At 70.6% G+C, this 112,122-nt stretch carries 113 protein-coding genes, 1 tRNA gene and 1 pseudogene (2 of these 115 cut by a window edge); 37 read left to right on the top strand and 78 right to left on the bottom strand.

What is annotated here, in order from left to right; all coding sequences use genetic code 11:
- Positions 1-1,608, bottom strand: partial view of a bifunctional nitrate reductase/sulfite reductase flavoprotein subunit alpha gene (locus tag LO762_RS07640; protein ID WP_230613493.1) — the 5' end (the start) only. Its footprint begins 2,520 nt before the window's first position; only the first 1,608 of its 4,128 coding nucleotides appear in the window; it begins with the start codon at positions 1,606-1,608; its stop codon lies off the left edge, out of view.
- Between the two features lie 188 nt (positions 1,609-1,796).
- Here LO762_RS07640 and LO762_RS33855 point away from each other — a divergent pair, with 188 nt between their 5' ends.
- The 3 genes and pseudogenes from LO762_RS33855 to LO762_RS07625 all read left to right on the top strand — a co-directional run bounded on the left by LO762_RS33855 (position 1,797) and on the right by LO762_RS07625 (position 3,746).
- Positions 1,797-2,504, top strand: coding sequence for a M24 family metallopeptidase (locus LO762_RS33855; RefSeq protein WP_374201543.1), 708 nt, complete (start codon positions 1,797-1,799; stop codon positions 2,502-2,504).
- An 89-nt stretch (positions 2,505-2,593) separates the two neighbouring features.
- Positions 2,594-3,199: pseudogene (locus LO762_RS07630) on the top strand (transposase family protein).
- A gap of 28 nt (positions 3,200-3,227) precedes the next feature.
- Positions 3,228-3,746: a hypothetical protein gene (locus LO762_RS07625; RefSeq protein WP_230613489.1), complete on the top strand. Its 519-nt coding sequence runs from the start codon at positions 3,228-3,230 to the stop codon at positions 3,744-3,746.
- A gap of 494 nt (positions 3,747-4,240) precedes the next feature.
- Here the strand turns inward: LO762_RS07625 and LO762_RS07620 are convergent, their stop codons facing one another.
- The 9 genes from LO762_RS07620 to LO762_RS07580 all read right to left on the bottom strand — a co-directional run bounded on the left by LO762_RS07620 (position 4,241) and on the right by LO762_RS07580 (position 13,089).
- A complete protein-coding gene (locus LO762_RS07620) occupies positions 4,241-4,411 on the bottom strand; it encodes a DUF397 domain-containing protein (RefSeq protein ID WP_230613488.1) in 171 nt (56 codons plus the stop codon).
- Positions 4,412-4,435: 24 nt separating this feature from the next.
- Positions 4,436-4,765 carry a helix-turn-helix transcriptional regulator gene (locus LO762_RS07615; protein ID WP_230613486.1) on the bottom strand — a complete coding sequence of 110 codons (330 nt, stop codon included), beginning with the start codon at positions 4,763-4,765 and terminating at the stop codon, positions 4,436-4,438.
- Between the two features lie 60 nt (positions 4,766-4,825).
- A complete protein-coding gene (locus LO762_RS07610) occupies positions 4,826-5,941 on the bottom strand; it encodes a hypothetical protein (RefSeq protein WP_230613485.1) in 1,116 nt (371 codons plus the stop codon).
- 15 nt (positions 5,942-5,956) lie between these two features.
- Positions 5,957-6,907, bottom strand: coding sequence for a thiopeptide-type bacteriocin biosynthesis protein (locus tag LO762_RS07605; RefSeq protein ID WP_230613483.1), 951 nt, complete (start codon positions 6,905-6,907; stop codon positions 5,957-5,959).
- Positions 6,889-8,010 carry a lanthionine synthetase C family protein gene (locus LO762_RS07600; RefSeq protein ID WP_230613479.1) on the bottom strand — a complete coding sequence of 374 codons (1,122 nt, stop codon included), beginning with the start codon at positions 8,008-8,010 and terminating at the stop codon, positions 6,889-6,891. The genes LO762_RS07605 and LO762_RS07600 overlap by 19 nt, the downstream gene beginning before the upstream one ends.
- Positions 8,007-11,066 (bottom strand): lantibiotic dehydratase, encoded by a 3,060-nt coding sequence (locus tag LO762_RS07595; protein WP_230613478.1) that lies wholly within the window; start codon positions 11,064-11,066, stop codon positions 8,007-8,009. Before LO762_RS07595 ends, LO762_RS07600 begins: the two co-directional genes overlap by 4 nt.
- A gap of 79 nt (positions 11,067-11,145) precedes the next feature.
- On the bottom strand, positions 11,146-11,310 hold the full coding sequence (locus LO762_RS07590) for an FxLD family lanthipeptide (RefSeq protein ID WP_230613474.1): 165 nt from the start codon (positions 11,308-11,310) through the stop codon (positions 11,146-11,148).
- 49 nt (positions 11,311-11,359) lie between these two features.
- On the bottom strand, positions 11,360-12,577 hold the full coding sequence (gene fxlM, locus LO762_RS07585) for a methyltransferase, FxLD system (RefSeq protein WP_230613473.1): 1,218 nt from the start codon (positions 12,575-12,577) through the stop codon (positions 11,360-11,362).
- Between the two features lie 269 nt (positions 12,578-12,846).
- Positions 12,847-13,089 (bottom strand): SAM-dependent methyltransferase, encoded by a 243-nt coding sequence (locus tag LO762_RS07580; RefSeq protein WP_230613616.1) that lies wholly within the window; start codon positions 13,087-13,089, stop codon positions 12,847-12,849.
- Between LO762_RS07580 and LO762_RS07575 the strand changes: the two genes are divergently transcribed.
- A complete protein-coding gene (locus LO762_RS07575; RefSeq protein ID WP_230613628.1) occupies positions 13,055-13,576 on the top strand; it encodes a hypothetical protein in 522 nt (173 codons plus the stop codon). The genes LO762_RS07580 and LO762_RS07575 overlap by 35 nt on opposite strands.
- On the top strand, positions 13,573-14,268 hold the full coding sequence (locus LO762_RS07570) for an endonuclease/exonuclease/phosphatase family protein (RefSeq protein ID WP_230613472.1): 696 nt from the start codon (positions 13,573-13,575) through the stop codon (positions 14,266-14,268). The genes LO762_RS07575 and LO762_RS07570 overlap by 4 nt, the downstream gene beginning before the upstream one ends.
- Positions 14,269-14,602: 334 nt before the next feature.
- On the opposite strand, the gene LO762_RS07565 is transcribed toward LO762_RS07570, so the two are convergent.
- Positions 14,603-14,749, bottom strand: a complete 147-nt coding sequence (locus LO762_RS07565; RefSeq protein ID WP_230613471.1) for a hypothetical protein — start codon at positions 14,747-14,749, stop codon at positions 14,603-14,605.
- 324 nt (positions 14,750-15,073) lie between these two features.
- A complete protein-coding gene (locus tag LO762_RS07560) occupies positions 15,074-15,445 on the bottom strand; it encodes a transposase (RefSeq protein WP_374201542.1) in 372 nt (123 codons plus the stop codon).
- Here LO762_RS07560 and LO762_RS07555 point away from each other — a divergent pair.
- Complete coding sequence (locus tag LO762_RS07555; protein ID WP_230613626.1) at positions 15,413-15,688, top strand: hypothetical protein; 276 nt, start codon at positions 15,413-15,415, stop codon at positions 15,686-15,688. The genes LO762_RS07560 and LO762_RS07555 overlap by 33 nt on opposite strands.
- A gap of 174 nt (positions 15,689-15,862) precedes the next feature.
- Here LO762_RS07555 and LO762_RS07550 read toward each other — a convergent pair whose 3' ends face one another.
- The 7 genes from LO762_RS07550 to LO762_RS07520 all read right to left on the bottom strand — a co-directional run bounded on the left by LO762_RS07550 (position 15,863) and on the right by LO762_RS07520 (position 21,816).
- Positions 15,863-16,423 (bottom strand): hypothetical protein, encoded by a 561-nt coding sequence (locus LO762_RS07550; RefSeq protein ID WP_230613470.1) that lies wholly within the window; start codon positions 16,421-16,423, stop codon positions 15,863-15,865.
- A 109-nt stretch (positions 16,424-16,532) separates the two neighbouring features.
- Complete coding sequence (locus tag LO762_RS07545; protein ID WP_230613469.1) at positions 16,533-16,730, bottom strand: hypothetical protein; 198 nt, start codon at positions 16,728-16,730, stop codon at positions 16,533-16,535.
- 169 nt (positions 16,731-16,899) lie between these two features.
- Entirely contained in the window at positions 16,900-17,769 is an 870-nt protein-coding gene (locus LO762_RS07540; RefSeq protein ID WP_230613468.1) for a hypothetical protein, read from the bottom strand.
- A gap of 230 nt (positions 17,770-17,999) precedes the next feature.
- Positions 18,000-18,908 (bottom strand): helix-turn-helix transcriptional regulator, encoded by a 909-nt coding sequence (locus LO762_RS07535; RefSeq protein ID WP_230613467.1) that lies wholly within the window; start codon positions 18,906-18,908, stop codon positions 18,000-18,002.
- 109 nt (positions 18,909-19,017) lie between these two features.
- On the bottom strand, positions 19,018-19,851 hold the full coding sequence (locus tag LO762_RS07530) for an SAM-dependent methyltransferase (RefSeq protein WP_374201537.1): 834 nt from the start codon (positions 19,849-19,851) through the stop codon (positions 19,018-19,020).
- Between the two features lie 811 nt (positions 19,852-20,662).
- Positions 20,663-20,736: transfer RNA gene (locus LO762_RS07525), tRNA-Pro, on the bottom strand.
- 135 nt (positions 20,737-20,871) lie between these two features.
- Positions 20,872-21,816, bottom strand: coding sequence for a Ppx/GppA phosphatase family protein (locus tag LO762_RS07520; protein ID WP_230613465.1), 945 nt, complete (start codon positions 21,814-21,816; stop codon positions 20,872-20,874).
- Positions 21,817-21,902: 86 nt separating this feature from the next.
- On the opposite strand from LO762_RS07520, the gene LO762_RS07515 reads away from it, so the two are divergent.
- Entirely contained in the window at positions 21,903-23,300 is a 1,398-nt protein-coding gene (locus LO762_RS07515; protein WP_230613464.1) for a trehalose-6-phosphate synthase, read from the top strand.
- 67 nt (positions 23,301-23,367) lie between these two features.
- On the opposite strand, the gene LO762_RS07510 is transcribed toward LO762_RS07515, so the two are convergent.
- Genes LO762_RS07510 through LO762_RS07500 form a run of 3 tightly spaced genes read right to left on the bottom strand, consistent with a single transcriptional unit; the run spans position 23,368 to position 25,177 of the window.
- Positions 23,368-23,994, bottom strand: coding sequence for a GPP34 family phosphoprotein (locus tag LO762_RS07510; RefSeq protein WP_230613463.1), 627 nt, complete (start codon positions 23,992-23,994; stop codon positions 23,368-23,370).
- Between the two features lie 2 nt (positions 23,995-23,996).
- Positions 23,997-24,269 carry a hypothetical protein gene (locus tag LO762_RS07505; RefSeq protein WP_230613462.1) on the bottom strand — a complete coding sequence of 91 codons (273 nt, stop codon included), beginning with the start codon at positions 24,267-24,269 and terminating at the stop codon, positions 23,997-23,999.
- Between the two features lie 5 nt (positions 24,270-24,274).
- Complete coding sequence (locus LO762_RS07500) at positions 24,275-25,177, bottom strand: SPFH domain-containing protein (RefSeq protein ID WP_230613461.1); 903 nt, start codon at positions 25,175-25,177, stop codon at positions 24,275-24,277.
- Positions 25,178-25,285: 108 nt separating this feature from the next.
- Here LO762_RS07500 and LO762_RS07495 point away from each other — a divergent pair, with 108 nt between their 5' ends.
- Entirely contained in the window at positions 25,286-26,335 is a 1,050-nt protein-coding gene (locus tag LO762_RS07495) for a CaiB/BaiF CoA-transferase family protein (RefSeq protein WP_230613460.1), read from the top strand.
- Positions 26,336-26,395: 60 nt separating this feature from the next.
- Here the strand turns inward: LO762_RS07495 and LO762_RS07490 are convergent, their stop codons facing one another.
- Positions 26,396-27,166 (bottom strand): NUDIX domain-containing protein, encoded by a 771-nt coding sequence (locus tag LO762_RS07490; protein ID WP_230613459.1) that lies wholly within the window; start codon positions 27,164-27,166, stop codon positions 26,396-26,398.
- A gap of 202 nt (positions 27,167-27,368) precedes the next feature.
- Here LO762_RS07490 and LO762_RS07485 point away from each other — a divergent pair, with 202 nt between their 5' ends.
- A complete protein-coding gene (locus LO762_RS07485) occupies positions 27,369-28,583 on the top strand; it encodes a beta-ketoacyl synthase (RefSeq protein ID WP_255685014.1) in 1,215 nt (404 codons plus the stop codon).
- A 101-nt stretch (positions 28,584-28,684) separates the two neighbouring features.
- Here LO762_RS07485 and LO762_RS07480 read toward each other — a convergent pair whose 3' ends face one another.
- On the bottom strand, positions 28,685-29,665 hold the full coding sequence (locus LO762_RS07480) for a hypothetical protein (protein ID WP_230613457.1): 981 nt from the start codon (positions 29,663-29,665) through the stop codon (positions 28,685-28,687).
- 213 nt (positions 29,666-29,878) lie between these two features.
- Here LO762_RS07480 and LO762_RS07475 point away from each other — a divergent pair, with 213 nt between their 5' ends.
- From LO762_RS07475 to LO762_RS07455, 5 genes are all read left to right on the top strand, one after another.
- Entirely contained in the window at positions 29,879-30,562 is a 684-nt protein-coding gene (locus LO762_RS07475; protein ID WP_230613456.1) for a YceI family protein, read from the top strand.
- A 128-nt stretch (positions 30,563-30,690) separates the two neighbouring features.
- Positions 30,691-31,119: a hypothetical protein gene (locus LO762_RS07470; RefSeq protein WP_230613455.1), complete on the top strand. Its 429-nt coding sequence runs from the start codon at positions 30,691-30,693 to the stop codon at positions 31,117-31,119.
- Positions 31,104-32,330: a transposase gene (locus LO762_RS07465; RefSeq protein ID WP_230613454.1), complete on the top strand. Its 1,227-nt coding sequence runs from the start codon at positions 31,104-31,106 to the stop codon at positions 32,328-32,330. Before LO762_RS07470 ends, LO762_RS07465 begins: the two co-directional genes overlap by 16 nt.
- Before the next feature lie 89 nt (positions 32,331-32,419).
- The gene (locus tag LO762_RS07460) at positions 32,420-33,190 is read left to right on the top strand and encodes an ABC transporter ATP-binding protein (RefSeq protein WP_230613453.1); all 771 of its coding nucleotides are present in this window, start codon (positions 32,420-32,422) and stop codon (positions 33,188-33,190) included.
- Positions 33,191-33,204: 14 nt separating this feature from the next.
- Complete coding sequence (locus tag LO762_RS07455; protein ID WP_230613452.1) at positions 33,205-34,281, top strand: LLM class flavin-dependent oxidoreductase; 1,077 nt, start codon at positions 33,205-33,207, stop codon at positions 34,279-34,281.
- A 146-nt stretch (positions 34,282-34,427) separates the two neighbouring features.
- Here LO762_RS07455 and LO762_RS07450 read toward each other — a convergent pair whose 3' ends face one another.
- The 4 genes from LO762_RS07450 to LO762_RS07435 all read right to left on the bottom strand — a co-directional run bounded on the left by LO762_RS07450 (position 34,428) and on the right by LO762_RS07435 (position 37,766).
- A complete protein-coding gene (locus tag LO762_RS07450) occupies positions 34,428-34,583 on the bottom strand; it encodes a hypothetical protein (protein ID WP_230613451.1) in 156 nt (51 codons plus the stop codon).
- Positions 34,584-34,717: 134 nt separating this feature from the next.
- On the bottom strand, positions 34,718-35,824 hold the full coding sequence (locus LO762_RS07445; RefSeq protein WP_230613450.1) for a nitric oxide synthase oxygenase: 1,107 nt from the start codon (positions 35,822-35,824) through the stop codon (positions 34,718-34,720).
- A 152-nt stretch (positions 35,825-35,976) separates the two neighbouring features.
- Entirely contained in the window at positions 35,977-37,074 is a 1,098-nt protein-coding gene (locus LO762_RS07440) for a trans-acting enoyl reductase family protein (protein WP_230613449.1), read from the bottom strand.
- A 23-nt stretch (positions 37,075-37,097) separates the two neighbouring features.
- Positions 37,098-37,766: a hypothetical protein gene (locus LO762_RS07435; RefSeq protein ID WP_230613448.1), complete on the bottom strand. Its 669-nt coding sequence runs from the start codon at positions 37,764-37,766 to the stop codon at positions 37,098-37,100.
- Positions 37,767-38,009: 243 nt separating this feature from the next.
- Between LO762_RS07435 and LO762_RS07430 the strand changes: the two genes are divergently transcribed.
- Positions 38,010-39,131, top strand: coding sequence for a hypothetical protein (locus tag LO762_RS07430; protein WP_230613447.1), 1,122 nt, complete (start codon positions 38,010-38,012; stop codon positions 39,129-39,131).
- A gap of 71 nt (positions 39,132-39,202) precedes the next feature.
- On the opposite strand, the gene LO762_RS07425 is transcribed toward LO762_RS07430, so the two are convergent.
- The 5 genes from LO762_RS07425 to LO762_RS07405 all read right to left on the bottom strand — a co-directional run bounded on the left by LO762_RS07425 (position 39,203) and on the right by LO762_RS07405 (position 44,205).
- Positions 39,203-40,009, bottom strand: coding sequence for a heme ABC transporter ATP-binding protein (locus LO762_RS07425; RefSeq protein ID WP_230613446.1), 807 nt, complete (start codon positions 40,007-40,009; stop codon positions 39,203-39,205).
- A complete protein-coding gene (locus LO762_RS07420; RefSeq protein WP_374201541.1) occupies positions 40,006-41,283 on the bottom strand; it encodes a FecCD family ABC transporter permease in 1,278 nt (425 codons plus the stop codon). The genes LO762_RS07425 and LO762_RS07420 overlap by 4 nt, the downstream gene beginning before the upstream one ends.
- Positions 41,284-41,909: 626 nt before the next feature.
- Positions 41,910-42,944, bottom strand: coding sequence for an ABC transporter substrate-binding protein (locus tag LO762_RS07415; RefSeq protein ID WP_230613445.1), 1,035 nt, complete (start codon positions 42,942-42,944; stop codon positions 41,910-41,912).
- The gene (locus tag LO762_RS07410) at positions 42,941-43,546 is read right to left on the bottom strand and encodes an LPXTG cell wall anchor domain-containing protein (protein ID WP_230613444.1); all 606 of its coding nucleotides are present in this window, start codon (positions 43,544-43,546) and stop codon (positions 42,941-42,943) included. Before LO762_RS07410 ends, LO762_RS07415 begins: the two co-directional genes overlap by 4 nt.
- The gene (locus tag LO762_RS07405) at positions 43,543-44,205 is read right to left on the bottom strand and encodes a heme oxygenase (biliverdin-producing) (protein WP_230613443.1); all 663 of its coding nucleotides are present in this window, start codon (positions 44,203-44,205) and stop codon (positions 43,543-43,545) included. The genes LO762_RS07410 and LO762_RS07405 overlap by 4 nt, the downstream gene beginning before the upstream one ends.
- Positions 44,206-44,347: 142 nt before the next feature.
- Between LO762_RS07405 and LO762_RS07400 the strand changes: the two genes are divergently transcribed.
- Positions 44,348-45,139 carry a hypothetical protein gene (locus LO762_RS07400; RefSeq protein ID WP_230613442.1) on the top strand — a complete coding sequence of 264 codons (792 nt, stop codon included), beginning with the start codon at positions 44,348-44,350 and terminating at the stop codon, positions 45,137-45,139.
- A gap of 24 nt (positions 45,140-45,163) precedes the next feature.
- On the opposite strand, the gene LO762_RS07395 is transcribed toward LO762_RS07400, so the two are convergent.
- Positions 45,164-45,469 (bottom strand): DUF2470 domain-containing protein, encoded by a 306-nt coding sequence (locus LO762_RS07395; protein ID WP_230613441.1) that lies wholly within the window; start codon positions 45,467-45,469, stop codon positions 45,164-45,166.
- A 102-nt stretch (positions 45,470-45,571) separates the two neighbouring features.
- On the opposite strand from LO762_RS07395, the gene LO762_RS07390 reads away from it, so the two are divergent.
- The 4 genes from LO762_RS07390 (at position 45,572) to mgrA (ending at position 49,598) form a co-directional block, all read left to right on the top strand.
- Positions 45,572-46,549, top strand: coding sequence for a WxL domain-containing protein (locus tag LO762_RS07390; RefSeq protein ID WP_230613440.1), 978 nt, complete (start codon positions 45,572-45,574; stop codon positions 46,547-46,549).
- 108 nt (positions 46,550-46,657) lie between these two features.
- Positions 46,658-47,572, top strand: coding sequence for a WxL protein peptidoglycan domain-containing protein (locus LO762_RS07385; protein ID WP_230613439.1), 915 nt, complete (start codon positions 46,658-46,660; stop codon positions 47,570-47,572).
- 42 nt (positions 47,573-47,614) lie between these two features.
- Complete coding sequence (locus tag LO762_RS07380) at positions 47,615-48,562, top strand: hypothetical protein (RefSeq protein WP_230613438.1); 948 nt, start codon at positions 47,615-47,617, stop codon at positions 48,560-48,562.
- A 10-nt stretch (positions 48,563-48,572) separates the two neighbouring features.
- Entirely contained in the window at positions 48,573-49,598 is a 1,026-nt protein-coding gene (gene mgrA / locus LO762_RS07375; protein ID WP_230613437.1) for an L-glyceraldehyde 3-phosphate reductase, read from the top strand.
- Between the two features lie 104 nt (positions 49,599-49,702).
- On the opposite strand, the gene LO762_RS07370 is transcribed toward mgrA, so the two are convergent.
- The 7 genes from LO762_RS07370 to LO762_RS07340 form a co-directional block, all read right to left on the bottom strand.
- On the bottom strand, positions 49,703-50,542 hold the full coding sequence (locus LO762_RS07370; RefSeq protein WP_230613436.1) for a shikimate dehydrogenase: 840 nt from the start codon (positions 50,540-50,542) through the stop codon (positions 49,703-49,705).
- Complete coding sequence (gene mltG / locus LO762_RS07365; protein WP_230613435.1) at positions 50,539-51,666, bottom strand: endolytic transglycosylase MltG; 1,128 nt, start codon at positions 51,664-51,666, stop codon at positions 50,539-50,541. Before mltG ends, LO762_RS07370 begins: the two co-directional genes overlap by 4 nt.
- Positions 51,663-52,121 carry a Holliday junction resolvase RuvX gene (gene ruvX, locus LO762_RS07360; RefSeq protein WP_230613434.1) on the bottom strand — a complete coding sequence of 153 codons (459 nt, stop codon included), beginning with the start codon at positions 52,119-52,121 and terminating at the stop codon, positions 51,663-51,665. Before ruvX ends, mltG begins: the two co-directional genes overlap by 4 nt.
- Entirely contained in the window at positions 52,118-54,787 is a 2,670-nt protein-coding gene (gene alaS / locus LO762_RS07355; RefSeq protein ID WP_230613433.1) for an alanine--tRNA ligase, read from the bottom strand. Before alaS ends, ruvX begins: the two co-directional genes overlap by 4 nt.
- The gene (locus tag LO762_RS07350; RefSeq protein WP_230613432.1) at positions 54,774-55,130 is read right to left on the bottom strand and encodes a hypothetical protein; all 357 of its coding nucleotides are present in this window, start codon (positions 55,128-55,130) and stop codon (positions 54,774-54,776) included. Before LO762_RS07350 ends, alaS begins: the two co-directional genes overlap by 14 nt.
- On the bottom strand, positions 55,127-55,528 hold the full coding sequence (locus LO762_RS07345) for a DUF948 domain-containing protein (protein WP_230613431.1): 402 nt from the start codon (positions 55,526-55,528) through the stop codon (positions 55,127-55,129). Before LO762_RS07345 ends, LO762_RS07350 begins: the two co-directional genes overlap by 4 nt.
- Positions 55,529-55,662: 134 nt before the next feature.
- The gene (locus LO762_RS07340) at positions 55,663-56,973 is read right to left on the bottom strand and encodes a replication-associated recombination protein A (protein WP_230613430.1); all 1,311 of its coding nucleotides are present in this window, start codon (positions 56,971-56,973) and stop codon (positions 55,663-55,665) included.
- An 80-nt stretch (positions 56,974-57,053) separates the two neighbouring features.
- On the opposite strand from LO762_RS07340, the gene LO762_RS07335 reads away from it, so the two are divergent.
- Complete coding sequence (locus tag LO762_RS07335; protein ID WP_230613429.1) at positions 57,054-57,650, top strand: TIGR03086 family metal-binding protein; 597 nt, start codon at positions 57,054-57,056, stop codon at positions 57,648-57,650.
- A gap of 48 nt (positions 57,651-57,698) precedes the next feature.
- On the opposite strand, the gene LO762_RS07330 is transcribed toward LO762_RS07335, so the two are convergent.
- Together LO762_RS07330 and LO762_RS07325 are read right to left on the bottom strand one after the other, a co-directional pair.
- Complete coding sequence (locus tag LO762_RS07330; protein ID WP_230613428.1) at positions 57,699-58,937, bottom strand: DUF349 domain-containing protein; 1,239 nt, start codon at positions 58,935-58,937, stop codon at positions 57,699-57,701.
- 74 nt (positions 58,938-59,011) lie between these two features.
- On the bottom strand, positions 59,012-59,770 hold the full coding sequence (locus tag LO762_RS07325; RefSeq protein WP_230613427.1) for a peptidylprolyl isomerase: 759 nt from the start codon (positions 59,768-59,770) through the stop codon (positions 59,012-59,014).
- A 237-nt stretch (positions 59,771-60,007) separates the two neighbouring features.
- On the opposite strand from LO762_RS07325, the gene LO762_RS07320 reads away from it, so the two are divergent.
- From LO762_RS07320 to LO762_RS07305, 4 genes are all read left to right on the top strand, one after another.
- On the top strand, positions 60,008-60,706 hold the full coding sequence (locus tag LO762_RS07320) for an MBL fold metallo-hydrolase (RefSeq protein WP_230613426.1): 699 nt from the start codon (positions 60,008-60,010) through the stop codon (positions 60,704-60,706).
- Positions 60,707-60,711: 5 nt separating this feature from the next.
- Positions 60,712-61,971 (top strand): histidine--tRNA ligase, encoded by a 1,260-nt coding sequence (gene hisS / locus LO762_RS07315; protein WP_230613425.1) that lies wholly within the window; start codon positions 60,712-60,714, stop codon positions 61,969-61,971.
- Entirely contained in the window at positions 61,968-63,725 is a 1,758-nt protein-coding gene (aspS, locus tag LO762_RS07310; protein ID WP_230613424.1) for an aspartate--tRNA ligase, read from the top strand. Before hisS ends, aspS begins: the two co-directional genes overlap by 4 nt.
- Positions 63,726-63,872: 147 nt before the next feature.
- The gene (locus LO762_RS07305) at positions 63,873-64,433 is read left to right on the top strand and encodes a Uma2 family endonuclease (RefSeq protein WP_230613423.1); all 561 of its coding nucleotides are present in this window, start codon (positions 63,873-63,875) and stop codon (positions 64,431-64,433) included.
- A gap of 60 nt (positions 64,434-64,493) precedes the next feature.
- On the opposite strand, the gene LO762_RS07300 is transcribed toward LO762_RS07305, so the two are convergent.
- Both LO762_RS07300 and LO762_RS07295 read right to left on the bottom strand, forming a co-directional pair.
- Complete coding sequence (locus LO762_RS07300; RefSeq protein ID WP_230613422.1) at positions 64,494-65,486, bottom strand: DUF1648 domain-containing protein; 993 nt, start codon at positions 65,484-65,486, stop codon at positions 64,494-64,496.
- Positions 65,483-65,908: a GntR family transcriptional regulator gene (locus tag LO762_RS07295; protein ID WP_230613421.1), complete on the bottom strand. Its 426-nt coding sequence runs from the start codon at positions 65,906-65,908 to the stop codon at positions 65,483-65,485. The genes LO762_RS07300 and LO762_RS07295 overlap by 4 nt, the downstream gene beginning before the upstream one ends.
- A gap of 183 nt (positions 65,909-66,091) precedes the next feature.
- Here LO762_RS07295 and LO762_RS07290 point away from each other — a divergent pair, with 183 nt between their 5' ends.
- The gene (locus LO762_RS07290) at positions 66,092-66,676 is read left to right on the top strand and encodes a Uma2 family endonuclease (protein WP_230613612.1); all 585 of its coding nucleotides are present in this window, start codon (positions 66,092-66,094) and stop codon (positions 66,674-66,676) included.
- A gap of 97 nt (positions 66,677-66,773) precedes the next feature.
- Here LO762_RS07290 and LO762_RS07285 read toward each other — a convergent pair whose 3' ends face one another.
- The 19 genes from LO762_RS07285 to pgsA form a co-directional block, all read right to left on the bottom strand.
- Entirely contained in the window at positions 66,774-68,195 is a 1,422-nt protein-coding gene (locus tag LO762_RS07285; RefSeq protein WP_308103494.1) for an MFS transporter, read from the bottom strand.
- A gap of 89 nt (positions 68,196-68,284) precedes the next feature.
- Positions 68,285-68,788, bottom strand: a complete 504-nt coding sequence (locus tag LO762_RS07280) for a MarR family winged helix-turn-helix transcriptional regulator (RefSeq protein WP_230613420.1) — start codon at positions 68,786-68,788, stop codon at positions 68,285-68,287.
- A 67-nt stretch (positions 68,789-68,855) separates the two neighbouring features.
- Entirely contained in the window at positions 68,856-71,033 is a 2,178-nt protein-coding gene (locus LO762_RS07275; RefSeq protein ID WP_230613611.1) for a bifunctional (p)ppGpp synthetase/guanosine-3',5'-bis(diphosphate) 3'-pyrophosphohydrolase, read from the bottom strand.
- Between the two features lie 353 nt (positions 71,034-71,386).
- On the bottom strand, positions 71,387-71,908 hold the full coding sequence (locus LO762_RS07270) for an adenine phosphoribosyltransferase (RefSeq protein ID WP_230613419.1): 522 nt from the start codon (positions 71,906-71,908) through the stop codon (positions 71,387-71,389).
- 87 nt (positions 71,909-71,995) lie between these two features.
- On the bottom strand, positions 71,996-73,153 hold the full coding sequence (gene secF / locus LO762_RS07265; RefSeq protein WP_230613418.1) for a protein translocase subunit SecF: 1,158 nt from the start codon (positions 73,151-73,153) through the stop codon (positions 71,996-71,998).
- Positions 73,150-74,895, bottom strand: a complete 1,746-nt coding sequence (gene secD, locus LO762_RS07260; RefSeq protein WP_230613417.1) for a protein translocase subunit SecD — start codon at positions 74,893-74,895, stop codon at positions 73,150-73,152. The genes secF and secD overlap by 4 nt, the downstream gene beginning before the upstream one ends.
- Before the next feature lie 70 nt (positions 74,896-74,965).
- Positions 74,966-75,355, bottom strand: a complete 390-nt coding sequence (gene yajC / locus LO762_RS07255) for a preprotein translocase subunit YajC (protein WP_230613416.1) — start codon at positions 75,353-75,355, stop codon at positions 74,966-74,968.
- Between the two features lie 150 nt (positions 75,356-75,505).
- Entirely contained in the window at positions 75,506-76,558 is a 1,053-nt protein-coding gene (gene ruvB, locus LO762_RS07250) for a Holliday junction branch migration DNA helicase RuvB (RefSeq protein WP_230613415.1), read from the bottom strand.
- Positions 76,555-77,160, bottom strand: coding sequence for a Holliday junction branch migration protein RuvA (gene ruvA / locus LO762_RS07245; protein ID WP_230613414.1), 606 nt, complete (start codon positions 77,158-77,160; stop codon positions 76,555-76,557). Before ruvA ends, ruvB begins: the two co-directional genes overlap by 4 nt.
- Positions 77,157-77,693 carry a crossover junction endodeoxyribonuclease RuvC gene (ruvC, locus tag LO762_RS07240; RefSeq protein ID WP_230613609.1) on the bottom strand — a complete coding sequence of 179 codons (537 nt, stop codon included), beginning with the start codon at positions 77,691-77,693 and terminating at the stop codon, positions 77,157-77,159. The genes ruvA and ruvC overlap by 4 nt, the downstream gene beginning before the upstream one ends.
- 110 nt (positions 77,694-77,803) lie before the next feature.
- A complete protein-coding gene (locus LO762_RS07235; protein WP_230613413.1) occupies positions 77,804-78,562 on the bottom strand; it encodes a YebC/PmpR family DNA-binding transcriptional regulator in 759 nt (252 codons plus the stop codon).
- A 5-nt stretch (positions 78,563-78,567) separates the two neighbouring features.
- Positions 78,568-79,185, bottom strand: a complete 618-nt coding sequence (gene pdxT, locus LO762_RS07230) for a pyridoxal 5'-phosphate synthase glutaminase subunit PdxT (protein ID WP_230613412.1) — start codon at positions 79,183-79,185, stop codon at positions 78,568-78,570.
- Between the two features lie 75 nt (positions 79,186-79,260).
- Complete coding sequence (locus LO762_RS07225) at positions 79,261-79,878, bottom strand: hypothetical protein (protein ID WP_230613411.1); 618 nt, start codon at positions 79,876-79,878, stop codon at positions 79,261-79,263.
- Between the two features lie 99 nt (positions 79,879-79,977).
- Complete coding sequence (gene pdxS / locus LO762_RS07220) at positions 79,978-80,883, bottom strand: pyridoxal 5'-phosphate synthase lyase subunit PdxS (protein ID WP_308103488.1); 906 nt, start codon at positions 80,881-80,883, stop codon at positions 79,978-79,980.
- 133 nt (positions 80,884-81,016) lie between these two features.
- On the bottom strand, positions 81,017-82,039 hold the full coding sequence (locus tag LO762_RS07215) for a DUF3048 domain-containing protein (protein WP_230613410.1): 1,023 nt from the start codon (positions 82,037-82,039) through the stop codon (positions 81,017-81,019).
- 47 nt (positions 82,040-82,086) lie between these two features.
- Positions 82,087-82,614 carry a hypothetical protein gene (locus tag LO762_RS07210; protein ID WP_230613409.1) on the bottom strand — a complete coding sequence of 176 codons (528 nt, stop codon included), beginning with the start codon at positions 82,612-82,614 and terminating at the stop codon, positions 82,087-82,089.
- Entirely contained in the window at positions 82,614-83,768 is a 1,155-nt protein-coding gene (locus LO762_RS07205) for a glycosyltransferase family 4 protein (RefSeq protein WP_230613408.1), read from the bottom strand. Before LO762_RS07205 ends, LO762_RS07210 begins: the two co-directional genes overlap by 1 nt.
- Positions 83,765-84,658 carry a phosphatidylinositol mannoside acyltransferase gene (locus LO762_RS07200; protein WP_230613407.1) on the bottom strand — a complete coding sequence of 298 codons (894 nt, stop codon included), beginning with the start codon at positions 84,656-84,658 and terminating at the stop codon, positions 83,765-83,767. The genes LO762_RS07205 and LO762_RS07200 overlap by 4 nt, the downstream gene beginning before the upstream one ends.
- Positions 84,655-85,275 (bottom strand): phosphatidylinositol phosphate synthase, encoded by a 621-nt coding sequence (pgsA, locus tag LO762_RS07195; RefSeq protein ID WP_374201540.1) that lies wholly within the window; start codon positions 85,273-85,275, stop codon positions 84,655-84,657. Before pgsA ends, LO762_RS07200 begins: the two co-directional genes overlap by 4 nt.
- Before the next feature lie 179 nt (positions 85,276-85,454).
- Between pgsA and LO762_RS07190 the strand changes: the two genes are divergently transcribed.
- Together LO762_RS07190 and LO762_RS07185 are read left to right on the top strand one after the other, a co-directional pair.
- Positions 85,455-87,578 carry an elongation factor G-like protein EF-G2 gene (locus LO762_RS07190; protein WP_230613405.1) on the top strand — a complete coding sequence of 708 codons (2,124 nt, stop codon included), beginning with the start codon at positions 85,455-85,457 and terminating at the stop codon, positions 87,576-87,578.
- 57 nt (positions 87,579-87,635) lie between these two features.
- Entirely contained in the window at positions 87,636-88,013 is a 378-nt protein-coding gene (locus LO762_RS07185) for a thiol-disulfide oxidoreductase DCC family protein (RefSeq protein ID WP_230613404.1), read from the top strand.
- Between the two features lie 55 nt (positions 88,014-88,068).
- Here the strand turns inward: LO762_RS07185 and LO762_RS07180 are convergent, their stop codons facing one another.
- Positions 88,069-88,605 carry an HIT domain-containing protein gene (locus LO762_RS07180; protein WP_230613605.1) on the bottom strand — a complete coding sequence of 179 codons (537 nt, stop codon included), beginning with the start codon at positions 88,603-88,605 and terminating at the stop codon, positions 88,069-88,071.
- Between the two features lie 234 nt (positions 88,606-88,839).
- Here LO762_RS07180 and LO762_RS07175 point away from each other — a divergent pair, with 234 nt between their 5' ends.
- Positions 88,840-89,586 (top strand): Asp23/Gls24 family envelope stress response protein, encoded by a 747-nt coding sequence (locus LO762_RS07175; RefSeq protein WP_230613403.1) that lies wholly within the window; start codon positions 88,840-88,842, stop codon positions 89,584-89,586.
- 46 nt (positions 89,587-89,632) lie between these two features.
- Here the strand turns inward: LO762_RS07175 and LO762_RS07170 are convergent, their stop codons facing one another.
- The 5 genes from LO762_RS07170 to LO762_RS07150 all read right to left on the bottom strand — a co-directional run bounded on the left by LO762_RS07170 (position 89,633) and on the right by LO762_RS07150 (position 93,932).
- Entirely contained in the window at positions 89,633-90,124 is a 492-nt protein-coding gene (locus LO762_RS07170) for a hypothetical protein (protein WP_230613402.1), read from the bottom strand.
- Between the two features lie 44 nt (positions 90,125-90,168).
- On the bottom strand, positions 90,169-90,762 hold the full coding sequence (locus LO762_RS07165; RefSeq protein ID WP_230613603.1) for a TetR family transcriptional regulator: 594 nt from the start codon (positions 90,760-90,762) through the stop codon (positions 90,169-90,171).
- A gap of 82 nt (positions 90,763-90,844) precedes the next feature.
- A complete protein-coding gene (gene thrS, locus LO762_RS07160; protein WP_230613401.1) occupies positions 90,845-92,815 on the bottom strand; it encodes a threonine--tRNA ligase in 1,971 nt (656 codons plus the stop codon).
- 224 nt (positions 92,816-93,039) lie between these two features.
- On the bottom strand, positions 93,040-93,480 hold the full coding sequence (locus LO762_RS07155; protein ID WP_230613400.1) for a rhodanese-like domain-containing protein: 441 nt from the start codon (positions 93,478-93,480) through the stop codon (positions 93,040-93,042).
- Complete coding sequence (locus tag LO762_RS07150; RefSeq protein ID WP_230613399.1) at positions 93,477-93,932, bottom strand: cysteine dioxygenase family protein; 456 nt, start codon at positions 93,930-93,932, stop codon at positions 93,477-93,479. The genes LO762_RS07155 and LO762_RS07150 overlap by 4 nt, the downstream gene beginning before the upstream one ends.
- A gap of 140 nt (positions 93,933-94,072) precedes the next feature.
- Here LO762_RS07150 and LO762_RS07145 point away from each other — a divergent pair, with 140 nt between their 5' ends.
- Both LO762_RS07145 and LO762_RS07140 read left to right on the top strand, forming a co-directional pair.
- Positions 94,073-95,326 carry a sensor histidine kinase gene (locus tag LO762_RS07145; RefSeq protein ID WP_230613398.1) on the top strand — a complete coding sequence of 418 codons (1,254 nt, stop codon included), beginning with the start codon at positions 94,073-94,075 and terminating at the stop codon, positions 95,324-95,326.
- Positions 95,304-95,948, top strand: coding sequence for a response regulator transcription factor (locus LO762_RS07140; protein WP_230613397.1), 645 nt, complete (start codon positions 95,304-95,306; stop codon positions 95,946-95,948). The genes LO762_RS07145 and LO762_RS07140 overlap by 23 nt, the downstream gene beginning before the upstream one ends.
- A gap of 122 nt (positions 95,949-96,070) precedes the next feature.
- On the opposite strand, the gene LO762_RS07135 is transcribed toward LO762_RS07140, so the two are convergent.
- Positions 96,071-97,039 carry an NADPH:quinone oxidoreductase family protein gene (locus LO762_RS07135; protein ID WP_230613396.1) on the bottom strand — a complete coding sequence of 323 codons (969 nt, stop codon included), beginning with the start codon at positions 97,037-97,039 and terminating at the stop codon, positions 96,071-96,073.
- A 2-nt stretch (positions 97,040-97,041) separates the two neighbouring features.
- Positions 97,042-97,776 (bottom strand): SDR family oxidoreductase, encoded by a 735-nt coding sequence (locus LO762_RS07130; RefSeq protein ID WP_230613395.1) that lies wholly within the window; start codon positions 97,774-97,776, stop codon positions 97,042-97,044.
- 46 nt (positions 97,777-97,822) lie between these two features.
- Here LO762_RS07130 and LO762_RS07125 point away from each other — a divergent pair, with 46 nt between their 5' ends.
- Positions 97,823-99,034 carry an acyl-CoA dehydrogenase family protein gene (locus LO762_RS07125; protein WP_230613394.1) on the top strand — a complete coding sequence of 404 codons (1,212 nt, stop codon included), beginning with the start codon at positions 97,823-97,825 and terminating at the stop codon, positions 99,032-99,034.
- 4 nt (positions 99,035-99,038) lie between these two features.
- Positions 99,039-99,665 (top strand): TetR/AcrR family transcriptional regulator, encoded by a 627-nt coding sequence (locus tag LO762_RS07120; RefSeq protein ID WP_230613393.1) that lies wholly within the window; start codon positions 99,039-99,041, stop codon positions 99,663-99,665.
- 13 nt (positions 99,666-99,678) lie between these two features.
- Here LO762_RS07120 and LO762_RS07115 read toward each other — a convergent pair whose 3' ends face one another.
- Positions 99,679-100,176, bottom strand: a complete 498-nt coding sequence (locus LO762_RS07115; RefSeq protein WP_230613392.1) for a GNAT family N-acetyltransferase — start codon at positions 100,174-100,176, stop codon at positions 99,679-99,681.
- Positions 100,177-100,278: 102 nt separating this feature from the next.
- Positions 100,279-101,226: a hypothetical protein gene (locus tag LO762_RS07110; protein WP_230613391.1), complete on the bottom strand. Its 948-nt coding sequence runs from the start codon at positions 101,224-101,226 to the stop codon at positions 100,279-100,281.
- A gap of 206 nt (positions 101,227-101,432) precedes the next feature.
- Here LO762_RS07110 and LO762_RS07105 point away from each other — a divergent pair, with 206 nt between their 5' ends.
- Positions 101,433-102,986: an alkaline phosphatase gene (locus tag LO762_RS07105; RefSeq protein WP_230613390.1), complete on the top strand. Its 1,554-nt coding sequence runs from the start codon at positions 101,433-101,435 to the stop codon at positions 102,984-102,986.
- Between the two features lie 32 nt (positions 102,987-103,018).
- Here LO762_RS07105 and LO762_RS07100 read toward each other — a convergent pair whose 3' ends face one another.
- Entirely contained in the window at positions 103,019-104,311 is a 1,293-nt protein-coding gene (locus LO762_RS07100; protein WP_230613389.1) for an FG-GAP and VCBS repeat-containing protein, read from the bottom strand.
- Between the two features lie 165 nt (positions 104,312-104,476).
- Here LO762_RS07100 and LO762_RS07095 point away from each other — a divergent pair, with 165 nt between their 5' ends.
- Together LO762_RS07095 and LO762_RS07090 are read left to right on the top strand one after the other, a co-directional pair.
- On the top strand, positions 104,477-104,905 hold the full coding sequence (locus LO762_RS07095) for a lamin tail domain-containing protein (protein WP_230613388.1): 429 nt from the start codon (positions 104,477-104,479) through the stop codon (positions 104,903-104,905).
- A 146-nt stretch (positions 104,906-105,051) separates the two neighbouring features.
- Entirely contained in the window at positions 105,052-106,461 is a 1,410-nt protein-coding gene (locus tag LO762_RS07090) for an arylsulfatase (RefSeq protein ID WP_230613387.1), read from the top strand.
- Positions 106,462-106,946: 485 nt separating this feature from the next.
- On the opposite strand, the gene LO762_RS07085 is transcribed toward LO762_RS07090, so the two are convergent.
- Positions 106,947-108,227, bottom strand: coding sequence for a deoxyribodipyrimidine photo-lyase (locus tag LO762_RS07085; protein WP_230613386.1), 1,281 nt, complete (start codon positions 108,225-108,227; stop codon positions 106,947-106,949).
- Between the two features lie 426 nt (positions 108,228-108,653).
- On the opposite strand from LO762_RS07085, the gene LO762_RS07080 reads away from it, so the two are divergent.
- Complete coding sequence (locus LO762_RS07080; protein ID WP_308103478.1) at positions 108,654-109,595, top strand: DUF523 and DUF1722 domain-containing protein; 942 nt, start codon at positions 108,654-108,656, stop codon at positions 109,593-109,595.
- Between the two features lie 204 nt (positions 109,596-109,799).
- On the opposite strand, the gene LO762_RS07075 is transcribed toward LO762_RS07080, so the two are convergent.
- Positions 109,800-111,320 carry a sulfatase-like hydrolase/transferase gene (locus tag LO762_RS07075; RefSeq protein ID WP_230613384.1) on the bottom strand — a complete coding sequence of 507 codons (1,521 nt, stop codon included), beginning with the start codon at positions 111,318-111,320 and terminating at the stop codon, positions 109,800-109,802.
- Positions 111,317-112,122, bottom strand: partial view of an aliphatic sulfonate ABC transporter substrate-binding protein gene (locus tag LO762_RS07070; RefSeq protein ID WP_230613383.1) — the 3' portion only. The gene runs 181 nt beyond the window's last position; only the last 806 of its 987 coding nucleotides appear in the window; its start codon lies beyond the right edge, outside the window; it ends in the stop codon at positions 111,317-111,319. Before LO762_RS07070 ends, LO762_RS07075 begins: the two co-directional genes overlap by 4 nt.

Here is a 112,122-nt window from a genome sequence, read left to right as displayed (position 1 = left end):
GACACCGCTCAGGTCGTAGCCGGTCTTGGGGTTGCGGGCCCTCTTGATCTCCTCGAAGATCTCCTCCGCGCTGGTGTAGGAGAACGCCTCGACGTAGCCCATCGCCTGCGCGATCCTGGCGATGATCGTCCAGTCGGCCGTGGCCTCGCCGGGCGGGTCGACCGCGGGTTTGGCGAGGGTGAGGTTGCGTTCGCTGTTGATGAGGACGCCCTCGGTCTCGGTCCACAGGGCGCCCGGCAGGATCACGTCGGCGTAGCCGTTGGTCTCGGTTTCGGCGAAGACGTCCTGGGCGACGACGAACTCGGCCGTCTCCAGGCCCGCGATCACGGTCTTGCGGTTGGCCACGGACGCGACGGGATTGGTGCAGATGATCCAGCACGCCTTGATGCGGCCCTCGGCCATCCGCTCGAACATCTCGACGGTGCCCTTGCCGACGCCGTCCTCGCGGAGCGTCCCGGCGGGAAGGTCCCAGAGGTCCTCGATGAAGGCGCGGTCGTCGGCCACCAGCACGGACCGCTGGCCGGGGAGACCGGGGCCCATGTATCCCATCTCCCGGCCGCCCATCGCGTTGGGCTGCCCGGTGAGCGAGAACGGCCCGCTGCCGGGTCGGCAGATCGCTCCGGTGGCGAGGTGCAGGTTGACCAGGGCGTTGGTGTTCCAGGTGCCGTGGGTCGACTGGTTGAGGCCCATCGTCCAGCAGGACATCCACTCCCCCGCCTCGCCGATCCACCGCGCGGCGGTGCGGATGTCCTGCTCGGGGATGCCGGTGAGGTCGGCGACCACGGCGGGCGGGTAGTCGGCGAGGAACTCCGGCAGCGCCTCCCACCCTTCGGTGTGCGCGGCGATGAACTCGGTGTCGGTGTGCCCGTTCTCCACAAGCAGGTGCAGCAGCCCGTTGAGCAGGGCGAGGTCGGCCCCGGGCTTGATCTGGAGGAAGAGGTCGGCCTTGTCGGCGGTGGCGCTGCGGCGGGGGTCGACGACGATGAGTTTCGCGCCCGCCTTGACCCGCTCCATCATGCGTAGGAACAGGATCGGATGGCAGTCGGCCATGTTCGCGCCGATGACGAAGAAGACATCGGCCTTCTCGAAGTCCTGGTAGGAGCCGGGCGGGCCGTCCGCGCCGAGGGACAGTTTGTAGCCGGTGCCCGCGCTGGCCATGCACAGCCGCGAGTTCGACTCGATCTGGTTGGTCCGGATGAAGCCCTTGGCGAGCTTGTTCGTCAGGTACTGGGCTTCCAGGCTCATCTGGCCGGAGACGTACAGCGCGAAGGAGTCCGGACCGTGCTCGTCGATGATGGCGCGGAACCGGTGGGCGGCCTCGGCGATCGCCGAGTCCAGATCGGCCGGTATGGGCGCCGCTCCCCGCTCCGCGCGGATCAGCGCGGTGGTGAGCCGGCCCGGCGCCGCCAGCATCTCCGCGGTCGTGGCGCCCTTGGTGCACAGCTTCCCGAAATTCGCCGGGTGCTCTTTGTCTCCTGACGCCTTGCGGACGGTCCGCCGCCCGTCCGGCCCCGTCTCGACGTCCAGGACGATGCCGCAGCCCACTCCGCAATAGGAGCAGACGGTGCGGACCTGCGACTTGCCCGGCTGATCGCTTCCCGCGGCCATGACGCTTCCTCCCCGACAGAGACCGGCGTCGACCGTAAGAAACAGCTGTAACACGACGGTGACGCGGGACAGCCTCCGATGTTTCACCTCCCGCACATCCCCTCCGACGCCGAGTTACCATCGCAGAATCCAGCCTTTTTAGCGTTATAGGCTGGCATATGCGAGGTTTATGGGTGCTTATCTCTTGAATTTACGTACTTGATACCCTTGCGTTCCGCGGTGCCGAACCATCCGGGGGTTGCCATGTCCGACCATCTCCTGTTCTCCTACGGAACCCTGCGGCTGCCACAGGTACAGAAGGCCAGATTCGGGCGCGAACTCGACGGCCGTCCCGACGCGCTGCCCGGATTCCGGCTAGATTCGGCACCACCCGCCACTGGCACAAGCGCATCGTCCGCTCGGGCCCCCACACCCTCTTCCCCTACCAGGAGAACCCGCCGGACCGCACGATCCAGGATGACGACATCGTTTTCGCCGACTTCGGACCCGTTTTCCAGGACTTCGAAGCCGACCTGGGCCGCACCTACGTCCTCGGCGACGACCCCGTCAAGCACCGGCTCGCCGCCGACCTGCCCGTCATCTTCGACGCCGGCCGCCGCCTGTTCGCCGCCGACCCCGCCATCACGGGCGCCCGTCTCCACGCCGAGATCGACCGCCTCGCCCGTGCCGCCGGCTGGACCCTGGGCGGCGAACACGCCGGCCACCTCATCGGCGAATTCCCCCACAACAAGATCACCACCACCAACCTCGACTCCTACATCGCCCCCGGCAACACCACCCCCCTCCGCCGCACCGACCACCTGGGCCTCACCTGCCACTGGATCCTCGAAATCCACCTGACCACCCCAACCCACGCCTTCGGCGGCTTCCACGAACAACTCCTCGACCTCGACTAACAACCACCAGCAGACAAAAGCAACTCCACCCACCACACCCAGCCCCCCACCACCCCACACCCACCCAAATAACCGACACCGAACTCTCCGTGAGCCCTTTCGAAGCGGTCGTTGAAACCTCACCGCCCCCAGGACTCGGTCATGCCAGAGGCTTGGTAGCGCCCTGTGTTGAGAACCTCACCGACCTCATCCCCACCGACCGATGCGCCGAACAGACCACCAGCGTCAAAGGCGAGCCGATCGACCTGCGGTACTCCGGCAAAGCCCACCACCATGCCGGCAACGTCCAGGCCCTGTCCTCCCCGACCGGCCTGCCGCTATGGGTCTCCGACGCCGAACCTGGCTCCGTCCACGACCTGACCGCCGCCCGCACCCACCTGCTCGGCGCCCTCTACAAAGCCGCAGCCGACGGCCTGCCCACACTCGCCGACGGCGGCTACGAAGGCACCGGAATCGGCGTCCTCACCCCCATCAAAAACCCTTCTGACGGCTAGACCCTCAGCATCGACAACCGCACCCACAACCGGCTCCTACGCTGTTTGCGCTGCCTCGGCGAACGAGGATTCGCCCTGCTCAAGACCCGATGGCGCACCCTGCGGCACATCACCGCCAGCCCCAGCAGAATCAGCGACATCACCCGCGCAGCCCTCGTCCTCACCCACTTCGAACACCGCCACCTACCCGAAACTCGCTGAGATCACCTCAGTCTAGTACATTTCCCGAATGGGCGCGCTTCACCCCGCGAGCGGAGCGCGCCGTAACTATCGGTATCCAAGGAATGCGCTCGGAGTAGAGATGAAAACAACTACCCTCGTTGGACTAGTCTTCTTGCTAGCAGGGATTTCCGGATGCTCCGACCTGCTTTCCCTTGCCACTGGCCAGTGCAGCTCACGTGCGGAAGACATTATCGCCTTCATGAAAGACGAAGTACTACCAGACATTGACAAGAATCTGATTCAAGCGATCGAGCCGGTCGATCAATGTGATGACGGGGTCGAAGAACCCGCGCTCTATGTCGTGATGAATCCAGGAGTCACACTTGGGCAGGCCACTCAGGGTTTCAAGACTCCACCCTGGGAGAAGCCCAACCCTAAAGAGTTTAGAAAATGGTCTGTCGAAGACATCATCGGGGTGAAGTCCACTGCCGATCGAACCATCGTTCTGGAGGCTGGCTCGAATCCTTCCGACCCGAAAGTTTATCTACGGTTCGAGTCGTTTCCCACAAAAGTTCCGAAAGAGTGAAGTTAGACTAGTCGAGGCCTTACCCGAGGTGGTGTCCTGGGTGATATCCTTGGCCTCGATCTCTCGTGATGTTGTTCGGGTCGTATCGAGACCCGAACAACGCTGCTTTTTCAGCGGCGGGTCAGCCGGGTAGCCCAGTTGGACCAGTGAGCTTCGCCTGCACAGCATGGACACACTTTTGACTAACAACCGCGGATTGATCAAGGAAGAATCTGTGTCCACGGCTAGCGGACTGTCTGCTCAGCGGGGATGCCATTATCCAGTCCGACGCGGAATCTACAACCGCCGCCGTCAGAATAGAGATCGTGGATTAGTCAAGGTTCCAGCGTCAGACCCGTTCTGTGTACGGTCCATTAATTGAAAAGGTCCCAGAGGTCTGGAACCTTACTCTGGTGGCGATGAGTGCAGGGCCGCGTTAGATCGTCATCTGAAGTTGCCGGATCTGTGATTTCACCGGGTGCCTTGGCAGTGACCTGGCCAGGCGAAGCGTGTTTTTACTTCAGACCTTCGATGAAGGTTCGGTAGGCGCTTGCCGGGAGGGTGAGGTGGCCGGAGTGGGGGTTCTTGCTGTCTCGGAGGAGGCGTAGGGGGCCGTCGAAGGCGGCTTCGACGCAGTCGGTGTTGTCGCCCTGGCTGTAGCTGCGCTTGAACCAGTCACGATTCATTGTGGGCCTCCAAAGTCGCGATGATTATCTCTCGGGATCGGTTTGGAAGAGGCCGGGCACCTGCCCCAGCCCCGCAAGGCTGATCTGGGAGGCGGTCTGCTCCCTGGACAGGTGCTCAGCGAACCAGTCCTCCGCCTCCTGCCCGCGCGCCTGCTGAAGGAGCCACTGGAAGTGGTTCGGCAGTTGGAAGAAGTCGTCCAACGCCTCCGCGTGCCGCTGCTGGAGGTTCCAGCCCTCTCGCGCGTGCTCGTAGTTCGATACAGCGGTCCGCTGGCAGCCCAGCACCTTCGCCATGTCGGCCAGGGACATGCCCGCTCTCTCCCGGAAGAACCGCAGATCGATATGATGGACCATGTCGGCAGAGAACTGACTGGGCGTTACGCCGACATCCTGCTTTCGAGCCCCGAAAGGTCATCAGCTCACGAGTGCTCTTGTGGAGATCAGCGTCTCGGCGGATCTTGCCGTGGCGAGCAGGCGGTCGTGCAGCTGCTGGTCGAGGGATCCGGCTCCGAGGCCGGCTGTTCGGGTGAGGTCGTCCAAGTGGTCGGCCTGCCTTGTGGACAGGAACGGTGCGGTGTGGTGGCGGCGCAGGACTTCGCGGGCGGCGTAGCCGTCGCCAGTCCGGGCGGCGTCGTTGGCTGCTCGGGATCGGAGACTGGTGGCGATGATGGGGGCCGTGGGTTCGGCCAGGGCGGCGGCGGCCAGGGCGGCTCGGATGCGGAAGACGACGAAGATGGGATCGGTCGGGTGGTCGGCGAGCGCGGTGGCGGCGTCGCTTACGGCTGTTCGGGCGGTGCTGCTGCCGGGGTCGGCTACCAGGAGAGTCAGGCAGGCAAGGACGATGCGTTCCCAAGGTTCGGTGGCGATGGTCTGGGCGAGCGCCGCGTGCGCTTGGTCTTTCCCGCCGACCAGGAAGTGGGAGACGATCAGTGCTTGGCGGCCTTCCCGGGGGTGCAGCCCGATGCCCCGATAGGAGCGGGCGTGGGCGACGGCGTCGTCCCAGCGGCCCGCGGAGGTGAGGGCGCGAACGCCGTCGCCGACGAGCTGGAGCCACAGGGATTGAACGAGCTCGCGGTATTCGGCGGCGGTACCGGTGAGGCCGGTGAGGGGGATGAGCCGACCGTCCACGGCAAGATCGTGGCGGTCGGCAGCGGCTCGGTAGAGGGCGGTGAACAGGTCGAGGGCGGCTTGCCCGTCGGCGGCGCGCATCCGGAGCCGGGCGAGGTTGATGACGGGTTCGAGCTGGTAGCGGGCTTGGTGGACGGTGAGGGGGTGGCCGGGGGTGCGGTAGGCGTTGATGTGCCGCCAGCACAGGTCGGTCGCCAGGTCGGGCAGGCCGGTGTCGGAGGCGAGCAGGGCTGCTTTGTTGAGGGCGTGTGCGGCGTGGTGGAGGGCGTCGGCGCCGGACTCGTGGGCTGCGGCGGCCCCTTGGACGATCTCGTCGAGGCGCTGGGGTAGCGGGGTGCAGGGCGGTCTTCCCCAGCCGATGAGGGGGAACGGCAGGCGTTCGTGGTCGAGCGCTGGGTGCATGGGCTGGTCCAGGGTTCAGTCGGGCAGCAGTGCGGCGGTCGCGGCGTGGGCGAGGACGCCTTGCCGCTCGGCGGACAGTCCGAGGCGGTTCCAGTGGAAGATCACGATGTGGGACAGGATGGCGCGCAGCCCGCGTTCCAGCCTCCCGTCGGAAGCGGCTTCGGCGAGGCGGCGGCCCGCGCGGGTGTGGGCGGCGAGCCACGGGGCGGCGTGGTCGGCTGGCCCTCCGGCGGTGAACAGCGGGCTGGTGGGCAGATCGGGGATCGACAGGAGGGTCCGCGCGTGGCCGGTGAGCGTGGCGAGGTCGGCCTCGGGGGGTGGCGCCGGTCTCATCCGGGCGATGCGGGCGAAGACGTCCCCGCGCTCGAAGGCGTCCAGCTTGGCGGCTTGGAGCAGTCCGTTGAGCAGGAGGAGGGATACCTCGCGGCGACCGAGGTCCAGGGCGGGGTGCCGCAGGTAGTCCAGGGCTCCGGCCGAGTCCCCGCAGAACAGGTCGTGGACGATGTCCGTGGCGCCCGTCCCGCCGAACGCGACGGTCTCCGGCTCGTACAGGGTGCGCCGCCAGCGGAGGATCCCGTCGTCCGCCAGCTCGTCCAGGACCATCGCGACCGCGTCCTGGTCGGCCTCGTGGAGGCGGACCCGCCAGCAAGGGTGTTTGCGCAGGAACCACCAGCCGCCGACGCGGCCGCGCGCGACCAGGTCGTCCAGGCGGGGCCCGAGCCGGTGCGCGCCGACGGTTTCGGCACTGGCCCAGTCGGTCCAATGGACCATGACTTGGAGCCAGGTGTCGGCGGTCTGCACCAGGGCTGCGGTCCCGGCTGCGTGGTAGAGGGCTGTGGCCTCATCGAGGTCAGCCGGGTGGAGGTCGTGCGCGGCGGCTGTCGCGGCGAGGTCAGCGCCGGACAGAACGGCGCGCACGGCCTGGCCGACGTGATCGGCCTTCGTCGTCAGGTGATGAGGAGGCATCGGTCCCAGTTCGAGGCGGGAGGGGCGGAGCGGCGGGCGGTCTGGACGGCCAGGGTGATTCCGGCGCTGCCGGTCAGGAGGCCGTCGTCGGTGTGCGTGGGGTCGCGGGGGTCGGGCAGGCGCGCGGCCAGGGCGGGCAGCCGAGATCCGAGGGCGGGCGTGCGGGCGTCCAGGGCGGCGCGGGCGGCGGTCTGGTAGACCCCGGCGATGCCGTGGCACAGGCCGTGGCCGTCGAGCCGGTCGAGCTGCCGGTCGCACAGGTTCGCGGCGAGAGCCGCTTCGGCCGCCTCCTGCCGGGCGTAGTCGCCGGTCGCGATGGCGCCGAGCTGGACGGCTCGCGCTATCCCCACCGCTCCATAGCACCACGACGGGCGTCCGGGCCCCTTGGCGAAGGCGAGCCTTCCGCCGAGCAGGTCGTCGCGGGTGAGCCATTGCGGCCACCACGGTCCGTCGGGGCCGTCCTGCTGCCACCGGTCGTAGACCTCCAAGAGACGGGCGATCGCGGCATCCTGCCCTGGGACGGAGCGTCCGGCGCGGGCTGCGAGGGACAGGAGGGCGAGGATCCCGGCGGCGCCGTGAGCTACTCCGAGATTGGCGTGGCCGCCCGGTGTAGGAAGGAGAGGGTCGGGGTCATGGTCCACCCACCAGCCCGGCATCGTCCGCCCATCGCGGTCGAGCGGCAAGGTGAGCGCGACCAGCCGCACCAGGATTTCGCCGAGTTCATCGCCGTCAGGAGCGCGGGCCAGCAGTAGCGCGCCGAGGCCGACCAACCCGCGGAACAGGTCGTAGTCAACGAAGGCGACACGGCCATCGGCGAAGCCGGTGAGTTTGCGGCGAGCGGCGGCGCGGACATGGCCGTCAAGGGCGCGGGCGGCTTGGGCGAAGCGCGGGCGGCCATCGGCGCTGGCGCACGTCAGCAGGAACGTCACAGCGGGGGCCCCGAAGTACAGGCAGTCATCCGGGCTGGCGTGGACGGTCCGCGCCGCTTCCTGCACAGCGGCCTTCGCCTCACCCCACCCGCCTGTGCCGTTGAGTGCTCGCTCCACCTCGACCAAAGCGCGTCCCGCCGCGCCGTGGGCGAGGGACTGCGAGCTGACCGTCATCGCCGCCCTTCCAGGGCAAGGAGCCGCATCGCGGCGGCGCGGGCGAGCCGCCCGGTGTCCTTCTCGACCTCGGGATCCACCACCACGGCACGACGATGATGCTCGTGCAGCAGGCTCCGCAGCACCGCGCCAGGCTCGCGCTGCGCCGACAGCTCTCGGTGGTAGCGCGCCAGGGCTTCGTCACGAGCCACCCACGCCGACGCGAGATCCTCCCCGCCCGGCAGAGCGCGAACGGCCGACCCGTCGGGGTCGGCCAGCCGATGCACTTCGGCGACCATCGCACGATCAACAGGAGCGTGGTGGCCTCCACGCGGGAGCGCCGCGATCAACCTCTCGTACCCGGAGGCCGGATCGGGCGCGAACCCGGCGGCAAGACGCGCCATCGAGGCGGCGGCCAAAGCCTGCGGCGGCAGGCCGCCGTCACGGACTGTGCGGAGCTGAGCGACTGCGGCACGGGTGTCAGCGGCGAACACCCGCTCGGCGGCCTCCCACGCGGGCCCGGTCCCGTACCGGCCGTTCTGCTCGTGGAACGGGGTGAAAGTGAGCTGGCCGGGCAGCCCTGCGTCGGTGAGCGTGCATGCGAACTCGCCGAAGGCACAGGCGACCTGTCCCCATGTGTCTTGATCGAGCAGTCGGATGGTGACTTCCAGATGGTGGTCGGCTTCCACGCGAATCAGGTCGCGGGTACGGGTCGTCCACCACAGAACGAGTCCTTCCAGACCAGATATGAGGGCGGACAAATGCCCGACGATAATGTCGTCGAACCGGGCGGGATTTCCGGATAGGCGAGCGACCGTGACGAGGCCAGAGCCCGGTAGGTGAGCCCGGCCAGGTGGTGCCATCGCGGGCAGCGGCCTGGACACCGGGGTCCGCATCGGTATGACGAACTCGACCGGGCGCCCCCCGGACCAACCGAAAGCGTCTTCTCCTGCGTCTGCCAGCACCTCGATCCGCGCCTTGTTCCGCAACTGGGCTGCGAGCAAGGCCCGGTCGAGCGGGCGGGCCAGGTCGAGCGGCAGACGCTGGCGGCCGGTGTCCACGATGACCCGGTCAGGGATCCGCCACGTGCGCCGCCATGCTTCGAGGTCGTCCAGGTCGCTGGCTTCCAGGATCCAGCGGGCCGGCATCAGGACCGTCCGGCCGTGGCGGATCTGTGGGAGGTATTTCAGGTTGCGGGCCACCCCCGCGTCGAAGGGTGAGAGCGCGGCGGTGCGGGCGTCGGCGACCTCGGCCAGGAATCGGGCGAGCGGCGGAGTCTGGACGGTCAGTTCAAGGGCATGCGGGATTCGCGGCACGACGCGCTCGCCGGTGGGGATGTGCACCAGATACATCTGCACGGCGTCGGCGGTGACCGCCAAATCCTCCACACTGATCACCTCCCCCTCCGTGGCGCCGGGATGGTCGGCGAGCGTGACGAGGTCAGGCAGGAAGGCGGGGGTGCGGGTGACGTTCTCATTGCGAGGGCGCCGCGGCGGGAAGACGAGCTGCACGGAGAGGGCCTCGCCGGTGGCGTCAGGAAACCCCTTGGCGAACCGGGCTTGGTCGGCTTCGTCCAGGAGGTGGACGAACCGGCCGGTCATGCTCGTGGGAACCCGCGCGGCACCGGTGATGCGCAGCCGGAAGTCGCCGCTGTCGATCGCCGCGGTGTCGGCCGCGTGCAGCGCGAACGCGATTTCGACGCGGTCGGGCGGTATGACCTCAGCGGGGTTCCCGACCGTGAGGGCGTCGATGTCGGTATCGGTCAGGACGATCTCAGGCGCGTGGTCCAGGTGGGCGCGCTCGATCAGGTGGAGCAGGGCAGCGTCCCGTTCGGTGATCGTCCGCCAGCTCGGCCGGGCCTTCGTTGACCCCAGGTAACCCGAGGGGTAGCCGAGCCCGCTGTCTGACACCAGCTCGGCCACCGGCACCAGCGCGCCCGGACCGTACCGCGTACGGAACTCAGTGTGGTAGTCCAGCCACGCACTCGCCCCGAAAGGGCGTCGAACCATCCGCAGCAGGATCCCGGCGGCACGTTCGGCCTCAGCTACGACGCAGGAGGGGATCGCCATGTCGGCGTCGAGCCGTACATCGTGGGCCAGACACGACCGCGACTCGGCCCCGATCGACGCCATCGCCGCGATGGCCTGGTCGGCTGCACCGTCGTCTCCGGCGTTATGCGCGCGGATGCGGGCGTGAACGGCTTCGAGCCTGGTGAGAAGCGAGACGACATCGCTCAAGCCGGGCGGAATGTCCGCAGACCCGTAAAGCGCTTGACGGAGGACGCCGATGAGATGGGCGAGTCCGTCAACGGCCGCCATGGTCGGGTGGAGGTTGGTGATGAGGGCACCCTGGTCGATGAGCCCGTGCAACATCCCGTGTACCGCTGCGGGCGTGGCTCCGGGAAACGCGCCTTCGAGGTCGCTCACCAACCCGGAGAACGGGATCGGCGTGCGTGCGGCGGCCAGCGCGGCCCGCACCGGGCGGGTGCTGCGAACGGTCACCGCCCGCAGAGGGCCGGGCAGCCGCTCGCCAGTGCCGGCACGGCGGGATACGACGACACGGCCGTCACGAATGGTTGCCGTGCCGTCGGCGATGACAGCCAGATGGTTCCGCAGAGTGCGGTGCGCGTTGAGCCGCGCGACGACGTCGGTCAGCCATGCGGAGTCCGCGCGGACGATCGAGCGGTGGTCTGGGCCGAAGCGGACGGAGGCCCGGCCGATCCGGACGGCTGCGACGCCGGCGAACAGGCCGAAGGGCGTCGCGCGGCCTTGCCATCGTTTCAGGTAGCCCGCAAGGGAAAGGATCAACCGGCGCGTGTCACGAACGCTGGCTCCTTGGGTCAGGCGTTCCAGTGCGGCGACCAGGTCGGGGCTGGCCTCTGACACCGCCGCGCTGAACTGCGGGTGCTCCCATGCCTTGGCCAGCCAGGCGCGGCCATCCGTCTCCACCGCTGCCGGGTCGGACAGGTCCAGGTCAGGCAGATCGAGCGTGCCGGGGTCGGTTGACGCGCGGGCGAGGATGAAACCGTCGTGGGAGTAGGCGACCAAGGGGAACGGGGTTGATCGAGGAGTCTTCACAACAAACTCCCAAAGGGGGTGTGTAGGACGGTTCTTCCGCCGCCCCGGCCCTGCGCGGCGGAAGAACCAGGAGAAGAGGTCAGGCGGGGCTGGCTGTCCCGCTGGTGCACGCGCTGGTCTCGCACGTGCTGCCGCAGCCATCGCTGGTGTCGCAGTCCACCATCAGCGGGGCCATGGTCTCCATGACCCGCATGTCCAACACGAACTCTTCGTCAACCGTGCTCTCGACGTTCGCGATGCTCATCGGTGTGCTCCTCTGCTCGGTTTCGGGGGTTCACCTGGCCTGTGGAGCCTTACGGCACCCCAGGCCAGGAGATCGTGACCAGGCCGTGGGCCTTCTCCAGAACGGTCGCATCAGCCGCGATCGCGGTGTGATCGCTGCCATGGGGCCAGAACGCGACACTGTCGGGGTCGGGGCGACCTGCGGCGTCCCACGCCCGGAGCTGGGCGACCAGGTTCGCGCCGGCCTTGCCTTCTCCCCAGCCGCGGATGCCGAACTCATCACCGTCACCGCCGGGGTCTGGCCGGTACGCGAGATAGGCGAAGGACCCATCGTCGGCTACCGATCCGAAGGGGAACCGCCGCTGCTCCTCGGCCAGTTCCGTGTCCCGGCCGACGCCTATCCGACAGAACCCCGGCAGGAAGGACGCGAACCACAGGTGAAGGGACGCGAAAGAGGCACCTCGGCCGATCTTGACCCCTGACCACAGCTCAGTGCGCTGCTTGCCCAAGACGCCGTCCAACACGCCCATGTCCTTTGGCGCCGTGGTGTCGAACGACAGCTTGACGATCCCGCCTCTGGGATCGCGCAGTTCGAAGAGCCTTTCGTTGTGCGCGCCGTCGCCCTGCATCGGGACGAATCCGCACACCTCCAAACTCGTGCTCTCGAAGTGGTCGCCCACCCGTGCGAAGCCGACGCTCCGTGTCACCTGGTTCATCCGCAGTGGGACGACCAAACGGCCCCCCGTGCTGAGGTGGCCGGTCCAGGCCGGAGAAACATCCCAGGCGCCGACGGTGACGATGACCGCGTCTACCTCACCGATGTCGGGGATAGGGTGCTCAGCGTCGGCGAGCAGGACCGCCACTCGGTCTCCGTACCCAGCGGCATCCAGTACTTCGCTGGCCCTGGTGGTGATGTCCGGGTCGATGTCAACAGTGGTGACGCGGCCCCCTGACCCGACCACTTCCGCGATCAGCGCCGCGTTCAGCCCGCCGGAACCGATCTCCAGGACACGGTCACCCGGTCCGATCCCCGCCTGCTCGATCTGTCGAGCCTGGATGAACGGCGCCGACAGCGACGACAACACCTCTCCGAGCGGCCCGGTCTTGGTGAACACCGCAGCGTCGGGGTTATAGGCCGCTTCCACACTCGTGCCCTTCGGCACGAACGCCTCACGGGGCACGGCGCGAAACGCGGCCTCGACCCGAGAGTCGGTGATCACGCCGCGGCCGACGAGTGTGTCGGTCATCTCCTGTCGGGCACGCATTGCCTCGTCGGTATCGACCATCATCTGTGGATCTCCTTTGATCGCCAATGGGGTGTGGACGTGCATTCAAAGCCCACGTGCTTCTGCCCGGTTACTCGTGGTCGCCGCACCATCCTGTCCGACCACCGGGTAGTTCTTCGTAGTTCTTCCGCCGAACTGCCGAAAGACTGTGGCCTGCGGTATGGCAAGAACAGGACAGCCCAGCTTCCGGCGGCGCTGGTGATGAGTTCAGCACGGACCGACTCCGCTTCCACCGCGCGGCGGGCGCCGATCATCTGAAGCAGCGCTTCAGTTCAGGGTTGTTTGAGGGCGAGGCCGGACCAGAGGAACCAGTCGTCACGGTGAGCGGACTCGGGGTTCCATATGTGAACGGGGATAACGCCGGGTGGCAGGAGGTGGAGGCCGTTGAAATAGTCCTTAATGGTGGCTTCGTCGCGTAGATGTATGTCGATACCGCCGTTGTCCCATACGCGGAGGATGTGGGCTGCGTTGTCTGGGTTGGTGCCGTCGCTGGTCATGTGGGACAAGGCGAGCATGCTGCCGGGGGCGAACGCGTCCATGAGCTGTTTGACGATCGCGGGCGGCCGCGCGATCGACGCCGCCCAAGCCGGCGACGACGCGCTGAAGGCCGCCGACGCCAGCGCACGCCTCCTGGGCGAGGACCGTGCTGACCTCGGCACCGTGTTCGGACCGACCAACGTCGCCATCCACCGCGTGGCCGTCCCCGTCGAACTCGGCATGACCTCTGCCGCGTCCGGGCACCTCAACGACGTGAACGTCGACCGCATGCCGCCCCTCATGGCCGAACGCCGAGCCCGCCACCTCATCGACGTCGCCCGCTGCCACACCGCACTCGGCGACCACACCGCTGCCTTCGACACACTCCTGGACGCCGAGCGTTCAGCCCCCGACGAAGTCCGCCACCACCGCCTCACCCAGACCGTACTGGCCGATCTCCTCCGGCACGAACGCCGCTCATCCGCCCTACGCGACCTCGCCCGACGCTGCCAGGCACTCCCATGAACACACCCGAACCACTGCGCCTCCTGCACTGGAACATCCACTCCTGGCAGGACCCGAACGGCGGCAAGAACGTCGAACAGGTCGCCGGGCTGATCGCGGAAACCCGTCCCCACGTCGTCTCCCTGGTCGAGGTCGACGAAACCTTCGCCGCTGCCGACAACCTCGCCCACGCAGCCGACGGCTACGTATCGATCTTCATCCCCGCCCTCGTCTACGGCACCGCCGAAGACGTCTTCGGCAACGCACTCCTCACCCGCCTCCCCCTCCTGGCCGTCCAACACTGGCCGCTCCGCCACCCGGCCCCCCACTACGACGGCACCGAACCCACCGAACAACGCACCCTCACCTGCGTCCGCATCCACCACCACAACACCCCCATCTGGATCGGCACCACCCACCTCCCCAGAACCGACCACACCGAACGCACCCGAACACTCCACCAACTCCACACCATCACCCACCACCTCACCACCCCATGGATCATCGCCGGAGACTTCAACACCCCCTCCACCTGGACCAACCACAACGGCCTCACCACCGCCCCAACCAACACCCCCACCTACCCCGCACCCAACCCCACCGAACCCATCGACTACTGCATCGCCAACGCACACACAACCCTTGACGGCAGCGTCCTCACCCACCCCGGCTCCGACCACCAGCCCATCCTCGTCACCGCCCACTTCGCATAAAACGAGTGCGCGTTACTGCTGGGCCCCACCACTCCTTCATCCGGACACGACCAGCTAGGTCGACGAGGGGATTCGTCGGCGGACGCATGGCGAACGGGGCGCGGTCGGCGAGCCAGGATTCGAGCCGACGAGCCGATCCCCCGTCGCCGCGAACACGGTTGAGGGACAGCCGTCCAGACCCGCCGCGACGTCCTTTAAGCGCTTCACCGCGACGCTGGCCTTGCCGCCGTCCGGCAGAGCGATCGTCGCGCCCCATCCCTCGTCCTGTCGGAACGCCGGGCGGGAGAAAGGTGATCGGCTCTGCCTCGGTACACAGCTTCGCGACTCTGAAGGCTCACGCGATGGTGTCGTCAGTGACCTTCTGCGCGCCCGGAGTGGCGATGACGGGGGACTCCACAACTGGGACGGCGACGAAGACGACCACGACGGGGGCACGGGCCAGCGCCCCAGAGTCGCTCCACGCCCGGAGTCCATCGCCCATCGGAGCCCGTAGAGGGGGCGCGTACGGCGTGCCAAGCGGCGACACGGCCGTAGTAGGCGCGGGCCCACCTCAGCACGGCGACCCTCTCGCCGGGATCGGTGCCCCACGGCGCGAGGACCCTGCGCCCGGGGAGCGGCTGCCGGTACTTGGCGACCTCGGCGTTCAGCAGCGCGTCCGGGCGTCGCCGGGTGCGGACGGCGCGGCGAGACGGTCAGGACGCGGGCTCGGTGCGCCCTCGCCCTCCTGGAGCACGGCGATCCGGACGAGAGGGGTTGCCTCGGCGGTGTCACCGGGGGCCGGACACGTTGACCTCCATGGGCAAGTTCAGCGGTAGGCGAGGATGCGGCGGGCCGCGTAGCCCTTGTCGGCCGGCAGCGCCGACGGTCTGGTGCGGGGCCGGCCGCCGTCGGGGCGGCGGACGCGGATACGGGCCATGAGCGTCTCGAACACGGTCGAGTCGTTGACGTTCCCACCCGTGACCAGCACCGCCATGGGCAGGCCCCGACCCTCCACGACCAGATGCGTCTTGCTCGTCAGCCCGCCGCGGGACCGGCCGATCCCCTGTCTGGAGAGTGTTCTTCCGTGATCATCCTGTCCGATCGTCCCCCGGCAGGGCCCCCCTTTTGCGGGGCGCCCGCCGAATGCTGGTGGGCCCGGGCGATCGTGGAGTCGACCGCGAACGTCGCCATCAAACACACGTCCTTTTCTTGGATCACCGCGAACGAGTACACAGAGTTCGCCAACGCCGTCGGCCAGGACATCACCACCACACCGAACTTCACCCTGTTCCGCGACATCCGCGAACTCCGCATGACCTGCTTCCTCGCCCAACACGCAGCCGAACACCCCCACACCCACGCCCCCCACGAAGCCCGACTCCGCCTCCACTGCCTCCGCGGAAACCACGGCCCCCGCCCCTGGCCCTGGAACCCGGCCTGACACCGGCCGCCACCAGCACTGACCGACACGAACCAGAACACAGAAACGTCCAGCCGCCGTTCGCGGACGCCTTTGGATTGTCGCTTCACCCATGCGCTGTGGACCACACCGCAAGGACAGAGCGTTGGGGATCCCTTCAGTGGAGCTGAGCGCGATAGCCGAATCTCCATGCCTTCACGGCACGTGCCTGATCCAGGCGCGTTCCCTTGTTTCCTTCTCCTCCACGACGACTTCGACGTAGTCGGCGGCGGTGAGGGCTCTGCGCTGAACGGCGGCGTGGTGGGCGGGCGCGGAGATGGCGAAGGCGGACTGCCTTCCGCTCTCGGCGAGGTGCTCTTTCAGGACTTTGGAGTCGAGGAGGCGGAAGAGCAGCAGGGGGTCCGGGCCGGTGAGGCCCTCCTCGTCATGCTGGACAAAACCTGTGTGGAAAGCCATGCGCAGGGTCACCCGCTGTTCGGCGGGCGCTCGGCGGTTGTGTCGGCGCAGACCGGCGTCGATGGCGACAACGAGGTCTTCGACACGGTCGATCACACCGATGTCGGCCAGGAGATAGAAACCGTCACCCCGGTCCTCACGCCGCTTCTCCGGTTGGTCCCAGGGAATCGCGTTGCTCTCGGCGGCCTCGCCAACGATGCGGTAGAGGGACGCCCGCACAGCCGGATGGACGTATGGATCGAGACGGCCGAACCCCGCAATGTCCACGCCCATCATGGCCATGTACGCCAACTCCGTCACCCGCGGTTCCCCGGACTTCGGCTTTGATCGGCGGGTGAGGCGCCGCGTCAGGACGTTCATGTGTTTCAACACTGTGCTCCTCATGGGTCTATGCCACGCGAAGTGGGGTTCAGCAGGAGGCCCAGAACTCTTCGAGCTCTGCCGGCCCCAGATGATGGAGGAGAGGGCAGTCGTAAAGCCTCCGGCGCATCGTGATCATCCACTTCGTCGTGAGGATGATCGCCAGGAACATCTCCTCGGAATCCCTGGGGCCCACTGGTTCGGCCAGGCCGTCGATCCGTTTGTGCGCTGCGGTGACTGATGGCATGGCTTTGATTCCCGGGTGGCTGTTGCGAACGGAACTGACGATCCCGCGCTCTCGTTCTTCGCGCCCGTTGTTCGGGGAAGAATGCACATCTTGCAACGCCGTGGCACGCGGCCGTGGGAACAGAAATGCCCTGGACCGCGATCAGGCCCAGGGCATTGACGTGAGTGGTTCAGGTGGTAGGCGTCTGCGGTTGGACGGGGGCGGAGAGCGGTGTCCGCTCTCCGCCGTCCAGTCGAAGAGCGATGTCCCGGAACATCTGCGCGGCGTCGATGTAGCCGTTCATGTGGGCCTCGTCGCCGCGGGTCTGTGCGGCGCGCAGCGCGAGGTACCGGTGTATCCGGGTGCGGATCTGGTTCGGGCCGACCGGGACGCGCTCGCTCGCGTCGAGCAGGGCGTCCAGTTCCCGTGCCGCGAGGTTGTCCGGCGTGTCGGCCGCCCAGATGCTTGCGAGCTTCAACAATTCCCACGCTCGCCCGTCGGGGTAGCCGAGCGCGAGGAGCATCAGCGCCGCGTGCAGGGTCGCCTCGGAGTCCTTGAGGTGCAGGCGTGGGATGACGACGTGCGCGAAGGGCCAGGTGAGGAGCATTAGTCTTTGCTCGTCGGGTCCTAGCGCCGTGGGGAGGTTCCACACATCCTGCGGGCGGGGCCGCACCGGTTCGAACGCCGCGCGCAGGGTGTCCCGGTGCCGAATGTAGCCGCGGCGCACGAACAGGCCGAGGTCCTCCGACCGGCGCTCGGCAAGGTCGAGCAGCGCAAACAGTTCGTCGATGAACTGCTGGCGCGCGACAGCCCCAGGCGCGATGACGCCGTTACGCTGCCCGATGAAGGCGCAGGCGACAGCGAAGGCCCCGAAGAACTGCCGGGAGACCAATCCCTTCGCCCGGCCGCGGAAGGCGCGGGAGAACGCGCTCTTGCTGTAGCGAGAGCCGCATGCGTGGACCAGCTCCGTGAGCGTCTCCCCCCGGCAATCGAGAAAGATCCCGAACATCTGCCTCGCGAACTCGCCGCGGGGCGGGTGCTCCGCGAACTCGTCGACCATGATGCTATGCCGTCCCTTCTCCGGTGGGAGCGTCCCTTATCAGCCCGCGTCCAGTTGGGGGCCGAGGAGACACGGGTTGGAAGATCCAGCGCATACCCGACAAGCCAAAGGGCGATTTGTCCGCCTTCAGTCCCGTTTCGTATGGACATTTGGATCATGACCGGCAAAGCATGGCACAGCGACCCCCCGTGAATTAGGTCATCTGACACCACGTTCGATAACACTTTCGCCTACAGCTCACTCATCCTTCGATGGATGATGCCCTGGGTGTCAGAAGGCGGTGGGGCGAGGATGCTCAGCGAAGCGAGAACATGCCGATAGTAGAGGACATCATCTGGGTCATCGATATACGAAGCATCCGTCAATTGCTCAAGATAGACAATTTCCCTAATAGGCCCACCCAGTTCGATCTCGGGCATACGGAGCAGAACGACCGGCCCGCCGGTGGCGTGGCCGACCTCCGCCAGAGGGACGATCTGGACGGCGAGGTTAGGAAGATCGCAGAGTGTGCACAGGTAGTCGAGCTGCCGGAACATGGTGGTTCGGCCACCCATCGGACGGAGCAGAACCGCCTCGTCCAGGAGCGCCCAGAGCTTCGGACCGCCTTCCTCCTGGAAACGGCGCTGGCGGCGCATCCTCAGCGCGACCCGGTAATCGACCTCCTCTTCCGGCCCCCCCTCGTCTCCTCGAGCCACCGCCCGCGCGTAGTCGGGTGACTGGAGAAGCCCTGGAACGAACTGGGCGTCGAAGGAGCGGATGAGGTCGGCCGACTGCTCCAGGGCCAGGTACGGTTCGAACCAGCTCGGGATGACATCCGAGAACGCCGACCACCAGCCGGGAGAGCTCCCCGCGTGCGCCAGTTCGAGGAGTTCCGAGAGCTGGTCGTCGTCGTCGATCCCGTAGAGGGCGCACATGCGCAGCACCAGGCGGTTGCGGACCTTCGTCAGGTAACCGCCCTCAAGCGCCCGGATCACCATGGGCGACACCTGCAGAGCCTCCGCGACGGCCGCCACGCCAAGGCCCCTGCCCGCCCGGTAGGTCTTCATCCGACGGCCGAGCGCGACACGCAACTCCGTCGGCCACAACTCGTCCACGACCTCTTCGTCGGCCTGCCGGCCCGCCCGGATATCCACAGCCACCAATCTCATCGCCCCGCACCGCGTCGCGTTCGACCCTAACGAACGCGCATAGGTCACTGGCGGCAGGAGGCCGAACAGCCCAACATCGCTGCACGATGAGGGAAGATCCTTACACTTCCGGGAGAATTCCGACCCCGCCGTACTGATCGATGGGGGCGATGTCGGCGCCCACGTCTGGACGCCACAGCGGACATGAGACGATGCCGGGTTCGACAAGCTCCAGACCATCGAACAGGAGTGCGAGCTGCTGGGGGCTGCGCCACCGGCCAGGCGGCTTGCCGAACAGGTTCCACTGCTCGATCGCATCGGCCATCTTCGTGCCCGTCACCTCGATCGTGGGATGCGCGACCGCCAGGAGGCTGCCCGGCGCCAGTGCGCCCAGCAATGTCTGGACGATCGCCTTGGCGGTGTCGTCGTCGAGCACATGCCACAGCACGCCGAGCATCGTCACCGCGACCGGCCGGGAGTAGTCGAGCGTCTCGCCCGCACGCTCAAGAATGTCGACGGGGTCGTACATGTCGGCGTCCAGATACGCCGTCCTCCCCTCCGGCGTGCTCGCCAACAACGCACGCGCGTGCGCCAGCACAAGCGGGTCGTTGTCCACGTAGACGACACGGGCCTCACGGTTCAGCCGCTGCGCCACCTCATGGGTGTTCGACGCCGTCGGCAGCCCCGTCCCCACGTCCAGGAACTGGTCGATCCCCCGCTCCACCGCGAACCGCACCACCCGTCCCAGGAAAGCCCGATCCGCCCGAGCCTGCTCGACGATGTCAGGCAACGTCGCCGCGATCTGGTCTCCCAACTCCTGGTCGACCGGATAGTTCTCCTTCCCCCCCAGCCAGTAGTCCCAGATCCGCGCCGAATGCGACACCGACGTATCAATATGCGGCGAAACCGGCAACGGCCGCTGCACAGACCCCTCCGACACACATACCTCCCACATAAACAGACAACACCAAGGCACGCGAGCAGCCCGCACCTAACACCGGCACGAAGCAACGACGCGAACTGAACATCTCAACCTTCCCCAGTCCGCATCATGAACACACAAAACCCACCAAGATTTCTAGCGAACCTCCACCAACCCCACCATCCCACCCATATTAACCGAGCATGATCACAATAGCCGCAATAAGGACCGGTCCCGCAAAGACGAGCGAAAGCACGCGGACGCGGAGAGGGAAGCACAGCCCAGGTGGTTGTCGGCCTCCGCAAGGAGACCTCGGAATGGCTTCTCGACCAACGTCAGAACGCGCTTCAGCCTGGGCGCCCACGGGCCAAGCGATCCGGTGGGGGAGCCTGGCGGATGCTGGGGCGTCGTGCCAGGTCGGTGTCCTGCCCGCATGTCTGTTTCCAGCACAGCGGCCACCGCCAGCTCTCCGGAGCCCCCACCTCACCCGCCGTGGCGACGGCCCCTCCGGGGTCGTCGAGGTCGCGGCACTGCTTGGAGTTCCGGCGCGCCGCCGGATGTCAGGTGCGGGTGGGTGAGCTAGCTGTCCGCGAGCTACGACGGGGTCGTGGGTGCACGCTCGGCTGACAGAAGGCGGGTGCGGCAAGGGCTTGAGGAACGTGTGCGGGGACGGAGCGGGAGCAGGCGAGTTGGTGAGAGGAACGAGGCTTGCCATTGGCAGGGGCGGTTGGTCCCCGGGTGGTCCCCAACAGAGATCGGTACTGACGGTCAGTCAGGAAGTTTCTGACATGGTGAAGGCCCGCTGAGCTGGAGAGAACTCTCCGTCAGCGGGCCTTGTGTGCTGTCGGGACGGCGGGATTTGAACCCACGACCCCTTGACCCCCAGTCAAGTGCGCTGCCAAACTGCGCTACGTCCCGGTGTCGGCTTTGGTGGGGCTTGGGGCCCTGCCTGGCGACGGGTTAACTGTAGCGCAGGTTGGGGTTGGGCGCACATTGGTTCGGGTTGGCCTGGGGCTTGGGGGCTGGGCGGGGCTGACTGGGGCTGGGGTGGGGTTATTGGGGGGTGAAGGGTTGGTCGGGGAGGAGGTCCAGGCGGCGGAGGATGATGCCCTCGCGGAGGGCCCAGGGGCAGACTTCCAGGACGGGGAGGTCGAAGAGGTCCAGGACGGCGTCGGCGACTATGGCGCCGGCGAGGAGTTGGGGGGCTCGGCCTTCGGAGACGCCGGGGAGGGCCTGGCGGGATGAGACGGGCATGTGGGCCAGGCGGTCGGCCCAGTCCTTGGCGGCTTCCCGGGTGAGGACGCGGCGGACGAAGGGGCCCTCGCTGGAGGGGGCGGCGCCGGCGATGCGGGCGAGCTGCTTGAAGGTCTTGGAGGTGGCGACGGCGTGGTCGGGCGGGCCGAAGCGGGTGACGCCGCCGATGCGTCCGGCGATCTCGGCGCGGACGTGCCTGCGCAGCGCGCGGACCTGGTCGGGGTCGGGCGGGTCGGCGCCGAGCCAGGCGCGGGTGAGACGGCCCGCGCCGAGCGGCAGGGAGACGGCCGCGTCGGGCTCCTCGTCGATCCCCGAGGCGATCTCCAACGAGCCGCCGCCGATGTCGAACACCTGGAGCCGGTTGGACGACCAGCCGAACCAGCGCCGGACCGCGAGGAACGTCAGCCGGGCCTCGTCAGCGCCGGACAGCACCTCGATCGTGATCCCGAGGTCCGCTTTGATCCATTCGAGGATCTCGTCGCCGTTCACGGCCTCCCGGACGGCGGAGGTCGCGAAGGCGAGGGTCTCCTGGACCCCTTTGTCCTCGGCCACCTGGAGGGACTCCTTGACGAACGAGTGCAGCCGCTTGGCGCCCTCGTCGGAGAGCCTGTCGCCGTCGAGGTGTTCGGCCAGCCTGAGCTCCACCTTGTGGGAGTAGGCGGGCAGCGGCTTGCCGCCCTGGTGTGCGTCCATGACGAGCAGGTGCACGGTGTTGGATCCGATGTCCAGGACGCCCATTCTCATACCGTCGACGGTAGCCGACATGCCATGTCCCGCGTGGTGATGGTCACGTGTTCGATACGCGACGGGAGATGGGTAGGTTCGATCTTGTGAGTGATTTTGTCGTCGTCGCCAACCGCCTGCCCGTAGACCGGATCACCGGCCCCGAGGGGGAGGTCGGATGGCGTCGCAGCCCCGGCGGGCTCGTCACCGCGATCATGCCGCTCATGCGGGAGCGCGACGGCGCCTGGATCGGCTGGACGGGCGCCGCCGACGAGCGGACCGAGCCGTTCACCGACGACGGGCTCCGTCTTGTGCCGGTCACGTTGTCCGCCGAGGACGTGGAGCTGTACTACGAGGGCTTCTCTAACGCCACGTTGTGGCCGCTCTACCACGATGTGATCGTGCCGCCGGAGTTCCATCGGACGACCTGGGACGCGTACGTGCGCGTCAACAAGCGGTTCGCGGAGAAGGCCGCGGAGGTGGCGGCCGAAGGCGCCCTCGTCTGGGTGCAGGACTACCAGCTCCAATTGGTTCCGAAGATGCTGCGGGAACTGCGCCCGGATCTGCGGATCGGTTTTTTCCTGCACATCCCGTTCCCCCCCGCCGAGTTGTTCTACCGGCTGCCGTGGCGCAAGGAGATCGTCGAAGGGCTGCTCGGCGCCGACCTGGTCGGCTTCCAGCTCCCGGCGGCGGCCGCGAACTTCGTCAGGCTGTCGCGCCGCCTCCTGGACGTGCGGGTGCACGGCTCCGTGATCCACGTGGACGGCCGTGACGTGCACGCCGAGGCGTTCCCCATCTCGGTGGACGTCAAGGAGCTGACGGACCTCATCCACCGTCCCGACGTGAAGGCCAGGGCCCAGCAGATCCGCCGGGAGCTGGGCGACCCGAACCGCATCATGCTCGGGGTGGACCGCCTCGACTACACCAAGGGCATCACGCAGCGTCTTGAGGCGTTCGGGGAGCTGCTCGCGGACGGCGCGCTGAAGCCGGGCGAGGCGGTGTTTGTGCAGGTGGCGACGCCGAGCCGGGAGCGGGTCGAGCAGTACCAGATCCTGCGGGACGAGATCGAGCTCCAGGTGGGCCGGATCAACGGCGAGTTCGCGCAGCTCGGCGCGCCCGTCATCAACTACATGCACGCGAGTTACCGCCGTGAGGAGCTGGCCGCCCTGTACATGGCCGCTGACGTCATGGTGGTGACGCCGCTGCGGGACGGCATGAACCTGGTGGCCAAGGAGTACGTGGCCTGCCACGAGGATCTGCGGGGCGCGCTGGTGCTGAGCGAGTTCGCGGGCGCGGCGGAGGAGCTGCGCCGGGCCTACCTGGTGAACCCGTATGACGTGGACGGGTTGAAGCGGACGTTGCAGGAGGCCGTCAGGGCGGACGCGCGGGATCTGCAGAAGCGGATGCGCGCGATGCGCCGCAGGGTGGTGGACAACGACGTGGCGCGTTGGGCGTCGGAGTTCCTTGCGCGGATGCGGGCGGCGGGGCCCGGCGCCGGGCAATAGGCGAAGGCGCCGCGCTCCGGGAGGGGAGGGCGGCGCCTAAGCGGGTCGGTCTTATGTGGTGCACTCTTCAGCCCGCCGCTGCCGCGTCGTAGCTTTCGAGGGTGCTCTTGAGGGCGGGGGCGGCGGGGCCGGTGATCTCGGTCAGCGTCTTGATCTTCGCCTTGTGCTCCTTGCGCTTGGCCCGGGTGACGACCTTGTTCAGGCGGCCCAGGACGGACAGGGAGACGAGCGCGGCCTCGGCCGGGTCGACGCGGCCGACGGGGTCGCGCAGGACGGCCGAGACGGTCGAGAGCAGCCTGGTGCGGACGCGGGGGTCGCGCAGCGTGTAGCGGGTGCTCGGGAAGAGCCCGAGGACACGGTACGGCTCGGCCCTGACCAGGCCGCCGTCGACGAGCTGGTCGCGGACGGCGTCGGCGGTCCGCCTGGCGTTCTTGTTGACCCAGTGCGCCCACTTGCGGGGACGGCCGGAGCCGATCTCCTCCAGGAGGTCGGCCAGTACGGGGTCCGTGCACGGGCCCGCGACCTCGATGGCGGGCTTGCCCTTCTCGTCACGCAGGTGGCCGGACAGGTACAGCTCGGTCAAGGCGGCGGACCGAAGGAGGGGCCGCAGGTACGTGCTGGTGTGGAGCTTGCCTTTCTCGGGGTCCAAGGCGAGCACGAACATCCGCTGCGCAAGGCTCTCGGGCTGCTTCATCGTCATTCCTCCGTTTCCGGGGCGTTGTCTGGGGAGGGTGCGGGCACGGCCGCGGGTTCTTCGGTCTCGTCGTCCTGGTCGGCTCGGGAGGGCCGGCCGGGACGGCGCATCCGGGTGACCCCGGAAGGCAGCCGCCCGGCCTCGGCCAGGGCCCTGCGGAGCAGGAACTCGATCTGCGCGTTGGTGCTGCGCAGCTCCTCGCCCGCCCAGCGGGCCAGTGCGTCGTGCACCGCGGGGTCGAGCCGCAGCAGGAGCTTCTTGCGCTCTACGGCCATGGCTTCTAGGCGTAGAGGGTGCCGGTGTTCACTACCGGTTGGGCGTCTCTGTCGCCGCAGAGGACCACGAGGAGGTTGGACACCATGGCCGCCTTGCGCTCCTCGTCGAGTTCGACGATGCCGTCGTCGGTGAGGCGGGTGAGGGCGGCCTCGACCATGCCGACCGCGCCTTCGACGATCTTGCCTCGGGCGGCGACGATGGCGGCGGCCTGCTGGCGGCGGAGCATGGCCTGGGCGATCTCGGGGGCGTAGGCGAGGCGGGTGAGGCGGGACTCGATGATCTCGACGCCGGCCGAGATGACGCGCTTGCCGATCTCCTCCGACAGCTTCTCGGTGATCTCGTCGGCGTTGTCGCGCAGGGACAGGCCGGTGTCGTGGGTGTCGTAGGGGTAGCTGTTGGCGATGTGGCGGACGGCGGTCTCGGTCTGGATGGCGACGAACTCCACAAAGTCGTCGACCTCGAAGACGGCGCGCGCGGTGTCCTTGACCTGCCAGACGACGACGGCGGCGATCTCGATCGGGTTGCCGTCGGCGTCGTTGACCTTGAGGACGTCGGTCTCGTGGTTGCGGATCCTGGTGGACACCTTGCGGCGGTCGGTGAGGGGGTTGACCCAGCGCAGGCCGTCGGTGCGGACGGTGCCGGTGTAGCGGCCCAGCAGGGTGATGACGCGGGCCTCGCCGGGCGACACGGCGGTGAGGCCGGCCATGAAGATCGTCGCCGCGACGAAGACGACGACGCCGAGGGCGATCAGGGACGCGCCGGTGACGCCGCCGACGGCGATGCCGCCGATCACGCCGCCGACGGACGCGACGAGGGCAAGCAGGCCGAGCCCGAGGACCGGCCAGCCGGAGGCGCCGCGCGCCACCCGCTCGCGGATCTGGGGGGCGGGCATCAAGGTCTCGCTCATGGGTTACTCCTTGCTCGGTGCGATGGCTCAAATCTAGCAAAGTGATATCACTTTGCCAACCCCGGACGTCCGACAAGAAACAAGCGCCCGCTTGCTAGGGTGGGCCGCATGCTCGACGGTCTGCGCGTGCTCGATCTGACGATGTGGCGGCCCGGCCCCTACGCGACGCTGCTCCTGGCCGGGATGGGCGCCGACGTGCTCAAGGTGGAGCCCCCCGGCGGGGAGCCCATGCGGGCCTTCGGCGGGCACTTCGGGCCGCTCAACGCGGGCAAGCGCGGGCTCGTCCTCGACCTGAAGTCCCCCGAAGGGCTGGCGCGCTGCCTGGAGCTGGCCGCCGACGCCGACGCCGTCGTCACCGGGTTCCGGCCGGGCGTGGCCGAGCGGCTCGGCCTAGCACCGGAACGGCTGCGGGCAAAGCGGGCCGCCCTGGTGACGTGCTCGCTCACCGGATACGGCGAAACCGGGCCGCTCTCCGGCGTTCCCGGACACGACGTGAACTACCGGGCGACGGCCGGGGCACTCCCGCCGGGCGGCCTACCCCCCGACGCGGTGGACCTCCCCCTCGCCGACATGGCCGCCGCCCAGACAGCGGCGTTCGCCATCACCGCGGCCTGCCTCCGCGCGTCACGGACGGGCGAAGGCACCCACCTGGATATCGGGCTCGCCGACACGCTCGCCCACTGGGTGTCCACGGCTCCCCCGGCGCTGCCCAGCCGCGACGGCGTAGGGCCGGTCGCGGGCTACGGCGTCTACACCTGCGCGGACGGGCTACGGGTCGCCCTGGGCGTCGTCTCGGAGGAACACCTGTGGCGGGCCGTCTGCGCCGCGCTGGAGCTGCGCCACCTGGCCGACGAGCCCTTCGCGGCGCGGATCTCCCGCGTGCGCGAGCTCGACGACGCCGTCAGACAGGCGCTCAAGGGCCTGCCCGGGGACGTCGCGCTGGCCCGGCTGGAGGCGGCGGGCGCGCCCGCGAGCGCTGTCCTGGACCGCGCGGAGATGCTCGCCCACCCGCACTTCCAGGCCCGCGGCGTCATCACCGACGCCCAGGACGGCGAGCCCAGGACCGGCGGCCTCATCCCCGGGCAGGCCAAGCTCTCCCCCGCGCCCGCCCTCAACCAACACGACGGCCAAGGCTGGCTCCCCCGAACGCGCGCGTAGGCGGCGCCGCAAGGCAACCGAAGACCTTTGACGACCCGTGCCCAGCCACTCCAGGGGAGATCAGACGAGCGAGGGGAGGGTGGGAGCGGTCTCGGTGAGGAAGTCGCGGAGTTCACGCGGCCACAGGGGCAGTCCGGCGAAGGCGCTGGAAAGGCATTCCACTCGCTCGACGTCGTAGGTGCCGCGCGTAGGGTCACTGAACTCCGGTCCCGACCGGAGCCCAAGGTCCATCGTCACCAGGCGGCAGACGAAGAACTGGTGGATGTACGAGGCGTGCGGGCGGTGTTCGGCGAACGTGAAGACGGGTTTCACCGGTCCGGCCGTGGCTCCCAGCTCCTCCATGAGTTCCCTGCGCAGCCCGGCTTCCACGTCGGCGTCGTCGTCCTCCACGCCGCCTCCGGGTGTTGTGTAGTAGGTGCTGCGCCCTGGCCGGTTGCGTCGGAACAGCACGAGGGCGTCCCCGTCCAGAAGCAGCGCCCGCGCCTTGCGCTTCGTCGGGCGCTCGGCCCCTGCCACGCCCCGCAGCACCATGCCCTCGGTGAACCCGCCTCGGGCCGCGGCCTTGGCCGCCCGCACGCGCTCCAGTTCGACCGGGTCGCAGCCGATCCCGTCGGCGAGCGCCCGCACCACCTCAAGGACGTCGGCGAGTTCCTCCGCCGACGGCTCGGCGGCGAACTCGTCGGCCTCCTCCCACAGCTTGGCCAGCAGCAGCCGCCGTATCTCGGCGGCCTCGGCGACCCGCACGTCCGGTTTGCCACCTGTCGCCCTGATCAGCTCCGGTATCCGGTCCCTGACGAGCTTCTCGTTCCGCTCCGCGTACGGATCCGTCATGACCCGCCCTCCCTCCGCGACCTGCGCAGCAGCCTAGGCACCCCTGAGCGTCCCCGTCCCGCGTTCCCCGCCGACGCCTGAGGCCCCGATGGGTTTTTATCCCCGAAGGGGGACTTCTCCCGTTTTCTTTGTCAGGAGAGCCAAACGAAAGCCCGGATCGGCGCGTGGTACTTTTCCGGCCCCACCCCCCGGGAGACCCCTCATGCACCGCGTTGCCGTGACTGGAATGGGCCTCAAGAGCCCGGCAGGAAACACCCCGGAAGACGCGTTCGCGACAGTTCTCGCGGGCAAGGGCACCGCCGTGCACCTGCCCGAACTGCTGGAAGCGGGGGTGCCCGTGACGTTCGGTTGCCCTGTCTCCGGCTTCGACCCGGACGCCTACTTCCCGCGTGCCCGCCAGCGCCACCTCGACCGCCCGACGCGCCTGGGCGTCGCCGCCTCCGTGGACGCCTGGGCCGACGCGGGCCTCCCCGAAAACGCGGCACCCGACCCGCGCACAGGCACCTACGTAGGCACGGGCGGCGCCCACACGTCCTTCATCGCCGAGTTGGGCGCGCTCCCCCACGAGAAACTGCCTGTGGCGTCGGTACCGATGATCATGCCGAACGCGACGGCGGCAAGGATATCGATCCGGCACGGCCTGCGCGGCCCGTGCCTCACCCTCAGCTGCGCCTGCGCCAGCGCCGCCGTGGCGCTCGGCGAGGCGATGACGGCGATCCGCCTGGGCCGGATCGACAGGGCGCTCGCGGGCGGCGTGGAGGCGATGCTGACGCCGTTCGCGGTCGCCTCCTTCGCCAGGATCGGCGCGCTGTCCCGGCGGGCCGACGCGCCGCACGAGGCGTCCCGCCCGTTCGACCGGGACCGCGACGGGTTCGTCATGGCCGAGGCCGCCGCCTTCCTCGTCCTGGAGCGCCTCGACCTCGCCGAAGCCCGGGGCGCCCGCATCTATGGCGAGCTGGCCGGGTACGCGGCGGGCGCCGACGCCGTCCACATCGTGCGGCCCCTCGACGACGGCGAGGTCGCCGCCGCCACGATGCGCGCCGCCCTCGCGGACGCGGGCGTCGCCCCGGAAGAGGTCGGCCACGTCAACGCGCACGCGACCGCCACGACCCACAACGACAGGGCCGAGGCCAGGGCCATCGCCGCCTGCTTCCCCGACGGCTCACCGCCCGTCACGGCGACCAAGGGCGTCACCGGGCACCTCCTGGGGTCCGGCGGCGCGGTCGAAGCCGTCCTCGCGCTCCTGGCGGCCCGCACGGGCACCGTCCCGCCGACCGCCAACTTCACCGGCGGCCCGGACGCCGACCCGATCGACGTGGTGCACGGCGCGCCGCGCCGGATCGCGAAGGCGCCGGTGCTGTCGAACTCGTTCGGGTTCGGCGGGCACGCGGCGTCCCTCGTCTTCCAGCCCCACTGAAAAAGGGGCGTTCCCGGCAGAGGTCGCGGTTCTGCCGGGAACGCGTCTTGGTGCGAGGGGAACCTCAGGCCGCCGGAAGGTAAGGCAGATACACCGGCTCCTCAGGCAGCCGCGCCGAAGGACAGGTCGGGGAAGGCGAACGGTTCCGCGAACCCCCGCGCCTGCTCCTTGGCGGCGACCGTCAACGCGCTGGCCACCAGCCGGGACACGACGGCGCCCGCCCCCTCGGCGGCCAGCCATTCGGTCATCTCGCGCGTCCGCTCCAGTACGGACGCGCCGACGGGCAGGACGGTGACGCACGCCGTGTCCACCGGCATGACGTCGGGGTCCAGGTTGACGTTGCGGGCCGCCTCCCCGGTCAGCCACCGCCCCCGGTGCCCGCCGACGAGGACGGGCCCCGCCGGATGCGCGAGCCGGGCGAGCGGCGTGCCCACGGGCACCTCCACAACGCCGGGCCTGGGCACGGAACCTCCGAGCGTCACCAGCATCGTGCCTGGAGCCGCCGCCGTGCCCTGACCCCTGAACCAGGTGGCCCCGTGCCTGGCGATGAGCGCCAGGTGCGCGCAGGTCTCGGCGTTGGCGACGTACCAGCCGTCGTCGGAGGGCAGGAACGCCCCCGACCCGGCGGGTCCGCCCCGCAACCGGGCCACCAGTGCCGTGTCCTCCCCCGCGAGGTACGCCGCGGGCCCTTCGGCGACCCGGACGGGCGGGTCCTGCGACCCGTCCCGTCCGGCGAGGGCCTCGGTGAGTGACGGTCCGTCCCCTCCCACGGGGACGGCCACGACGACCTCGCGGGCGCCGAGCAGGCGGGCCGCCGCGACGGCCCCGTCGACGACGAGGTGCGGGGCGTGCCGCAGCAGCCAGGTGTCCTTGGCCGACAGCGGGTCCCCCTCCATGCCGTTGACGACGACGGTGTGGCAGCGCCGCACCGCGCGCAGCCGGGCCGCGGTGGGGGTCCAGAACCCGCCCCTGCCGCGCAGCCCCGACCGCTCGACCTCGGCGAACGTCAGGTCGCGGGCCGGGCCGAGCAGGTCCCGGTGGTCGCGCCAGCCGTGTCCGGCCGCTGCTTCCGTGAGCCTCATCGCCTCGCCCCTTTCCGACGTCCGCCTGTCCTGCTTGTCTTCCACTGTCGGGGACGGTCCTGAGAACGGGGTGAGACGGAGGTGAAAAGCGCCCGGCGGGCGGCGTTATGGAACCGAGTCCGCTCTCTCATGCGGTTCTCATGTGCGCTCGTGAACACCGCGGCCATGCTGATCGTTGAACGGCCGTACGCGCCCTCGCCTGATGGAGTTCTCGTGAAGAAGTGGACCTGGTGGATCGTCGGTGTGGTCGGCGTCCTGTTCCTGGGGTTCGTGGTGGCCCCCTTTGTGTACACGCGGTTCATCGAGGGTGACGCGCCCGAGCGCCTCACCGTCGGTACCGCGAGCCCGTCCGCGCAGGCGGCCGGAGAGGCCGTCCCCGCTGACGGGGCGTGGAAGGTGTCCGCCGGATCCCAGGCGGGCTACCGCGTCAAGGAGGTGCTGTTCGGCCAGGACGTCGAGGCGGTCGGCCGTACCGGCGAGGTCTCCGGGGACCTCACGATCGCCGGAAGCTCGGTGACCGAGGGCTCCTTCACCGTCCAGATGGCAGGGGTGACGACCGACCAGGACCGCAGGGACAACCAGTTCCGCACCCGGATCATGGACGTGGCCTCCCATCCGACCTCGACGTTCCGGCTTACGTCCCCGATAGAGCTGGGTTCCGTGCCCGTCGTGGGGGCGCAATCCGAGGCGAAGGCCACGGGGCAGCTCACGCTGAAGGGCCAGACGCGGGACGTCACGTTCCCCGTCCAGGCGTCCCGGACGGGCGCCGACACGTTCGAGGTGAGCGGCCAGATTCCGGTGACGTTCACCGACTACGGGATCAACAACCCGTCGCTGCCCGGCATCGAGGTGGAGCCGACGGGCCACGTGGAGTTCCTCCTCAAGTTCGCCCGCTGACCCCGGATTCCGTCTCCGCGAGCCCTCCCGGCCACTGATTCCGGGAGGGCTCCGCCTTTACAAAGACCGACTCGCGTTCTATCTTCTTTTCCGACCTGTTTGATTGGTTTTGTAGGAAGTAGGGCGCGGTGTCTCGTGGGTTGGCGCTCCGCGCGGGCGGGGTCCTCACCCTGTTCGCGCTGTGGTGGGCCGTCGCGGCGGCCGGGGTGTGGCCCGAGGTCTTTGTGCCCGCGCCGTCGTCGGTCTGGGACGCGCTCATCACCACGTCCACGACCCAGGAGAACGGGCAGCGCGGCTACGCCGGGCACCTGCTCTGGGAGCACCTGGGCGTCAGCCTCAGGCGCATCCTCCTGGGCAGCCTGTACGGCATCATCGGCGGCGTCGTCGTCGGCCTGCTCATCGGGCTCGTCCCGACGGTCAGGGCGCTCCTCGGCCCGCTGGTGACGTTCGTGCGGACCCTCCCACCCCTCGCCTACTTCAGCCTGCTCATCATCTGGTCGCGATATGCGTTCCCACAGGAACTATCGGTAAGGTATGCGGCATGGAACGCATTGTGAAGCGGGCGTTCAAGTTCCGCTTCTATCCGACCCCCGAGCAGGCCGTAGAGCTTGCCCGGACGTTCGGTTGCGTGCGGCTGGTCTACAACCGGATGCTGGAAGAACGGACCCACGCCTACCAGCACGAGGGTCGCCGCGTCTCCTATGTGGAGTCCTCCGCGCTGCTCACCCGGTGGAAGCGCACAGAGGAGCTCGCCTTCTTGAACGAAGTGCCTTCGGTGCCTTTGCAACAGGCGCTGCGACACCTGCAAGCCGCATTCGTGAACTTCTGGGGCAAGCGCGCCGGGTACCCGGTATTCAAGTCGAAGAAGAAGTCCCGCGCCTCGGCCGAGTACACCCGGTCGGGCTTCAGGCTACGCGACGGCCAACTCACGTTGGCCAAGATGAGCGGCCCGTTGAACATCGTGTGGTCCCGGCCCCTGCCTGAAGGAGCCGAGCCGACAACTGTGACGGTATCGCGTGATCCTGCAGGCCGCTGGTTCGTGTCCTTGTTGTGCGAGGACCGCATAGCGCCCCTCGAACCCGTCGAGTCATCGGTCGGCATCGACGCGGGTCTCACCTCACTGGTCACGCTCTCGACCGGCGAGAAGATCCTCGGTCCTCGGAACAGTCGCCGCGATTCACGTCGCCTGGCCAGGGCCCAGCAGGCGCTGTCCCGCAAGGCCAAGAACAGCAGGAATCGAGACAAGGCCCGCCTGCGTGTGGCCCGCGCCCACGCCCGGATCGCCGACCGTAGGCGGGACTCCCTACACAAACTCACCACTCGACTCGTCCGCGAGAACCAAACGGTCGTGATCGAGGACCTCGCCGTCCGCAACCTAGTCAAGAATCACAAACTCGCCCGCGCGATCTCAGACGCGGCCTGGCGGAGACTGCGGTCACTGCTGGAGTACAAGGCCGACTGGTACGGCCGCCGGCTCGCCGTGGTGGACCGCTGGTACCCCAGCTCAAAACTGTGCTCCATTTGTGGAAGTCAAGCCACCAGCATGCCCCTCCGTGTCCGCGACTGGACGTGCGCCCACTGCGGTACCGGCCACGACCGAGACATCAACGCAGCACGGAACATACTCGCCGCCGGGCTGGCGGAGAGCCAAAACGCCTGTGGAGGGCCGGTAAGACCTCACCCGCGTGAGCGGGAACGGCGCGGCCCGGCGAATCAGGAAACCCGACCCGCGAGGGAAGGAGTCCCCGCCACGCAAGGCGGCGGATGAAGCCAACTGGTTCGGTATCGATGAACAGCAACGCAAGCAACGTGAGCTGTCGGTCTTCCAGGCGGGGCTGGCCACCAAGGCGCTCGGCGATGCCTTCCCCGGCTGAGAAGTCCGGCGCGGTCACGCTGCGCGGCGTCTCCCTGGTCTACGGGGGGCGCCGCGACGGCGTGCGCGCGCTGGCCGACATCGACGCCGACCTCGCGCCCGGCTCGTTCACCGCGATCGTCGGGCCGTCCGGGTGCGGCAAGAGCACGCTGCTGCGGCTCGTCGCCGGGTTCTCCCAGCCGACCGAGGGCAAGGTCGCCGTCTCCGGGTCCGACGTGGCGGGGCCCGGCCCTGACCGGGGCGTCGTGTTCCAGCAGCCCCGGCTGTTCCCGTGGCTGACCGTGCGCGGGAACGTCGAGTTCGGGCTGCGCGGACGGTCCAGGGCCGACCGCCGGGCACGTTCGACGGAACTGCTGGAACTCGTCGGGCTGTCCGACGCGGCACAGCGTCGGCCTTACGAGCTGTCCGGCGGCATGCAGCAGCGCGCCGCCATCGCGCGCGCGCTCGCCCCCGACCCGGCGATCCTGCTGATGGACGAACCCTTCGCCGCCCTGGACGCGCTCACCAGGGAACGGCTCCAGGAAGAGCTGCGGCGGATCTGGCAGGCGACGGGCAAGACCGTACTGTTCGTCACGCACAGTGTTGACGAGGCCGTCTACCTGGGCACCCGCATCCTCGTGCTCAGCAGGCGGCCGGGCCGGGTCGTGCTCGACGAGTCCTCGGACCTGCCGCACGCGCCCGACCCGCACCTGCACCCAGACCATCCCGTGCTGCGGGAGAAGATCGCCGCCGCCGTCCGCGCGGCAGCGGCCTGAGCGAAGGACACCCGATGCGCTTCCACTGGTTCCTGCCGACCACCGGCGACGGCAACGAGGTGCGCGCCGCCATCATGACGACCGACGCGGGCCGCGCCTCACGGCGTCCCGGCAGCGTCCGGTACCTGTCGCAGGTGGCGCGCGCCGCCGAGGACGCCGGGTTCGAGGCGGCGCTGACCCCGGTGGGCGCCGGATGCCCGGACCCGTGGATCGTCTGCGCGGCCGTCGCGCAGCACACGTCGCGGCTGAAGCTGCTCGTCGCGTTCCGGCCGGGGTTCGCGCTGCCGACGCTGCTCGCCCAGCAGGCCCAGGCGTTCCAGGACGTCTCGGACGGACGGCTCATGCTCAACGTCGTCACCGGCGGCGACCCGGTCGAGCAGCGCGCGTACGGCGACTTCCTCGACCACGACGCCCGGTACGCCCGCACCGACGAGTTCCTCACCGTGCTGCGCCGCGCGTTCACCGGGGAGTCGTTCGACCACGTGGGGGCGCACTACCGGGTTGAGGGCGGCGGGCTCGACGTGCCGCTGGACCGGGTGCCGCCGCTGTACTTCGGGGGCTCCTCACCCGCGGCCGTCAAGGTGGCGGGCAAGCATGTGGACGTCGCGTTGACGTGGGGGGAGCCGCCCGCGGCCGTCGCCCGGAAGGTCGAGGCGCTCCAGGCCGCTGCCGCCTCCTACGGGCGCACGCTGCGGGTCGGGCTGCGCGTCCACGTCATCAGCCGCGACACGTCGGCTGAGGCGTGGGCGGAGGCCGACAAGCTGCTCGCCGGGATGGACCCGGCCCGGATCGCCGCCGCGCAGGCCCGGTTCGCGCGGTTCGACTCGGTGGCGCAGCGGGCCATGGTCGACCTGCACGGCGGCGACACCCGCGACCTGGAGATCTCCCCCGGCCTGTGGGCGGGCGTCGGCCTCGTCCGCGAGGGCGCCGGGACGGCCCTGGTCGGCTCGCACGAGGAGGTGGCGGGCCTGCTGCGGGAGTACGCGGCGCTCGGCATCTCGGAGTTCATCCTGTCCGGCTGGCCGCACCTGGAGGAGGCGTACCGGATCGGGGAGAACGTCCTCCCCCGGCTGACTCCGGCGCTCGTCTGAGGTTTCGGCTGTTTCCGACGAGGGCGGGGGCCGGGATCACCGGCCCCCGCTGTGTTTGTCTTGGCCCGGAGGCGGGCGCTTTTTCGACCCCGACTTCGTCGGGAGCGCCCGCCTCCGGGCCGGTGTTTCCGTTGTTTCCCAGCGGGCTAGGAGTCCACGAGTTCCGCGATGGCGTCGTGGTCCGTCCAGTCCGAGGCGGCGGTGTGCGCCGCCTTGCCCAGTCCGACGAACCCCACGGCGAACCCCACTCCAGCCGCGACGGCGAGCGCCGCCGCTCCCCCGATGACCTTGCGTGCGTCCATGATCGTTTCCCTTCCCCCCCACGGCTCCCGCACACCGTGACGCGCCCGCGAACCCCTGTCAACGCCCTCTACCCGACCGTGATCCGCCAGCCGTCAAACCGCCGCTTTGCCCTGCGGCGGCGGGCTTCGGGGCGTCAGGGGGCGGGGGTCTTGTGCAGGAAGTTGGGGCGCAGGTCGGGGTTGTCGTAGTAGCGGTGGAAGACGGGGGTGGCCGAGCCCGAGAGCGGCGGCACGATCCACGTCCAGTCGGCCGGGCAGGCGCGGCCCGCGCGCTCCTCGCGGGTCAGGTGGGTGAGGAAGCGGCGCGACTCGGTGTGGTGGTCGGTGACGGTGACGCCCGCCTCGCCGAACGAGTGCAGCACCGCGACGTTCAGCTCGACCAGGGCCCGGTCGCGCCAGAGCGTCGTCTCGTCGCGGGTGTCCAGGCCGAGGAGGTCGGCGACGGTGGCGAGGAGGTCGTAGCGGGTGGTGTCGGCGAGGTTGCGGGCGCCGATCTCGGTGCCCATGTACCAGCCGTTGAAGGGCGCGGCCGGGTAGGTGACGCCGCCGATCTCCAGGGTCATGTCCGCGACGGCCGGGACGGCGTGCCAGCGCAACGCCAGTTCCGCGAAGGCGGGCAGCTCCGGGTGGGTGAGAGGCACCTCAAGGACAGCGTCTGTCGGGAGGGGGAACCACCGGGGCGGCTCGTGGCGGCCCTCCACGACGAGCGGGAGGACGTCGAAGGGGCCTCCGGGGCCGCGCCAGCCGAGCGAGGTCGCCAGGCGCGTCGTCGCGGTGTTGGCGGGATCGCCGACGACACGGCCGAGCGGCCCGGCGTATCCGGCGTACCGGATGAGCTGGGCGTTGTGGATGCGCGGGCCAGGCCCCTCGGGGGCGTCCGGGGCGAACACCGTGATGACGGGGCGGATCCGGCCGCCGTTGGTGGCCTCGCGCAGGTGGGTGACGCACTCGGCGGCGACCTCCTCGGCCGTCGTCACGTGCCGCATGTCCCGGACGCGCAGGCTGCGCCAGTAGAGCCGACCGATGCACCGCGCGCTGTTGCGCCACGCGACGCGCGCCCCGTACTCCAGCTCCGCCGTGGTCTGCCGGTAGGTGCCGGTGCGGCGGATCTCCTCGCGCACCGCCCTGATCCGTGGCGCGCTCACCGCGCTCACACCCTGCTCGGCGTGGAACTCCTCAAGGAACCTGACGGCCTCGTCCTCATCGACGACCGCCGCGCACCTGCTTCGGAAGAGCAGCATGACCCCCACCCAGACATGACAACTGTGACAAAACGTGCATATGCCATCACGAGAAGTCACAGCATGGCATGGGCGGCATGACCGCGTCCGGCGGATCACGAACTTCGTAGCGAACGATCCGTCATGCCCCGGACGCGGAGCGTTCCATGCGGTCAGAGCGTCCGGAAGGTGATGCCCGCGCTCTGGAGCCGGGTGATGAGCGCGTCGCCCATCGCCTGCGCCGTGGTGACCTGGCCGGACGTCCTGGGCAGGTCGTCGTGCAGCAGGCACAGCGCGGCCTCGCCGAGCATCTTGGCCGTCTCGCCGTAACCGGGGTCGCCGCCCGCCACCTCGGTGGCGATCCGCACGCCGCCGCCCTCGCCGGTAAACCGCATCCGGAACCAGTTCTGGGCGCGGCGCTCGGCCGACGGGCCCTCGCCGGGCCGCTGCTTGAACATCGCGCGCACCCCGCCGTCCACCGAGACGCTGGTGTCGCGCGTGATGGCGAGGAAGTGCCCATAGGTGAAGTCGGGGCCATACCTGTCGAGAGCGCGGGCGCTGCGCACGATGATCTGCGGGTCGAGCGTAGGCAGCGGCACCGCTACGCCGCCGTGCACTCGGGTGCGGGGCAGCGGCGACCGCGCGACCCTGGCCCGGCGTCCCGAGGGCTTCGGCTCAACGCGGGACCGCTCGGAGGCGGCCCGCCACATCGGCAGCGGATCGCGCAGCACGCCCAGGAACGAGGCGATCGTCCCGCCGGACGCGCTGCCCTTCGCGCTGAGGAACCCTTCGACGTGCAGGGGGACGTTCTCCGGCAGCCGCTTCACCGTGTAGTAGGCGCCGAGGTCGTGCGGGATCGAGTCGAACCCGCAGGCGTGCACGAGGCGGGCGCCCGTCTCCACGGCCCGCTCGTGATAGGCGAGATACATCCGGTCGACGAACTCGGGCTCACCGGTCAGGTCGGCATAATCCGTCCCGTTGTCGGCACAGGCCGCCACAAGCGGCTCCCCGTACTTCAGGTACGGACCGACCGTCGAGACGACAAGCCGGGACGACCGGGCCAGATCCACCAACGTGTCCGGATCCCCCGAGTCCGCGTGCACCAGCGGCACGTCAGCCCCCAACCGGTCACGCACCCGCTCCAGCTTCGCCCCGTCCCGCCCGGCCAGCGCCCACCGCGTCGCCCCCGCATGAGCGGCGAGATACTCGGCGGTCAGCCCACCGGTGAACCCCGTAGCCCCATAGAGCACAACATCGTACGTACGCCCCATGCGTACTCCTCGCTCCGCAACAGTTAGACACCCTGTCTACCAGACCCCCGATCAACTGACGAGCCCCCGGAGCCGCTGACGACCATCGCGCCAAGCCCGACAACGTCGTAGTCCTCCAACGTCACGTGCAACTGCGCCGCCCGCAGCCACCGGGTACGAAAGTCGTTGTGGGCGATGGTGGCGGCGCTGGGCACCAGACCGGCGCGGGTCGGCTGGTAGAGCACGCCCGAGATCGCGGCCGGAGAGACGCGCCGGGGCCGCAGCACCACATGCCCGGCACGCAGATGCGGGCACAGGCGCGCCGACCGCTCCACGCACCCCGGGCAGACCGGAGGATGGGCCGTCATGACGGGGGCGGGCCACGGCCCGTCCGCGCCCTCGTACTCCTCCCGCGAAAGCATCCACAGCGCGCTCTTCGCGCAGCGCGCCCCGCACACCTGGCACAGCAGGCCCCGCATCGCGCGCCGCTGCCGCAGAAAGTGCACGGACTTGAACTGCGGAACCCCGACCCCCGGACTGAAACCAATCCGCGTCCACAACACCCCCGCCCCGTCACGGTCCTCCGCCCTCTCATCGGCATAGGCGATCCTCCCGTCACGGACCACCACCGCGACCGGCGGCGTCTCCTCCGACGACCACGCCGTGATGTACGGCACCACACCCCACCGCGCCAGATTCACCGCAGACGACATATGCCCACACCTTCCTCACCTGAAGAGATCAGACCGAAACAGATGAGGAGATCACACCCTTTTTGCACCCGATTGTTCCGGTTTCCGGGTTCGGAGCTCATCTCAACTCAATCGGCGATCTCGGCTCGATTCATGGCGATCACCACCGATCCTCACCAGAGCGCGTGATTGACCGCTACGGCCATATGAGGAGTGCTTATGCGGACTCGGGACATATCCGGGAACCTCTTGTAGTCTCGCCCCATGGAAATCAGGACTCTCCCCGAACTGGTCCAAACGATCATGAAGGAGAAGGGGTGGACCCAAGCGGACCTGGGCAAGACATGGGGGCGGACCCAGGCTTGGGTGTCTCTTGTGCTCAGTGGGAAGCAAGATGTCCGCTTCAACCAGCTTTCCGACATGCTGAGACGCGTAGGCTACGAACTAGTCATACGCCGCAGACTCGATGAGGCAGCAGTGAAACGACGTGAGTTCATCGCCAGTGCCGCGACCGTGACCCTGGTACCCGGTGCGAACGGAAATCCGTACCGCGATCCGGACTACGTGAGCATGCTTTCCGACAAGATCGAAAACGGGTCTCTACGGTCCGGTGTCGCGTCGGCCGCCCATGCCGCCGCGCATCTTCGTCGCGTAGAACATGCCCTCATGGGTGGCAAGGACGCCCGGCTTCGCCGCGCGGCCTCATCCCTGGCACGCAACGTCGCGATTGCTCAGTACAATACCCACGAACTTCCCCAAGCCCACAAGGCGGGACGATTCGCGTTCGCCCTGGCTCAATCGGTCGGCGATCACGAAGGGCAGGCCGCTTCTCTCAACGAGCTTTCCATGTTCTCCGCCTTTGAAGGCGATGGACTACACGCCATGCAGTACGCGCGCCAAGCCCTGACCGTCCCGGATATCTCGCTGGAGATTGAGGCTTCGGCGCATATGCGACTCGGCAGGGCACTGGGCCTGCTCTCTGAGAGCCGGGCAGCCTCTACCCATCTGGACAAAGCACAAGAAATCGGGAGCGGGCTACCGGAACTTCGCCGCGCCGACATGCTGGGCGGCGTGGGCGTCGCGCTGAGCGAGCAAGGAAAGTGGGAGGCATCCCACGGGACGCTCGCAGAGGTGGTACGGCTCATAGCTCCCATGTCACCGTTCCTCGGTGTCAACTACTTGGCCTGTCAGGCCCGAACGGCTCTGCGCGGCTCTCAGCCGACGCTGGCCGCCGAACTGGTGGACACCCTGAGCCGCGTCGCCCCACTGGTGAACTCCGAGCGGCTCAACAAGCTCTACGCAAAGATCCTGAGCCTCACGAACCCATGGGCGAACGCTCCCGAAGTCAAGACCATGCGCGACCAGCTACGCACCTTGCTGCTCTGACCGGACGTGAGCCGACGGGTGGCAGCTCCCGACCTCGTCGGGAAGTGCCCGGCCACGGGGCGGGCGGGTTGTCAGCGGCGGGGGAGGACGAGGGGGCGGCCGGTGCGGGGGTGGGGGAAGACTTCGATGGGGTGGCCGTAGACGTTGGTCAGGAGGTCGGCGGTGAGGACGTCGGCGGGGGGGCCGCAGGCGGTGAGGCGGCCGTCGGACAGGACGGCGACGCGGTCGGCGTGCGCGGCGGCGAGCCCCAGGTCGTGCACGACGGCGACGACGGCCCGGCCCGCGTCGGCGAGCCGTCGGGTGACGGCGAACACGAGTTCCTGGTGCCGGACGTCCAGCGCGGCCGTGGGCTCGTCGAGGAGCACGGCCGGGGTCCGCTGGGCCAGGACGCGGGCGAGGGCCACCCGGGCCTGCTCACCGCCGGACAGGCGGGGGAACGGACGGCCGGTGAAGCCCGTGACGTCGGCGTCGGCCATCGCGGCGGCGACCGCCTCGTCGTCCTCGTCCTCCAGCGGCGTGCCGATCCAGGGGGCGCGGCCCATCCGGACGATGTCCTCGACCGGATAGGAGAACGACACGGTGTGCGTCTGGGTGAGGATCGCGCGGCGCATCGCCAGCTCGACCGGGCGCCAGTCCGCGAGCGGAAGGCCGTCCACCCGGATGGTGCCCTCGTAGGTGATGTCCCCGCACAGGGCGGCCAGTAGCGTGGACTTCCCGGCGCCGTTGGGGCCGACGAGCGCGAGCACCTCGCCGGGCCTGACCTCCAGGCGCACGTCCGCGAGGACGGGACGGCCGCCCCGGACCACGGTGACGCCGTCGGCCTCCAGGGTGACGCGCGGCCCCGGCAGCCGGGGCTTGCGGCGCAGCACGTCGATCATCCCCAGCCTCCCGCGCGGGCACGGGTCCGGCGCAGCAGCCAGAAGAAGAACGGTCCGCCCACGACGGCGGTGAGGACACCCAAGGGAAGCTCCTGATACGGGACGGCCGTGCGCGCGACGAGGTCGGCGACGACGAGGAGGCACGCGCCGCCCAGCGCGGAGGCGGGCAGCAGGATCCGGTGGCCGGGCCCGACCGCCATCCGGACGAGGTGCGGGATGACGAGCCCGACGAACGAGATGATGCCGCTGAACGCGACGGCCGCCGACGTCAGCAGCGCGATGACGACGATGCCGGTGAACCGCAGCCGCTCGACGTTGACGCCGAGGTGCCGCGCGGTCCGCTCGCCGAGCGAGAGCAGGTCGAGCTGCCGTGACATCGCGATCGCGACACCGCAGCCGACCACGGCGAGGGGCCCGACCACCCACACCGCCTCCCACGTCGCACCCGCAAGGCTGCCGAGCTGCCACGACGTGATGGAACGGAGCGCGTCATTGCTCGAAAAGAACATCAGAAGCCCGAGCGCCGCCCCCGCGACGGCGTTCACCGCGATCCCGGTGAGCAGCAGGGTGACGACCTCGGTCCGCCCGTTGGAACGCGCCATCGCGTAGACGGCGAGCGTCGTCAGCAACCCGCACAGGAACGCCGCCCCCACGATCGTCCACCCACCGAGCGCCGTGAACCCGAACGTGATCACGGCCGCCGCCCCCACGGCCGCCCCCGACGACACCCCGATGACTCCCGGTTCCGCCAGCGGATTCCCGAACACCCCCTGCATGAGCGCCCCCGCACACCCGAGCGCCGCCCCTGTCACGGCAGCCATCAACACCCTCGGAATCCGCACCAACCAAAGCGCGTTCTCCCCCTGCGCCGCCGTAGGCAGATCCCCCACCGGAATCCCCATCCGATGCAACACCGACCCAAGCACCTGCCCCACCGGAATATCCACCTGCCCACTCCCCGCCGCCACAAGCAACACCACCGGCAACAGAGCCGCAAGCCCCCCAACAAGCAACACCCCCCTCCCCTTCCGCCCCCCACCCCGCGACACCAAAGCAGCACCGGCCTTCACCGGCCCCACCCCGGCAACACCCCCCGCCCCCGAACCACCGGAAACAGGCACGCCCTCCGACCCGGACACCACAGAAGCGCCAGAGCCCACAAGCCCGGCGCCACCAGGCTTCACGGGCGACACCGCCAGCACGGCGCCCTCAGCCGCCGCGATTCCAGCGGCACCACTCTGCCCCGCGTCTTCCACCACCGGACCAACGGCCATGGAAACACCGGAAACGGGCGCAAGCTCAGGCTCGGACGACACGGAAGCGTCAGAGGCCGCAAACGCCGCCGACGAGCCCGCAAGCCCGACGCCGTCAGGCTTCGCGGGCGGCAGCGGCAGCGCGGCGCCCTCAGGCGCCGCGATTCCAGCGGCACCACTCTGTTCCGCGTCCTGCGGCACCGGACCATCAGGCACGGAAACATCGGAAACGGGTGCGGGCTCGGGCGGCACGGAAGCGTCAGAGGCCGCGAGCGCCGCCGACGAGCCTGCGAGCCCGGTGGCGTCGGGCTTCGCGGACGGCAGTGGCAGCGCGGCGTCATCAGGCGCCGCGATTCCAGCGGCACCACTTTGCCCCGTGTCCTCCGGCACCGGACCATCAGGCACGGAAACATCGGAAACGGGCTCGGGCGGCACGGAAGCGTCAGAGGCCGGGAGGGCTGCCGAGGAGACGTCGGCGGGCTTCTCGGGTGTTTCGGGGGAGGGGACGGGTTGGGGCGAATCGGTGGGGATCGGGGGGTTGGGCGCGGGTGGGCTGGAAACGGGGGTCGGGGGGGCGGGGGGTTTGGGGGTGGCCGAAACTGGGGCGGGGGGTGGGGTGTGGACGTAGGGGTTGGGCGGGTTCTGGGTCATTTGGGGCAGGTTTCGTAGATGGCGTGGGCGAGGGCGGTGATGGTCTCGGCGGTGTGGGCGCCGAAGGTGAGGAGGGAGCCGTCGGCGGCGTCGACGATGCGGCGGTGTTCGCCTGCGGGGGTCTGGGCCACTCCGGGGAGTTTCAGGAGGCCGTCGACGCCGCCCACGGAGGCGAGGCCGGAGGTCATGACGAGGATGACGTCGGGGGCCGCGTTGATGAGGCCCTCGCTGGTGAGCGGGCGGAACCCCTTGAGGCCGATCTCGGTTCCGGCGTCGCGGGCGCCGATCGCCTCGATGAGCGCGTCGGACCCGGCCCCGTCACCGCCGACGAGGTAGACCCCGGCGGTGCCGCGCACGTACAGGAACGCGATCGACGGCGCGGCGGCCCCCTCGGGCGCGCTGCGCCGGGCAGCGGCGATCCCGTCGGTGACCCGCGCGGCGAGCTTCGCCCCGGCCTCGCGGACGCCGAGCGCCGCCGCCACGTCGGCGATGTGCTCGGTGACGGCGGGCAGCGTCTGCTCGTCGTCGATCATCACCACGGGGATGCCCGCGGCCGCGATCTGGGTGAGCGCCTCCGGCGGCCCGATGCTGGCGTCGGCGAGCACGACGGTCGGGTCGAGCCCGAGGATGGCCTCCGCCGACAGGTCGTGCCCGTGCGTCGTGACGAGCGGCAGGTCGGCCGCCGACGTGAAGGTCGTGGACGCGTCACGGCCGACGACCCGGTCGCCGAGCCCGAGGCTGAACACGATCTCGGCGAGCGACCCGTACATGTTGAGCGCGAGGATCCGGCTGGTGTCCGTGACGGTCACCTTCTTGCCGTCCGCGCCCGTCACGGTGACGGGCAGCTTCGGTGAGGGCGCGGGCGTCACGGGCGAGACGTCCGTGGGCAGCCCGGTCACGGTCGCGGGCCCGCAGGTGCCCGCCGCCGACGTCCCGGTCCGCGCCGCGCCGGGCTGTCCGCCGCATCCGGCGGCGCCCAGCGCGAGGACGAGCGCGGCGGCGCCCCACCGCAGCGCCCGGCCACCGGTCACGCGGCCGCCTTGCGCCGCCGGACGAGCAGGAAACCTCCGCCCGCCGCGAAGGCGACAGCGGCCACGCCGATGCCCGTGTAGAGCACGGCGTCCGAGCCCTCACCGGCCGACGACGAGGCGGCGAACCTCACCGGCACCCGCACGTCCTGCGTCCTGTCCTGCGTCCGGGTGTGGTCGGCGCGCGTCACGACGGCGCACGCGTCCCTGGTGCAGTCGACGTCCTCGCCGATCTTCGCGGCGACGCTGATCCGCACCTCGAACGACCCGCCCTCGCCGTACTTCACGGCGAGTTCCCTGCCGTAGGGCGGCGGGTTGGAGGAGATCCACTGGGAGCCGCCGCCAAGCCCGGAGGTGTCGGCTCCGCCGCCGCACGGCGTCGGCACCTGTCCTTCGCCGAGGTCCTTGCAGAACGCGACGTAGATGCCCTTCCTGGTGTCGAACCCCGACCCGGTGACGGTGACCGTCTGCCCGTCGGTCACGGTCGCGGCGGAGACGGTGACGGTCTGGCCGTCCGGCCCCTTGCCCGTCGCCGACTCGGCCCGGGCGGCGGACGGCACCGCGACGAGCGCGGCGGCGGCCAGCAGCGGCAGCACGCGCCTCATGCCGCCTCGTTCCAGCGGATCGCGCCCAGTTCGGCGAACAGAGCGGAGTTCAGCCGGTACGCCTCCCGCACCTCCGCGACGACGAGGGCGCGGCCGTCCGGGTCGAACGGTGCCTCGTCGATGAGCGTGCGGTAGGCGTCCTTGAAGTTCTTGGGCTTGGGGATCTCCCCGAACCGGTAGAAGCTCACGCCGCGCCCGTCCGACAGGTCGTACAGCCGCTCGATGGTGCGGCCGATGATGAGCCCGCCGGACAGGTCGCCGAGGTACCGCGTGTAGTGGTGCGCCACAAAGCCCTCGGGCGAGGTGAAGGCGACCTCGCGGATGCGGGCGGCGTAGGCGTCGGCGGCGGGCGAGTTCTCGGCCTGCTCGGCCCAGTCGGCGCCGCGCAGGAACGCCAGGTCGGCCTCCAGTGACGGCGTGCGGGTGAGCTCGTCGTGCACGAAGCGTCCCGCGACGGGGTGCTCCCGCATCGCCTCGGCGGCCTCCTCCAGCGCGGCGTAGACCGGGTGCAGGCGCGCGGTGAGGGCCGCGAAGGCGGCGAGTGGCAGTTTTCCGGACATGAGGTCGCTCATGTATCCGGCCGACTCTGCCTCCGCGTGGTCGGTGGCGCTCGCCTGGCGCAGCACCGCCGAGAACGCGGCCTCGGGAGCCTCAGTCATGCTCAATCCTTTACTTTGTCACGTTTTAGAGACGTTTGCCCTGTTCATCCGAACTGTTCCGTACCTTAGCTTAGGCTCACCTAAGAAACATAGGGCTGACCGAAACCCCACTGACCAGCCCTCCTCCTCCGATTGGCCTTGCATGAGTACGACCCGTCCTCTGGCCGCGCTCCTGGCGGTCGGCGCGGCCTGCGCGCTGACCGTCGCGACCGCCACCCCCGCCTCGGCGGCGTCCGTCCGGGTGTCACCCTCCAGCGGCCTCCCTTCCTCCGGCACAACGACCATCTCCATCAGCGGTTCCGGGTTCAACCCCACCGCTAACAATGGATTCGGGGTGTATGTCGTCTTCGGACCGCGCACCGCGAACTTCGCCCAGGACGCCAACCTGTACGGCGCCGCCAAGTGGGTGCACAAGGGCGGCGCCTCGGGGGGCGCGGGACAGGCCCCGATGACGGACGCCGGCGGCTTCTCCGTGACCCTTTTGGTGCAGGCCCGTTACACGGACGGGAACGGCAAGAAGGTCGACTGCACGGCCACCCCGTGCTACATCATCACGATGGCCGCGCACGGCGCCCGCGACCGCAGCCAGGACACCTTCACCCCCGTGACGTTCAAGGGCAAGAGCGGCGGATCGGGCACCGGCGGCGCGACGAACCCCGGCGGCACCTCGGGCAACACGGGCAACACGAACAGCGGCACGACGGCCGGAAACACACCCGCCGCCAAGCCGTCCACCGGCCCGGTGCAGACCGGGGCCCCCGCCACCTCCGGCGCGACGGCCCCCGACGCGCCCGCCGCGAGCCCGCTGGCCGCCGTCACCGTCTCCGCGACCGACACGTCCTCGCCGTGGCCGTTCTGGGCGGCGATGGCCGTCGCGGTCGCCGCGGGCCTCGGCGCGCGCAGACTGCTGCGACGCCTCCCGACCCGCGGCTGAGCCACGGCCATGCCACCCCTCACGTCAGTGCGCGCCGCGCGGTTCGACGCCCAGCTTCGCGCACGCCTCGGTGTACATCCGCACCGCCTCGCGGCGGACCGAGCCACGGTCCTGGAGCGGCTCGCTCCACGGCACCCGCACCTCGACCTCGGACCCGTCGACGACGGCGGCGAACACCATCGCCTCCGCGTCCAGGCCGGTGACCCGCGCCGAGGTCGGCTCGACCCCGCCGAACGCCCGGCAGATGAGCACGTTGTCGTCGGCGTGGTCGCCGTTCATGTGCGCGGCGATCGCCGCGACGGCGTCGGGACCGAACGGAAGGTCGGACATGGCGGGCTCCTTTACAGCACCTCTAGGACATCCGCTAAGTTAGCGGAGATCTGTTAGGTAAGGCTTACCTAACATTCTGTTTCCCTCAACAAGGAGGAACACGTGCGCAAGCGCGCTCTCCCCATCCTGGTGGGCGCCGGCCTCGTCGCCGGACTCGCCTCCCCCGCGTACGCGGCGGGCCCGGAGGTGACGGTCACCCCGGCGACCGCCGTCGACCCGGCCGGCCAGACGCTGACCATCACCGGCGCGGGCTTCGACCCGAACGGCAACAACGGCTTCGGCGTCTACGTCGGCTTCGGCTGGCGCGACACCAGCCCCGGCTGGAACACCAACGCCGGCGCCTTCCAGAAGGTCAAGTGGGTGCACAAGAACGGCGCCCCGACCGGCGGCCAGGACAAGCTGAACGCCGACGGCACCTTCAGCATCACCCTGCCCGACATCAAGGCGCAGTACACCGACGGCGCGGGCACCGCCATCGACTGCCTCGTCACCCAGTGCTACGTCATCACGATGGCCGCGCACGGCGCCGCCGACCGCTCCCAGGACACGTTCACCCCCGTGACGTTCCAGGGTGCGGAGAACCCGGGCAACCCCGGCGAGCCCGGCAACCCGGGTGAGCCCGGCGCGGCCACCGGCGAGCAGACCATCACCACCGAGGTGACCGGCGAGGGCGCGCTGACCCTCTCGGTCTCCGGCCAGAACGTGGCGCTCACCAGCGCGCCCCGTGGCGGCACCTCGACCGGCGACCTCAACCCGGTGACGGTCTCCGACACCCGTGGCACCGGCGCGGGCTGGAGCCTCGTCGGCCAGGTCGGCGACTTCGCCTCCGCCGGCGGCGGCGTCATCCCGGGCGCGAACCTGTCCTGGACCCCGTCCGGCGCCGTCGTCTCCGACGGCTCCAACGCGGTGCTGACCCCCGGCCCGGCCGTCTCCGGCCTGGACCAGGCCCGCACCCTCGGCTCCGCCGACGGCGGCGTCAGCGGCGGCCTCTTCGAGCTGGGCGCCGGCCTGAGCCTGAACATCCCGGCGGGCGCCGCGACCGGCACCTACACCGGCACGCTCACCCTGACCCTGTCCTAAGGGCCGGGCGCACCCCGCTCCCCCACGGGCGGGACGCAAGTACGTGCGGGATGAGGACGGTAACGGCGCCCTCATCCCGCACCCCGCCATTCTCCCCGGAGTCCGACCATGATCACCAACCTGGTACTCGCCACCGCGCTCGCGCTCGCCCCGTCGCCCGGTTTCAGCTGGTCCGTCCAGCCCTCGGGCCCCAAGGGGCCGACCGGCCGCGACTACTTCAGCTACGCCGCCGCGCCCGGCGCGACGATCCAGGACACGGTCGGCATCACCAACCGAGGCACCGAGAAGCTGACCTTCAAGGTGTACGCCACCGACGCCTTCAACACCGCCGACGGCTCCTTCGCGCTCCTCACCGCCGACCGCAAGCCCGACGACGTCGGCTCGTGGATCACCCTGAACAAGCGCACCTTCACCGTGAAGCCCGGCAAGCGGGTGGACGTGCCCTTCACCGTCAGGGTGCCCAAGAACGCGACGCCCGGCGACCACTCCGGCGGCGTCCTCGCGGCCGTGACGCAGCAGGAGACGACGGGCGGCGGCCAGAAGGTCAACGTGGACAGGCGCGTCGCCGCCCGCCTCCACCTGCGCGTGAACGGCCCGACGACGAGCGCCCTCAAGGTCGACCGGATCACCGCCTCCCACGACGGCCCCCTCGTCGGGAACCGCAAGGTCAAGGTGAGCTACCGGGTCACCAACACCGGCAACATCCGGCTCACCGCGCGCGCCCACGTCTACACCGAGGCGCTGTTCACCTGGCCGCAGGGCACCCCGGCCGACCGCGACATCCCCGAACTGCTGCCCGGCTCGTCCTACACGTTCACCGACGAGATCAGCGGCGTGCTGCCCGCCGGGCCGCTCAAGGCGGCGGTGCGGCTTACGCCGTCGGACCCCGGCGGCCTGTCCCCGACCCGGCTCTCGCCGACGACCCGGTCCATCACCTTCTGGGCGGTGCCCTGGGTGGTGCTCGGTGTTGTTGTGGTCGTCGGCCTGCTCCTCATCCGGCGCCGCCTTCCGTCCCGCCGCTGAACCCCCCGGCACCCGTAGTCCGACGCTGAAGAGGTAGAAGAAGTGAAGTCCGTCCTGGTGGCCTCCCTGGCCCTCCTGCCCCTGGGCGCGCAGGGCCCGACCGTCGAAGTCGACCGGCAGGAGGTCGCGCCCGGCCAGACCGTGACGGTACGGCTCGCGGGCTGGCCCAGCGGCAACGTCGCGATCGAGCTGTGCGGCAACGAGGGACGGCGCGGCACCGCCGACTGCGCCGTCGGCTCCTCCGCGACGACGTTCGTCGGCCCGCAAGGCACCGCGACGGCTCTCCTCACCGTCGCCAAACCCCCGGTGGGCTGCCCCTGCGTGGTGTCGGTGCGGCCCGTGGGCGGCGGCCAGGCCAGGACCGTCCCGATCAGCGTCAAGGGCGTCCGGACGCTCAGCGAGGCGCAGCGGGCCGAGGCGGACGCCTCCACGCCGTCCCTCACGGTGACGCGGGTCGCGCTGGAGGGCGGCGGCTTCTCTTCCGCCTGGTTCGGTGGCCCTGCGGAGCGCACCCTTGTCTTCACCGTGAAGAACGATGGCGACCTGCCCGTCTCCGACGCGCCCGTGACGCTCGCGGTAGGCCGCGCGCCCGACCCGACGGGCATCCTCACCGCGCCCGCGCTCGGCACGGTCGAGCCCGGCGAGTCCCGCACGTTCCGGGTGCCGGTGAAGTTCGGCGGTCCCGCGTTCGGCTCCTACCAGGTGCGCGGCCAGATCGAGGGCCAGGCCCGCGACGTCGTCTTCACCGCCGAGACCTCCTCCTACCCGTGGGCGTGGCCGCTGCTGCTCCTCCTGCTCGTCGCCGCGCCCGGCCTGCGCCGCGCCCCGGCCCGTCCCGCCGCCTCCGCCGCGCCCACGACGGCCACCGTCGCCTGCCCGCACTGCGGCGGCGACCTCCACCTCACCCTCGCCCACCCCGCCCCGGACACCGCCGAAACGACGGCGGTGCTGCCTCCCGTGCCCGTCGAACGACCCTCCGACCCCGCCTAAACTCGTGATCATGAGTTACACCGCTGCGGCAGACCGCTACGACAACCTTCCCTACCGCAGGTGCGGGCGGAGCGGGCTGAAGCTGCCCGTCATCTCGCTCGGCCTGTGGCACAACTTCGGCGACGACAAGCCGCGCGACACCCAGCGCGCGATCCTGCGCCGCGCCTTCGACCTGGGTGTCACCCACTTCGACCTCGCCAACAACTACGGCCCCCCGGCGGGCTCGGCGGAGGCGAACTTCGGCGAGATCTTCGCCCAGGACTTCCGGCCCTACCGGGACGAGATCGTGCTGTCCACCAAGGCCGGATACGACATGTGGCCGGGCCCGTACGGCGAATGGGGCTCACGCAAGTACCTGCTCGCCAGCCTCGACCAGTCCCTCAAGCGCATGGGCGTCGACTACGTAGACATCTTCTACAGCCACAGATTCGACCCCGAAACCCCGCTGGAAGAGACGATGGGCGCCCTGGACCACGCCGTCCGCTCCGGCAAGGCCCTCTACGCCGGCATCTCCTCCTACTCCCCAGAGCGGACGATCGAGGCCGCAGCCATCCTCCGCGCCATGGGCACCCCCCTCCTCATCCACCAGCCCTCCTACTCCATGCTGAACCGCTGGATCGAAGGCGGCCTCCTGGACACCCTGGAAACCGAAGGAATCGGCTGCATCGCCTTCTCCCCCCTAGCCCAAGGTGTCCTCACCAACCGCTACCTAGAGGGCATCCCCGAGGGCTCCCGAGCCACCCAGAACCGCTTCCTCCGCCCCGAACACCTGAGCGACGAGATCCTCAACCACGTCCGCTCCCTCAACACCCTAGCCACCACCCGAGGCCAAACCATGGCCCAACTAGCCCTCTCCTGGTCCCTCCGAGACCCCCGAGTAACCTCCGTCCTCATCGGCGCCAGCAGCGTCCCCCAACTAGAAGACAGCCTAACCGCCCTCAACAACCCCACCTTCACCCCCGAAGAACTAGCCGCCATAGACACCAACGCCGTAGAAGCCGGCCTCAACCTCTGGTCCCCCTCCAGCAACGCCTGACCCGATGCCCCGGCCGCGCGCCCTCCCGCGCGGCCCTGGGACCGCTGGTGGGCCCTCAATGAGGCGTTGCCGGGGCCCGGTCCCTCGTCGGGCGCGGGTGTGGGTCAGGTGGGGTTCTGGGCTGCTCGGCGGGCCTGTTCGCGGCGGGTGAGTTCGGTGTTGCCGGCGGCTCGCATGGCTTCGACCGGGGCGGTCTGGCCGGTCATGAGGGTTACCTGGCGGACGGCCTGGTGGAGGAGCATGGCGAAGCCGTTGACGACGGTGCCGTGGGTGGTGAGGACGGCGGTCGCGAGGGCGGTGGGCCACGGGGCGTAGATGGCGTCGAAGACGGGGATCTTGGCGTCGGCGATCAGGTCGGCGTAGGGGGCGGCGCCGTCACCGGGAAGGGTGGAGAAGAGGAGGTCGGTGGTGAGGAGGGCGGCGAGGTCGGTGAGCGTGCGGACCTCGACCGTGAGGCCGAAGCGGGCGCCCACCTCGGCCGTCGCGGCGGCTCGCTCGGGGGTGCGGACGGCCAGGATGGCGCGGCGGGCGCCGAGTTGGGCGGCGGCCGCGAGGCTGGAGGCGGCGGTCGCGCCGCCGCCCAGCACGACGACGTGCTCCAGTTCGGTAACGCCGCCCTCGGCCAGGGCCTGGACGATGCCGTAGACGTCGGTGTTGTCGGCCGCCCAGCCGCCGTTCGGGAGGCGGACCAGGGTGTTCGCGCCACCCGCCTGCACCGCGAGGTCGCTGCGCTCGTCGGCCAGATCCAGGGCGACGCGCTTCAGCGGCATCGTCAGGGACAGGCCCACGAAGTCCTCGGCCAGGTAGGCCGCGAGGCCGTCCTCGGCGCACTCGTGCCGCTCGTACGTCCAGTCGTCCAGACCGAGGGCCGCGTAGGCGGCCCGGTGCAGGATCGGGGACAGGGAGTGGGCGATCGGCGAACCGAGGACGGCGGCGCGGGTCACGGCTGCGGGTTCTCCTTCAACCACTTCTCGAACTTCGCCTTCATCTTGTAGAACTCCGCCTCCGTCTCACCGAACTCGGTGACCTGGTTGGTCGGGTCCACGGCGACGAAGTAGAGCCACTTGCCCGGGGTCGGGTCGAGCGCCGCCTTGATGGCGGTGAGGCCGGGATTGCTGATCGGGCCGGGGGGCAGCCCCGCGTGCTCGTAGACGTTGTAGGGCGAGTCGATCGTCAGGTGGTGGTTCCGCACGTCGTAGATGCGCAGCTTGTGCGCGTACAGGATGGGCGTGTCGAACCGCAGGAACATGTCGATCTTGAGCCGGTTGTAGACGACACGTGCGACCTTGCCCTGGTCCTCCGCCTTGCCCGCCTCCGCCTGGACGAGGCTGGCGATGTTGATGATCTCGGCGGGTGTCACGCCGCGCTTCTTGGCGCCTTGCTTGATGTTCAGCGGCGCGACCTGCTGCTTGAAGCGATCGACCATCATCTTGACGAGGTCAGTGGCCGACGCGTCCGGGGGGAGGCTGTACTGGCCCGGGAAGAGGTAGCCCTCGACGTTGCCCTTGGCGTAGGAGGGCAGGCCCAGGTTCTTGACCTTGATCTTCTTGAACTGTTTGAGGGGGACGCCGCTCTCCTTCGAGAGGCGCTGGTAGATCTCCGACGCCCACAGGCCCTCGGGGATCGTGACGAGGTGGGCGCGGGCCTTCGGGTCGAGGATGAGCTGGACGGCGGAGGACGCCGACATCTGCTTGCGCATCTTGTAGAAGCCCGGCTGGACGCCCTGGATCTTGGGCTCCTCCTCGGCGGCCTTGATAAAAGCCTTGCTGGACTTCACCACGTCGGCCTTGTAGAGGGTCTCGGCGATGGACGACGTGTAGTCGCCGTCCTTCACCTCGATCGTCGTCTCGCCGCTGCCCGCGCCGCTGTAGTCCGGCGGGCGCATGAACGTGTCCAGCTTGGTGTAGCCGAAGTAGCCACCGCCGCCGATCACGACCACAAGGAAGAGGATCGCGGCGACCGCCGCGGCCCCGCCCCCGCGCTTCTTGCGTTTGTCCCGCTTGCGCTGTTCGGTGCGGTCCGCGCGGCTGTCGCGCCGCGTCTCCTCACCCCAGAAGTCGTCGTTCACTCTCTCCCCTTGACGGGCACGCCCGGCGGGTTGCCGGTCAGCCGCTCGGCGTCGAGCGCCGCCTGCAGCAGAACCGTGGCCGCGGCCTGGTCGATGACCCGCCGCTGGTCCTTGGCCTTGGTCCCGCCCGACCGCAGCCCGCTGGCGGCGGTCACGGTGGTCAGACGCTCGTCGTAGAGCCGTACCGTACCGAAGGGGAGTTTCCGTGCCAATCTAGTGGCAAATGCCCTGGCCGAAGCGGCTGCCGGACCCTCCTTGCCGGAGAGATGCGCGGGCAGGCCCACGATGACCTCCAGGGCTTCGTACTCGGACACCAGGGCGGTGACGCGCGCGACGTCGCCCCGTCCGGCTCGGACCGTCTCCACGGGGACGGCGAGGATGCCGGCGGGGTCGCTGCGGGCAACGCCTATCCGGACACTGCCCACATCGACCCCGAGCCGAACACCGTTTCTCACGCGGAGCCCACCTGGCGCTCCACCACCGCGAGCGCCTCCTCGATCCGGCCGGGGTCGGCGCCGCCGCCCTGGGCGAGGTCGTCCTTGCCGCCTCCGCCGCCGCCGAGCACCTTGGCGGCCAGCCCGACGAGTTTGCCCGCCTTGTGCCCGCGCTCGCGCCCGAGGTCGTTGACGGCCACCACAACGACCGGCCTGTCCTTCGGCACCGCGGTGATCATGACGACGGCCGGGCGGCCCTCAAGCCGGGACCTGACGTCGATCGCGAGCTTGCGCAGGTCGTCCGCGCCGATCCCGTCCGGGGCCCGGTGGCCGACGAACGCGGTGCCGTCGACGTCCTTGGCGCCCTCGGCGAGCCCGGCGGACGCGGCCAGGATCTGCTCGGCGCGCAGCCGCTCCAGGTCCTTCTCGGCCTCGCGCAGCTTCGTGACGATCCCGGAGATCCGCTCGGGCAGCTCCTCGCGCCGCGCCTTGACCTGGTCGGCGAGCTGGTTGACGAGCACGTTCTCCTTGGCCAGGAACCGGAACGCGTCCATGCCGACGAGCGCCTCGATCCGCCGCACGCCCGCGCCGATCGACGACTCGCTCATCAGCTTGATCAGGCCGAGCTGGCCCGAGCTGCCCACGTGGGTGCCGCCGCACAGCTCGCGCGAGTACTCGCCGATCTCCACGACCCGCACCTCGTCGCCGTACTTCTCGCCGAACAGCGCCATCGCGCCCATCGCGACGGCCTCGGACTGCGAGGTGACGAACGCCCTGACCTCCAGGTCGTTCATGAGCACCTCGTTGACCTCGTGCTCGACGTCGCGCAGCACCGTGACGGGGACGGCCCCGGCGGCGGTGAAGTCGAAGCGGAAGCGTCCGGGCGAGTTCTCCGAGCCCGCCTGCGCGGCCGACTCGCCGAGCGCGGCCCGGAAGCCCGCGTGGACGAGGTGGGTCGCGCTGTGCGAGCGGGAGATCGCCATCCGGCGCGACCTGTCGATCTCGGCGAGCACGGTGTCGCCGGAGCGGGCGAGGCCGCTGCGCACCCTGCCTCGGTGCACGATGAGGCCGGGCAGCGGCGACTGCACGTCGTGCACCTCGATCTCCGCGCCGCCCAGGAACTTGATCACGCCGTGGTCGGCGAGCTGGCCGCCGCCCTCGGCGTAGAACGGGGTGCGGTCCAGGACCACCTCGACGTCGGTGCCCTGCGGCGCCTCCTGGACGTTCGCGCCGTGCACGAGCAGGCCGACGACGCGGGCCTCGGAGTCGTAGGCGCTGTAGCCCAGGAAGTCGGTCTTGCCGCCCGCCGCGTCCAGGAGGTCGCCGAGCACGGTGACGTCGGCGTTGCCGGTCTTCTTCTCGCGGGCGTCGGCCTTGGCCCGGTCCCGCTGCTCCTGCATGAGCCGGCGGAAGCCGTCCTCGTCGACCTTGAGGCCCTGCTCGGAGGCCATCTCCAGGGTCAGCTCGATGGGGAAGCCGTAGGTGTCGTGCAGCTTGAACGCGTCGGAGCCGCCGACGACGCCGCGACCGGAGCGCTTGGACTCGGCGGCCGCCACGTCGAAGATCGACTCGCCGGTGCGCAGCGTCCGGAGGAAGCTCTCCTCCTCGGCGTCGATCACCGTGTGGATGTTGGCGGCGGTCCGGATCAGCTCGGGGTACTGCTCGCCCATCGCCCTGATCGCGGTGTCGGTCAGCTCGTGCATGAGGCCGCCCTCCTGCCCGCCGAGCAGCCGCAGCTTGCGGATCGCCCGGCGCAGGATGCGGCGCAGCACGTAGCCACGGCCCTCGTTGGACGGGATGATGCCGTCCGCGACCATCATCATCCCGGACCTGACGTGGTCGGCCACGACCCGCAAAGAGACGTCGTCGGTGGCGTCCTTGCCGTAGCGCGACTTCGTGAGGTCGGCCGCCCGGTCGAGGATCCGCCACATCGTGTCGGTCTCGTAGATGTTGTCGACGCCCTGCAGGATCGCCGCCATGCGCTCCAGGCCCATGCCGGTGTCGATGTTCTTGGCGGGCAGCTCGCCGGTGATGTCGAAGTCCACCTTGGACCGGACGGTGCCGAGCTGGAACTGCATGAAGACGAGGTTCCAGACCTCCAGGTACCTGTCCTCGTCGGCCTCGGGGCCGCCGTCACGGCCGTGCTCGGGGCCTCGGTCGTAGTAGATCTCCGAGCAGGGCCCGCCGGGGCCGGGGACGCCCATGTGCCAGAAGTTGTCGGCCAGGCCGCGCCGCTGGATCCGGTCCATCGGCACCCCGACGACCTTGTGCCACAGCTCGGCGGACTCGTCGTCGTCGTGCAGGACGGTGACCCACAGCTTCTCCTCGGGGAAGCCGAAACCGCCGTCGGCCTGGGACTTCGTGAGCAGCTCCCAGGCGTAGGGGATCGCCTGCTCCTTGAAGTAGTCGGCGATGGCGAAGTTGCCGAGCATCTGGAAGAACGTGCCGTGCCGGGTGGTCTTGCCGACCTCTTCGATGTCCGGGGTCCGCACGCACTTCTGGCAGCTCGTCATCCGTGGCGCGGGCGGGGTGCGCTGGGCGAGGAAGTACGGCTTGAACGGAACCATGCCTGCGGGCACCAGCAGCAGCGTCGGGTCCTCGGCGACGAGGCTTGCCGAGGGCACCACCAGGTGCCCCTTCTCCTCGAAGTACCGCAGGTATCGGCGCGCGATTTCAGCCGACTCCATGTGTTCCGTCCTCGTTCTTGTCGTAGGTGATCTCGGGTCTGTCGCTTCCCACGGGCCTGGCCCGCAGCACCCGGCCGGGGATCGCGCCGCGCGGATCCAGCGGCGGCGCCTGGTCCAGCTCGATGGCCTCCTGGAGCTCGGCCTCCCGGACGGCCATGTGGTACCTGACGTCCTCGGCCAGCGCCTTCAGCCGGTTGCCGGCCTCCTCGCCGCGTTTGGCGGCCTGCTCCACGGCCAGCACCGCGAGGTTCTGCGGGGTCAGGCTGCGCACGAACTTGACGGTCTTGCGCTGGGCGTAGAGGGCGGCTCCCGCGCCTACGCCGATCCAGAACAGCCTTCTCATCGACGCCCCTTGCGCTGCGCGGGGAGCTGCGGCCTCGCGGGCGGCTGCTCCGACGGACGGCTGAGCGCCTTGCGCACCCCGTAGGAGAACGACGCTGCTTTCACCAGCGGCCCACTGACGACGGACGTCATCACCGTGGTCACCGCCGAGACGTTCTGGCTGACGCCCGCCATCTGCTTGGTGATCACGTCGGTGCGGTCGAGCTGCTCGGCGGCCTGCTCGACGGTCTTGGCCATGTCGTCCAGCAGCGGAGCCGCCTGGTCGCCCAGCTCCGTCACCAGCTTGGTGGTCTCCCGCAGCAGCTTGGCCAGCCGCAGCAGCACCAGCGAGACGAAGCAGACGAGCACGGCCCAGAAGACGGCAACGATCAGACCAGCGAGCTGTCCACCAGTGAGCATCGGGGTCTTCCCATCGGTATGCGGTCGCCCAGCGGGCTTGCGGGCTCGAACGGCCCACGGGGCCATCGGTACCGGGCACCCGTACACCCGACCTTACCGTGATCGCGCGCCCCGGGTGGTTACGCGGCGGTAGCTCACCGGTCCCGGCCGCGCAGCACCCTGCCGATCCGCTCCAGCACCTCCGTCCAGCGGGATTCGGCGCCGTGCCGGGTCGGCCGGTAGTAGCGCCGTCCGGCCAGCTCGTCGGGCGCGTACTGCTGGGCGACGACGCCGCCGGGATGGTCGTGCGGGTACAGGTAGCCCTTGCCGTGGCCGAGCTTCTCCGCGCCCTTGTAGTGGGCGTCGCGCAGGTGGTTGGGCACGTGCCCGACGTTGCCGCGCCGGACGTCGCCCATCGCCTCGTCGATCGCGACGATCACCGCGTTGGACTTGGGCGCGAGCGCGAGGTGGATCACCGCCTGGGCGAGGTTGATCCGCGCCTCGGGCAGCCCGACGTGCTCGACCGCGCGGGCCGCGGCGATCGCCGTCTGGAGGGCTGTCGGGTCGGCCATGCCGATGTCCTCGGAGGCGTGCACGATGAGGCGGCGGGCGATGAACCGGGCGTCCTCACCCGCGACGATCATCCTGGCGAGGTAGTGCAGGGCGGCGTCCGGGTCGCTGCCCCTGATGCTCTTGATGAACGCGCTGATCACGTCGTAGTGCTGGTCGCCGTCCCTGTCGTAGCGGACGGCCGCCTGGTCGACGGCCTTCTCCAGCACGTCGACGGTGATCTCGCCGTCGCCGACGAGGGCGGCGGCCTCCAGGTAGGTGAGGGTGCGGCGGGCGTCCCCTCCGGCGAGCCTGACGAGGTGGTCCTCGGCCTCGGGGGTCAGCTCCGCGGTGATGCCCCGTTCGTCCGTCAGCGCCCTTCTCAGGACCTCGCGGACCTCGTCGTCGCCGAGCGGCTGGAGGGTGAGCAGCAGGGAGCGGGACAGCAGCGGCGAGTTCACCGAGAAGAACGGGTTCTCGGTGGTCGCGCCGATGAAGGAGACCCAGCGGTTCTCGACGGCGGGAAGAAGGGCGTCCTGCTGCGCCTTGTTGAACCTGTGCACCTCGTCCACGAACAGCAGCGTCTGCCGCCCGGACATGCCGAGCTGCCGCTTGGCCTCGGCGATCGCGTCGCGGACGGCCTTGACCCCGTCGGAGACCGCCGAGATCTCCACGAACCGGCGGCTCGTGGCCCGGCTGACGACCGAGGCGAGCGTGGTCTTGCCGGTGCCGGGCGGCCCCCACAGCACCAGCGACATGGGGGCGTCGCGCTCCACGAGCTGACGGACGGGGGTGCCGGGGCCGGTCAGGTGGCTCTGGCCGACGACCTCGTCGAGGTTCCGGGGGCGCATCCGGACCGCCAGCGGCTCGTGCGCGCGCCGCGCCTCCTCGGCGGGCTCATCGAACAGGCTGTCCATACCCGCGACACTATCCGGCGCAGTCCGGAACCGGCGTTGCGGTTGACAGAGCACCCGCCCCGGGAGTCACCTTGTCCTCCATGACGTCCTCCGCCCCCGACGCACCCTGTGGGCTGCCGCGTGCCCAGGACCTCTTCGAGGGCGTCGTCCTCAGGGTGCCGTCCGGCTCCTGGGACTCCCCTTCGCCGTGCGAGGGCTGGACCGCCAGGGACGTCCTCGGCCACGTGATCGCGTTCCACCACGAGATCGTCGCGCTCGCGTTGGGCGCTCCCCCGCCGGGCCCCACCGCCTTCCCCGGCTCCTACGTCGGGCCCGACCCGGCGACGTCCTGGCGTGAGGCCCGCGCCGCCTGCACGGCCGCGCTGACGCCCGCCGCCCTGGACCGTCCCATCCCGTTCCCCGGCTTCGGCGAGATCCCGTTGCGCACTCTCCTGGACACCTACGTCCTGGAACTCGTCGTGCACGCCTGGGACCTCGCGACAGCGGCGGCCCTCCCCCTGCACCCGGCCTCCGACCTCGTCCACCACGCCCTCGCCACCGCCCAGGTGATCGCCCCGGCCCTACGCCGCGACGGCCTCGTCGCCCCACCCCGCACCCCGCCCCGAGGCGCCTCCGAACTCACCCGCCTCCTCGCCTCCCTCGGCCGCGACGACGGCACCTGCGCCCCACCCGCCTGACAACGACGAAGGCCCGCCCCCTCAGGGACGGGCCTCGTGAGCGAAGTGTCAGCCGGAGAACTCGGCGAGGGTGCGCTCGGCCTCTTCCAGCCAGGCGCGACGGGCCGTGAGGGCCTCCTCGGCGTCCTTGACCGCCTTGGCGTTGCCCGCCGTCTCGGCCTTGGCGAGCTTGGACTCCAACTGGGCGATGCTCGTGCGGAGCTGGGCCACGGTGGCCTCAGCGCGGGCGCGGGCCTCCGGGTTGGAGCGGCGCCACTCGGACTCCTCGGCCTGGCGGACGGCGTCCTCGACCTTGCGGAGACGGCCTTCGAGCCTGTCCCGGGAGTCGCGCGGCACCATGCCCGCGGCCTCCCAGCGCTCCTGGAGGGAGCGCAGCGCCTGCTTGGTCTGGCGGAGGTTCTTCACCGGGACGAGGCGCTCGGCCTCCTCCAGCAGCTTCTCCTTGACCTCGGCGTTGCCCGCGAACTCCTTGTCCCGCTCGTCGAACGCCGCCTTACGGGCGTTGAAGAAGGTGTCCTGGGCGCCCTTGAAACGGCCCCACAGCTCCTCCTCGGCCTCCCGCGACGCGCGGCCCGCCGACTTCCACCGGTTCATCAGGTTCCGGTAGGCGGCGGCGGTGTCGTTCCAGTGGGTGGAGCCGGACAGCGCCTCGGCCTCGGCGACCAGGGCCTCCTTCTCGGACTGCGCGGAGGAGCGCTGGTCCTCCAGCGAGGAGAAGTACGCCTTGCGGCGCTTGGTGAAGGCGTTGCGGGCCGCCGACAGGCGCTTCCACAGCACCGTCTCGGTGGCGCGGTCGATCCGCTCGGCGGCCTTCCACTCCTCCACGAGCTGGCGCAGGCGCTCGCCGCCGTTCTTCCAGTGCGTCTCCTCGGTCGCGATCCGCTCGGCCTCGGCGACGATCCGCTCCTTGACCTCACGGGCCGCGCCGCGCGCGTGGTCGCGCTGGACCTTCAGCTCCTCGCGCTTCTTGCCCGCGAGCTCGTTCAGCGCGTCCAGGCGGGCGACGAGCGAGTCGAGGTCGCCGACGGCGTTGGCGTCCACGACCGACTCGCGCAGCCGCTCGATGCTGCTGCTGGCCTGGGCGGGCGCGAGGTCGGTGGTCTTGATGCGCTGCTCGAGCAGCCCGATCTCGGTGGCGAGGGAGTCGTACTTGCGCTTGAAGTAGGCAAGGGCCTCCTCGGGGGCGCCCGCCTGCCAGGACCCCACGACCCTCTCGCCGTCCGCGGTCTTCACGTAGACCGTGCCCTCTTCGTCGACACGGCCCCACGGATCTGTGGCGCTGGACACCCTTGCCTCCTGCGTCGTGGCCCGAACTGTCGGTTTGGTGTTCCGGGCCTACCAAACACTAGCGCCCCTGGCCGCTAGTTCTGTTCGATCGAGATGCTCTTGATTTCAACCTTTGTCTTGGGCTTGCCGTCGCCCGCGGGCTCCGATCCGGCCTTGGCGATCTTCTCCACCTCGCCGATGCCCTTGGCGACGGTGCCGAAGACCGTGTAGTCCGGCGGGAGGTCGTCCCAGTCCTCGTACACGATGAAGAACTGGCTGCCGTTGGTGTCCGCCCCGGCGTTCGCCATCGCCAGGACGCCCTTCTTGTACTGGGCGCCCTCGGTGTTCTCGTTGGCGAACTCGTAGCCTGGGCCGCCCATGCCCGTCGCGTCGGGGTCGCCGCACTGCAGGACCTTGTCCGTCAGGCGGTGGCAGGAGGTGCCGTCGAAGTAGCCCTCCTCGGCCAGATAGGTGAAGGAGTTCACCGTGCAGGGGGCCTTCTCGCCGTCCAGGGTGAAGGTCAGCTCACCCGCCGAGGTGTTCACCACGGCGTCCACCGGGCCCTCGTAGGCGGGCACGACCGGAGGCGTCCCGACGTCCTTGGACGCCTCGCCCTTGGGCGTGTACAGGCACTCGCCCGGGTTCGCCGTCGGGGCCGCCAGGGGCTCGTCGGAGGAGTCGTCCCTGGTGAAGAACCAGGCGCCGCCCGCCACGCCGAGGATCACCACCGCGGTGGCGACCGCGCCGCCGACGACGCTCTTGCGGCGCGCGGCGGCCTGCTCGGCCTCGCGGCGCGCCTGCTGGCGCTCGTAGCGCTGGCGCGCCAGTTCCTTCTTCCGGTCCTTGCCAGCCACTCCGGCAGCCTCCTCGCCTTTCCCCGCCGTGTCCGTCCGAAGATCAGTGCACGGCATGCTATCGGTCTCCCGAGCCCCGACGTGCCGCGGGAGGGGAACTCTCCCTACCCGCGCGGACACGGCCATACTCGTTCGCGGGAGGACACGGCCCCCCGGTAGGCTCGGGCTCACCTTCCGTGTTTCAGTCCGTGCATCCAAGCGGCCCCGGCATAAGGGCCGCGTACAGAGAGGCCGACAGTGCTCGTCGCCGGATTCCCCGCTGGATCGTTCGCCACGAACTGCTACGTCGTGGCGCCCGCCGCCGGCGAGGAGTGCGTGATCATCGATCCCGGCCAGGACGCCACGGAAGGCGTCCAGGACATCCTGCGGCAGCACAAGCTGAAGCCGGTGGCGGTGATCCTCACGCACGGCCACATCGACCACGTGTGGTCGGTCGCGCCCGTGTGCGGGGCGAGCGGCGTCCCCGCGTTCATCCATCCCGACGACCGCGACCTGCTCAGCGATCCGGCCAAGGGCTTCGGGGTGACGTCCGCGCAGCTTTTCGGCGGCCTCGAACTGAGCGAGCCCGACGACGTCAGGGAGCTGACGGACGGCGCCGAGCTGGAACTCGCCGGGATGAGGCTGACCGTGGACCACGCGCCGGGCCACACGCCCGGCTCGGTGACGTTCCGCACCCCGTTCGAGCACGACGGCACCGCCACCCAGGTGATGTTCTCCGGCGACCTGCTGTTCGCCGGCTCCATCGGCCGCACCGACCTGCCGGGCGGCGACCACACGGCGATCCTGCGCAGCCTGGCCCGGGTGTGCCTGCCGCTGGCGGACGACACCGTGGTCCTGCCGGGACACGGACCCCAGACGACCATCGGCCGCGAGCGCGTGACCAATCCGTACCTGTCGGATCTCGCGCCCGCCGAAGGACCCAAACGAGGCTTGTAACCCGAATGAGTGCTTTCCAGGCCCCCAAGGGGGTCAGTGAATACGTCACGCCGCGCTCCGCCGCCTTCCTGGCGGCCCGCGACGCGTTCGCCGCCGCCGCCGCCGGAGCCGGCTACTCCTACCTGGAGCTGCCGGTCTTCGAGGACACGCAGCTGTTCGCGCGCGGCGTGGGCGAGTCCACCGACGTCGTGACGAAGGAGATGTACACCTTCAACGACAAGGGCGGCCGCTCCGTCACGCTGCGCCCGGAGATCACCGCGGGCGCGCTGCGCGCGGTGCTGGAGCACAACCTGCACCGGGGCGCGCTGCCGGTGAAGGTGTGGGCGGTGGGCCCGGTGTTCCGGTACGAGCAGCCGCAGTCCGGCAGGTACCGGCAGTTCTACCAGGTGGACCTGGAGGCCCTCGGCTCCGAGGACCCGGCTATCGACGCCGAGACGATCGCGCTGGCATGGGACTACTACCAGGGCCTCGGCCTACGCCAGGTGACGCTGCACCTGAACACGCTCGGCGACGCCGAATGCCGTCCGGCCTACCGGGCCGCGCTCCAGGCGTTCCTGCGCGGCCTCGACCTGGACGCCGAGACCCGCGCCCGGGTCGAGATCAACCCGCTGCGGGTGCTGGACGACAAGCGTCCCGAAGTGAAGGCGCAACTAGCTGACGCGCCGCTCATCACCGACCACCTGTGCGCCGCCTGCAAGGCCCACTACGACCGCGTCCGCGAACTCCTCGCCGACCTGTCGATCCCGTGGACGGACAATCCCAGGCTCGTGCGCGGCCTTGACTATTACACCCGCACCCTGTTCGAGTTCGATCACCCACTGCTGGGCGCCCAGTCCGGCATCGGCGGCGGCGGCCGCTACGACGGCCTGTCCGAGACGATCGGCGGCCCCCCGCTGCCCGGCATCGGGTTCGGCCTGGGCCTCGACCGGATCGTCCTGGCGATGGAGGCCGAGAACGCCCCAGCCGTCGCCGCGGCTGCCGTCAAGGTGTACGGGGTGGCGCTGGGCGACACCGCCGCGCGCGAGGTCTTCCGGCTGGTCACCGCGCTGCGCCGGGCCGGGATCCCGGCCGACCAGGGGTTCGGCGGGCGCAGCATGAAGGCGGGCATGAAGGGCGCCGACCGGTCCGGGGCCGACTGGGCGCTCATCCTCGGCGAGCGAGATCTCGCCGCCGGGACGGTCCAGCTGAAGGAGCTGGCCACCGGCACGCAGACCGAGATCCCGCTCACCGACGTCATCGAAGTTCTCAAGGGGAAGTACGCATGATTCGCACGCACGAGGCCGGCACGCTCCGGGCGGAGGACGCCGGCACCACTGTCGTGCTGGCCGGCTGGGTGGCCCGCCGCCGCGACCACGGCGGCGTGATCTTCATCGACCTGCGGGACGCCTCCGGCACCGTCCAGGTCGTCTTCCGCGAGGAGGACACCGCGCACGACCTGCGCTCGGAGTTCTGCGTGAAGGTGACGGGCGCCGTGCGGGTCCGTCCCGAGGGCAACGAGAACCCGGAGATCCCGACCGGTGCGGTCGAGGTCGTCGCCGAGGACATCGAGGTGCTGTCGGAGTCGGCGCCGCTGCCGTTCCCGATCGAGGGCGACGTCAACGTCAACGAGGAGGTGCGCCTCCGCCACCGGTACCTGGACATCCGGCGCGACGCCACCGCGCGCGCGCTCAGGGCCCGCTCCGAGGCGACGTTCCTTATCCGCGAGGTCCTGCGCGAACGTGGTTTTGTGGACGTGGAGACGCCCACCCTGACGGCGTCCACCCCCGAGGGCGCGCGTGACTTCCTCGTCCCCGCGCGGTTGAAGCCGGGCCACTGGTACGCGCTGCCGCAGTCGCCGCAGCTGTTCAAGCAGCTGCTCATGGTCGGCGGCCTGGAGCGGTATTACCAGATCGCCCGCTGCTACCGCGACGAGGACTTCCGCGCCGACCGGCAGCCGGAGTTCACCCAGGTGGACGTCGAGATGTCGTTCGTCGACCAGGAGGACGTCATCGCGGTCGGCGAGGCGATGGTGGCGCGGGTGTGGAAGGAGCTGGCCGGGTACGACGTGCCGCTCCCGCTGCCCCGGATGACCTACGCCGACGCGATGGCCAAGTACGGCTCAGACAAGCCGGACGTGCGCTTCGGCCAGGAGCTCGTGGACCTGACCGGGTACTTCGCCGGGACGTCCTTCCGGGTGTTCCAGGCCGAGCACGTCGGCGCGGTCGTCATGCCGGGCGGCGCCGCGCAGACCCGCAAGGAGCTGGACGCCTGGCAGGACTGGGCCAAGCAGCGCGGCGCGCGCGGCCTCGCCTACGTCCTCCTGGACGCCGACGGCTCGCTGCGCGGGCCCGTCGCCAAGAACCTGTCCGAGGAGCACCTGGCGGGCCTGGCGGCCGCCACGGGCGCGCGGCCGGGCGACGCGATCTTCTTCGCCGCGGGCCGCCGCCACTCGTCCCTGGAGCTGCTGGGCGCCGCCCGGCTGGAGATCGGCCGTCGCGGCGGCCTCATCGACGAGTCGGCGTGGAAGTTCCTGTGGGTCGTGGACTTCCCGATGTACGAGCCCATCGAGGACGAGAACGGCGTGCGGACCGGCTGGCACGCCATGCACCACCCGTTCACCGCCCCCACTGCCGAGTACCTCGACACGTTCGACAAGGACCCGGGCCCCGCCCTGTCCAACGCCTACGACCTCGTGCTCAACGGCACGGAACTGGGCGGCGGCTCGATCCGCATCCACCGCAAGGACGTCCAGGAGCGGGCCTTCGCCGCCATCGGCCTGTCCGAAGAGACGGCAAGGTCGCAATTCGGCTTCCTACTCGAAGCTTTCAACTACGGCCCACCCCCCCACGGCGGCATCGCCCTGGGCCTCGACCGCCTCGTCACCCTCCTCGTCGGCGCCGAGACCATCCGCGACGTCATCGCCTTCCCCAAGGCCGCCTCCGGCCTCGACCCCCTCACCGGCGCCCCCACCCCCATCACCCCCCAACAACGCCGAGAAGCCGGCATCGACACCCCCACCAAACCCACCCCCGAAGCCTGATCCCGGCCCCGCCCCTCTCGCCCGACCAAAACGGCCAAACCCCAACATTAGCGACGCTGCGCCATCGACTTGGCACAGTGAGTCAACATTCGGTAATGTGCCCTTGGCCCTGAGTCACGCGAGAGGGGCGTTGGTACCGTGACCGTTATGGCAACCCGTCAGACGTCCGATCTCGTGCGGTTCTTCGAGGAGCTCGACGTTCCCGAGGGCCTCCAGGCGGAGCTGATCGACGGGGAGATCATCGTGGCACCCTCGGGGACGCCGCTGCACTGGCTGCTCATCTGGGCGCTGATCAAGCAGTTCGACGGCGACGACCGCTGGCAGTGCGTCGCCGAACAGACCCTCGCCCACCCGCGCCACCAGGATCGGCCGGAACCGGATTTCCTGCTCTATCCGGCCCCCATTCCCCGCAGCGCCTACCAGGCTCCGCTGAGCGCCGAGCAGGTCCCCTTCGTCGCCGAGATCCTGTCCCGCCGCAACGCCGACAACGACGTGATCAAAAAACCGCGTCTCTACGCCCGATTCGGCATCCCGCTCTACCTCGTCGTCGACCCCTTCACCGGCAAGTGCACCCTGCACCTGTCCCCCGGCGGGTCCGGCTACCGGGAGCAGCGCACCACGGCCTTCGGCGACCCGATCGACCTGCCCGACCCCGTCGCCCTGACCCTGGACACCACGGCCTTCGACACCTATGCGGGGCCCGCCTAGGCACGTGTGCCCGCGTCCTCGCGCGACGGCACGAGCCAGGGTCGTTCGTCTTGGTGTCGGCTATTTGCGGCGTCGGGTGGCTGCTCTGTCCACCTCGCCCTGGAGGAGGGAGGCGGCGGTCTGGGCGTCCTTGACCGTGACCACAAAGCGGGGGCCGGAGGTGCGGGTGACCTGGATGGCCTCGCCGCCGCGTAGCACCACGCCCATCGCGCCGGGTACCCGGCGGACGCCCCAGCCGCCGAACTGGGCCATCGGGCGGACCGAGACGACCTCGACGGACGCGATGTCGGCGAGCGGCACCCGGAAGCGCGGCAGGCCCACGACGGACGTCACGGCGAGCCCGGAGCCGTCCACCTTGACCCGGAACATCAGGGTCGTCGCGACCGCGACGAGCACCACGAGCGCGGTGGCCGCCATGATCCACGCGGCGGCCCCGGAGGTGCCGATCGAGGCCACGGCGACGCCCAGGAAGCTCAGCACGATCAGCGCGGTGGCCCCCGGGTGGAGGGTGGCGGTGCCGGTCCACACGGCCCGCTCGCCCGCCCTGAGCCTGCGGGGGACGGCGGGCGTGCCCGGCGCCACCGTGTCCTCGCGCGGCAGCACCAACCAGGCGAGCAGACCCGCCGCGATGGCCGCCGCGAACGCGACAGGGGCCGCCGCGATGGGCAGCCGCGCGTCCACCGCGTCCGCGACGTCGACCTGGACGAGGGTGCTCCACGTCGCGAGGATCGCGATGAGCACCGCGGTGCCCAACGACAGCGCCCCCATCAGCCGGGACACCAGGACGCCCTCCGGGCGTCGCAGCGCGGCGACGGACGTCACCAGGAGGACGACGGGCAGGCCGAGGCCCACCAGGCCCGTCACCAGCGGCGCCACCCAGGGCAGGCCGAAGTTCGTCGGCTCGCCGGTGGCCGACCACTGGCTCGCCGCCGGGTCGGGCAGCCGCGACAGCACAAAGAGCTGGACGACGACCGCGATCACCGTGATCAGAAGCGGGAGCAGCCCCCCGAGCAGCAGGAACAGTCGGATCGAGGGTGGTCTGGTCTCGGTCATCGCGGTTCTCCTTCGTCAACGTCTTCGTCCGTGTCGGGGCCCGGAGCGCGCCCGGGGGCGGCGGTGTCGCCTCTGGGGGCTGATTCCCGGACGAGCCGGGCGAGCGTGTCGGCAGACACCCCGAGGGCGTGCGCCCGCTCGACCAGCTCCCGCACCGAGTCCGACAGCCCGCGCAGCGTGTCGGCCCGCCCGGTGATCGTCGCCCCACGCCCGCGCCGCAACTCAAGCAGCCCCTCGTCACGCAGCATCTGGTAGGCGTGCAGGACGGTGTTCCGGTTGACCCCCAGCGACGCGCACAACACCTTCGCCGTCGGTATCCGATCCCCCACCCGGATGGACCCGTCAAGAATCCCCGCCCGCACCGAAGCCGCGATCTGCTCGAACAACGGCGTCTCCTCCGCCGCGTCAATCGAGATCAACATCCACACCCTCCCCCCAAACCCGATAATCCTATTCTAACTAGGACTATGAACCTCCACAATCCCCGTTTCCACAACCCCGACATTGGCGACAATACGCAATCGGTTTGCGACCCAGAGTCATCAAACGGTAATGTGGCCGTCGGCCCGTAGGCGTGCGAGAGGGGTGTTGCTACCGTGACCGTCATGGCGACCCGTCATCGGCAGGACCCCGCGGGCAGTGTCCGTGACCCCCGCGTGGCCATCGCGGAACTCGCCGTTCCCGAGGGCTTCAAGGCGGAACTGATCGACGGGGAGATCATCTTGTCGCCTTCCCCCCCAAGGCTGCATGCCCGCCTCATCCGCGCGATCGAGGCACAACTGCTCGCCGGCCACGACGGCTGGGAGTGCTCGCTGGAGCAGACCATCGAGCACCCCAAGTTCCCGGACCTGCCACAACCCGATCTCGCCCTCGTGCCCTTCTCGGACGACGCCGCCGAGGACGGCACCTGGTGGCCGGCGGAAGAGGTCCTCCTCGCGGTCGAGGTCCTCTCCCACTCCAACTCCACCAACGACACGGTGGCCAAGCCACGGCTCTACGCCCGCTTCGGCATCCCGCTGTACTTGATCGTCGACCCCTTCGGCGGGCAGTGCACCCTGTACGCGAAGCCGCGGGAAGGGCAGTACGAAGACAAGATCGCCTTTCCGTTCGGTGCGCCGGTGGCCCTTCCCGCCCCCGTGGCCGTGGAACTCGACACGACCCGCTTCCGCACCTTCGTCCCGCGCGCCTGACAGGTCCCCGCCCGCCGCCGGGGCACGGACCGCGAGAATGGGCTTGGCCGGGTCGATCCGTCGCTCACACGGATCGGCCCGGCCGGGGTTGGGCAGGTCAGGGCGTGGGGCGGCGCAGGATGAGGAGGGTGAGGGTGAAGGCGGCGAGGAGTAGGGCGGCGGAGGTGGCGAAGGCGAGGTGGTAGCCGGAGGCGAGGGCCTCGCGGGCGGGGGTGCCGGTGGTGCTGAGGGTGGTGGTGCGGGAGGCGGCGAGGGTGGAGAGGACGGCTACGCCCAGGGCCATGCCGATCTGTTGGGTGGTGTTGAACAGGCCGGAGGTCAGGCCGGCGTCGGCCTCGCTCGCGTTGGACATGCCCAGGGTGGTGAGGGCGGGGATGACGAGGCCGCCGCCGGCGAGGAGGAGCATCACGGGGAGGAGGTCGGTGGTGTAGGCGGCGTCCACGGGCATGCGGGTGAGCCACAGCATCGCGGCGAACAGGAGGGCCAGGCCCGCCAGCAGCACCGCGCGGGCGCCGAAGCGGGTGATGAGCCGGGCGGAGAGGAACAGGGAGACGAGGCCGAGCGTCACGGCGGCCGGGAGCATCGCGAGCCCGGTCTCCAGCGCGCCGTAACCGAGGATCTGCTGCATGTAGAGCGCGACGATGATCTGGAAGGCGAACATCGCGGACAGCGCGAGCATCTGGACGAGGTTGGCGCCCGCGACGGCGCGGTTCCGCAGGACGCGCAGCGGCATCAGCGGGGTCGCGGCGGTGGCCTGCCGTACGACGAACCCGGCGATCAGGGCGAGGGAGACGGCGCCGAGCCCGAGGGTGTGCGCGGCGAGCCAGCCGTGCTCCTCGACCCTGACCACCGTGTAGATGCCGAGCATCAGGCCGGACGTCACCAGCAGCGCGCCCGCGACGTCGGCGCCCGCGGCGAGGCCGAGGCCGCGGTCGCGCGGCAGCGCGGGAATCGCCAGCGCGATCGTGAGCAGGCCGATCGGCAGGTTGATGAGGAAGATCCAGTGCCAGTCGAGCAGGTCGGTGAGCACCCCGCCGAGCACCTGCCCGAGCGACGCGCCGGTGGCGCCGGTGAAGGCGAACACGGCGATGGCCTTGGCACGTTCCTTCGGCTCGGTGAACAGCGTCACGAGGATGCCGAGCACCACCGCGGAGGCCATCGCGCTGCCGATGCCCTGCCCGAACCGCGCGGCCACGAGCAGCGCCCGGCTGTCGGCGGCCCCCGCCAGCACCGACGCCCCGGTGAACACCGCGTTCCCGGCCAGGAACATCAGCCTGCGGCCGAGCAGGTCGCCGAGCCTCCCGGCGAGCAGCAGCAGCCCGCCGAACGCGATCAGGTAGGCGTTGACGATCCAGCTCAGCCCGGCCGCGGAGAACCCGAGCTCCGCCTTGATCACCGGCATCGCGACGGTGACGATGCTCCCGTCGAGGATCGTCATCAGCCCCGTCGCCGACAGCACCCCGAGCGCGAGCCCTCGGCGGGCCCGAGGCGCTGCCTCGGGCGGAACAACAGACGTCACGGGATCTCCCTCGAAGTAGCGGGTACGACGAGAGAGACCCTAACAGATAGTCCCGTTACAGACTATCTATATCGGCCCGATGGGCTAGATCAGGGCGTCCTGGTGCGTTCACGGGCCCGGCGGGCCGCACCACACGGGGCCGGAGGGTCGGAGGGGGCGGCGAGATGCCCGGTCGCGAGGGCTTCGAGGGCGCTGAGCATGGTGGCGCGCTCGGTCTCGGAGAGCGCGGCGAGGGCCTCCGAGTGGACGCCGTCGACGATCTCCTGGCTGCGCCGGGCCACCTCGGCGCCCCGGTCGGTGACGGCGATGATCCGGGCCCTGCGGTCCTTCGCGGACGGGCGGCGTTCGGCGAGCCCGGCGTTCTCCAGCGCGTCCACGGTGACGACCATGGTCGTCTTGTCCATGTCGCCCAGTTCCGCGAGCTGGATCTGGGTCCGCTCCTCCTCCAGCGCGTGCACCAGGACACAGTGCATCCGCGCGGTGAGGCCGATCTCGGCGAGCGCCGCCGCCATCCGGGTGCGCAGCACATGGCTCGTGTGGTCGAGCAGGAACGACAGGTCGGGGACGGTACGGGTCGGCGCCATCGCAGTCATACCCCCAGGGTATGCCAGCCGTCCCGAACCGGATGATCCCGCACGGTCCCGCCCCGGCGGGGGCGGCTCAGTTGGTGCCGTTGTTGACGCGGTAGACGTCGTAGACGCCGTCGATCGAGCGGACGGACTTGAGCACGTGCCCCAGGTGCTTGGGGTCGCCCATCTCGAAGGTGAACCGGCTGGTGGCCACCCTGTCCCGGGTCGTCGCGACGGTCGCCGACAGGATGTTCACGTGGTGGTCCGACAGCACACGGGTGACGTCCGACAGCAGCCGGGGCCGATCCAGCGCCTCGACCTGGATCGCCACGAGGAACACCGAGTCCTCGCGCGGCGACCAGGAGACGTCCACGAGCCGGTCCGGCTGGCTCTTCAACTGCTCGATGTTCACGCAGTTGCCCCGGTGCACCGAGACCCCGCTGCCCCGCGTGACGAACCCGACGATGTCGTCGCCCGGCACCGGCGTGCAGCACCGCGACAGCCGCGCCCACACGTCCGGATCCCCCGCGACGACGACCCCCGGATCCCCCGCCGGAACCGCGCGCCGGGCCCGGCGCCGGGTCGGGATCGCCAGCTCGGCGATGTCCTCCTCGGCGCTCTCCACCCCGCCGAGCGCCTGCACCAGCTTCTGCACGACGGACTGCGCCGCGACATGCCCCTCGCCGACCGCCGCGTACAGCGACGAGACGTCCGGGTAGCGCAGGTCACGGGCGAGCGCGAGCAGCGCCTCCCCCGACATCATCCGCTGGAGCGGCAGGTTCTGCTTGCGCATGGCCCGCGCGATCGACTCCTTGCCGGACTCGATCGCGGTGTCCCTGCGCTCCTTGGAGAACCAGTGCCGGATCTTGTTGCGGGCCCGCGCGGACTTGACGAAGCCCAGCCAGTCCCGCGACGGCCCGGCGTCCATCGCCTTGGAGGTGAAGATCTCCACCGAGTCGCCGTTGTCCAGCGACGACTCCAGCGGCACAAGACGGCCGTTGACCCGCGCCCCGATGGTCCGGTGCCCCACCTCGGTGTGCACCGCGTAGGCGAAGTCCACGGGGGTGGCGCCCTGGGGCAGCGCGATCACGTCGCCCTTGGGGGTGAACACAAAAACCTCGGAGACCGAGAGGTCGAAGCGCAGCGACTCCAGGAACTCCGAAGGGTCGGCCGTCTCCTTCTGCCAGTCCAGGAGCTGGCGGAGCCACTGCATGTCGGCGGCCTTGCGCCCGCCGACGCTCTCCTCCTTGTACTTCCAGTGCGCGGCGACGCCGTACTCGGCCCGCCGGTGCATCCCCCACGTGCGGATCTGCAGCTCGACGGGCTTGCCCTCGGGCCCGATCACCGTGGTGTGCAGCGACTGGTACATGTTGAACTTCGGCATCGCGATGTAGTCCTTGAACCGGCCGGGCACCGGGTTCCACCGCGCGTGGATCGAGCCGAGCGCCGCGTAGCAGTCGCGGACGCTGTCCACCAGGACGCGGATGCCGACGAGGTCGTAGATGTCCTCGAACGAGCAGTCGCGGGCGATCATCTTCTGGTAGATCGAGTAGTAGTGCTTGGGCCGTCCGGTGACGGTCGCCTTGATCCGGGCCTCGCGCAGGTCGGTGGAGACGTTCTCTATGACCTCCTGGAGGAACACGTCACGCCGGGGCGCCCGCTCGGAGACCAGCCGCGCGATCTCGTCGAACCGCTTGGGGTAGAGCGTGGCGAACGCGAGGTCCTCCAGCTCCCACTTGAGCGTGTTCATGCCGAGCCGGTGCGCCAGCGGGGCGAAGATCTCCAGCGTTTCGCGCGCCTTCTTCTCCTGCTTGTGCCGGGGCATGTAGCGCAGGGTCCGCATGTTGTGCAGCCGGTCGGCGAGCTTGATCACCAGCACCCGGATGTCGCGGGCCATCGCGACGACCATCTTGCGGACGGTCTCGGCCTCGGCGGCCTCGCCGTACTTGACCTTGTCGAGCTTGGTGACGCCGTCGACCAGCGCGGCGATCTCGTCGCCGAAGTCGGCGCGCAGCTCCTCCAGGGTGTACGGGGTGTCCTCGACGGTGTCGTGGAGCAGCGCCGCGCACAGCGTCTCGGTGGACATGCCCAGTTCGGCGAGGATCGTCGTCACCGCGAGGGGGTGGGTGATGTAGGGGTCGCCGCTCTTGCGCTTCTGGTCGCGGTGGTAGTGGGCGGCGACGTCGTAGGCCCGCTCGATCAGCCGCACATCCGCCTTGGGATGGGTGTTCCGGACCGTCTTGATCAGGGGTTCGAGCACTGGGTTCATGGTGGGACCGCGCTGGGCGCCCAGCCTTGCCAGCCGCCGGCGCACCCGTGCGGCGGACGGTGGAATCGAGGACGGCGCCGCCCCCGAGGCAGCCGGACGCGGTGCGTTCGGCGTGGACTCGCCCCGACCTGCCTGCGCGGGCCGCGCGGCCTGGTCGGCGGGGGCGGACGCGGCGGGGTCGGCGGCGGGCACCGGAGGCTCGCCCGCGCCGGCCTTGGCCGCGGGCGTGTCCGTGCTCTGCGTCGCTGCCGTCTCAGCGGGCACCCAGCCTCCTCGTCTCCCGGAACGATTCCCTGGTAAAGGCCCAGTCTATAGCCAGGTTCCGAGGCCCTGCCCGGAAACCCGATTCCGGATCAGACCGTAACCAGGGAGTGGATGTTCAGATCGGTGAGCCGCTCGCGGCCCTTGAGGAACCCGAGTTCCATGAGCACGCTCAGCCCGGACACCTCGGCCCCCGCCTTGTGCACCAGCGACGCGGCGGCCTGCGCGGTGCCGCCGGTGGCCAGCACGTCGTCGACGATCAGCACACGGTCCTCGGGGCGCAGGGCGTCCCGGTGGATCTCGATCGTCGCGGTGCCGTACTCCAGATCATAGGTCTGCGCGTACGTCTCCGCCGGAAGCTTTCCGGATTTGCGCACCGGCACCACGCCGACGCCCAGCGCCAGCGCGATCGGCGCGGCCAGCAGGAACCCGCGCGCCTCCAGGCCCGCGACCTTCGTGACGCCGTCGGGGGCGGCCGCGGCCATCGCGGTGATCACGGCGTGGAAGGCGGCGGAGTCGTCGAGCAGCGGGGTGATGTCCTTGAACAGGACGCCGGGCTGGGGGTAGTCGGGCACGTCCCGGATCAGGGCGAGGATCTCCTGCTGCACGGACATGGGTGTTCCTTCCTGGACAAAAGAGATGTGCATGACCGGGTCTGTCCGACCCGGTCATGCACATCGGTGTGCTGGGGTGCGCGCGGGCTAGGGGCGGCGGGAGCTCCGGGTGCCCTTGCGCGGCTGGTTGCGGGGGCCGGTCTGCACGACCTTGACGACGGTCTGCCGCGCCTGCTCGGCGGCCTCCTCGTCCGTCGTGTCACCGGCGGGCTCGCCGTCGACGGCGGACGCGTCTTCCTCCGCGTCGTCGTCCTCGTCGGTGGGCCTGATCTCCTTGGCCTGCCGCTTCGGGCTCGCCTCACGCCGCGCGATGTTGTCCCGCAGCTGCTTGTAGAGCGGTTCTCGCTCCTTGAGCTGGACGAGCATCGGCGTCGCGACGCACAGCGACGAGTAGGTGCCGACGATCATGCCGACGAACAGGGCGAGGGACAGGTCCTTCAGGGTGCCCGCGCCCAGCACCGTGGTGCCGATGAACAGGATCGCCGCGACCGGCAGGATCGCCACCAGCGTGGTGTTGAGCGACCGGACCAGGGTGGAGCTGACCGCCTGGTTCGCCGCCTGGCTGTAGGAGATCTTCGAGTTCTCGTTGAGCGGTTTGGTGACTTCCTTGATCATGTCGAAGACCACAACCGCGTCGTACAGCGAGTATCCGAGGATCGTGAGGAAGCCCAGCAGGGTCGCGGGCGTCACCTCGAATCCGGACCAGGCGTAGACGCCCGCCGTGATGACCAGGTCGTGGAAGAGCGCGACGACCGCCGCCAGCGCCATCCGCCACTCGAACGCGACGGACAGGTAGGCGATGATCAGGATCATGAAGACGACGAGGGCCTGCCACGCCTTCTTCGTCACGTCGCCGCCCCAGGTGGAGCCGATGCTCTCGGCGTTGACCTGGGTGACCTGGATGCCGAAGTCCGCCGCGACGTTCTTCTGCACCGACGCGACCTCGGCGGCGCTCAGCGGGTGCGTGGTGACCCGCCAGTTGCCGCCCGCCTCCTGCACGATCGGGGTGCCGCCCGCCGTCTCGGCGACGGACTCGCGCACCTCCGAGATCGTGACGTGGTTCGCGCCCTCGATGGTGAACACCGAACCGCCGGTGAACTCCACGCCCGGATGCAGGCCGCGCACGAACAGGCCGAGGATCGAGAAGAGGATCAGCGCCCCGGAGATGGCGTACCAGAGCTTCGGGCGGCCGACGATGTTCGTCGCCAGCTCGCCGTGCATGAACCGTCCGATGACACCCATCATGCCTCCAGGCGCTTCGCCGCACGGAATGCGGTGGGAGTGGGCTTGTGGAGCTGGCTCGTGTCGAGCCCGGACCACGGGTGGCCCTTGCTGAAGAACGGCATCCGGGCGAGCAGCGCCACCAGCGGCTTGGTGAAGAAGAACACCACGATGAGGTCGATGAGCGTGGTGAGGGCCATCGCGAACGCGAAGCCCCGGACGCCGCCGACCGCGAGGAAGTACAGCACAAGACCGGCCAGCATCGTCACCGCGTCGGCGACGATGATCGTGCGGCGGGCCCGCCTCCACGCGTTCTCCACCGACGAGCGCAGCGGCCTGCCGAGCCGCAGCTCGTCGCGGAGCCGTTCGAAGTAGACGATGAACGAGTCGGCGGTGATGCCGATCGAGACGATCAGGCCGATGATGTGCGGCAGCGACACCCGGAAGTTGGCGTTCTCCCCGAGGATCACCACGAGCACGTAGGTGACGGCCGTCGCGACGATGAGGCTCGCCACCGCGACGAAGCCCAGCGCCCGGTAGTACCAGAGGCAGTAGAACACCACGAGCCCGAGCCCGATCGCCCCGGCGATGAGGCCGCCGCGCAACTGGTCGGCGCCCAGGTTAGACGAGATCTGGCTGACCGTCTGCTTGTCCTCGGGGAACTGGAGCGGCAGCGCGCCGTACTTCAGCACCTCGGCGAGGTTGTCGGCGTACGCCTGGGTGAAGTCGGCGCCGCCGGAGATGCTCGCGGTGCCGCCCAGGATGGCGCCGTTGGAGATCTGCGGGGCCGACACGACACGGCCGTCCAGCACGATCGCGATCTGCGCCTCGGGCGACATCGGGTTGGTCAGGTAGGCGGCGTTCGCCTTCTTGGTCAGCTCGCCGAACGCCGTCGTCCCGTTCTTCTTGAAGGTCAGGACGACCTCCCAGCCGGTCTGGCCGGTCTGCGCGTTGGGCGCGGAGACGTTGGCCTCCTTGACCTCGGTGCCGGGCACGGCGACCGGGCCGAGGATGTACTTGTAGCTGCCGTCCTCCTCGCACGCCACGACGTACTGGGCGTTCGGGTCGTCGGCGCCGTCGACCTTCGCGCCCTTCTTCGGGCAGACGGTCTTCAGGTACTTCTGGATGACCGCCTTGTCCGTGACGGCGGAGAAGTCCTCGTCGGCCTCGGCCGGGTCAGGCTCGGTGACCGCGGGAGACGGGGCACCGGCCGGGGTGGCGGTCGGCGCCGGGGTCTCGGTGGGGGCGGCGGCCAGCCCGCTGGACAACGCCCGGTTCTTGTCGGTCGGTGACGCGCTCGGGGCGCCGGTCGGCGCCGGGGTCGCGGGCCCGCTCGGGGTGACGGCGGGCTGCTCCTCGTCGGGGGCGTCGCCGCCGCCGAAGCCGGAGACCAGGACCTGGCGGAACTGGAGCTGCGCGGTGGTGCCGACGAGCTCGATGATCTGCTGCTGGTCCTCCCGGTCACCCGGCACGGAGACGACGATGACGTTGTCGCCCTGCTTGGTCACCTCGGCGTCGTTCAGTCCGTTGCCGCTGACGCGCTCACGGATGATCTTGACGGCCTGGTCCATCTGGTCGGCCGGCGCGTTCTTGCCGCTCTCCGTCTGGGCGGTCATCGTGATCGTGGTGCCGCCGGCCAGGTCGAGGCCGAGTTTGGGGACCGGTGACCCCTGGAGGAACATCACCGCGGTGAGCACACCGAGCACCGCGAAGAACGCGACGAGGGTGCGCACCGGGTTCGGGACGTTACGGTTGCTGGACGCCACTGTGGTCGATTCTTCCTGTTCGATCCCTCGGCGGCCCGGTAGGGCCGCCGCCACTGGTGGAAGTGGGGGATCAGCCCTTGTCGCCGGCCTGGATCTCGGACTTGCCGTCCGTGCCCTTGGTCAGCTCGACGCCGTCCTCGGCACCGGTGGACACTTCCTCGTCCACCACGTAGTCGACGTCCTCGACCACCCGCAGCACGGCCTGGGCCAGGACGCGGATCTCCACGCCCTCGGCGATCTCCAGCAGGATGTCGCCCTCGTCGGTGTCCAGCACCGTGCCGTAGATGCCCGCCGAAGTCACGACCCGCGTGCCGGGGTGCAGGCTCGACTGCATCTTCTGCTGCTCCTGCTGCCGCTTCTTCTGCGGACGGATCAGGAAGAAGTAGAACGCCACAGCGATGAGGATCAGCGGGATGAAGGAGGCGAGCGCGTTGCCGCCCTCCTGGGCTGCGAGAATCATGAGGTCCTGTTTTCTTGGTGAGGTCGAGTCGGGGCCGGTCGCCGGTGATCAGATCCCGGGGTGGTCCCGGAGTCTAGACATCCGGGAGTCCCACCGGCAAAGACGTGACGACCCAACCCGCCGCGAAGTTCCCGGTCCCTGCGCGCCAGGCTAGTCGGGTTCGCCGTCCACGTCGAACAACGTGGGCGCGGCCCGCCCCGGCACGGGCGGCGGGGCCAGCCCCAGGTGGGCCCATGCGGCGGGGGTCGCGATCCGGCCGCGCGGGGTGCGGGCCAGCAGCCCCTGGCGGACCAGGAACGGCTCCGCGACGACCTCGACCGTCTCCGGCTCCTCCCCGACGCTCACGGCCAGCGTGGACAGGCCGACGGGGCCGCCGCCGAACTTGGTGAGCAGCGCGTGCAGGACGGCGCGGTCCAGCCGGTCCAGGCCCTGGGCGTCCACCTCGTACAGGGCGAGGGCGGCGTGCGCCAGATCGCGGGTGACGAGGCCGTCCGCGCGCACCTCGGCGTAGTCGCGGACCCGGCGCAGCAGCCGGTTGGCGATGCGCGGGGTGCCGCGCGAGCGGAACGCGACCTCGGCGGCGGCCTCGTCCTCGATCCGGACGCCGAGCAGCCCGGCCGAGCGGCGGACGATCTCCTCCAGCTCGGACGGCTCGTAGAAGTCCATGTGGGCGACGAACCCGAACCTGTCGCGCAGCGGGCCCGGCAGCATGCCCGCCCTGGTGGTGGCGCCGACGAGGGTGAAGGGCGCGATGTCCAGCGGGATCGCTGTGGCGCCCGGACCCTTGCCGACGACGACGTCGACGCGGAAGTCCTCCATCGCCAGGTAGAGCATCTCCTCGGCGGGGCGGGCCATCCGGTGGATCTCGTCCAGGAACAGCACCTCGCCCTCGGTGAGGGTGGACAGGATCGCCGCGAGATCGCCCGCGCGCTCGATCGCCGGGCCGCTGGTGATCCGCAGCGGCTTGCCCAGCTCGGCCGCGATGATCATGGCGAGGGTCGTCTTGCCGAGGCCGGGGCCGCCGGACAGCAGCACGTGGTCCGGGGCCCTGCCGCGCCGCATCGCGCTCTGCAGCACCAGCGAGAGCTGTTCGCGGACCCGGTGCTGGCCGACGAAGTCGTCGAGCTTCTTGGGGCGCAGCGCCGCGTCGATCGCGCGGTCCTCGACGCTCTGCTCCCCGCCGACGAGCCTTTCCTCGCTCACGGGCGGCTCAGCTTCTTCAGCGCGGACTTCAGCAGTTCGGGGATCGGCGGCACCTGCTCGCCGTCGAGGTCGGCCGCGACGGCGTCCACGGCCGCCTCCGCCTCGCGGACGCCCCAGCCGAGGCTCTGCAGGCCCGCCGCGACCTGTTCGCGCCACGGCTGGACGCGCGGCGCCGGGACGGGGATGCCGCCGGTGCCGACGGGCGCGCCGAGCTTGTCCTTGAGCTCCAGGATGATCTTCTGCGCGCCCTTGGGGCCGATGCCGGGCACCCGGGTGAGGGCGCGGGCGTCGCCGGTGGCGACGGCCCTGCGGATCTCGTCGGGCGTCAGCGTGGCCAGCATGGCGAGCGCGACCCTGGGGCCGACGCCGCTGGCCGTCTGGACGAGCTCGAAGACCCGCTTCTCGTCGTCGTCAGCGAACCCGTACAGGGTGAGCGAGTCCTCACGGACCACGAGGGACGCCGCGAGCCGGGCCTCCTGGCCTGGCACGAGCGCCGCCGCCGTCGCCGGGGCGCACACCAGCGCGAACCCGATGCCGCCGACGTCCAGCACGGCGCCCTCGGGCCCCGCCGCCGCGACCTGCCCGCGCACGTACGCGATCACCGCCCACCTCCGATCCCCCGGCCGCGCGCCGCCCGCTGCGCCGCCGCCAGCCGCGCCTGCGCTCCCCCACGCCACACGTGACAGATCGCCAACGCCAACGCGTCAGCCGCGTCGGCGGGCTTCGGCGCCTCCGAGAGCCGCAGCAGCCGCGTCACCATAAGCGTCACCTGAGCCTTGTCAGCCCGCCCACTCCCGGTGATCGCCGCCTTCGCCTCACTGGGCGTGTGCAACCCCACAGGCAGCCCCCGCCGAGCCGCGCACAACATCGCGACCCCCGCCGCCTGCGCCGTCCCGATCACCGTGGACACGTTGTGCTGCGCGAACACCCTCTCCACCGCCACCGCCTCCGGCCGATACTCATCAAGCACCTTCTCCAACCCCCGCTCGATCCGCAACAACCGCTCAGCCTGATCAAGCTCCGCATCCGTCCGCACCACCCCCACATAAACCAACCCCAAAGCCCCCCCAGGCACCCCCTCCACCACCCCAACCCCACACCGAGTCAATCCGGGATCCACCCCAAGCACCCGCACCGACACCCCTAAAAAATCTGCGAACACCAGTTCGGCCGATCCGACACGCCCCAAACTACCGCGCCCCGCTGACAAACCAGCGGGGCGACGGTACAGACGCGTGTGATCTCCTACTCGTCCTCTTCCAGTTCGGCGAGGACGGTGTCGGGGACGTCCATGTTGGACCAGACGTTCTGGACGTCGTCGCTGTCTTCCAGGGCGTCGAGCAGTTTGATGACCTTCCGGGCCCCGTCCGCGTCCAGTGGGACCTGCATGGTCGGGAGGAAGCTCGACTCGGCGGACTCGTAGTCGATGCCGGCGTCCTGGATGGACTTGCGGACGCCGATGAGGTCGCCGGCTTCGGAGACGACCTCGAAGTTCTCGCCCAGGTCGGTGATCTCCTCGGCGCCGGCTTCGAGGGCCGCCATCATGACGTCGTCCTCGGTGGTGCCGGACTTGGGGACGACGACGACGCCCTTGCGGTGGAACATGTAGGAGACCGAGCCGGGGTCGGCGAGGGAGCCGCCGTTGCGGGTCAGCGCGACCCGGACCTCGGACGCGGCGCGGTTGCGGTTGTCGGTGAGGCACTCGATGAGCACCGCGACGCCGCCGGGCGCGTAGCCCTCGTACATGATCGTCTGGTATTCGGCGCCGCCGGCTTCGAGGCCGCCGCCGCGCTTGCGGGCCCGCTCGATGTTGTCGTTGGGCACCGAGTTCTTCTTCGCCTTGTAGATGGCGTCGAAGAGCGTCGGGTTGGAGTCGGGGTCGGGGCCGCCGGTGCGGGCCGCCACCTCGATGTTCTTGATCAGCTTGGCGAAGAGCTTGCCCCGCTTGGCGTCCAGGGCCGCCTTCTTGTGCTTGGTCGTCGCCCATTTGGAGTGGCCGGACATGCTCTTTACTCCTCGTTCTTCGACTGACGCACCAGCTCGGTGAAGTAGCGGTGCACGGTGGGGTCGCCGGTGAGTTCGGGGTGGAAGGCGGTCGCCATGAGGCGCCCCTGCCGAACCGCGACGATCCTACGTGGTGCCCCCTCAACGGGGTGTACGGGACGCTCGACGCTTCCCAGGATCTCCACGCCCTCACCGACGGACTCCACCCAGGGGGCCCGGATGAACACCGCCTCCAGCGGGCGGCCGTCGAACTGAATCGTAGACTCGTGCGAGTCCACTTGGCGACCGAAGGCGTTGCGGCGGACGGTCATGTCGATGCCGCCGATGGTCTCCTGGCCTTCGACGCCGTCCTCGATCCGGTCCGCCAGCATGATCATGCCGGCGCACGAGCCGTAGGCGGGCAGCCCCGCTTCGATCCGCTTGCGCAGCGGCTCCAGCAGGTCGAAGGCGCGCATGAGCCGCCACATCGCGGTGGACTCCCCGCCGGGGATGACCAGGCCGTCGCAGCGGTCGAGCTCCTCGGCCCTGCGGACGCCGACGGCGGTGGCGCCGGACGCCTCCAGCGCGTGGGCGTGCTCGCGCACGTCGCCCTGGAGGGCGAGCACGCCGATGACAAGAGACAAGACCGAGCCTTTCCGGGTGGGACTTCCAGTGTAGAACGCGCGGGGGGCGCGGTGATCTTCCCTGCGCGGTGCCGGTCAGGCGAGCCGGAAGCGGCGCAGCGGCAGTTCCAGGGGGAGGAACCCGTCGTCGCCGCGGCCGGTCAGCTCCCTGCCGAACAGGCAGGCGCGGGCGAGTTCGAGGCCGAACTCCTCGGGCGTGAACGGAAGCGGGACGTCGGGGGCGCCCCGGTCGATCGTCTTCCAGAAGGGCGCTTCGGCGGGCAGCCGTTCGCCCTGGTCGACGACGACGCCGTCCTCGCCGGTGACGTACACGTCGCGCACCAGGTGGCCCTTGGTGTACCAGCGGAACCAGCAGGCCGAGACCCTGTCGTGCAGGACGAGGACGCCGCAGTCGGCGTTGGGCAGCTCGGTGGCGATCATGTCGGCGACGCGCCGGGCGCCGTCGTCGAGCTGGAACAGCCGCCGGTCGCAGACGGCGAGGCCGCCGGGGTAGGCGCCGATGAAGACCTCGTCCTCGTACGGCCACAGCGCGAAGTCGAGGACCGTCTCGCCGGTCGGCTCGATCGCGGCGGCCGGGTAGAGCCGTCTGGCCAGGTCGAGCCCGGCCCGCGCGTCGGGTTCGAGCCCCGGCCGGAACACGGCGCCCGGGTCGCCTCCGCTGTTCGCGCACGCCAGCGCCACCGACCATCCCACGCCCAGCACTCCCCTCCCCGCCGCCCGAGCGAACAAGCCGTCACGCAAGGCTAACGTGCCGGACGCCGGTCCGGCGAGGGGACGGGAGGACGCGGCCGGCTACCAGCCGCGGCCGGCGAACTTCTCCGCGTCGGCCAGGGTGCCGACGCTGATGCCGACCATGGCCTCGCCCAGGCCGCGGGAGACCTTGGCGATGACGTCGGGGTCGTCGTGGAAGGTGGTGGCCTTGACGATGGCCTCGGCGCGCTTGACGGGGTCGCCGGACTTGAAGATGCCGGAGCCGACGAAGACGCCTTCGGCGCCGAGCTGCATCATCATGGCGGCGTCGGCGGGGGTGGCGATGCCGCCCGCGGTGAACAGCACGACGGGCAGCTTCCCGTTCCGCGCCACCTCCTTCACCAGCTCGTAGGGGGCCTGGAGCTCCTTGGCGGCGACGTACAGCTCGTCCTCGGGCAGCGAGGCCAGGCGGCGGATCTCGTCGCGGAGCTGGCGCATGTGGGTGGTGGCGTTGGAGACGTCGCCGGTGCCGGCCTCGCCCTTGGAGCGGATCATCGCCGCGCCCTCGGTGATCCGGCGGAGCGCCTCGCCCAGGTTGGTGGCGCCGCAGACGAAGGGGACGGTGAACGCCCACTTGTCGATGTGGTTGGTGTAGTCGGCCGGGGTGAGCACCTCGGACTCGTCGATGTAGTCGACGCCGAGCGCCTGCAGCACCTGGGCCTCGACGAAGTGGCCGATACGGGCCTTGGCCATGACGGGGATGGACACCGCGCTGATGATGCCGTCGATCATGTCGGGGTCGCTCATGCGGGAGACGCCGCCCTCGGCGCGGATGTCGGCCGGGACGCGCTCCAGCGCCATGACCGCGACAGCTCCGGCGTCCTCGGCGATCTTGGCCTGGTCGGGCGTGACCACATCCATGATCACACCGCCCTTGAGCATCTCCGCCATGCCGCGCTTGACGCGGGCGGTACCGACGGCGGTGTTCTCCGCGGGAACAGTAGTCACGGGTGTTTTCCTCACAGACGACAAACAGGGCGAACTTCAACTTGGACCGACAACAAACCAGTCATGCTCCATGATATTGCCTGATCAAACACGTCTTCGACCCGGCACTGTGTCAGCGCCCGGCGCGATCGGCTTACGGCATGACGGGCTTCCCGTCGTTCACGAGGACGACCCAGACCTGGCCGCGCGCGAACGTCATACGTTCGCCGTCAGCGGTGGTGAAGACGGTGCCCTCGCGTTCGGTGGGACGTGACCACGTGCACTTGTAAGCCTTGCCGTCGCGCAGCACGAGGGCGCGGCCGTTGCCGGTGACGCGTAGGTAGGGCGTGTAGGCGCCGAGGAAGTCGTGGTAGCGGGAGCGCCTGGTCTTGACGTACTGGATGACGATCGTCCTGCCGCCCTGGATGCCGCCTTCGGCCGCACGGCTGGGGACGCCGTTGCGGTAGAGGAGCCAGCGCCGGTGCGGGGCGGACCAGCGGAAGGTGAGGGTGGCGGCGGGCCAGCGCGCGGTGAACTGCTTGAGCTTGCGGCCTCCGGCGGGCGCGGGCCCGAAGCGGAAGCCGATGTCCTTGGCGCGGCCCGCCTTGGGGGCCCGCCTGAGCAGCGCTTTCACGTCGCCGAAGAGGTTGTAGGGCGCGTACCGCCCGGTGTACCGCAGGTAGCCGCGCGGGCCGTTGTCCTCGGAGACGTCGATGAGGGAGGCGGCCCTGATCTCGGGCTTCATCTTGCCCTGGACGCCGGAGAAGGCGAGGGCGGGCCTGGAGAACTGGCTGAGGAGGTGCAGGTCGGAGATCCGGGCGCTGCGGATCGGCCCGACCCGCTCGGGGTACTTCGAGCAGAACACGGCCATGAGGCGGGTCTGGCCGCCTTCGACCTGTTCGACGTAGACGATGTCGGCCGAGCGCAGGCCGAGCTGCGGGAGCGCGGGCCCGGTGTTGTCGATCTTGACGGCGAGGACGCGGTTCCGCAACCCCTTACCGCCGCCCGTGAACGGGTGGTAGTCGAGGCCGGTGGGTGTGGGCGTCGGCGTCGGGGTGGGTTCGGGGGTCGGCGTCGGTGGTGTGGTCGGGGCGGGGCTCTCGGGCTTGCCGCCGCACGCCGCGACGGCGACCCCCAGCAGCGAGACGGTGAATCCGCGTCTGGAGATACCGCGCACGCCCGCTCCTTCGCCCCGCCGAATGAACCGGCTCGAAGATACCCGAGCTAGTCCAGCATGGGAGGAACGTCGTCGATCTCAAAGAATTCCGGCATCGGTGCGTGCCCGGCGAGCGGCAGCAGCCGGGCGAGGATCCGGCGCCTGGCGATGCGGGTCGCCGAGACGGCGTCGTTGGAGAAGCGGCGGGCGAACATGACCTTCTGGACGGCGGCGTCCAGCTCCTCGAAGAGCGGCGCGCCCCGGCCGTCGAGGGTGGCGCGCAGCCCCGGCTGGTCGACGGCGGCGCGCAGCGCCCGGGACAGGTCGCTCTCGGCGAACTCGCGGGACTCGGCGTCGGCGGTGCGGGCGGCGTGCGCGGCGGCCGCGAGCAGGAGGCTCGTGGCGGGGTCGAGCAGCTGCGAGGCGGCCAGTTCCAGGGCGACGGCGGCGCGGCGGACGAGCGCGGCGTCCAGGGCCGCCCTGGCGAGGTCCACGCGGGCGTGCAGGCGGTCCAGGCGGCCCGCGCGCCACGAGACGTAGGTGAACACCAGGAACAGCGCGGCGAGCCACAGCAGGGCCGTGATCAGGCCGTCCATCAGGAGACCGTCACCGCGGCGCCGGGCACCCCGACGACGACGGTCTCGTAGACGCGCAGGACGTCACGGGCGACCGTCGACCAGTCGTAGACCCTGACGGCCGTGCGCGCCTGTTCGGAGAGGTCGGCGCGGCACTTGGCGTCGTCCAGGAGCAGCGCGGCCCGCTCGGCGAGCGCGGCGGGGTCGCCGGTGGGGAACAGGGCGCCCGCGCGGCCGTCGTCCAGGACCCTGCGGAACGCCTCGATGTCGCTGGCGAGGATCGGGGCGCCCGCCGACATGGCCTCGGTGAGCACGATGCCGAAGCTCTCGCCGCCCAGGTTGGGGGCGACGAACACGTCGACCGAGTGGTAGGCGCGCACCTTGTCCTCCTCGGAGACCAGGCCGAGCATCACGACGCGGTCGCGTAGTTCGGGGCTGACCTTGGCGAGGATCTCCTCCTCGTCGCCGGGGCCCGCGACGAGCAGGCGCAGCCCGGGACGTGCCCTGCCGAGCGTCTCGAACGCCTTCAGGAGCACGGGGAGGCCCTTGCGCGGCTCGTCCAGGCGGCCGAGGAAGCCGAGCGCCTGGGGGGCGTCGGGGCCTTCGGCGTCGGTGCGGCCCGCCCAGCCGGGCAGTGGTTCGCCGTGCTCGTACCGGGCGGTGGCGATGCCGTTGGGGATGAGGACGGCGTCGCCGCCCAGGTGCTCCACGAGCGTGGTGCGCGCGGCCTCGGAGACGGCGATCCGGCCGGTGATCTTCTCCAGCGCGGACTGGAGGATCGGCGCGGAGACGCTGACCGCCCGCGACTTCTCGTAGGAGGCGTGGAACGTGGCGACGAGGGGGCCGTCGGCCACCCAGCACGCCAGCAGGCCCAGGCTGGGCGCGGCGGGCTCGTGGATGTGCAGGACGTCGAAGTCGCCCTCGCGTATCCAGCGGCGCACCCTCCCTGCCGAAAGGAAGCCGAAGGAGAGCCGCGCGACCGAGCCGTTGTAAGGCACCGGGATCGCGCGGCCCGCGGAGACGGCGTAAGGCGGGAGCGCCGCGTCGTCGTCGGCGGGAGTGATGACGGAGACGTGGTGGCCGACCGCGATGAGCGCTTCGGCCAGGTCACGGATGTGCGCTTGGACGCCTCCGGGCACATTCCAGGTGTAGGGGCAGACGATGCCTATCCTCAAGCGAGATCCTCCACCCAGATCTTCTGCATCATGTGCCAGTCCGCGGGGTGGGCGGCGATGCCCTCGGCGAACGCGTCGGCGAGGGCCTGGGTCATGATCCTCGTCTTCTCCCTGCGGGTGCCCTCGACGGGCTGGGGGACCTCGTCGTGGACGCGGGCGCCCCACCCGTCACTCTCGAACCACAGGGTGACGGGAAGGAGAGCGGCGCCCGTCTGGAGGGCGAGGGCGGCGGGTCCACCCGGCATCCGGGCGGGCGAGCCGAAGAACCGGACCTCGATGCCGGTGTCGCTGAGGTCGCGGTCGGCGACCAGGCAGATGGTCTTGGGCTCGCGCAGCCGCCGGGCGAGGACCCCGAACGAGGAGGGGCCGCCGGTGAGCGGCAGGATCTCGAAGCCGAGCGACTCGCGGTAGGCGACGAACCTGTCGAACAGCGACTCGGGCTTGAGCCGCTCCATCACCGTGGTGAGCGGGTAGCCGCGGGTGCCGAGCCAGGCGCCCGCGTGGTCGTAGTTGCCCATGTGGGGCAGCGCGACGACGACGCCGCGGCCCTTGCCGAGCGCCTCGTAGATCTGCTCGTCGCCGGTGACGCGCATGCCGCCGGCGATGCGCTCGGCGCTCATCACGGGCAGCCGGAAGCTCTCCAGCCAGTAGCGCATGTAGGAGCGGACGGCCGCCTTGCTCGTGGCGCGGACGCGCGGGGAGTCGGCGGGCTCGCCGAGCACCCTGCCGAGGTTCTTCTCCAGTTGGAGGACGCCGCCGCCGCGCGCCCGCCAGGTGCGGTCGGCGATCGCGGTGAACAGGCGGCGGGCCAGCGGCTCGGGCATCCGCTTCACCACGGACCAGCCGAGCGCGTAGGCCGCGTCGGCCGCCCCCTCCCTGATCTGGATCACTGGCCCACCCGCTCCGTGGGCTGCTTCGTCTGGACGTAGACGGTGTGGAAGCGCTGCGCCACGGTGATCGTGCCGAGCACCGCGAGGACGACGAGCGCGACGTGCAGCGCGTAGGGGACGCCGAGGCCGTGCAGTCCCGCGCCGGTGAGGCTGATGATGAGGCGTTCGGCGCGCTCGGCTATCCCGACGTCGCACTTGAGGCCGAGTCCTTCGGCGCGTGCCTTGGCGTAGGAGATCACGACGCCGGAGACGAGGCAGTACAGGGCGAGCCAGGTGAGGAGCGCGTTGTCGCCGCCGGTGGTGAACCACAGGATGAGGCCGGAGAAGATCGCGGCGTCGGCGACCCGGTCCATCGTGGAGTCCAGGAACGCGCCCCACGGGCCGGTCTTGCCGGTGATCCGGGCGACGGCGCCGTCGAACATGTCGAACAGGACGAACGCCGTGATGACCACCGAGCCCCAGAACAGCTCGCCGCGCGGGTAGAAGGCGAGGGCCCCGGCCGCCACTCCGGCCGTTCCCAGCACGGTGATCACGTTGGGGGTCACGCCGGTCCTGGCGAGCGTCCTGCCCACCGGGGTCACCACCGTGGCCAGCGCCGGGCGCAAGCGGTTGAGCATCGTCGTCCAAACCCTCGACATCAGGAGTTCCGCCATCGTAGTGCCCGAGGTGGGGGGCGCCCCCCTTGCCTGTTCGGCCCGACGGGTGAATGGTGGAAGAACGGGTGTGACGCCCGTCACCTCAGATCCCTCGGCGAAGGGCGTGCCCACACCCTCCCTCAACGTGGAGGTGAGCGGACATGTCCGGAAAGAACGGGGCGCCTGACGGAAGGGCGCCGGCGGCCGAGCGGCCCGCGGAGATCAGGAACGTGGTGCTGGTCGGCCCTTCGGGCGCGGGAAAGACGACACTGGCCGAGGCGCTGCTCGCGGCGTCCGGCACGATCCCCAGGGCGGGCAGGGTGGAGGACGGCTCGACCGTCACCGACCACGACGAGGTGGAGGCCCGCCAGCACCGGTCGGTGAACCTCGCGCTCGCGCCGTTCGCGCACGGCGGCGTCAAGGTCAACCTGCTGGACGCGCCCGGCTACCCGGACTTCGTCGGCGACCTGCGGGCGGGGCTGCGGGCCGCGGACGCGGTGCTGTTCGTCGTCTCGGCGGTGGACGGCGTGGACGGGCAGGCGCGCGCCCTGTGGGAGGAGTGCGCGGCGGCGGCGCTGCCCAGGGCGCTCGTGGTCACCAAGACCGACCAGGCGCGCGGCGACTTCGAGGAGGCCGTGGCGGCGCTGCGGGCCGCGTTCGGGCCCGGCGTGGTGCCGCTGTACGTCCCGGACGGCCTGACGCTCGTGGGGCTGCTCAGCGGCCGCCGGTTCGACTACTCCTCGGGCGTCCGGGAGGAGGACGGGACGGGGCTGCCGGACGAGTACGCGCCGCTGCGGTCCGCGCTGATCGAGGCGATCATCGAGGAGAGCGAGGACGAGGGCCTGATGGACAGGTACCTCGCGGGCGAGGACCTGCCGGTGGACGACCTCATCGCCGATCTGGAGCGCGCGGTCGTGCGGGGCGGGCTGTTCCCCGTGCTGGCGACGGCGGTGCCGCACGGGGACCGTCCGGGGCCCGTGGTGGGCATGGCGGAACTGCTTGAGGTGATCACGCGCGGGCTGCCGTCGCCGCTGGAACACGCGCCGCCCGAGGTGACGCGTGAGGACGGCGGGCGCGCCGACGCGCTGCGCTGCGACCCCGACGGGCCGCTCGCGGCCGAGGTCATCAAGACGGTGTCCGACCCTTACGTGGGCCGGGTGTCGCTGGTGCGGGTGTTCTCCGGAACGCTGCGGCCTGACGTCACCGTGCACGTCGCGGGGCACAACGGGTCGCCGCACGCGTGGGACGAGCGGGTCGGGGCGCTCACGTCGCCGCTGGGGCGGCGGCAGCGGACGGTGGCGCAGTGTGTGGCCGGGGACATCTGCGCGGTCGCGCGGCTCTCGCACGCCGAGACCGGGGACACGCTCTCGGCCACCGCGCGGCCCCTCGTCGTCGAGCCGTGGGCGCAGCCTGACGCGCTGCTGCCCGTGGCCATCCGGCCGCGCTCCAAGGCCGACGACGACAAGCTCGCGCAGGCGCTGGGCCGTCTCGCGGCGGAGGACCCGACGGTCCGGCTGGAGAACAACCCGGAGACGGGCCAGCTCGTCCTGTGGTGCCTGGGTGAGGCGCATGCCGACGTTGTGCTGGACCGGCTCTCCTCAAGGTTCGGCGTCGAAGTCGAGCGGACCGCCCTGCGGGTGCCGTTGCGGGCCACGTTCGGGGGCCGCGCCGAGGGGCTCGGCAGGCACGTCAAGCAGAGCGGCGGGCACGGGCAGTTCGGGATCTGCCGGATCACGGTCGAACCGCTGCCTCCCGGTTCCGGCTTCGCGTTCGTCGACCGGATCGTGGGCGGCGTCGTGCCCCGCCAGTTCATCCCGTCGGTCGAGAAGGGCGTGCGCGCGCAGATGGCCAAGGGCGTCGCCTCCGGGTACCCGCTGGTGGACCTGCGCGTCACGCTGCACGACGGCAAGGCGCACCCGGTGGACTCCAGTGACGTCGCCTTCCAGACGGCCGGGGCGCTCGCCCTGCGCGACGCCGCCTCCAAGGTGCCCGTCCCGGTGCTGGAGCCGGTGGACGAGGTGACGGTGCTGGTGCCGGACGAGCACGTCGGACAGGTCATGTCGGACCTGTCCTCGCGGCGTGGGAAGGTGCTCGGCTCCGAGCCGGTGCCCACGGGACGCACCCTTGTGCGCGCGGAGGTGCCCGAGTTGGAGCTGGTGCGTTACGCCGTCGATCTCCGGTCGCTCACCCACGGCACGGGCACCTTCCACCGGACGTACCTGCGGCACGAGCCCATGCCGGGCCACCTGGCCGAACGGGTGGACCGGGAGGGCGCCGTGGCGTGACGCGACGCACCCCCCGGTTTCCTTGAACGCGTTCAAACACGGGCGTAGCGTCGGGGTGTGCGCGATGTGCTGATCTACGACGGAGACTGCGGGTTCTGCTCGACCTGCGTCCGGTTCGCCGAACGCCGGGTCCGGCCCGACGCCGACATCGCGCCCTTCCAGGGCCGGGACCTCGCGGCGCTGGGCGTCACCGCCGAGCGCGCCGCGCACGAGGTGCTCTGGGTGCGGCGGGATGGGCGGGTGCTCGGCGGGGCTCGGGCCGTCGCCGCCGCGCTGCGGGCCGGACGGCCCGGATGGCGGCCGCTCGGCGTGCTGCTGGCCGTGCCGCCGCTGAGCTGGGCCGCGCACGCCGCGTACCGGCTCGTGGCGCGCTACCGGTACCGGCTGCCGGGCGGCACCGCCGCGTGCGCGCTGCCGCCGCGTGAGGCGGCCTGAGCGGGCGTCGGGCGGGGCGCGCGGGGCCCGGACGCCACGGGCGGGCCGGAGCCGGTCAGGCGTCCGGCCAGGACTCCGCGAGCACCTTGCGGGTGTCGCGCAGAAGCTGCGGCATCACCTTGGTCTGCCCGACGACCGGCATGAAGTTGGTGTCGCCGCCCCAGCGCGGCACGATGTGCTGGTGCAGGTGCGCGGCGATGCCCGCGCCCGCCACCAGGCCCAGGTTCATGCCGACGTTCGCGCCCTGCGCGCCGGTGCCACGGCGCAGCGCGGTCAGCCCGGCCTGGGTGAACCGCGCGAACTCCAGCGCCTCGGCGTCGTCCAGCTCGGTGTAGTCCGCGACGTGGCGGTAGGGGCAGATGAGCAGGTGCCCCGAGGTGTAGGGGTACAGGTTGAGGACCGCGTACACGCGCTCGCCCCTGCGCACGACGAGGCCCTCCTCGTCGAGGCCCCGGGGGATCTCGCAGAACGGGCAGCCGTCGGCCGCGCCGGGCCCGGTCGGCTTGTTCTCGCCCTTGATGTAGGCCATCCGGTGCGGCGTCCACAGCCGCTGGAAGCCGTCCGGCGAGCCGACGCCCGCCTGTTCCTCCATCTCAGAGGGCTCGTGTGCCACCGCAACCCCTTTCCTAGGCCAACCCAGCTTAGGCGCGCCCGCTTCCCCGGCGGAAACCAGGCTGTGTTCGATAGGCCCGCATACCGTTTAGCACCAATTCATCACGAATATCGGCTTCGCTGGCAGGTGTTGTGTCCTCTCCGCCATGATGGGTGACCGCGCGTCCCCGTCGGGGGTGGCTCGTTGGGCAGGCCAGGTGAGGAGACCCTCCGGATGACCGATCTCGACCGCACCTACGGCGCCGAGCACCGCGCTGAGGGCCGTCCGCCCATGCCCTACTTCCCCGGCCCGTCCGGCGGCCCCGCGCCGTCCGCGCCCCCGGCGGCCCCGCCGTCGGGCCCCGGCTCCGTGCTGCCCCCGGCGGCCGCCCAGCCGCCCGCCGAGTTCGCCTCCACCGGCCGTCGCCGCGCCACCGACCCCTTCGCCGAGTCCTACGCGGGCATCCCCGAGCCGACCTACGCGCCGCAGCCCACCTACCAGCCGGAACAGCCGCCCGCCGAGTCGTCCTACCAGCCGGAGCCCTACCAGCCCGAGCCCACGCCTCCCCCGCCTCCGGTGGCCCCGGCCCCGCCGGAGGACTCCCGCTCCGCCGTCCAGGGCCAGATCAAGATCGAGGACGAGGTCGTCGAGAAGATCGCCGCCCTGGCCGCCCTTGAGGTCACCGGCGTGGCCGCGCTGGGCGGGCAGAGCCGCACCTCGGAGACGATGGAGGCGGTCCGCCAGCGCATCGGCATGACCGACCGGGGTGAACCGAGGGTCCGCGCCCGCATCCTCGACAACGAGATCAGCGTGGACATCGCCCTCATCGTCGAGTACGGCTCGGTGGTCATGGACGTCGCCCGCATCGTCAAGACCAACGTGGCACGGATCGTCGGCCTCATGCTCGGCCTGCGGGTCGCCACGGTGAACGTCACCATCGAGGACGTCCGGATGCCCGACAGCCAGTCCCCCGCCTCCTGACCCACCGGGCGGACACAAAGGCGCGCGCCCGGCTCCGGGCCGTCAACTAACGGGCGGCCAGCTCGCAGTTCTGCGCGCCCGAGGCCGTGGTGACGGTCAGGCCGACCTTCTTCAGGCTCTTCTTGGGCGTGTCGCGGAACGTGAACGTGTGGGGCGTCGGGTCGCCGGCGGTGGTGTAGGACTGCATGGCCGGTTCGCCCGAGGTCGCGACGACGGCGCGGACGGCCCCCACACCGGGGAAGACCACGGTCACCTTGAGGTCGTCGTCGTCGAACTCGTAGTACGCCCTCTGGGTGCCGCACGGGCCCTTCGGCTGCCGGGGCGGCGTGCTCTGGCCGCCGCCGGAGAGGTCGGGGAAGATCCCGGGCGGCGGCGACGGCGCGGTGGAGCCCGACGGGGGCTCGGGGGCCGCCACGGGCGTCTCCGGCTCGGGCAGGAACGGCAGGACGAGGACCCCGACGGCGGCGATGACCAGCAGCGCGGTCAGCGCGTAGCCGGACTTGCGGAGGACCCGGTGGAGAAAGGGGGTCTCCGACATGTGTGCTCCCATTGATGCCTGTTACTGGGGGGTAGGGAAGGAGATTACCGCAACGGGACACCGAGGACGCGGGTCGCCATGATCGCGATCCGGCGGGCCGCCTCCTCGTGCGTCCCCTCGGGCGTGACGAGGTAGCTGACCGTCACCCGGAGCACCATGTCGATGGTCAGGTTCACGTCGCCCTGGTCCAGGTCGGGCCGGTGCCGGGCGACCAGCGCGGACACCGCCGCGATCGCGTGCGGCAGCGGCGGGACGTCACGGTTGCGCACGACCTCGGCCAGCTCCCCCATCAGCAGCCCGGCCCGCGCGCTCGTCAGCAGGCTCTTCAGCACCGGGTTCGCCGACGCCGACCGGAACGTGAACAGCACGGCCTCCTCGACGGCCGCGCCCACGTCGTCACGCCGGTCCACGAGCGGCTCGGTGAGCCCGTCGAGGTGCCGCTCGAACTCGCGCATCACCAGGGCCTCGCCGAGCGCCTCCTTGGAGCCGAACTCGTTGTAGGCGCTCTGCCTGCTCACGCCCGCCTCAGCGGCGACGTGCGAGACGCGCAGGCGCTGCCACCCCGACGTCAGGATGAGGCGTCCGGCGGCGTCCAAGAGCTTCTCCCGCGCCGGCGTGCGCGGCCGTGTGGTCCCCATCACGCGCGCATCGTACCGAGCCGGGACGGATCCGGACGATCTTCGCCCGGATCCGATCCCATTACGGAACTCTCACGACGGGTCAGACCTGGACGCGGTCCGCGATCGCCTTGAGGATCTCGGCGACGGCCTCGTCCACGGGCACCCCGTTGTTCTGCGCGCCCGACCGGTACCGGAACGACACCGCGTCCTTGGCGACGTCCTCGTCCCCGGCCAGCAGCATGAAGGGGATCTTCTGCTTCTGCGCGTTGCGGATCTTCTTCTGCATCCGGTCGCCGGAGGAGTCCACCTCGGCCCGCACCCCGAGATCCCTGAGCCGCGCGACGACCTGCTCCAGGTACGGCACGTGCTCGTCGGCGATCGGGATGCCGACGACCTGCACCGGCGCCAGCCACGGCGGCATCGCGCCCGCGTAGTGCTCCAGCAGGACGCCGAAGAACCGCTCGATCGAGCCGAACAGCGCCCGGTGGATCATGATCGGCCGCTGCCGTGAGCCGTCCGCCGCCTGGTACTCCAGGTTGAACAGGCGCGGGAGCTGGAAGTCCACCTGGATGGTGGACATCTGCCAGGTGCGGCCGATGGCGTCGCGGGCCTGGACCGAGATCTTCGGGCCGTAGAACGCCGCGCCGCCCGGGTCGGGCACCAGCGCGAGGCCGGAGTTCTCGGCGGCGACGCGCAGCATCTCGGTCGCCTCCGCCCACTCCTCGTCCGAGCCGACGGACTTCTCCGGGTCGCGGGTGGACAGCTCCAGGTAGAAGTCGTCGAGGCCGTAGTCGCGCAGCAGGTCAAGCACGAACTTCAGGAGAGAGTGCAGCTCGTCCTGCATCTGCTCCCTGGTGCAGTAGATGTGCGCGTCGTCCTGGGTGAGGCCGCGCACCCGGGTGAGGCCGTGCACGACGCCGGACTTCTCGTACCGGTAGACGGTGCCGAACTCGAACAGCCGCAGCGGCAGCTCCTTGTACGACCTGCCCCGCGCGTCGAAGATCAGGTTGTGCATGGGGCAGTTCATCGGCTTCAGGTAGTACTCGGCGCCCTCCAGCTCCATGGGCGGGAACATGCCGTCCCGGTACCAGCCGAGGTGCCCCGAGGTCTCGTACAGGCCGCCCTTGGTGATGTGCGGGGTGTTGACGAACGAGTAGCCCGCCTGCTCGTGCCGGATCCGCGAGTAGTTCTCCAGCTCGCGCCGGATGATGCCGCCCTTGGGGTGGAACACCGGTAGGCCGGAGCCGATGACGGGCGGGAAGGAGAACAGGTCGAGTTCGGCGCCCAGCTTGCGGTGGTCGCGCTTCTCGGCCTCCTCCAGCAGCTTCAGGTACTCGTCCTGCTTGTCGCGGGACTCCCACGCGGTGCCGTAGATCCGCTGGAGCTGCGGGTTCTTCTCGCTGCCGCGCCAGTACGCGCCGCCGGAGCGCATCAGCTTGAACGCCGGGATGTTCCGGGTGGTCGGCAGGTGCGGGCCCCGGCAGAGGTCCTTCCAGCACAGGTCGCCGGTCTTGGCGTCGATGTTGTCGTAGATGGTCAGCTCCGCGCCGCCCACCTCGACCGACTCCTCGTCCTCGACGCCGCCGCCCTTCAGGCCGATCAGCTCCAGCTTGTAGGGCTCGTCGGCGAGTTCGGCGCGGGCCTCGGCGTCGGAGACGACCCGGCGCTCGAACCGCTGGCCCTGCTTGACGATCTCACGCATCCGGCGCTCGATCTTCTTCAGGTCGTCCGGGGTGAAGTGCTCGGCGACGTCGAAGTCGTAGTAGAAGCCGTTCTCGACGGGCGGGCCGATGCCCAGCCTGGCGTCCGGGTAGATCTCCTGGACGGCCTGGGCCATCACGTGCGCGGTGGAGTGCCGCAGGATGTCGCGGCCGTCCTTGGAGTCGATCTCGACGCCCTCGATCTTGTCCCCGTCGGCGACGGCGTACTCCAGGTCGCGCAGCTCACCGTTGACCCGGGCGGCGACGACCTTGGGACCGCCGCGCCCGACGTCGTCGAGCACCCGGCCCGCCGTGGTGCCGGCGGCCACCACTCGCTCGTCTCCGCCGAGGGTGACACGCAGTTCGGACACGGGAACTCCTTGATCGCAGCGAAGGTCTGGGGAAGCGATGAGGCCCCGGGAGCGTTCTCCCGGGGCCTCATCTGGTGTCTCGGAGGTCAGCGCGCGCGCTCCGAGTGCCGGGAGTGCCCCGGCGTCGTCGTCTCCAGCTCCCTGCGCGAGCGGGGCCGGTGCGCTACTGCCATGGCGGACAGTCTAGCGCCCTTCCCACCCCGCGCCGCCGCATTTCCCGGCGGCTAGGAACGCCCCAGGACGGCCGGGTCGGCGGGCAGCGCCTGCGGGGTGACCGTGCGGGCGGTCGGCAGGTTCGCGGCCCGCCACGCGACGAAGCCGCCGTCGATGTCGGTGGCGCGGGCGAGACCGAGGTCCTGGAGCGCGGCGGCGGCGAGGCTGGAGGTGTAGCCCTCGGAACAGAAGACGACGGCGCGGACGTCGTAGCCGGTCGCCTCGCGGATCCTGGCGTCGCTCTCGGGGTCGAGGCGCCATTCCAGGACGTTGCGCTCGATGATCAGCGCGTCGGGGATCTCGCCCTCGGCGGCGCGCTGCGCGGCGGGCCTGATGTCGATGAGGAGCGCGTCGGGCTCGGCGTGCGCCTGCGCGGGCGTCAGCCGGACGAGGCGGGCGCGCGCGTCGTCGAGGATCTGGTCGACGGAGCGGGCTCCGGCGGGGCGGGTCACCAGTCGTCCGCCGTCTCGGTCTGGAGGACGATCAGTTCGCCCTCGGGCGTCAGGTCGTACCGGTTCATGGTGGACAGCGGCGGCGAGTAGACGTGGACGCTGACCGCCGGCGCCGTCGACGTGTTGCGCACGTCGTGGATGTGGTGCCTGCCGAAGGGGCGGACGCGGCCGCCGTCGAAGATCTGGGCGGAGCGGGTGGTGGCCTCCTCCAGTTCGCCGAGCACGACGGCGAAGGCGCCCGCGGAGCCTCCGTGGTCGTGGAAGCCGGTGCTCTGGCCGGGGAGCCAGCTGATGATCCACACCTCACAGTCCTCGTCCCCGTCGAGGCGCTCGTACCAGCGTCCCTGCGGGTCGAGGCGCACACGGTGCAGCCATTCGTCACTGGTCTCGGCGAAGAGCCGGGCGCGCTCGGCGAGCGTCGTCGTCCCGGCATCGTTGCTGGTCAACGTCATGGCGACCATCTTGGCCCGCAATTCCTATCTAGTCAATCGGAAATCTCGAGTTAGGAGATTGATCTCATACTCCGGTTCCGGTGGACGGATCACCCCGGAGGGGCAAGACAGGGCGGAACCGGACCCCTACCCTCAAGGCCATGAGCGTGTACCGGGCGCTCGGCAGCGCCCTGGGCGCGATCAATGCCGCGATCCGCGCCCCCTCCCGGCCCGACCGGGCCACCTGCTGGCCCGACCGCGCACTCCCCCGCACCGCGATCGCCGCGTCGGCGTTCACCCTGGCCGTGGGGTTCACCGCCGGGTCGATCGCCATCCACGCCGTCGCTTACGAGGTGTCCCTCGACCGGGCGTGGGCGCTCGGCGTCCTCCAGTGCCTGCCCGTGCTGTTCGCGCCGCGCTGGCCCATGCCCGCGTGGAAGGTGTCGCTGGCGGGGCTGGCGTGGGGCGCCCTGACGCCCGTGGCGGGGCACCCGTTCCTGCCGTGGCCGGTGACGTCGCTGCTCGCCGTGCTCGTCGTCATGTTCTCGCTGGCCGCCGGATCGGAGCGGCGCAAGTCGCTGGGCGCCGGTGCGGTGACCGTCGCCGTGCTGGTGTGCCTGCCCGTCGCGCTCGGCCGGATGGAGCCGTGGTTCGGGTCCATCCTCATCGGGTTGGTAGGGCTGGCGCTCGTCTTCGGTGACGCGGTCGGCGGGCGGTACCTGGCCGAACTGCGGCTCGCCGTCCAGGCCGAGCGGCACCAGCGGGACCTCGCCCGGCACGCGGTGCTCGCCGAGCGGTCGCGGATCGCCAGGGAGCTGCACGACGTCGTCGCGCACCACATGTCGGTGATCGCGCTCCAGGCCGAGGCCGCGCCCTACAAGATCCCCGACCTGCCCGAACCCGCGCTCCAGACGTTCGCGCTGCTGCGGGAGGAGGCGCGCGCCGCGCTCACCGAGACCCGGCGCGTCGTCGGGCTGCTGCGGGCCGGGGACGAGGCCGCCGAACGCAAGCCGCAGCCCGGCATGGACCGGATCGGCGAGCTCCTCGACGCGCACGACGGGCTGCGGATCACCCTGGCCGTCACCGGGGAGCGGCGCACGCTGCCGGAAGGCGTCGACCTGTCCGCGTACCGGATCGTCCAGGAGGCGCTCAGCAACGCAGCGCGGTACGCGCCGGGCTCGTCGGTGGAGGTAGCGGTGGCCTACAAGCGGAACGGGCTGCTTCTGTCGGTGACGGACGACGGCCCCAAGGACGCGCCGCAGCCGCCCAACGGAGGGCACGGGCTCATCGGGATGGGCGAGCGGGTCGCGATGCTCGGCGGCAAGATGTCCGCCGGATGCCAATCCGCCGGGGGTTGGGCGGTATTGGCGGAGCTTCCCTATGATGGCGCACATGATCCGGGTGGTGATCGCTGACGACCAGGTGATGATCCGGGACGGTCTCGCCACCCTCCTGGACTCGGACCCGCTCATCTCCGTCGTCGGGCAGGCGGGGGACGGCGCCGAGGCGATCGCGCTGTGCGGGCGGCTCGATCCCGACGTTGTGGTGATGGACGTCAGGATGCCCGGCATGGACGGCCTGGCCGCCACCGCGCGGATCGCCTCCGACACCGGGCCTCGTGTCCTCATCCTCACCACGTTCGACCTTGACGAGTACGTCTACGAGGCGCTCGGGGCCGGTGCCAGCGGGTTCCTGCTGAAGGACGCGTCCGCGCAGGACCTCATCCACGCGGTGAAGGTCGTCGCCTCAGGGGACGCGCTGCTCGCGCCGTCCGTGACCCGCCGCCTCATCCAGGACTTCGCGCGCCGCCGCCGCCACGAGCGCCCCCGCACCGACGCCGCCGACGGCCTCACCCCGCGCGAGCTCGACGTGCTCCGCCTCATCTCACGCGGCATGTCCAACGCCGAGATCGCCACCGAACTCTTCCTCGCCGAACAGACCGTCAAGACCCACGTGGGCCACGTCCTCACCAAACTCGGCCTCCGCGACCGCACCCAAGCCGTCGTCTTCGCCTACGAGAACGGAATAGCTGGATAACGGCATAGCTGGATAGCGGGACAAGACTCCAGTGTGGAGCCACACGGACGTGATCGGGCGCCCCGGCGTCTGGCCCGTGAGGCGAAGCCGAAGGGCCAGGCGCCGGGCTCGTCAGCGCCCGATCACCGCCGCGGCGGAGCCGCGGCAATCAAACACAGCTTTCCGGTGGTTTGGCGGGAGCGGAGGGCTTCGTGGGCGGCTCGGGCTTCGGCCAGGGGGTAGGCGCCGCCGTCGATGACCTTGAGGCGGCCGGAGGCGGCGAGGTCGAAGAGTTCGGTCATGGCGTCGCGCATGACGTCGCCCGGGAGGGTGAAGACGTGGGGCAGCCACATGCCTATGACGGCGGTGGAGTGGCGCAGGAGTGAGGGCGCGGAGATCGGTGAAGGCTGCTCGCGGGAGGCCATGCCGTAGAAGGCGAGCCGTCCGAACGGCGCGAGGGCGGCGAGCGACTGGTCGGTGACGGTGCCGCCGGTCATCTCCAGCACGACGTCCACCCGGCGGCCCTCGTTGGCCTCGATGAGCGCCTTGCGCAGCTCGGGCACCGCCGGGTCGAGCGCGACGTCGGCGCCGAGGCTGAGCGCCAGCTCGCGCTTCTCCTCGGTGGACGCCGTAGCGATGACGCGCCCTGCGCCGAGAGCCTTGGCGAGCTGCACGGCGAGCGTGCCTACGCCGCCCGCCGCCGCGTGCACCACGACGGACTCCCCCGGCTCCAGGTGGACGCTCTTGCGCAGCATCACCCACGCCGTCGCGCCCTGCACGATGAGCCCGAGCGCCGTCGTGTCGTCAACGCCGTCCGGAATGTCGTAGATCGCCCCGGCCAGCGCGAGCGCCTTCTCGGCGTAGCCGCCGCTGCCCGCGGTGAGCGCCACGACCCGGCGTCCGTCGACGGTCCCGGCGATCTCGCCGCCGGGCACGAGCGGCAGTTCCGCCGCCGACAGGTAGCTGTTGTCGGCCTGGTGGGTGTCGGCGTAGTTGACGCCCGCCCGGGTGACGTCCACGAGGACGAGGCCGGGCTCGGCGACGGGGTCGGGCAGTTCGGTCAGGGTGAGGACCTCGGGTCCGCCGAACTCGGTGATCTGGATCGCGCGCATGGTCATCTCCTCGGGCCGGGGACGCCCCGGAAACGGAAGGGTTCGAATTCGCGGCCCGGCACGACGGGCCACGCCTGACCCGCCTCGTCCGAGGCCAGGATGTGCAGGAAGGCGTCCGCGACGGTCTCGACGTCGAGGATGGGGAAGTCGCCGAGCAGTTCGCGCAGGCCGTCCAGGATGGCGGTCTCGGCGAACGACGGGCACAGCGCGTTCACCCGGATGCCCTCGGGCAGGTAGGTGGGCCCGAGCGAGCGGACGAGGCCGACGACGGCCGTCTTGTTCGCCCCGTACAGCGGGTCGAGCGGCATCGGGGTGAGCCCGGCCATGCTGGCGGTCGCGATGATCGCGCCGCCGCCGCGCGCGCGCAGGGCGGGCAGTGCCGCGTTGACGCCGTAGACGACGCCGTCGAGGTTGACGGCCATCGCGCGGCGGTAGCGCTCGGCGTCGAAGTGCTCGCCCATGCCGGAGCCGGTGGCCACGCCCGCGTTGAGGAAGGCGATGTCGAGGCCGCCGAACCGCGCGACGGCGGCTTTGACGGCCTTGACGTTCTCCTCCGGCACCCTGACGTCGCAGGAGACGAACAAGCCGTCGAGCTCGTAAGCGAGTTTCTCGCCCTCTTCGGCGTCCACGTCGGTGACGACGACGTGCGCGCCGAGCCCGGCCAGGCGGCGGGCCACGGCGGCCCCGATGCCGTTGGCCCCGCCGGTGATCCAGGCGACCTTGCCCTGCGGATCCATAAGACCCCTCCCTTCTAGTAACTGACGGGTCAGTTACGATACTCGCATGGACTTCCAACTGAGCGAGCGGGCCACCGAGTACCTTGCCCGGCTTCAGGCGTTTATGGACGAGCATGTCTACCCGGCCGAGCCGGTCTACGTCGCCCAGCACCACGAACTGGTGGCGGCCGGACGTCCGCACGAGCTGCCCCCGGTCGTCGAGGAGCTCAAGGCCAAGGCCCGCGCGGCCGGCCTCTGGAACCTGTTCCTGCCCGACGAGTCCGGCCTCACCAACACCGAGTACGCGACGCTGGCCGAGGTCATGGGCCGCTCCCCGCTCCTCGCGCCCGAGGCCACCAACTGCGCCGCGCCCGACACCGGCAACATGGAGGTGCTGCACCTGTTCGGCACACCCGAGCAGAAGAAGCAGTGGCTGGAGCCGCTGCTGGCGGGCGAGATCCGCTCCTGCTTCGGCATGACCGAGCCGGACGTGGCCAGCTCCGACGCCACCAACATCTCCACCAGCATCGTGCGCGACGGCGACCACTACGTCATCAACGGCCGCAAGTGGTGGACGACCGGCGCCGCCGACCCGCGCTGCAAGATCATGATCCTCATGGGGAAGACCAACCCCGACGGGCACCCCTACCTCCAGCAGTCCATGGTCCTCGTCCCGCTGGACACCCCCGGCGTGACGATCGTGCGGTCGCTTCCCGTCTTCGGCAGGCACGACCAGCAGGGGCACTGCGAGATCCTCTTCGAGGACGTGCGGGTGCCTCTGGAGAGCCTCGTCGGCGAGGAGGGCGGCGGCTTCGCCATCGCGCAGGCACGGCTCGGACCCGGCCGCATCCACCACAGCATGCGGGCCATCGGCATGGCCGAACGCGCGCTGGAACTCATGTGCGACAGGGCCGTCAACCGCGTCGCGTTCGGCAAGCCGCTGGCCCGGCAGGGCGTCGTCCAGCAGCAGATCGCCGAGTCCCGCATCGCCATCGAGCAGGCCCGGCTGCTCACCCTGAAGACCGCGTGGCTGATCGACACGGTCGGCGTGAAGGGCGCCCGCACCGAAGTCGCCGCCATCAAGGTCGTCGCCCCGCGCGTCGCCCTCGAAGTGCTCGACCGGGCCATCCAGGTGCACGGAGGCGGCGGCGTCTCCGACGACTTCCCGCTCGCCGCGATGTGGGCGGGCGCCCGCTCCCTGCGCCTCGCCGACGGCCCCGACGAGGTCCACCTCCGCTCGGTGGCCCGCACGGAACTCGCCCCTTATCTGGGAAAGTAGGGCAATGGCCAGAAGACTGTCCGCCGCCATCCGGCGGGAGCAGCTGATGGGGGTCGCGCTGACCGAGTTCGGCAGGCGCGGCTTCCACCTCACCCAGATGGAACACGTCGCGGCGGCGGCGGGCGTGTCGAAGGCCCTGCTGTACCAGCACTTCGAGTCCAAGGAACAGCTGTTCGCCGAGGTCGCGCAGACCATCATCGACGACCTGACCGGACGGCTCGCGGCGGTGGACGTCAGCGGCGCCACCTCGCTCCAGCGGATCAGCGGCATGATCAGCACGCTGTTCGACTACGCGACGGCCGAGCCCGACGCGTGGGCGGTCATCATCCGGCACCTCGACAAGCCCGAGGTCGGCCTGGAACTGCGCGAACTGCGCGACAGGTTCGGCGAGGCCGCCGCCGGGAGGCTGCTCTCCCGGCGGCGCAAGGTCGTCGCCCCGGAGGAGCTCGCCAAGTACGAGCGGCGCGCCCAACTGCTCGTCCCGCTGATCTACGGGTCGCTGTTCTCGCTCATCTCCTGGTGGCTGGAACACCCCGAGGTGCCGCGCGAACGGGCCGAGTCCACCGCGCTCGACTTCGTCTGGCTCGGCATGGAACGGCTCCGCGAAGGCGAACACCTCCCGCGCGCCTGACTCGCGGCGGTCCCTAGACCTCGGCGTTCTGGACCGCCGTGACGGGCTTGGCCATACACGTCGAATGGAGCTCGGGCACGGCGTCGTAGGGCGGGAAGTCAGGGATGCGGACGTACCCCTCGCGCTCGTAGAGGCGGATCGCGTCGGGCTGGCGGTCGCCGGTCTGGAGGATGACCCGGTCGGCGCCCGCCTCGCGGGCCACGTCCTCACACCAGTCGAGCAGCGCCGTCGAGACGCCCTTGCCGCGACTCGACGGCGCGACGTACATGCGCTTCAGCTCAAGGTCGCGCCCGCGCCAGCGGAGCGCGGCGTGCCCGACCGGGCCGCCCTCCTCGGTGTCCGCGACACCCACGAAGGCCATCTCGCCGGGGTCGACCTCCAGGGCGGCGAGGACCGGCCCCTGGGCCTGGGCGAGCCGGTCGGCGTAGCGGTGGGTGAGCTCCTGGTTCATCGCGGCGCGCAGCGCGACCGCGTCGGGGTCGTCCCAGGCGACCCGGCGTACCGTCGTCATGCCCAGAAGATAACCACCGCCGCGCGGCGCGCCCGGCCCGGGGGCGCCCCCCGGCGAAGTCGGGCTCGCCAGAGCGCCCCCCGGGCTCGGTTCAACACAGCCTTACGTCAGGCCGGACTCGGCTCGGGTGGCGGCGGTGGCGGCTGCGGCGGCCTGCTGTTCGGCTGCCTCGAACGACTTGCGGGCCGCGGACCTGTGGACGCGTACCTGGTCCAGGCGCTGGCGGAGGCTTTCCTCCTCCTGCTCGACGTCCTGGAGGGCGCGGCGCAGCCTGTCCCGCTCGGCGGCCAGCTCGTCGGCTTTGGCGCGGAGCTGGGCGGCTCGGCGGCGGGCCTCGAAGCGCTCACGTTCGGCGGCTCTTCGGCGTTCCTCGCGTGCTTCGTGCTCCTTGCGTTCGGCACGTTCCTTTTCGGCGCGGTCCTGGTCGGGGTGGGGTTCTGGGTGTTCCTTGGGCGGTTTGCCGACCGCCACACCGTCTCTGGCTCGTTGGTCTCGCTTTCCACCTTTGTCTCGTTTATCTCTCTTGGGTGATTCGCCCGGGTCGTCAGGCTTCGGGGGTTCGGTGGGGTCCTCGGGGAGTGGCGGGAGGCCGAAGCCGACGTAGGAGCGCGGGTGGGTGAGCCTGCCCGCGGCCACCTCCGCCGCCACGTCCGCGTCCGCCACCGCCGCGTACAGGGTCTCCTCGACCTCACGGCGCGCCTGGTCGCCCAGCGGCCGGCCCGCCTCCTCCACCAGCGACTCCGCCGCGCGCACCGCCTTGTCGACGAGCGGCGTGCGCGCGCGGTCGAACTCGGCGGTGTCACCGCCCTTCGCCCACGCCTCGCGCAACCGCTCCCCGAGGGACAGCAGCTCGCCCGCCAGCGGCGGCCGCTCCCGCACGAGCAGGTTGACCGCCCACGCCGAGACCGTCGGCCGCCGCAGCGCCTTGATCTGCTGGGCCGTCGCCGCGTCGCCCGCCGCCTTGGCCGCCTCCGCCAGCCGCCGCCGCGTCTGCACGAACTCCCCCGGAGCCACCCGGTACAGCTCCTCCGCCGCCTCATTCAGCTCCACAGCCCTTGCCTACCACCCCGCCGGAGCGCGCCGAACCACGTTGGGCCTTTTTGCACACGTCAGGGAGTGAATCCTGGCCGATCGGTAGTGTTCCGGCGGATCATGACAGGCCGGAATGATCGCTCGGGACAGGCTGTTTCCCCCGTGCCGCGCGCCGCTCGCACCCGCGTCACCCGGCGTTCGTGTGCCGCGTCTGCACTGGGCGCATGGCTTTCACACGACGGCACGTCCTCGCGGCCGGCGGTCTCGCGGTGCTCGGCGCCGCGCCCGCCTCGGCCTCCCCCGCGCTCCTCCGGGGCGGCGCGGCGGACGGGCCCGACCCGTTCCGGCTCGGCGTGGCCTCCGGCGACCCCGACGCGGGCTCGGTGGTGCTGTGGACGCGGCTCGCGCCCCGTCCCCTCGCCCCGGACGGCCTGGGCGGGCTCGGCTCCCGCGCCGTCGCGGTGGAGTGGCAGGTCGCCGAGGACGCGCGGTTCCGGCGCGTCGTCCGCTCAGGAACGGTGACGGCGCGCGCCTCCGGCGGGTTCGCGGTGCACGTGACGGCGACGGGCCTGCGGCCGGGATGTGAGTACTTCTACCGGTTCCGTGCCTCCGGGCACCTGTCTCCCGTCGGACGTACGCTGACGGCCCCCGCGCCGGGTTCCCTGACGCCGATGACGTTCGCGGCCGCGTCCTGCGCCCACTACGAGCACGGGTACTTCACGGCCTACCGGCGGCTCGCCGAACTCGGCCCTGACCTCGTCGTCCATCTGGGTGACTACATGTACGAGTACGCGCCCGGCTCCTACAGCGGCGCCAACGGGAAGGTACGTACGCACACCGAAGGCAAGTGCCAGACCCTCACCGACTACCGGCGGCGGCACGCGCAGTACAAGTCCGACCCCGACCTACAGACGGCGCACGCGGCGGCGCCCTGGGCCGTCGTGTGGGACGACCACGAGCTTGAGGACAACTGGACGGGCAGCGTGCCCGGCTCGTCCGTCCCCGGTTTCACCGCCCGGAAGCGGGCTTCGATGCGGGCGTACTACGAGAACATGCCCTTGCGCGTCGCCGCGCGGCCCTCCGGGACGCGGATGCGGCTCTACCGGCGGCTGCCGTGGGGCGCGCTCGCCACCTTCCACCTGCTCGACACCCGCCAGTACCGGACCGACCAGCCGTGCGACGACTGGCTGCGCACCGGCTGCTCGGCCCGGAACGACCCGTCGGGGCGGGTGCTGGGCGCGGCGCAGCTCTCCTGGCTGGCGGGGAGCCTGCGCGCCTCCGGGGCCCGCTGGGACGTCCTGGGGCAGCAGATCTTCCTCGCCCAGCGCGACATGGCGCTCGGGCCCGCGCTGAAGGTCGGCATGGACTCCTGGGACGGCTACACCGCCGACCGGGACCGGCTGTTCACGACCCTGCTGGACTCCGGCGCGCGCAACCCCGTCGTGCTCACCGGCGACGTGCACACCGCGTTCGCGGCCGACCTGCTGCGCGACTTCGCCGACCCGTCGTCCGCGCGCGTCGGCGTCGAACTCGTCACCACGTCCATCGCGAGCGACGGCGACGGCTACCGCGACCACGCCATGATGGCCGCCCTCCGCGCCGAGAACCCCCACTTCGCGCACGCCGACCAGCGCCGTGGTTTCCTCCTCGGCCGCCTCACCCCCGAGGCCCTCACCGCCGACTTCCACACCCTGGAACGTGTCTCCCGCCGTGGCGCCCCCGCGCCCCGCACCATCCGCCTCACCGTCCCCGACCTCTCCCGCACCCTCAGCCGCTGACCCGCCTCGCGCGCGCACGGCGGGGCGGGTGCCTAGGAGAGGGAGAAGGCGGTGAGGCCGCGGCCGTCTAGGGGGAGGCGGGTGGTGGAGCGGTAGAGGGCGCCGGTGAAGGAGTCGGCGCCGGGGGCGCCCACGTACAGGGTGCCGGAGGTGATGCGCAAGGTGAGGCCGTAGTGGGCTGCGGCTGGGAGGCCGGGGCGCAGGAGACGGCCGGGCTTGAGGGCGCCGGAGCGGGTCGCCGTAAGCAACTGGACGGCGTTGGAGCCGGGGATCCCGATCGCGAGGTCCGGGCGGCCGTCGCCGGTGAGGTCGCCTGCGGCGAGGGCCGCGCCGAAGAAGTCGCGGCGGCGCAACTCCCCGGGGACGCCCTTCGTGCCCCGGTTCCACATGGGGCCGCGCTCCCGGAAGGACGGCCCGTAGAGCACGTGCACGGCCCCCTCGGCGGCGCCCTTGTCCCGGTGGGTGAACGCCTCGCCCGGCACGCCGATCGCGAGGTCGGCCTTGCCGTCGCGGTCGAAGTCGGCGGCGGCGAGGGAGGTGCCGAAGCCGTCGTCGCGTTCGGGCCCGCCGCGCACCGGGCCCGCCTGGGACAGCACCCGCGCCCTGCCGCGCAGCGGGTCGAGCACGGTGACGGCGCCCTGGCCACGGTGGCCCGCGCCCGGAATGCCGATCGCGATCTCGGGCCTCCCGTCGCCGTTGAAGTCGCCGACGGCGAGGGCCGAGCCGAGCGCGTCGGTCTCGGCGCGGCGCTCCTTGGCCCGGCCGAGCCGCGCCGGGAACGTCTTCGCCGCGCCGACGCCCTTGGCGCGCAGCCCGTAGACGACGACCCGGCCTCCACCCGGCGCCTCGGGCGCGCCCGCGACGAGTTCGAGGTCGCGGTCGCCGTCCAGGTCGGCCACCGCCAGCGCGGTTCCGAGCCCGGCGCCGCCCCTGAGCAGGGGGCCTTCCCTCAGTTCGGGCTGACCGCCCAGGTAGATCCGGACGGCCGCCGCGCCGGGCACGCCCACCGCGAGGTCGGCGCAGCCGTCGCCGTCCAGGTCGCCGGAGGCCAGCGCCGCGCCGAACCCGTCGTGCGGCCGTCCGGTCGCGGGCGCGAACCATCGTGTCCGTCCGTCGGCGTAGGCCACCGCGACCTGTCCCGCCCGCACCTGCCCGCCGACCGTCGCCGACGGCGCCCCCACCGCCAGATCCGGCCGCCCGTCGCCGTCCAGGTCCCGCGCCCCGCCGCACCCCGGCGCGGCCTGGGCAACGGCAGGCGCGGCGGCGGGCGGGGCGAGGGGGAGGGCAAGAGCGATGAGCAGGGCGGCGGGGAGGGCGGGGCGCATGGTCGAACGGTCCCCGGCGGGGACAAAAGGTCGGGGAGCGGTACAGGTCGGGCGGGTGGCGGCGGGCTGAACGCTGGGTGAGGAAGGCAAAGCTGTCCGTGAGGTGAACGGGTGCTGTCTTCGGCGCGGCTGGTTGTGCGCTCGCGACGCTGATTACTTTCTGTCATGGCAGTACGTGACCTGGTCGCCGTCTTCCTCATCGTCGGCGTGTTCTACCCGTCCCTCGGCCCGCGTCCATCAGACTCCCCTGGGGCGGAGCCGTCCGTGCGCATCGAGCGCGTCCACCACTCCCCGCGCGGTTCCGGCGGCACGTGGGTGGAACTGCGCAACCATGCCAAAACCGCCCGCGACCTGCGAGGGTGGCGGCTTCAGGCGGGCGGCGGCTCGGCTTACGAGTTCGGTCCGCTGCGGCTGCGCCCCGGCGAGTCCGTCCGGGTGCACACCGGGAGCGGCAGCGACTCGCGCACCGACGTGTACTGGGGGCGCGGCTCGCCGGTCCTGCCGGAGGGCGGGGCGACCGTCACGCTGCGCACACCGCGTGCCGCCGTCGACGCCTGCCGGTACCCGGGCGGGGGCACTACAGCGTCCTGCTGACATGGGCGAAAGGCGATGTCGGTCCTTGACGGATCCCTCTGGTTGTCTATATTTCCTATTGACTTGATAGGATTTCATGAGGAATCATAAGTGCCGCGTCCCTGCGGGACGTGACCGACCGACAACGCACGGGAGTGTGAAGGACGATGCTCACCCGCCGCCAACTGCTGCGCGGTTCGGTAGTCCTCGGCGTCGGGAGCCACATGACGACGGCGGGGAACTCCCCCGCTTCCGCCGCCGCCCCGGACGGGCGCGCGCTCGACCCGCGGCCGAACATCGTCCTCGTCGTCGCCGACGACCTGGGCTACGGCGAGCTCGGCTCCTACGGCCAGACCAAGATCAAGACCCCGGTGCTCGACCGGCTCGCCCGGCAGGGCCTGCGCTTCACCCAGGCGTACTCCGCCGCGTCGGTGTGCGCGCCCTCCCGCTGCTCCCTCCTGACCGGCCTGCACACCGGGCACTCGCGGGTGAGGCAGAACCCGCAGGCGGGCTTCCCCGGCGACCTGCGCCCCAGCGACACCACCTTCGCCGAGGTGCTCCAGAGCGTCGGCTACCGAACGGGCCTCGTCGGCAAGTGGGGCTTCGGGCCGCAGCGCGCCGGGCAGTCACACCCGAACGCGCGCGGCTTCGACGAGTTCTACGGCTACCTCACCCACCGGGCCGCGCACGACTACTACCCCGACCACCTGTGGCGCAACGCCACCGAGGTCAAGCTCGCCGGGAACCGGGGCGACCGGCGCGGCAGCTACGCGCCCGACCTCTTCCGCAAGCGGGCCGTGGAGTTCGTCAAGCAGCGCTCCGATCAGCCGTTCTTCCTCATGTACGCGACGAACCTGCCGCACTCGCCAGGCGAGCTGCCCAACCACGGCCGCTACGCGGGCAAGCCGTGGCCGCGCGCCGACCGCGCGCACGCCGCCCAGGTCACCCGGCTCGACCGCGACCTCGGGGCGCTCCTGGACGCGCTGCCCAAGGGCCGTCAGACGCTCGTGCTCGTCACCAGCGACAACGGGCCGCACGAGGAGGGCGGGTTCAACCCCGACAGGTTCGACGCCAACGGCAGGTACCGCGGCTACAAGCGCAACCTGTACGAGGGCGGCATCCGGGTGCCGCTCATCGCGTGGGGCCCCGGCCTCGTCCGCAAGGGCACCACGGGCCGGATCACCTCGCAGCTCGACCTGTTCCCGACGTTCGCCGACGTCGCCCGCGCCGGGCTGCCTCGCCGGCTCGACGGCGTCTCGATCCTCGGCACCCTGAAGGGCGAGAGCAACGCGTCCCCGCCGAACCACCTCTACTGGTACCGGAACGAGAAGTCCCAGACAAAGCGCGCCAACCGCGTCGAGAACGGCAGCGTGACGCGCCTGGCCGAGGCCGTCCGCCAGGACGACTGGAAGCTCATCCGCTACGCCCCGGGCCGCACCCGCCCCAACGACCGCCGAAGCTGGCGCGTCGAGCTCTTCAACCTGAGCAACGACCCCCGCGAGTCCCGCAACGTGGCCGCCAAACACCCCTTGGTCGTCCAACGCCTCCACCGCCTGGCCGACACCTCCTGGACCTGACCCCCGCACGTGCGCGCCGCCGCCGGACTGCCCTTCCAGCGTCGCCCGCGCCCGAACGGCCCCGCACCCCGTGCCGGGGCCGTTTCCCTTTCCCTTCCACCACCCGGCCCGACCGACGAACCCGGCTCGCCGTGACGCGGCCCAGCCGCCCCTCCAGCACCGCCACCACCCAACGGCGACCCGACGCGACCCCCGAACCCCACCAGCGATCACAACCGACACGAGCCATGCGGGCCAGCGATCCCCTCAGCGTTGAGGCGACACGACGCGGCGCGAGCCTGGTCGGTGAACATGGGCGGTGTTCGGTGGGCCCGGGGGCTGGCCGCTTCACAACCCCGACTTCGTCGGGAGCGGCCACCCCCGGGCGGTGTGACACGAGGGTCGGGCGATCGTGCTGGTGGTGTGGGTGGGTGGAGGTTCCTTTGGCGTTGCGACGGGCAGAGGTGGTTTGGCGTGGTGGGGGAAGGGGTTGGTGGGGTGGGCGGTTAGGGGTGGGTGAGTGGGGGTGGGTAGTTGGGTGGGGGGGATTCCAGGGTCCAGGGGTGGTGGGTGGCGGGGGTGGGGAGGTGGGCTAGTTCGGGGAGCCAGTGGTGGAGGTAGGTGGCGGTGGGGTCGTGGCGGAGGGACTGGCGGACGGGGTTGAGGGTGCGGTTGGGGCGGGTGTCGTTGCCGGTGCCGGCGACCCACTGCCAGTTGCCCGGGTTGTTGGCGAGGTCGGCGTCGGTGAGCAGGTCGCGGAAGTGGCGGTAGCCGTGGCGCCAGTCGATGCCGAGGTCGCGGGTCAGGTAGGAGGCGGTGATCATGCGGGTGCGGTTGTGCATGAAACCCTCGTGCCGGAGCTGGCGCATGCCCGCGTCCACGATCGGGACGCCGGTGCGGCCCTCACGCCACGCGGCGAGCGCCTCCGGGTCGTCACGCCAGCGGTGGCCGCGCGGCCGGTAGTCGCGGCGGGGCAGGTCGGGGAAGGCGGCGGCGACCTGGTGGTGGAAGTCGCGCCAGGCGAGCTGGCGTAGGAACGGCTCGTGCTCGCGGACGGCCGACGCCAGCTCCAGCGGCGACAGGCACCCGAACCGGAGATGGGCGCTGAGCCGTGACGTGCCCTCGGGGTTCGCCAGGTCGTCGCGAGTGCCGTCGTAGGCGGCGACACCGTTGGCGAGCCACTCCCGCATCAACCGCCGCGCCTCGGACTCACCGCCCTTCGCGACGCCCGGTGACACGCCCTTCGGCGCCAGATCGGGGATCACCCCGGCGTCGATCCCCTCCGGGACGTCCACCCGGCCCGGAACCGGGCAGGGCGTCCGCCATTCCGCCGCCGCCCACGCCTTCCAGTAGGGCGTGAACACCTTGTAGTGGTCGCCTCCGGCGGGCGTCACCGCACCCGGCGGCACCACGGTGACCCCCGGATATGTCCGGACGTCAAGGCCGGTGCCGCGCAGCGCGTCAAGCCGCCGCAGCGCGAACCGCGACCTGTCGTCCGCGATCCGCACCACCCGCGCCCCCGTCTGCTCCGCCAGCCGCGCCACCTCGCGGGCGGGCGAGCCCCGCCGCACGATCAACTCCCCGCCCAACCCCCGCAACCCCTCCCGCAGATCCGCCAGCGCCTCCCCCAGAAACCGCAACCGATTGGGCACCCCCATCACCCCACCGACGATCTCCTCGTCCACCACGAACAACGGCACCACCCGCCCCCGCGCACACCCCTCCACCAAACCCGGCTGGTCATGTACCCGCAAATCCCGAGTCAAAACAACGATCGACGTCTCCACAACGCCCCCTCTCCCCGTCCCCCGGATCCTCCTCCACCCCTCCCCCCCAACCAAACCCGCCGCACCGCCTCTCCCGTCGGCGGGGCGGAGGGAGCGTGGGCGGGTCGGCCGCGCCGCCGCGTGATCCTGTTTTGCCGTGCGTTGGTTGCGGCCGCCACCGAGCGGCGGCTAGGAAGAAGTTCGAAGAGGTTCTCGGAGATGACCACTCATGATCACAACGCTCGAAGGGCTGGACCGGGTCGGCGCGCGGCTCGCGGAAGGCGACGAGACGGCCCTGGCCGAGGCGTACAGGCAACTCGGGGAGCTGCTGTGACCGGCCGCACCGCAGCCCGGGGGTGGCCGCTCCCGACGAAGTCGGGGTCGCGAAGCGGCCAGCCCCCGGGCCAATCAAACACAGCCCGGCTGCCCGCGGCCGTCCGGCCGCGGTTGGGGGCGTCGGCGTGTTTGCTCGGCGATCCGGTGCGGTACAACGGGGGCCACGCCCGCGCGCGTTTCCTCACCGAGGTGCTCGGTCCGCTCGTGGACTGGGTGACGGTGTGCCCGGAGGTCGAGGCCGGTCTTGGGGTGCCCCGGCCGACGGTGAGGCTGCGCACGGACGGCCACCTCGTCTCCCGCGACGGCGAGAGCGACCACACCGAAGCCGCCCGTGACGCGATCGGCCGGGCGATGCCCGAGTTCGTGGACCTGGACGGCTTTGTGGTGAAGTCCCGTTCCCCTTCGTGCGCCCTGTACGGGGTGCCCAGGTACGCGTCCGGGCTGCCGGGAGAGCGCACCGACGGGCAGCCCGTGGACCGCAAGGGCAGGGGCCTGTTCACGGCCGCCCTCCTGGAGACGTACCCGGACCTGCCCGTAGAGGAGGAGGGACGCCTGAACGACCCTCTCCTACGGGAGCACTTCGTGGAACGCGTCTTCGCGCGCGCCAGGCTGCGCGCCCTGTTCGGGGCGGGATGGCGGCCCAGGGACCTCGTCGCCTTCCACAGCAGGCACAAGCTGCAGATCCTCGCGCACGACCCGGCCGGTTACCGGTCGGCGGGGCGGATCGTCGCCCTCGCCGGGGCCGAGCCGCCCGAGACACTCGTCGCGCGCTACGCCCGGGTGTTCGCCGCGTCCCTCGCGGTGCGGCCCGCGCGCGGCCGTCAGGTGAACGCGCTGCACCATGTGCTGGGCCCGCTGAGCAGGCGGATCGGCCCGGTGCGCCGGGCGGGGATCGTCACCGCGATCGAGGCGTTCCAGGCGGGCCAGGCACCGCTCAGCGTCCCGGTGGCGCTGCTGCGGCACGACGCCGAGGCCGAGGGCCTCACCTACCTGACGGAACAGACGTTCCTTGATCCGTTCCCCACCGCGCTCCCCCTACGTCACCACCTCTGAAAGGACGCTCTCTCCCGACGTCGCTGTCATCGGCTCAGGGGTATCCGGGCCGACGGCGGGTGGCAGCCCACAGACCCGGCTACCGCGACGACATGCGCCGGACGAGCGGGTTCGTCCCGCTTCCGGCGCGCGACGGCCGGTAAGCGGCTCAGGGCCGCGCGGCCGCCGCGCGTGGAGGCGGACTGGCGGCGGGCGCGGCCTGGGTCAGGGGGCGGTGTAGACGTCGCTGCCGGTTTCGAAGGCGGCGAGGGACGGGTCGTGGTCGAGTGGGCCCGTGTCGGACATGGCGGACATCCAGTGGTGGAAGTTGTCGCCGCGCTCGCGCAGGAGGGTGTACAGGCGGGCCGTGAGCCGCCGTCTGACGTCCGCGAGGTCGGGGTGGTCGTGCCGGTTGTGGAGCTCGTGCGGGTCCGTCTCCAGGTCGTACAGCTCGTTCCGCGACTCGGGGTTGACGATGAGTTTGTACCTGTCGTCCCGGATCATCCGCTGCGGGTAGGGAAAGTGGTGGCCGTGGAACTCCGCCGTCAGCTCCGCCCGCCACGGGACGTCCTCGCCCGCGAGGAGCGGCAGCAGGCTCGACCCGTCGACGGCCTGGGCCGGGTCGAGTCCGGCCAGGTCCAGGATCGTCGCGGTGCAGTCGGTGAGGCCGACGAACTCCCGGCGCACCTGCCCGGATGGAAGACCCGGAACGCGGACGATGCCGGGAATCCGGTAAATGTCCTCGTACATCGCGGGGCCCTTGTCGTGCAGCCGGTGCGCCCCGGTGAACTCCCCGTGGTCGGCGGTGAAGAACACCGCGGTGGAGTCGTCGAGCCCGAGGTCGCGCAGCGTGTCCAGGATCCGGCCGATCTCGAAGTCGATCAGCGCGACGTACCCCCGGTAGACGGCGATGAGCTTCCGCGAGACGTCCTCGGCGAGCGTGTCGTAGGTCCACAGCGCGCTGTAGTTGCGCTGTACCGGCGGCTTGCCTTCGAACGTCTCCGCGACGGACGGGGGCAGCGTGATCGCTTCCGGGTCGTACAGGTCGTAGTACTCCTCCGGCAGCAGGTACGGCAGGTGCGGTCCGAAGAAGTGCGTCGCGAGGAAGAACGGCCTGCGGCCCGTTCGGTACTCGTCGGCGTGGCGGTGCAGCGCCTCGATCGTCCCGGTCGCCAGGTAGTGCTCGAACGTCGCCTCCACCGGCTGGTGGAGGCGCGCCGCCAGCAGGTTGCCGGGGTTGCCGTTGGGCAGGGTGCCCCGGACGTGCCCGCTGATCGCGTAAGGCGGGAGCCCGTTCTCCTCCAGGTACTTCAGGTAGTCCGGGTGGTCCACAGGGTTGTGCCATCCGGGTAGGTCGGGGCCCTCGAACCCGAAGTCCGCCGCCTTGCGGTGCGTCCCGACGTGCCACTTGCCGTAGAGGCCGAGCCGGTACCCCGCGTCGGCCAGGGCCGCCGAGAAGGTGAACTCGCCGGAAGGCAGGTCCTCGATGTACCCGACGTTGCGCTCGTAGTTGGCGAGGAGTTTGTGTCGGAAGGGCAGCCGTCCGGTGAGGAGGCTCGCCCGAGCGGGCGTACAGATCGCCGTAGGCGTGTACGCCCGCTCGAACCTCGTCCCTGACGCGGCGAGCGCGTCGAGACGGGGGGTGGAGACCTCGGCCGGGTTGTGGCAGCCGAGTGTGTCCACCCGGTGCTGGTCGGTCATGAGGAACAGGATGTTCCTCGGCCTCCGGGTGTCGTGCTGGGTCACTTGCCTGCGACCTTGCCGTAGACGTCGCCCAGGTAGTACGTGGAGGGTTCGGGGACCTCCTTGAGCTTGCCCGCGCCGACGAAGAGCTGGGACATGCCCTTCAGCCAGGAGTCCACCGAGCCGTCGGCCGTCTTGGCGGTGACGTCGGCGGTGCTGAGCGGCTGGCTGTTCTTCTGGTCGGCGGTCACCTGCGCCTCGGGCAGCTTGAGGAACGCGGCCGTGGCCCGCACCGTCTCGGCCGGGTGGGCCGACCGGTAGTCGCTGGCCTCCTGGAGCACCTTCACGACCTTCTCGACCAGCTCAGGGTCCTTCTGGGCGGTGTCGGCGCCGGTGACGTAGGCGCTGGGGAAGCTCAGGTCGAAGTCGGCGTTCTTGGCGAGCTCGACCAGGTCGGGGACGCTCTTCTTGATCGTGTCGATCATCGGGTACCAGATGCCCGCGCCGTCGATCTGGCCGGACGCGAACGCGGAGGCGACCGTCGCCGGGTCCATCGGGACGCGCTCGATGTCTTTGGCCGTAAGCCCGGCCTTCTCCAACGCCAGCGTCAGGATCATGTCGCCTGAGGTGCCCTCGGGGACGCCGACCTTCTTGCCCTTCAGGTCGGCCAGGGACGTGATGCCGGGCTGGGCGATGACGCGGTCGGCGAGGCCGAGCGAGTTCACGGTGACGACCTTGGCCTGGCCGGAGGCGGGCAGCCACAGCGCGCCGGGGCCGATGTAACCGAAGTCGAGGTCTCCGGCACCGAGCGCCTGGATCTGGAGCGGTCCGTTGGTGAAGACCTTCAGCTCGGGGTCGAGCCCGT

Origin of the sequence: Actinocorallia sp. API 0066, from assembly GCF_020991275.1 — a bacterium.
GTDB lineage: Bacteria > Actinomycetota > Actinomycetes > Streptosporangiales > Streptosporangiaceae > Actinocorallia.
This window is presented reverse-complemented; position numbering and strand designations above follow the sequence as displayed.

Excerpts from the sequence above, each read along its gene's own strand:
- LO762_RS07625 (WP_230613489.1), top strand. The coding sequence starts at position 3,228 with ATGGGCGCGCTTCACCCCGCGAGCGGAGCGCGCCGTAACTATCGGTAT.
- LO762_RS07620 (WP_230613488.1), bottom strand. The coding sequence starts at position 4,411 with ATGAATCGTGACTGGTTCAAGCGCAGCTACAGCCAGGGCGACAACACC.
- LO762_RS07615 (WP_230613486.1), bottom strand. The coding sequence starts at position 4,765 with ATGGTCCATCATATCGATCTGCGGTTCTTCCGGGAGAGAGCGGGCATG.
- LO762_RS07610 (WP_230613485.1), bottom strand. The coding sequence starts at position 5,941 with ATGCACCCAGCGCTCGACCACGAACGCCTGCCGTTCCCCCTCATCGGC.
- LO762_RS07605 (WP_230613483.1), bottom strand. The coding sequence starts at position 6,907 with ATGCCTCCTCATCACCTGACGACGAAGGCCGATCACGTCGGCCAGGCC.
- LO762_RS07600 (WP_230613479.1), bottom strand. The coding sequence starts at position 8,010 with ATGACGGTCAGCTCGCAGTCCCTCGCCCACGGCGCGGCGGGACGCGCT.
- LO762_RS07590 (WP_230613474.1), bottom strand. The coding sequence starts at position 11,310 with ATGAGCATCGCGAACGTCGAGAGCACGGTTGACGAAGAGTTCGTGTTG.
- fxlM (WP_230613473.1), bottom strand. The coding sequence starts at position 12,577 with ATGATGGTCGATACCGACGAGGCAATGCGTGCCCGACAGGAGATGACC.
- LO762_RS07580 (WP_230613616.1), bottom strand. The coding sequence starts at position 13,089 with ATGCTCGCCTTGTCCCACATGACCAGCGACGGCACCAACCCAGACAAC.
- LO762_RS07570 (WP_230613472.1), top strand. The coding sequence starts at position 13,573 with ATGAACACACCCGAACCACTGCGCCTCCTGCACTGGAACATCCACTCC.
- LO762_RS07565 (WP_230613471.1), bottom strand. The coding sequence starts at position 14,749 with ATGGGCGATGGACTCCGGGCGTGGAGCGACTCTGGGGCGCTGGCCCGT.
- LO762_RS07545 (WP_230613469.1), bottom strand. The coding sequence starts at position 16,730 with ATGCCATCAGTCACCGCAGCGCACAAACGGATCGACGGCCTGGCCGAA.
- LO762_RS07540 (WP_230613468.1), bottom strand. The coding sequence starts at position 17,769 with ATGGTCGACGAGTTCGCGGAGCACCCGCCCCGCGGCGAGTTCGCGAGG.
- LO762_RS07530 (WP_374201537.1), bottom strand. The coding sequence starts at position 19,851 with ATGTGGGAGGTATGTGTGTCGGAGGGGTCTGTGCAGCGGCCGTTGCCG.
- LO762_RS07520 (WP_230613465.1), bottom strand. The coding sequence starts at position 21,816 with ATGAGAATGGGCGTCCTGGACATCGGATCCAACACCGTGCACCTGCTC.
- LO762_RS07510 (WP_230613463.1), bottom strand. The coding sequence starts at position 23,994 with ATGAAGCAGCCCGAGAGCCTTGCGCAGCGGATGTTCGTGCTCGCCTTG.
- LO762_RS07505 (WP_230613462.1), bottom strand. The coding sequence starts at position 24,269 with ATGGCCGTAGAGCGCAAGAAGCTCCTGCTGCGGCTCGACCCCGCGGTG.
- LO762_RS07500 (WP_230613461.1), bottom strand. The coding sequence starts at position 25,177 with ATGAGCGAGACCTTGATGCCCGCCCCCCAGATCCGCGAGCGGGTGGCG.
- LO762_RS07495 (WP_230613460.1), top strand. The coding sequence starts at position 25,286 with ATGCTCGACGGTCTGCGCGTGCTCGATCTGACGATGTGGCGGCCCGGC.
- LO762_RS07490 (WP_230613459.1), bottom strand. The coding sequence starts at position 27,166 with ATGACGGATCCGTACGCGGAGCGGAACGAGAAGCTCGTCAGGGACCGG.
- LO762_RS07485 (WP_255685014.1), top strand. The coding sequence starts at position 27,369 with ATGCACCGCGTTGCCGTGACTGGAATGGGCCTCAAGAGCCCGGCAGGA.
- LO762_RS07480 (WP_230613457.1), bottom strand. The coding sequence starts at position 29,665 with ATGAGGCTCACGGAAGCAGCGGCCGGACACGGCTGGCGCGACCACCGG.
- LO762_RS07465 (WP_230613454.1), top strand. The coding sequence starts at position 31,104 with ATGGAACGCATTGTGAAGCGGGCGTTCAAGTTCCGCTTCTATCCGACC.
- LO762_RS07460 (WP_230613453.1), top strand. The coding sequence starts at position 32,420 with ATGCCTTCCCCGGCTGAGAAGTCCGGCGCGGTCACGCTGCGCGGCGTC.
- LO762_RS07455 (WP_230613452.1), top strand. The coding sequence starts at position 33,205 with ATGCGCTTCCACTGGTTCCTGCCGACCACCGGCGACGGCAACGAGGTG.
- LO762_RS07450 (WP_230613451.1), bottom strand. The coding sequence starts at position 34,583 with ATGGACGCACGCAAGGTCATCGGGGGAGCGGCGGCGCTCGCCGTCGCG.
- LO762_RS07445 (WP_230613450.1), bottom strand. The coding sequence starts at position 35,824 with ATGCTGCTCTTCCGAAGCAGGTGCGCGGCGGTCGTCGATGAGGACGAG.
- LO762_RS07440 (WP_230613449.1), bottom strand. The coding sequence starts at position 37,074 with ATGGGGCGTACGTACGATGTTGTGCTCTATGGGGCTACGGGGTTCACC.
- LO762_RS07435 (WP_230613448.1), bottom strand. The coding sequence starts at position 37,766 with ATGTCGTCTGCGGTGAATCTGGCGCGGTGGGGTGTGGTGCCGTACATC.
- LO762_RS07430 (WP_230613447.1), top strand. The coding sequence starts at position 38,010 with ATGGAAATCAGGACTCTCCCCGAACTGGTCCAAACGATCATGAAGGAG.
- LO762_RS07425 (WP_230613446.1), bottom strand. The coding sequence starts at position 40,009 with ATGATCGACGTGCTGCGCCGCAAGCCCCGGCTGCCGGGGCCGCGCGTC.
- LO762_RS07420 (WP_374201541.1), bottom strand. The coding sequence starts at position 41,283 with ATGGCCGTTGGTCCGGTGGTGGAAGACGCGGGGCAGAGTGGTGCCGCT.
- LO762_RS07410 (WP_230613444.1), bottom strand. The coding sequence starts at position 43,546 with ATGAGGCGCGTGCTGCCGCTGCTGGCCGCCGCCGCGCTCGTCGCGGTG.
- LO762_RS07405 (WP_230613443.1), bottom strand. The coding sequence starts at position 44,205 with ATGACTGAGGCTCCCGAGGCCGCGTTCTCGGCGGTGCTGCGCCAGGCG.
- LO762_RS07400 (WP_230613442.1), top strand. The coding sequence starts at position 44,348 with ATGAGTACGACCCGTCCTCTGGCCGCGCTCCTGGCGGTCGGCGCGGCC.
- LO762_RS07395 (WP_230613441.1), bottom strand. The coding sequence starts at position 45,469 with ATGTCCGACCTTCCGTTCGGTCCCGACGCCGTCGCGGCGATCGCCGCG.
- LO762_RS07385 (WP_230613439.1), top strand. The coding sequence starts at position 46,658 with ATGATCACCAACCTGGTACTCGCCACCGCGCTCGCGCTCGCCCCGTCG.
- mgrA (WP_230613437.1), top strand. The coding sequence starts at position 48,573 with ATGAGTTACACCGCTGCGGCAGACCGCTACGACAACCTTCCCTACCGC.
- alaS (WP_230613433.1), bottom strand. The coding sequence starts at position 54,787 with ATGGAGTCGGCTGAAATCGCGCGCCGATACCTGCGGTACTTCGAGGAG.
- LO762_RS07350 (WP_230613432.1), bottom strand. The coding sequence starts at position 55,130 with ATGAGAAGGCTGTTCTGGATCGGCGTAGGCGCGGGAGCCGCCCTCTAC.
- LO762_RS07345 (WP_230613431.1), bottom strand. The coding sequence starts at position 55,528 with ATGCTCACTGGTGGACAGCTCGCTGGTCTGATCGTTGCCGTCTTCTGG.
- LO762_RS07340 (WP_230613430.1), bottom strand. The coding sequence starts at position 56,973 with ATGGACAGCCTGTTCGATGAGCCCGCCGAGGAGGCGCGGCGCGCGCAC.
- LO762_RS07335 (WP_230613429.1), top strand. The coding sequence starts at position 57,054 with ATGACGTCCTCCGCCCCCGACGCACCCTGTGGGCTGCCGCGTGCCCAG.
- hisS (WP_230613425.1), top strand. The coding sequence starts at position 60,712 with ATGAGTGCTTTCCAGGCCCCCAAGGGGGTCAGTGAATACGTCACGCCG.
- aspS (WP_230613424.1), top strand. The coding sequence starts at position 61,968 with ATGATTCGCACGCACGAGGCCGGCACGCTCCGGGCGGAGGACGCCGGC.
- LO762_RS07305 (WP_230613423.1), top strand. The coding sequence starts at position 63,873 with ATGGCAACCCGTCAGACGTCCGATCTCGTGCGGTTCTTCGAGGAGCTC.
- LO762_RS07300 (WP_230613422.1), bottom strand. The coding sequence starts at position 65,486 with ATGACCGAGACCAGACCACCCTCGATCCGACTGTTCCTGCTGCTCGGG.
- LO762_RS07295 (WP_230613421.1), bottom strand. The coding sequence starts at position 65,908 with ATGTTGATCTCGATTGACGCGGCGGAGGAGACGCCGTTGTTCGAGCAG.
- LO762_RS07290 (WP_230613612.1), top strand. The coding sequence starts at position 66,092 with ATGGCGACCCGTCATCGGCAGGACCCCGCGGGCAGTGTCCGTGACCCC.
- LO762_RS07280 (WP_230613420.1), bottom strand. The coding sequence starts at position 68,788 with ATGACTGCGATGGCGCCGACCCGTACCGTCCCCGACCTGTCGTTCCTG.
- LO762_RS07275 (WP_230613611.1), bottom strand. The coding sequence starts at position 71,033 with ATGAACCCAGTGCTCGAACCCCTGATCAAGACGGTCCGGAACACCCAT.
- LO762_RS07270 (WP_230613419.1), bottom strand. The coding sequence starts at position 71,908 with ATGTCCGTGCAGCAGGAGATCCTCGCCCTGATCCGGGACGTGCCCGAC.
- secF (WP_230613418.1), bottom strand. The coding sequence starts at position 73,153 with ATGATGGGTGTCATCGGACGGTTCATGCACGGCGAGCTGGCGACGAAC.
- yajC (WP_230613416.1), bottom strand. The coding sequence starts at position 75,355 with ATGATTCTCGCAGCCCAGGAGGGCGGCAACGCGCTCGCCTCCTTCATC.
- LO762_RS07235 (WP_230613413.1), bottom strand. The coding sequence starts at position 78,562 with ATGTCCGGCCACTCCAAATGGGCGACGACCAAGCACAAGAAGGCGGCC.
- LO762_RS07210 (WP_230613409.1), bottom strand. The coding sequence starts at position 82,614 with ATGGACGGCCTGATCACGGCCCTGCTGTGGCTCGCCGCGCTGTTCCTG.
- pgsA (WP_374201540.1), bottom strand. The coding sequence starts at position 85,275 with ATGCTCAACCGCTTGCGCCCGGCGCTGGCCACGGTGGTGACCCCGGTG.
- LO762_RS07190 (WP_230613405.1), top strand. The coding sequence starts at position 85,455 with ATGTCCGGAAAGAACGGGGCGCCTGACGGAAGGGCGCCGGCGGCCGAG.
- LO762_RS07180 (WP_230613605.1), bottom strand. The coding sequence starts at position 88,605 with ATGGAGGAACAGGCGGGCGTCGGCTCGCCGGACGGCTTCCAGCGGCTG.
- LO762_RS07175 (WP_230613403.1), top strand. The coding sequence starts at position 88,840 with ATGACCGATCTCGACCGCACCTACGGCGCCGAGCACCGCGCTGAGGGC.
- LO762_RS07170 (WP_230613402.1), bottom strand. The coding sequence starts at position 90,124 with ATGTCGGAGACCCCCTTTCTCCACCGGGTCCTCCGCAAGTCCGGCTAC.
- LO762_RS07165 (WP_230613603.1), bottom strand. The coding sequence starts at position 90,762 with ATGGGGACCACACGGCCGCGCACGCCGGCGCGGGAGAAGCTCTTGGAC.
- LO762_RS07150 (WP_230613399.1), bottom strand. The coding sequence starts at position 93,932 with ATGACGTTGACCAGCAACGATGCCGGGACGACGACGCTCGCCGAGCGC.
- LO762_RS07145 (WP_230613398.1), top strand. The coding sequence starts at position 94,073 with ATGAGCGTGTACCGGGCGCTCGGCAGCGCCCTGGGCGCGATCAATGCC.
- LO762_RS07140 (WP_230613397.1), top strand. The coding sequence starts at position 95,304 with ATGATCCGGGTGGTGATCGCTGACGACCAGGTGATGATCCGGGACGGT.
- LO762_RS07135 (WP_230613396.1), bottom strand. The coding sequence starts at position 97,039 with ATGCGCGCGATCCAGATCACCGAGTTCGGCGGACCCGAGGTCCTCACC.
- LO762_RS07130 (WP_230613395.1), bottom strand. The coding sequence starts at position 97,776 with ATGGATCCGCAGGGCAAGGTCGCCTGGATCACCGGCGGGGCCAACGGC.
- LO762_RS07125 (WP_230613394.1), top strand. The coding sequence starts at position 97,823 with ATGGACTTCCAACTGAGCGAGCGGGCCACCGAGTACCTTGCCCGGCTT.
- LO762_RS07120 (WP_230613393.1), top strand. The coding sequence starts at position 99,039 with ATGGCCAGAAGACTGTCCGCCGCCATCCGGCGGGAGCAGCTGATGGGG.
- LO762_RS07115 (WP_230613392.1), bottom strand. The coding sequence starts at position 100,176 with ATGACGACGGTACGCCGGGTCGCCTGGGACGACCCCGACGCGGTCGCG.
- LO762_RS07105 (WP_230613390.1), top strand. The coding sequence starts at position 101,433 with ATGGCTTTCACACGACGGCACGTCCTCGCGGCCGGCGGTCTCGCGGTG.
- LO762_RS07100 (WP_230613389.1), bottom strand. The coding sequence starts at position 104,311 with ATGCGCCCCGCCCTCCCCGCCGCCCTGCTCATCGCTCTTGCCCTCCCC.
- LO762_RS07095 (WP_230613388.1), top strand. The coding sequence starts at position 104,477 with ATGGCAGTACGTGACCTGGTCGCCGTCTTCCTCATCGTCGGCGTGTTC.
- LO762_RS07090 (WP_230613387.1), top strand. The coding sequence starts at position 105,052 with ATGCTCACCCGCCGCCAACTGCTGCGCGGTTCGGTAGTCCTCGGCGTC.